Source organism: Methylobacterium sp. DB0501 (genome assembly GCF_011043735.1).
GTDB lineage: Bacteria > Pseudomonadota > Alphaproteobacteria > Rhizobiales > Beijerinckiaceae > Methylobacterium > Methylobacterium alsaeris.
Genome location: NZ_JAAKGV010000010.1, coordinates 168,069 through 252,068 on the forward strand (window position 1 = coordinate 168,069; position 84,000 = coordinate 252,068).

Consider the following 84,000-nt stretch of genomic DNA (forward strand, 5'->3'; position numbering starts at 1 on the left):
GCTTTCCCGGACGATGGCAGCGTCGGCGGACGAAGATGCGGGAGAGAGAGAATGGCTCACGACGGGCCATCCTGCGACGGACAGGGCTCCGGCCCTCAGAGCGCGGAGGCCGCCACCTGCGGATGCGCCGGCCGGCCCGCAGCCTTCTCGCCGCCGGCCTTCTCGGCGGACCGGATCGCCTTCCAGGCATTCGGCTGGGCGACGAAGGCGCGGAGCGCCGCGACGTTCTGCGCCGCCTCGGCCGGGCCGAGATCGCGGGTGAGGACCTGCTCGGCCTCGCCGAAGCGGCCCTGGAGCCCGAGGACCAGGGCGAGGTTCTGGCGCACCCGGTCGTCGGCGCGGGGATCGGTGCTGGCCTGGCGCAGGGTGGATTCGGCCTCGGGCAGGCGCTTGGCCAGCGCGTAGGACAGGCCGAGATTCGACAGGACCGCCGGCTCGCCGGGCACGATCTTCAGTGCCGCCTCGTAGTAGCGCTGGGCCTGGACGTGATCGCCCATCTGGTCGGCCACCGCGCCTTGCGCCGAAAGCACGCGCCAGTCCGGGTTGGCGGGGGAATGCGCGTTGCGCAGGACCTCGGCGGCTTCCGTGAAGCGGCCGACCTCGGCCAGGCTCTTGCCGTAGGCGGCGAGCACCGCCGGGTTCCTCGGGTTGCGCAGCGCCGCCTGCTGCAGCACCGCGGCGGCCTGGGCGCCCTGGTCGGTCGCCCGCAGGGCCTGGGCGTAGGCCATGGCGGTGCCGGTATCGGCGGGGTCCCGGGTGTAGCGCTCGGCGAGCCGTCCGACGTCGCGCCGAGCCGTGCTCCGCGGGGCGCTGGCGTCGATCGAGCCGGTGGTCAGGGGATTGCCGGTGAGAGGGTTGCGCGACAGGCAGCCCGAGGCCATCAGCGCCACCAATCCCGCCAGGGCGAGCCGCCGCAAGGGGCTCGCCGAGGCGCTCGGGCGGACGGGACGGGTCTCGACGGTCGCGGGCATCGGCCTCTCCGGGGACGGACCTGGGATGGCTGACCCCGCTCCCACGGCCCTCGATGAGTCCGGTGGTAGGTCGTTAACCCTAACCCGTCGTTAACGCTGGGGCGTGCCGGACGGCGTGGCCTCCGGAGCCGGCGGCGGCGTCTCGGCGGCGCCCCGGTCGGTGCCGGTGCCGTGGCGGCTCGGCGTCGCCGGGCCGTCGTGGCGGCTGCCATCCTCGACGCCGATCGTCTCGCAGCGCTCCAGCGGGTTGATGGGCTTGAGGTCCTCGGCCATGGCATGTCCTTCTCAGTCGGCGGTGTCGGGTCCTGGGTGACGCCGCAGGCCCGCCGGTGTTCCCGGCCGGCGCCCGGATTGACAACCGGTCCGGTTTGCCTCCCCCATCCGGCAATGGCTGTGCGCGTCGAAGGAAAGGGATGCCCCGCGTGACCACGCTCCTGCCCGCGACCGAGGATGCCGTCCCGATCCGCTGCGTCGACGCCGCCGGCTGGCCGGCCGTTGCGGCCGAGCTGCCGCCGCTCGCCGCCGCCTTCGCGGGCGCCAGCGGGTTCGAGGCCAAGCCCGGGCGCATCGCCCTGCTGCCAGGGCCGGACGGGGCGCTGGCGACCGTGCTGTTCGGGGTCGAGGCCGGCGAGCGGGCCGATCCGTTCGCCGTCGGGCGCCTGCCCGACGCCCTGCCCGAGGGCGCCTACCGCCTGGAAAACCTGCCGGGAGATCCGGCGCTCGCGGCTCTGGCCTGGCAGCTCTCGGGCTACCGCTTCGGCCACTACCGCGACCGGCCGGCGCCCAGGGCCCGCCTGGTGGCGCCCGCCGGCATCGATGCCGGCGAGATCGACCGCACCGCGCGGGCGGTCGCCGCCGGCCGCGACCTCGTCAATACCCCGGCGAACGATCTCGGCCCGGCGGAGATCGAAGCGGCGGCCCGCGCCCTCGCCGAGCGCTTCGGTGCCGCGTGCAATGTGGTCTCGGGCGAGGCCCTGGCGCGCGGTTTCCCGCTCATCGCCGCGGTCGGCCGGGCCTCGCCGCGGGCGCCGCGCCTGATCGACCTGAGCTGGGGCGAGGCGGATGCGCCGCGGGTGACCCTCGTCGGCAAGGGCGTGGTGTTCGACACCGGCGGCCTCGACATCAAGCCCTCGGCGGCGATGCTCCTGATGAAGAAGGACATGGCCGGCGCCGCGGTGGCGCTGGCCGTGGCCGAGATGGTGATGGGGGCCGGCCTTCGCGTCCGCCTGCGGGTGCTGATCCCGACGGTCGAGAACGCGATCAACGGCGAGGCCTTCCGGCCCGGCGACGTGCTGGCGAGCCGCAAGGGTCTCACGGTCGAGATCGGCAACACCGACGCCGAAGGCCGCCTGATCCTGGCCGACGCGCTCGCGCTCGCCGACGAGGAGGCGCCGGACCTCGTCTTCGACTTCGCCACCCTGACGGGGGCGGCCCGCGTGGCGCTCGGCCCCGACCTGCCGGCCCTGTTCACCGAGGACGACGCCCTGGCCGGCGAGCTTGCCGCCGCGGGCCTGTCCGTCAACGATCCGGTCTGGCGCATGCCGCTCTGGGGGCCCTACGCCGCCCTGCTCGATTCGAAGGTCGCCGACCTCAACAACGTCTCGGGCGGCCCCTTCGCCGGCGCCGTGACGGCGGCCCTGTTCCTGCGCCGCTTCGCCACGAAGGCCAGGGCGCATGTCCACCTCGACCTCTACGGCTGGAACCCGGGCACCAAGCCCGGCCGGCCGGAGGGCGGCGAGGTGCAGACGGCGCGCCTCGTCTACGCCCTCCTGAAGGCGCGCTACGCGGTGCCGAGCGAGGCCCGCTCCGCCTCGTAGGCCTCGCGCACGAGCGCCTTGCCGTAGCGGCGCTCCAGGCGCCGCACGGTGAAGTGGCCGCGGGCGATGGCCTGGAAATGGTCCATGAAGGCGGTGTTGACCGCGGCCCCGCCGATGGCGCCGAGCACCGGTACCGCCTGGGCGGCGAGCTTCTGCGACACCACGCCCCCGAAGCGGGCGCCGACCTGGCCGGCGAAGCGCATCAGCGCCGGCGCGCTCTCGTCGAGGAGGCCGCGGCCGGCGGCGTAACGGGCGGCCTCCGACATCGCCTTGGCGAGCGCGCCGCGCACCGCGAAATAGCCGCTCTCGGCGGCGTTGCCGCCCGATCTGTCTCCTTGCCCATCGCCTTGCGTCGGGCCGCGGCCGCCGAGGGCGAAGACCTGCATGCAGGCGAGCGCGGCCTCCGGATCCGCCAGATCCTCGCCCTCGCGCTGGGCGATCTCGGCGATCGAGCGCAGCATCAGGGTGGTGGAGAGCGGCAATTCGACGGCCAGAGTCGTGATCCCGAAGGCGCCGCCGATCGCGCCCGATACCGCCGCCAGCGCCTTGTGGCCGCGGTCGCCGGGCGGGAAGCGTTCGAGGAGGTCCATCGCGCGGCTGCGCCAGGAGGCCGGCGACGACGGCGCGATGTCGGGGCCGAGCGGCACCAGCGCGGTGTCCTCCGACGCGGCCTCCGCCGCCTTGGGCAGGGTGGCGAGCGCCACGTGCAGGGCGCCGCGCATCGCCGTCTCGGTGGCGTGGCCGACCGCGTCGACGACCGGCGCCGGCAGGGCTCGGGTGATCAGGTCGAGGGGGCCGCCGGCCATGGCCGACAGCCGGCCGGCGAGGCTCGGCCGCTCCAGGGCCTCGACCGCCCGGCGCAAGGCGCCGCGGTCCTCGGCGCTCAGGGGCTCCGGCGCCCCGAGCGGGACCGGGGACGGGACGGGCTCGACGGCGACGATCTCGGACACGGACGCTCCCTCGCGGACGATCAGCGGCTTTCCGGGACTAAAGCTGGGGCGCCGGGTGCCGGTTCCGCAAGGGGCGACGCGCGCCCTCACGCACGCGCCGTCAGTTCCTCCCGCGGCGCCGGCCCGGTCTCGCCGGGCAGCATCCTGAGGCCGAGGCACAGCACGGTCACCGGAATGCCGACGGCCGCGGTCATCACGAAGAAGGTCGGATAGCCGAGGGATTCGACCGCGAAGCCCGAGAGGCCGCCGACGAACTTGCCCGGCAGGGCGTAGAGCGAGGAGAGCAGCGCGTATTGCGTCGCCGCGAAGGCCGGCGAGGTCAGGCTCGACATGTAGGCGATGAGCGCGGTGCCCGCGAAGGCGCCGGCGAAATTGTCGATGCTGATGCTGGCCACCAGCAGCGGCAGGTCGTGGCCGGCGAGGGCCAGCCAGGCGAACATCAGGTTGGAGGCGGACGCCGCGATCCCGCCGATGAGGAGCGCCGGGTAGAGCCCGAGGCGGCTCACCGCGATGCCGCCGGCAAAGGCCCCGGCGATGCCGATCCAGACGCCGTAGACCTTCGAGACCGTGGCGATCTCCGAGAGGGAGAACTTCATGTCGATGTAGAGCGGGTTCGCCATGATGCCGGACACGATGTCGGGCAGGCGGTAGACGGTGATCAGCGCCAGGATCAGCGCCAGCCCCGGACCCTTGCGGCGCACGAGGTCGGCGAACGGATCGACCACCGCCTCGCGCAACGCAGGGCGCCAGCCGCGGCGGGCCCCGGGATGCTCGCCGGCATCCTCGCCGGGATCCTTGGCCGCCGCCTTCGGCGCCGCGAGGGTGCCGGCGATGGCGAGCAGCATCAGGGCCGCCATGCTGCCGTAGGCCGGGGCCCAGCCGAAGGCGTCGGCGGCGAAGAGCGCGCCGGCGCCGGCGCAGATCCGGGCGAGGCTGTAGCCGAGCTGGTAGGAGGCCAGCATCATGCCCTGGCGCTCGGTCGGGGCCGAATCGATGCGCCAGCCGTCGACGACGATGTCCTGGGTCGCCGAGGCGAAGGCGATCACCAGGGCGCAGACCACCATGTAGCTCAGAGAGTTCGCCGGATCGCCCCGGCTCATCGCGATCAGGCCGGCCGCCACCGCCAGCTGCGCCGTCAGCATCCAGGCCCGCCGCCGGCCGAGGAGCCGCGACAGGACCGGCACGTCGAACCGGTCGATGACCGGCGCCCAGAGGAACTTCAGCGTGTAGGCGAGCGAGACGTAGCTCAGAAGCCCGATGCTCGACCGCTCGATGCCGGCGCTGCGCAGCCAGGCCGACAGGGTGGCGAAGACCAGGAGGATCGGCAGGCCGGCGCCGAAGCCGAGCACCAGCATCAAGGCCATGCGCCGGTCCGCCGCCACGTCCCGCAGGGTGGCGCGGGTGCGGGACAGCCAGCCCGCGCCCTGTCTCCCGGCCGTCGTCGTCATCGCGCTCATCGTCCCCCGAACCGTGGGAAAGCTCCCGGTGCCGCGCCCGGCCTCTGCCGTGCCTTCGGGCCGTACCCTTGGGCCGCGTACTCGACCCCAGGATGTGGGCGGCATCATGATGGACGAAGGATTAAGATTGCATCCACCGGAGGTTACGCCACGGCCGGGAACCCCTCCCCCCGTCGCGGGTTCGCTGAACGGGACGGGGCCTAAAGGCCCCGCTCCGCCCCGGACCAACCGGAGCGGACGCAGCACGCGGGCGGATGCGGATGATCGGGTTGGACGCTCCGAGGCAGGCCGAGGCGAAGGAAGCCGGGGCGATGACCGCACTGGCGGCCGACGCGCCGTTCCTGGCCGCCTTCCGGGCGTGCGAGGCGCCGATGGTGATGACCGATCCCCACCGTCCCGACAACCCGATCGTCTTCGCCAACTCGGCCTTCTGCCGCCTCACCGGCTACGCGCCGAACGAGGTCGCCGGCCGCAATTGCCGCTTCCTGCAGGGACCCGACACCGACCCCGCCGCCATCGCCCGGGTGCGCGAGGCGGTGGCGCTCGGCGAGCCGCTGCAGATCGACATCCTGAACTACCGCAAGGACGGCCGCCCGTTCTGGAACGCCATGACCCTGACGCCGGTCCGGGACGAGGACGGGACGCTGCGCTCCTATTTCGCGGTTCTGAGCGACGTGACCCGGGACCGGCAGGCCGAGCGGACGCTCGCGCAGGAGAAGGACGGGCTCGCCCAGGACATCGAGGCGCGCAACCGGGCGCTGCAATCCGCCCTCGACCAGCAGACCGCCCTGCTGCACGAGGTCGACCATCGGGTGAAGAACAACCTCCAGGTCATCTCCTCCCTGGTGCTGCTGAAGGCGCGGCGCGCCCGCGACGCCGCCTGCCGCGACGTGCTGCGCAGCATGGCCGACCGCATCGGGGCGCTCGCCACCGTCCACCGCCTGCTCTACTCCCTCAGCGACGTCGCCCGCTTCGACCTGCGCGACTTCGCCGACGACTTCGCCGTCGAGCTCGAGGCCGGCCTCGATCCCGACCGGATCGCCCTCACGGTCGACGTCGAGGCGGTGGCGGTGCCGGCCTCGATGGCCGCGCCCCTGGCGCTGCTGGTGCACGAACTTGCCGTCAACGCGGTCCGGCACGCCTTTCCGGGCGAGCGCCGCGGCCGGGTCGCCATCACGGCGCGGGCGGACGGCGAGCGCCTGATCCTGGATGTCCGCGACGACGGCGTCGGCCTCTCGGCGCAATCCGACAACCCGGAGGGCTTCGGCCGCGACCTCGTCGGCATGCTGGTGCGCCAGCTGCGCGGGAGCCTCGCCTTCGAGGACCTGAATCCCGGCACGCGGGCGCATGTCGTCCTGCCGCTCGAGGGCGGCGTCACGGGAGCCGGGCCTTGAGCGGGGCGCCCTTGCGGATCCTGATCGTCGAGGACGAGGCGTTCATCGCCCTCGAACTCGAATGCCTGCTGGAAGAGGCCGGCCACGTGCCGGTCGGCGTCGCGAGCCGCTCGGCCGAGGCGATCGCACTCGCCCGCGACCTCGCCCCGGACGTCGCCCTCGTCGACATCCACCTCGCCGACGGCCCGACCGGCGTCGCGGTGGCGCAGGCGCTGAGCGCGCGGGCGGGGACGACGGTGCTGTTCACCACCGCCAACGCCAAGCGCGTCCCCGCGGATTTCGCGGGAGCGGCCGGTATCATCGCCAAGCCGTATTCGGAACGGGTGATCCGCGCGGCGCTCGCCTATGTGGGCGGGCGGTATCACGGCGGGGTGCCGGCGGAGCCGCCCGACGGGGTGGTGCTGGCGCCGGACCGGCGTGGCGACGATGGCCCGCGTCCCGAAGTGCCGGCTTGAGACGTCGTCCGCTCGATCGACCCAGCTGAAGTACAGTGCGCCCCTCTCCCGCTCGGGAAAGGAGATCCCGCGCAGTCTCGATCATGGGAAAAATCAGGCAGAAGCGGCGTGGCACCTGCCTCGTCCCAACGGTCGTTTTCAACGACCGTGGGTGTTCGCCGTCCCGGACGGGTGCGCGGCCTACGACAAGTCGTGCAGCGCCTTCCCCATCGGCGCGCCGATCGTAAGATCGGAGAATGCGACGCTCAACCCGGCGCGCTCCGGCGTGCAGCACATCGGCCCGACGCTGTAGGGTCCCGCGGGGAAGGGGCAGAGGCGCATCAGCGGCCAATGCCGACCGTCGGCCGACACCTGCAGCCGCAGCACCCCGGCAGCCACGGTCGCCCGCAGCCAGAAATCCCCGGGATCGTGACCGTAGGGTGCGGTCGCCCAGTCGGAGCGGTCGACCGTCAGCACGCTGCCGATCATCGGCAGACCGTCCGACCACTCGATCCCCGCCTTGACCCAGGCGTGGGAGGAGACACGCACCATCAATCCGGCCTGGTCGTACAACTCCCGGTACTGCGCCCGGACCCGCAGCTGCGCTGTGAAGTCGCCGGGGGTCGTCGCTCCGAGGAAGTGGCCGGTGTCGCGGGTGAAGCCGTAATGGGTCTCGCGCCAGAAATCCGTGGCGCGATCCGTCACGACGTGGAGGGCGTCGCCCTCCCGACGCCAGCTAGCGGGCTCGTTGAGCCAGATGCCACTCTCGAAGCTGCCGCTTTCGATGCCCATCACCCGTCGGCCCGCGCCGCCTTCAGCCGGTAGAGCGCATCCAAGGCCTCCCGCGGGCTCAGGGAATCCGGGTCGATCCCGTCGAGGAGGAGGCCGACCGGGTCGGGCTTCTCGACCGGCGGGGCCGGCGGCGGGGCGGCCGGCACGGCGGCGAAGAGCGGCAGTTCGGCCGGGGCCTTCCTCCGTCCGGACCCGCCCTCCCCCCGCTCCAGCTCGGCAAGCAGCGCCTTGGCACGGGCGATCACGGGCGCCGGCAGGCCGGCGAGGCGGGCGACCTGGAGGCCGTAGGAGCGGTCGGCGGCGCCGGGCACCACCTCGTGCAGGAACACCACGTCGCCCTTCCACTCCGTCACCTTGAGGGTGGCGTTGGAAAGACGCTCGAGGCGCTGGGCGAGGCCCGTCAGCTCGTGGAAGTGCGTCGCGAACAGGGCCCGGCAGCCGTTCGTGCCGTGCAGGTGCTCCAGGCAGGCCCAGGCGATCGACAGGCCGTCGAAGGTCGCGGTGCCGCGGCCGATCTCGTCGAGCACGACGAGCGAGCGGCGGGTCGCCTGGTTCAGGATCGCCGCGGTCTCGACCATCTCGACCATGAAGGTCGAATGGCCCCGCGCCAGGTCGTCGGCGGCGCCGACGCGGGAGAACAGCCGGTCGACGAGGCCGAGATGGGCCGACGCCGCCGGCACGAAGGCGCCCATCTGCGCCAGCACCGCGATCAGCGCGTTCTGGCGCAGGAAGGTCGACTTGCCGCCCATGTTCGGGCCGGTGACGAGGAGAATCTGGCCGGCCGTGTCGCCCGACAGGTCGCAGGCATTGGCGATGAAGGCCTCGCCCGCCTTGGTCAAAGCCGCCTCGACGACCGGGTGGCGCCCGCCCTCGATCCGGAAGGCGAGGCCGTCATCGACGATGGGCCGGGTCCAGTTCAGCTCGACGGCGAGTTCCGCGTGCGAGGCGGCGACGTCGAGGGCGGCGAGCGCGCCCGCCGCCGCGACGATCGAGTCGGATTCCGCCATCACGGCCTTGGACAGGCTCTCGAAGATCTCGAGTTCGAGGGCGAGGCCCCGGCCCGCCGCATTGGCGATCCTGGTCTCCAGTTCGCCGAGTTCGACGCTGGTGAAGCGCATCGCGTCCACCATGGTCTGGCGGTGGACGAAGGTGGCGCGCCAGGGATCCTTCAGCAGGGTCTCGCCGAAGGCCTGCGGCACCTCGATGAAGTAGCCGAGCAGGTTGTTGTGCTTGATCCGGAGCGTCCGGCAGCCGGTCTCGGACGCGTAGCGCGCCTGGAGCCCCGCAACGACCTGACGCGAATCGCGCTGGAGCGTGCGGGTCTCGTCGAGTTCAGTGCGGTAGCCCTCGCGCACGAAGCCGCCGTCGCGGCGCTGCAACGGCAGGTCGTCGGCGAGCGAAGCGGCGAGATCGTCGGCGAGTGCCTCGTCGAGGCCGGCGAGGATGCGGGCGGCCTTGCCGATCTCGCCCGGCAAGGCGCCCGCCCCTGCGAGCGCCGTGGCGATGCCGCGGGCGGCGAGCAATCCGTCGCGGAGCGCCGCGAGGTCGCGGGGCCCGGCGCGGCCGAGCGAGATCCGCGACAGGGCCCGGGCCATGTCGGGGGCCCGCGCCAGCTCGGCCCGGAGTTCGGTCCGCAGGCCCCCCTCGCCGACCAGAAATTCGACCGCGTCGTGTCGGCGCCGGATCAGCGCGAGGTCGGTCGAGGGTCCCGCCAGCCGCTCGGCGAGCAGCCGGGCGCCGGCGCCTCCCACCGTGCGGTCGATGGCGGCGAGCAGGCTCCCGGCCCGCTCGCCCGAGAGGGTGCGGGTGAGCTCCAGGTTCTGGCGCGTCGCCGCGTCGATCATCAGGCTCGCGCCCGCCGCCTGGCGGGTCGGCGGGCTGAGCGTCACCTTGGCGCCGAGCTGGGTGCGGGCGATGTAGTGCAGGACGGCGCCCGCCGCCGCGATCTCGACCCGGCTGAAGGCGCCGAACCCGTCGAGGGTCTGGACGCCGAACTGGTCCTTCACCGCCCGCTCGGCCGAGGCCGGATCCATGTCGCCGCGGCCGACCGGCGTGACAGCGGCCCGCGTGTCGCGCCACAGCCGGGCCAGCTCGGGATCCTGGTGGAGCGCGTCGCCCATCACGATCTCGCGTGGGTCGAGCCGGGCGATCTCCGCCGACAGGCCGGCGCCCTCGACCTCGCCGAGCGCGAAGCGCCCGGTCGAGATGTCGACGGCGGCAAGCCCATAGACCCAGGCCGAATCCGAGGCGCGCCGTCGCGCAAGCGCCAGGAGGATGTTGGCCCGCCCGGGATCGAGCAGGCGGTCCTCCGTGATGGTGCCGGGCGTGACGAGGCGCACCACCTCGCGGCGCACAACCGATTTCGAGCCGCGCTTCTTCGCCTCGGCCGGGTCCTCGGTCTGCTCGCAGACCGCGACCCGGTGGCCGAGGCCGATCAGGCGCTGGAGGTAGTCGTCCGAGCGTTCCACCGGCACGCCGCACATCGGGATGTCGGCGCCGGCATGCTTGCCGCGGCGGGTGAGCACGATGCCGAGAGCCCGCGAGGCGGTCTCGGCATCCTCGAAGAACAGCTCGTAGAAATCCCCCATGCGGTAGAACAGCAGGGAATCGGGATTCGCCGCCTTGATCTCGATGTACTGCGCCATCATCGGCGAGACCTTGGCCTCGTCGTCGGGGGCGGCGGCCCGGCGGGTGCGGGCGGGCGGTGGGGGCGCCTCGTCGGCCGGCTCGCAAGCCTCCGAGCGAAGTAGGCGGCCGGTGTCGCTGTCCATCGTCATGAGATCTTGAGCTGTCGTCAGGTCGGCGGCGAAATGGTCGGCCAGACTAACAGAGGCACGCGGCCACGCTCCAGACCGGCACAGCGGGGATGATGGGGATCGTCATCCCCGGCGGAAATGTCGTGCCGGCGGGCTTTAGCGCCGCAGCGCCGCTTGAGCCGGCCGGATCCTGGCCCTAAGGGACCTATCCCCAGACGTCTCAAACCTTGGTCGTAGAGAAGAGCCCGGCATGAGCGAGTCCCGTCCCGTCACCCGCGGCAAGCGCCCGACCTTCACCGACCAGGAGGCGCTGCAATTCCACCAGCAGGGCCGGCCCGGCAAGCTGGAGGTGGTGGCGACGAAGCCGATGGCGACGCAGCGCGACCTATCGCTCGCCTACTCGCCGGGCGTCGCCGTGCCGGTGCTGGCCATCGCGGAGGATCCCGCGCTCGCCTACGACTACACCGCCAAGGGCAACCTCGTGGCGGTGATCTCGAACGGCACCGCCATCCTGGGCCTGGGAAACCGCGGCGCGCTCGCCTCGAAGCCGGTGATGGAGGGCAAGGCGGTCCTGTTCAAGCGCTTCGCCGACATCGATTCCTTCGACCTCGAGGTCGGGACCGAGGATGCCGAGGCGTTCATCAACTGCGTGCGCTATCTCGGGCCCACCTTCGGCGGCATCAACCTGGAGGACATCAAGGCCCCCGAGTGCTTCATCATCGAGGAGCGCCTGCGGGAATTGATGGACATCCCGGTCTTCCACGACGACCAGCACGGCACCGCGATCATCTCGGCGGCGGGCATCATCAACGCCCTGCACCTCACGGGCCGCGACATTTCCGAGGCGCGCCTCGTCGTCAACGGTGCGGGGGCGGCGGGCATCGCCTGCATCGAACTCGTCAAGGCGCTCGGCTTCCGCTCCGAGAACGTGATCCTGTGCGACACCAAGGGCGTGGTGTTCCAGGGCCGCACCGAGGGCATGAACCAGTGGAAGTCCGCCCACGCGGTCGCGACCGCGAAGCGCACCCTCGAAGAGGCGATGGAGGGCGCCGACATCGTGTTCGGCCTCTCGGTCAAGGGCGCCTTCACCCCTGAGATGATCGCCTCGATGGCGCCGCAGCCGATCATCTTCGCGATGGCGAACCCGAACCCCGAGATCACCCCCGAGGAGGTGGCCCAGGTCCGCGACGACGCCATCGTGGCGACCGGGCGCTCGGACTATCCGAACCAGGTCAACAACGTTCTGGGCTTCCCCTACATCTTCCGCGGCGCGCTCGACGTGCACGCCACCACGATCAACATGGAGATGAAGATCGCGGCGGCCGAGGCGCTGGCGGCGCTCGCCCGCGAGGACGTGCCGGACGAGGTGGCGGCGGCCTACCAGGGCGCGCGGCCCCGCTTCGGGCGCGAATACATCATCCCGGTGCCGTTCGATCCGCGCCTCATCTTCACCATCCCGCCGGCGGTGGCCAAGGCGGCGATGGAGACCGGCGTCGCCCGCAAGCCCATCGACAACATGGACCGCTACCGGGCCCAGCTCTCGGCCCGGCGCGATCCCGTCGCCGGCACGCTCAACCGGGTGTTCGAGCGGGTGCGCAAGTACCCGAAGCGCGTCGTCTTCGCCGAGGGCGAGGAGGAGGTGGTGATCCGCGCCGCGATCTCCTTCGTCAACCAGGGCCTCGGCACCGCGATCCTGGTCGGGCGCGAGGACCGGGTGATGGCCAATGCCGAGGCCGCCGGCATCGATCTGGCCGGCCGCGACAACATCGAGATCCACAACGCCGCGAAGTCGCACCGCAACAGCGTCTACGCGCAGTTCCTCTACGCCCGGATGCAGCGCAAGGGCTTCCTGTTCCGCGATTGCCAGCGCCTGATCAACCAGGACCGCAACCACTTCGCGGCGTCGATGGTGGCGCTCGGCGACGCCGACGCGATGGTGACCGGCACCACCCGCAACTACTCGATCGCCCTCGAGGACGTGCGCCGGGTCATCGACCACAAGCCCGGCCACCGGGTGATCGGCGTCTCGCTCTGCCTCGCCCGCGGCCGGGTGGTGCTGGTGGCGGACACCGCGATCCACGAGATGCCGAGCGCCGAGGAACTCGCCGGCATCGCCATCGAGGCGGCCGGCGTCGCGCGGCGCCTCGGCTACGAGCCGCGGGTGGCGCTCCTCTCGTTCTCGACCTTCGGCTTCCCCAAGGCCGAGCGCGCCGAGAAGGTCCAGGAAGCGGTGCGGATCCTCGACGGGATGCGGGTCGATTTCGAGTATGACGGCGAGATGGCGGCCGACGTCGCGCTCAACAGGGACCTGCTCGCCCAGTACCCGTTCAGCCGCCTCAAGCAGCCGGCCAACGTCCTGGTGATGCCGGCCTTCCACTCGGCCTCGATCTCCACCAAGATGTTGCAGGAACTCGGCGGCGCCCAGGTTCTCGGGCCGCTGATCGTCGGCCTCGACAAGGCGGTGCAGATCGTACCGCTCGGGGCGACCGATTCCGACCTCGTCAACATGGCGGCGCTCGCCGCCTACAACATCGGCGGCTGATCGGCGGCCTTCGGGGTCGGCCTCGCCGGCCCCGCCCGTCCGCGACCTCAGGGCGAGGTCGCGGGTAGGGCCGGCTCCGCCGATCCGCCATGGTCCCGGGTCGCGGCCTCCTCCCGCGCCCGGTCCCTCGCCAGCTCCTCCGGCACCAGCGTCGCCGCATCCTGCCGCGCCGCCAGGGCCGCGAGCCCGACCGGACGATACGCCCAGGCATCGACCCCGACGTCGCAGGAGCGGGTGGTGTCGGGCAGGGTGCCGTGGGTGTGGCCGTAGAGGTGGCGGGTGCCGCGCCACAGGCCGGGCCAGGCCCGGTGGGCGTAATGGGCCAGGAACAGCCGCCACTCGCGGCCGTCCTCCCGCAGGGTGACCCGCGCGCTCTCGACCGGCGGATCGGCCCAGGGCAGGTCGAGGACGCGGTTGCTGTCGTGGTTGCCGCGCACCAGGCGCTTGACGCCGTTCAATCGTGAGAAGATCGCCGCGCAATGCTCGCGCCCGGCATGGGCCGCGAAGTCGCCGACATGCCAGACCTCGTCCTGCGGGCCGATCACGGCGTTCCAGTTCGCCACCAGGGTCTCGTCATGCGCCTCCAGCGAGGCGAACAGGCGGCCGCGCTGGCGCAGGATGTGGGCATCGCCGAAATGCGTGTCGGCGGTGAAGAAGACGGCCATGCGCACCCGGATCGAGCGTGACGGATGCGGAATCACATGGGGCGACGCGCGACGGCGGCACGGGACGGATCGCCGCGCCGCCCGTCCCGTGCCGCGGGACCCTTGAGCCGCGGGACGGGCGACACGCACCGATCCCACCATCCTCCGCATCATCCCGTGCTTCGCTCGCGCGGCCCGGGATGATGCCGAGTGTCAGGATAACCGGCGAATCGCGTTCCGCCGGCCGGTCCTCAGTAGCTCCGCCCCGCGCCGTAGCCGTAGCCGTCGCGCGGGCGCACGCGGGCGCCGTAATCGACGTCGCGCTGGGAGCGGCGCTTGGCGAGGGCCCGGCCGGCGAGGCAGCCCGCCACGGCGCCGACCACGCCGCGCTCGGCGAGGTAGTGACCGGCGATGCCGCCGATGATCGCGCCCTTGATGCAGCCCTTAGCCTCCGCCGCACCGACGCCCATCAGGGTCATCGCCACCACGACCGCCGCCTTCGCCACGTTCCGCATGATGCTCCTCCGCTCTGCGAACGATTCAACAGCCAGGCTCGGAGAGCGTTCCGCCGCGGCAGCCGCGAAGGGGCGAACGGGCTTGCCGATGCGGTGGCCGTCAATGATTCTTTACCCATAAGCTGCTAGGACGGCGACGCTGATCCCCCGAGGTGCCATGTCCGGACCAGGCAGCCAGGAAGCAGGCTCCGAGAGATCGCCCGCAGGCGGCGGCCCGGTCTTGCGCGCCTCGATCCGGCGCGACCAGCTCGAGGCCGTGCGCCTGAGCGTGCAGCAGGCCATCCCCGTCAACGCGATCCTCGGCGCCACCGGCGCCCTGGTCGCCGCCCAGGCCGGACAGTGGCGGGCGGGTCTCGCCTGGTTCGCGGTCTCCTCGGTCGTCAACCTGACCCGGATCGGCCTGTGCCGCGCGCCCTGCGCCGGCCTGTCCACCTCCGAGGCGTCGTCGCCCGACGCGGTCCGGGACGGCGCCCGGTCGGTCGATCGCCACCTGCGCCTCGCCACCCTGGCGGCGCTCCTGTCGGGCGTGGTCTGGTCCCTGGTGGCGCTTCTGTGCGGCGGCTACACCGCGCCGCAGACCCTGTTCTACCTCATCGTGACCTGCGGCATCACCGCGGGCTCGGTCACCCACGGCATCGCCTTCGCCGCCATCCCGGCCGCGTTCATCGCGCCGCCGCTCCTGACCGCGGCGGGCTGCCTCGCCTGGTCGGGCGGGTTCGACCGCACCTGCCTCGCCGTCACGGTGCTGCTCTACCTCGCCGCCCTGCTGCGGGCCACCGTCGAGACCGAGCGTGGCTTCCGCCGCACCTCGCGGCTGAAGAACGAGGCGACCGCGCTCGCGCGGGCCCGCCAGGAAGCCCACGAACAGGCTTCGGCACTCGCCGACGAGATGCGCCGCCGCGCCACCCACGACGCGCTGACCGGGCTGATGAACCGGGCCGGCTTCGCGCATGGCGCGGAGGAGCGGATCGCGCAGCCCGGACCCGCCGCCTGCCTGATGCTGCTCGATCTCGACGGCTTCAAGTCGGTCAACGACGTCTACGGTCATTCGACCGGCGACCGGGTGCTGGTCGAGGTGGCGCGGCGCCTGCGCCGGACCCTGCCGCCCGGGGCGCTGGCGGCCCGGTTCGGCGGCGACGAGTTCGCGGTCCTGTACGATCCGCCCTGCGACCTGCCGCCCGCGGACCTGGCCGCTTCCCTGATCGCCGCGGTCGTCGAGCCGTTCGAGAGCTTCGATGCCGGGCGCCTCGGGATCAGCATCGGCCTGTGCCACGCCCACGGGCCCAGCCTGACCCAGATGCTGAGCTGCGCCGACGAGGCGCTCTACGCCGCCAAGGCCGCCGGGCGGAACCGCTTCCGGATCTTCGACGAGACCTTGCGCGGACGCCTGGAGATGCGGCGCGACAGCGAGCGCGACCTCTCGCACGCGCTGGCCGAGAATGGGCTTGCCGAGAACGGGCTCTCGGTCTGGTTCCAGCCGATCTTCGGCGACGGCGGCCGCCGCATCGCCGGCCTCGAAGCCCTGGTGCGCTGGCATCACCCGGTCCACGGCTGGATCCCGCCCGGCGAGATCGTCGCCGCCGCCGCCCGGGCCGGGCTGACCGAGTCGCTCCTGCGCTTCATCCTGGAGCAGGTCTGCCGCGCGCTCCTCACCTTGCGCGCCGGCGGCGCGACCGACATCCGGGTGGCGATGAACGTCTCGCCGCGGGAGATGGCGCAGGTGCCGGTCGACGAGATCGTGCTCGGGCGCCTGCGGGCGCTGGGCCTGCCGCCCGCGCTCCTCGAGATCGAGATCACCGAGGAGACCGCCCTCGACATCGAGACGGTGCAGGACAAGCTGCTCGCCCTCTCCCGCGCCGGGATCGGGGTGGCGCTCGACGATTTCGGCATCGGCTACTCGTCGCTGGCCTCGCTGCGCCAGCTGAGGGCGGGGCGGGTCAAGATCGACCGCAGCCTGGTCACCGGCCTGTCCACCTCGGACGACAAGCGCGGTCTGGTCCAGGCGGTGCTCGGCCTCGGCCGGGCCCTCGGCCTCGAAGTGGTGGCCGAGGGCGTCGAGACCGCCGAGGACGTGGCGGCCCTGCACGCGCTCGGCTGCCCGTTCCTGCAGGGCTACCATCTCGGCCGGCCGGCCCCCGCCGAGCAGGCGCTCCGGCGGGTCCTGGCCTGCCGCCCGGACGCGGCCTGACCCCGGCCACCCCTTTTCGGATGAAGGGCCCGGGGGTGACCGGTGAGCCCGTCTCCGATAATCCGCCGCACAGCCCCCCCCGCCCACGAGACGCCGGATCATGTTCCCGAAGCCCCACGCCGCGCTCACCCCCAACACCTTCGCGTTCGAGAGCCTGCCGCTCGTCGCACCGACCGGCTTTCGCGAGTACGATGCCCGCTGGCTGTTCCCGAAGGACCTCAACCTGATGGGCGTCCAGGCGCTGGGCTTGGGGCTCGGCACCCTGGTCCACGAACTCGGCGTGCGGCCCGACATCGTCACCGGCCACGATTTCCGCGCCTACTCGGCCTCGATCAAGCTGGCGCTGATCGCCGGCATGCAGGCCGCCGGCCTGCGGGTGAAGGATATCGGCCTCTGCCTGTCGCCGATGGCCTATTTCGGCCAGTTCGCCCTCGATTGCCCCTGCGTGGCGATGGTCACCGCCTCGCATAACGACAACGGCTGGACCGGCGTGAAGATGGGCGCCGAGCGGCCGATGACCTTCGGCCCGGCCGAGATGGGGCGCCTCAAGGAGATCGTGCTCGCGGGCGCCTTCCAGTACCGCGACGGCGGCAGCTATCGGTTCGTGCCGGATTTCGCCGCGACCTACCTCGACGACCTCGTCTCGCGCGCCCGTCCGCTGACCCGCAAGCTCAAGGTCGTCGCCGCCTGCGGCAACGGCACGGCGGGCGCCTTCGCGCCTCAGCTGCTGGAGCGCCTCGGCTGCGAGGTGGTGCCGCTCGACGTCGAGGCCGACGCCACCTTCCCGCGCTACAACCCGAATCCCGAGGACATGGCGATGCTCCACGCCATCGCCGACACCGTGAAGGCGACGGGCGCCGATGTGGGCCTGGGCTTCGACGGCGACGGCGACCGCTGCGGCGTGGTCGACGAGCAGGGCCACGAGATCTTCGCCGACAAGGTCGGGGTGATGCTCGCCCGCGACCTCTCGCTCCAGCACCCGAAGGCCCGCTTCGTCGTCGACGTGAAGTCCACGGGCCTGTTCGCCTCCGACCCGGAGCTGCAGGCCCGCGGCGTCGAGACCGATTACTGGAAGACCGGCCATTCCTACATCAAGCGCCGGGTCAACGAGCTGAATGCGCTCGCCGGCTTCGAGAAGTCGGGCCACTTCTTCTTCAACGCGCCGGTCGGCCGCGGCTACGACGACGGGCTCCTGACGGCGATCGCGGTGATCGAGATGCTCGACCGCAATCCGGGCAAGAGCCTGTCGCAGCTCTACGCGGCGCTGCCCACCACCTTCGGCTCGCCGACGATGTCGCCGCACTGCGCCGACGAGGAGAAGTACGGCGTGGTCGAGCGGGTGACCACGCGCTTCCGCGAGATGCACGAGCGCGGCGAGACCTTGGGCGGGGCGGCGATCACCGGTCTCGTCACGGTGAACGGCGTGCGGGTCTCGACCGAGGACGGCACCTGGGGCCTGGTGCGGGCCTCCTCGAACAAGCCGGAACTGGTGGTGGTGGTCGAGAGCCCGGTGTCGCGGGCCCGCCTGGAGGAGATGTTCCGGGCGGTCGACGGAGTTCTGCGGGAGAACCCGCAGGTCGGGGCGTACAACCAGACGATCTGACAAGTCTTCCTCGGCTGAAAGCCTGTCCAGCTCTCATCCCGGAGCGCGGCGCAGCCGAGAGCCCGGGATCCATAGCCGCCGACGTTCGAGAATGAAGCGGGTCGCATCCCGCCTCACCCTGCATCGTCGGCTTTCATGGATCCCGGGTTCCGCTCGGCGGCCCCGGGATGACCCGGAGGGTCGACATTCCGTCGAGCCGATATCGAATGAACCCCGCTCTCAGGACGCTTCCCCGCCGCGGCCGATCGGCTTAGGTCTCTCTCCGTGCCGCGCATCCGCCGAACGGGCGCCGGCCGGGAGGAGATCTCACCCCATGCAGCCGATTCTCGACGCCTACGACGCCCGCGCCATCCTGCCGGAGGATGGCTGTGCCGGGGCGCTGGCCGGCCGGATCTGGCGGCCGGAGCTGAACGGGCCGAGCGTCGTGGCTTTGCGCGAGGGCCGCGGTGGAACGCCGGAACTCGTCGACATCACCGGCGCCTTCCCGACGATCCGCGACCTGTGCGAGGCGCCCGATCCCGCCGCCGCCCTGCGCCAGGCTGCGGGCGAGGCGGTCGGGCCCCTCGACGCGGTGCTCGCCAACACGCCCCCGGACACCCGCGACGCTTCCAGGCCCTGGCTCCTCGCACCCGTCGACCTCCAGGCGGTCAAGGCCGCCGGCGTCACCTTCGCGGTCTCGATGCTGGAGCGGGTGATCGAGGAGCGGGCGCGCGGCAACCCGGACGCCGCGGCGGCGATCCGCCTCGAGGTCGGGCGCCTCGTCGGCGACGACCTGCGCCGCCTCAAGCCCGGCTCGCCCGAGGCGATGTCCCTGAAGGCGGTGCTGGTCGCGCAAGGCGCGTGGAGCCAGTACCTCGAGGTCGGCATCGGCCCCGATGCCGAGATCTTCACCAAGGCGCAGCCGCTCTCCTCCGTCGGCTGCGGCCAGGAGGCCGGCCTGCATCCGGGCTCGCAATGGAACAACCCGGAGCCCGAGGTGGCCCTGGTGGTGGCCTCCGACCAGCGCATCGTCGGGGCGACGCTCGGCAACGACGTCAACCTGCGCGACTTCGAGGGCCGCTCGGCCCTGCTCCTCGGCAAGGCCAAGGACAACGCGGCCTCCTGCGCGCTCGGGCCGTTCCTGCGCCTGTTCGACGACGGCTTCTCCCTCGACCACGTGCGCCGCACCGTGGTGAGCCTGGAGGTGACCGGCGAGGACGGATTCCGGCTGGCGGGCACCTCGGCCCTCTCGGAGATCAGCCGCGACCCGGCCGACCTCGTCGAGGCGATGATGGGCGGCACGCACCAGTATCCGGACGGCGCGGTGCTGTTCCTCGGCACGATGTTCGCGCCGGTCGAGGACCGGGGCGCGCCGGGCCAGGGCTTCACCCACAAGGTCGGCGACCGGGTGGTGATCCGCAGCCCGGGGCTCGGGGCGCTGGTCAATCGCATGCGCCACTGCCAGGATTGCGAGCCCTGGACCTTCGGGGCGGCGGCGCTGATGCGCAACCTCGCGGCCCGCGGGCTGCTCAAGGGCTGAGAAGCCGGTCACGACGCCTCGATCCGTGACAATACCGTCACGGAAAACGTGGACCCCTCTCCCGGACGAGCAGGGCCGGTTGCCAGGAGTATAGCAATGGCTATACCTGGCGTCCGGAACGAGACGGGGGCGTGGCATGCGGCGGACGGGCGGAGCGGGATTCGGGGTGGCGTTCGGCCTCTGCGCCGGACTGGCGGCGGCGGCCGACCTGAAGCCCCCCGCCCCCGTTCCGGCCGGCCCCGGCTACGTCGACTGGTCCGGCCCCTATCTCGGGATCGAGGGCAGCGCCGGCGCGTCCTTCGGCAATTACCGCTTCGGGCCGAGCACCGTCGGCGGCGAGGCGATCCCGGCCTTCCAGAGCGGCGATTCGACGAGACGCTCGGATGCCGGCCGCACCGCCACCACGGCGGTCGGCGGGCTGTTCGGCGGCTATAACTGGCAGACGGGCCCGTATCTCTACGGCCTGGAGGCCGACCTCATCGGCGCCAACCTGAAGCGGCCGGTCCCCTCGAACGCGATCGGCTTCGGCTACGAGGGCGTCGATCCGCCCTTCAGCGTGATCCGCGGCAAGACCGACCTCTACGGCGCCGTCCGCGGCCGCCTCGGCTACGCGTTCGAGACCTATCTCGTCTACGGCACCTTCGGGCTCGCCGGGGCGAATGCCCGGGTGCTCGCGACCTATCCGGATCTCGCCTCCGGCGCGGTGGCGACAGCGAGGCGCGACCTGTCGTTCCTCGGCTTCACCCTCGGGGCCGGCGTGCAATACGCCATCACGCCGAACCTCGCGCTCGGCCTCGATTACCGCTACGTCGATCTCGGCCGCTCCGGCCGCTTCCCCCTCGGGGCCGTGCCGGGCCTCGGCCCGGTCACGACGGAGGCCGCGTTCACGTCGCACCAGATGATGGCGCGGCTGTCCTGGTACCCCTACGGCCTGAAGCTGCCGGCCGAGGCGGCCGAGGACGCGCCGGGGAGCCGCGACACCGGCCGGTACTCGTTCCACGGCCAGACCACCTTCGTCAGCCAGGGCGTGCCCGGCTTCCGCGCGCCCTATCGCGGCGAGAACAGCCTGGTGCCGCGCCAGGCCCAGTCCACCACCACCGCGACCCTGTTCCTCGGCGTGAAGCTGACCGACAGCACCGAACTCTACTACAACCCGGAATTCTCTCAAGGATTCGGCCTGTCGCGGACGCTCGGCGTCGCCGGCTTCGTCAACGGCGAGGCGCAGAAGGCCGGCGCGCCGTTCCCGAAGCTGCGCTCCAACCGCTACTTCATCCGCCAGACCTTCGGCCTCGGCGGCGCCACCGAGGACGTGCCGGACGGCGTCAACCAGGTGGCGATGACCCGCGACGTCGAGCGGATCTCGGTCGTGGCCGGCAAGTTCGCGCTGGGCGACTTCTTCGACGGCAACGTCTACGCCCACGACCCCCGGGTCGACTTCATGAACTGGTCGATTTGGGGCTCCTCGGCCTGGGATTTCCCAGCCAACCTCCCGGGATTCACGCAAGGCGTGATGGTCGAGTACAACCGGCCGGACTTCGCCATCCGGGCCGCCTACACCCAGGTGCCGAAGGAACCGTCGAGCGACGTGCTCGACCCGCGGGTCTTCCAGCGCGCCGGCACCAACATCGAGTTCGAGGAGCGCCACGTCCTGCCGGGCCTCGACCAGCCGGGTAAGCTGCGCATCGGCCTGTTCAGCAATGTCGGCAACACCGCCAGTTACCGCCAGGTCGTCGCCCTGACGCAGTCGGGGATCTACGACGACATCAACGACGCCGCGTCCGCGACGCGCCGGCCCCGGCGCAAGACCGGCGCCTACATCAACCTGGAACAGGCGCTGACGCCGGATCTCGGCCTGTTCGCCCGGGCCAGCATCTCGGACGGCCGCAACGAGAGCCTGTCCTTCACCGACGTCGATCGCAGCCTCTCGGGCGGTCTCTCGCTCAAGGGCACCGCCTGGGAGCGGCCGAGCGACACGGTCGGCATCGGCGCGGCGATCAATGGCCTGTCGCCGTCCCACCGCGCCTTCTTCGCCAACGGGGGCTTGGGCCTGCTGATCGGCGACGGGCGGCTGAACTATGCCCCCGAGCGCGCCGTCGAGACCTATTACGCGCTCAGCCTGACCAAGGCGGTGACGGTGTCGTTCAACTACCAGTTGGTGGTCAACCCGGCCTATAACCGCGACCGGGGCCCGGCGAACTTCTTCGGCACGCGCCTCCACGCCGATTTCTGAAGTCGGCCGCGCTCGGGCCGTCTACGCCTTACAGTCGATCATCCTCGGGTGGTGTGCCGTTTCTGCCTGTTGCCGCGCGGTTGCCGTCCCGTGTCCGAGGCGGACGGGTGCCGCGGATGACGACAAGTCGCGAGCCTCCTCTCGCAAGCGGCAGAGGCGTCGGGATGCGGATGGAGCGGCGGCGCAGGAAGACCGGACTGCGTCGCGTCCGGCTGGACGGACGCGGCTCGGCTCGCACCCACCACCCTCTCACCCCAACCCTTCTCCCGCCCGGACGAGATCAGGCGCGCGTTGTTTTCGGGGCCGGACAGAAGATCCGCGAAGATCCTCCACTCATCCACACGGAATTCGAAGATGCTTCGATCGGCCCCGTCGACGAAGCGGCGGCGCCCATGACGTCGGCCAGAGCACTTCTACTGAACAAGTTACGGATTATGGCTGTGCTGTCGCCAGGCGACGGCCTTCCTACACTGGGCCCGCAATCGGCTGAACGGACGCGAGCACGAGGCCGCCGGAGGACGGGATCGGATCCGCCTCCCGGCGCGCATGCCGACGGCCGCTTGCAGATCGAGACGGCATGTCCCGACGGGACGGAGGGCTCATCATGCAAGTCGGCACGGATCGGCAACCGGTCCATTCGTCCTATCGCCCGGACATCGACGGCCTGCGCGCCGTCGCCGTCCTGGCGGTCATCCTGTATCATGTCGGGCTCGACGGGATGCCGGGCGGTTTCATCGGGGTCGACGTGTTCTTCGTCATCTCGGGCTACGTCATCACCCGCGGCCTGCTGCGGGAGGCCGATCGCGGCGGCATCGACCTCGCGGCCTTCTACGCCCGCCGGATCAGGCGCATCCTGCCGGCCCTGCTGGCGACCCTCGCGGTCACCTCGCTCGCCGCGTACTGGCTGCTGCTGCCGCCGCAATTCGAGGATTACGCAGCCAGCGCCGCCGCCTCCGCCCTGTCGGTGGCGAACCTCTATTTCTGGCGCTCGTCGGGCTATTTCGACGCGGCGGCGCTCTACCGCCCGCTCCTGCACACCTGGTCGCTCTCGGTCGAGGAGCAGTTCTATCTCCTGCTGCCGGTGTCGCTGCTGCTGGCCCTGAGGCTGCGGCTGCGGCCGCTCTGGCTGCCCGTCGCGGCCGTCGCCCTCGCCTCCTTCGGCCTCAGCCTCTATGCCGGCCGCTTCGCACCGACGGCGAATTTCTACCTGCTGCCGACCCGGGCTTGGGAACTCCTCACCGGCACCCTGCTGGCGATGGCACCGCGCGGCGCGGCAGGAGCGCTGCCGCTCGTCCTGCGCCAGGCCGGCGGCCTTGCCGGGCTCGGCTGCATCGCGGTGCCGGCGCTCCTCTACAGCGAGGCGACGCCCTTCCCCGGTGCCGGCGCCGTGCCGCCCTGCCTCGGTGCCGCCCTGCTGATCGGCCTCGGCGAGGCCCGGGAGCGGGACGTCGCCACCCGCCTGCTGGCGGCCGGCCCCCTCGTGGTGATCGGGCTGATCTCCTACTCGGCCTATCTTGTGCACTGGCCGCTGATCGTGCTCGGACGGATCGCCCTGATGCGGGATTTCGACGGGGCCGAGACGGTCGCGGTGATCGCCGCCACCCTGGTCCTGGCCGCCCTCTCCACCCGGTTCGTCGAGCGCCCGTTCCGGCGCCCGTCGCCGGGGGCGCCGCTGCGCCCGGTCCTCGCCGCGGGCCTCCTCGCCACGCTCGCCACGGCGGGGCTCGGCTGGGCGGGGGCGGCGAGCGGCGGCCTGCCCGGCCGCTTCCCCGATTTCCACCTCCGGCCGATCCCCGGCACCGAGACCTGGAACCACCGCACCTGCTTCCTGTTCGCCGACCAGACCTGGCAGGCCTGGGACCAGGCCGCCTGCACCCGGACCGGGGGCAAGGACGGGCTGATCCTGCTCTGGGGCGACAGCTTCGCGGCCCATTACGTGCCCGGACTGATCCGGCACGGCGACCGGCTGCCGGGCAACCTCCTCCAGTACACGGCGGCGGGATGCCGGCCGGACCTCGGCGTGACCTCGCACGTCGTCCCGCATTGCCACGCCTTCAACGAGAACGCCCTCGCGCTGATCCGCCGGCTCGGGATCCGCGACGTGGTGCTGGCGGCGCGCTGGGGGGCGCAGCGCGACCGCGCGGTCGCCGACGGGCTGCACGAGACCGTCGCGCGGGTGACCGCGCTCGGGGCCCGCGTCCACGTCATCGGGCAATCGCCGGAATTCCCGCTCGATCCCGCCATCCTGGCCTATCGCCAGCGCCACGCCCCGCCGGGTGAAGCCGGCCGGTGGCACCCGGTCGCGGATCGGGGCCTCAACCGGACCCTGCGGGCGGCCCTGCCCGCGCCTGCGACCTTCATCGACCCGGGCGCGGCCCTGTGCGACGGCGGCTCCTGCCCCTACGCGCACGGCGAGACCCTCCTGTACGGCGACAGCGGCCACTTCTCGTCCGCCGGGGCGACCTACGCGGTCGGGCGGTTCCTGGAGACCGAGATGTTCGCCCCCGGCCGCGCGGCCGCGGCAGTGCCGTGAGACGCAATCCGATCGATCGCCCCAGGCGATCCCGTCGGATCGCTTTCGCGAAGCGGATGTCCGCGTCGCCCGCGCATGGGGAGCCCTGCGTCGGTTGCGCGCGGGGCGGCGGCGCGACGGCCTGACACCTGCGGTGGCGATCGGTATAGCCTCCCTGCCGAACGACACGCCGCCCCGATGCAGGCGGCGGCAGGACGGAGACGCCCGAATGACCGAGACCGACGCCCTCCGGCACCCCGAGATCCGCGAGGAGGTCGCCAAGCTCTGCGCCCGCTTCCCCGACGAGTATTGGCGCCGGCTCGACGCGGACCGCGCCTATCCGACGGAGTTCGTGAACGCGCTCACCGAATCCGGCTACCTGTCGGTGCTGATCCCCGAGGAATACGGCGGCTCCGGCCTGCCGCTCTCGGCGGCGGCCGCGATCCTCGAGGAGGTGCAGCGCTCCGGCTGCAACGGCGCCGCCTGCCACGCCCAGATGTACACGATGGGCACGGTGCTGCGGCACGGCACGCCGGCCCAGAAGGAGCGCTACCTGCCGGAGATCGCCGCCGGCCGCCTGCGGCTCCAGGCCTTCGGCGTCACCGAGCCGACGAGCGGCACCGACACCACGGCGCTCCGCACCACGGCGCGCCGCGAGGGCGACCGGTTCATCGTCAACGGCCAGAAGATCTGGACCAGCCGGGCCGAGCATTCCGACCTGATGCTGCTGCTTGCCCGCACCACGCCCCGCGACCAGGTGGCGAAGAAGACCGACGGGCTCTCCACCTTCATCGTCGACATGCGCACGGTGCTGGGCCGCGGCCTGACCATCCGGCCGATCCGCACGATGATGAACCACAATTCCTGCGAGGTGTTCTTCGACAACATGGAGGTGCCGGCCGAGAACCTGGTCGGCGAGGAGGGCAAGGGCTTCCGCTACATCCTGTCGGGCATGAATGCCGAGCGGCTGCTGATCGCCGCCGAGTGCATCGGCGACGCGAAGTGGTTCATTGCCAAGGCGTCGTCCTACGCCCGCGAGCGTCAGGTGTTCGGCCGGCCGATCGGCCAGAACCAGGGTATCCAGTTCCCGATCGCCAAGGCCTACGCCAACATGCGCGCCGCCGAGCTGATGGTGCAGGAGGGGTTGCGCCTCTACGAGGCCGGCGCCAATCCGGGCGCCGAGGCCAACATGGCCAAGATGCTCGCCGCCGACGCCTCGTTCGAGGCGGCCAATGCCTGCATCCAGACCTTCGGCGGCTTCGGCTTCGCGGAGGAGTACGACGTCGAGCGCAAGTTCCGCGAGACCCGGCTCTACCAGGTGGCGCCGATCTCGACGAACCTGATCCTGTCCTACATCGCCGAGCACGTGCTCGGCATGCCGCGCTCGTACTGATCGCCGAGTCCGCCCCTGGCGCCGGATCCGCGATCCGTCCATAGGGGCGGTCATGACCTGTGATCGAGTGACCCGCGATCTCGCCCCACTGCTGTTCCTGCCCGGGCTCCTCAACGACGCGGTCCTGTGGCGCGCCCCGATCGACGCGCTCGCCGACCGGGCGGCCGCGTCGGTGGCGGACCTCACCCTCGACGACAGCATCGCCGCGATGGCGCGCCGCGCGCTCGTCGCGGCGCCGCCGCGCTTCGGCCTCGTCGCCCTGTCGATGGGCGGCTACGTCGCCTTCGAGATCCTGCGCCAGGCGCCCGAGCGGGTGACCCGCCTCGCCCTGTTCGACACCGCCGCCTCGCCCGAGACCGACGCGCGCGCCGCGACCCGCCGCCAGGGCATGGACCAGCTCAAGGTCGGGCGCTTCGCCGGTGTCACGACCCGCCTGCTGCCGACGCTCGTCCACGCCTCGCACGTGCACGGGCCGGTGGGCGAGGCGGTGAAGGCCATGGCCGAGCGGGTCGGCGGCGGCGCCTTCCTGCGCCAGCAGCGCGCCATCCTCGACCGGCCCGACAGCCGGCCGACGCTGCGCGACATCCGGGTGCCGACCCTGGTGGCGGTAGGGGCCGACGACCGGCTGACGCCGCCGGCTTTCGCCCGCGAGATCCACCAGGGCATCGCCGGCTCGCGCCTGGAGGTGCTGCCGGAATGCGGCCACCTGCCGCCGCTCGAGCGGCCGGAGGAGACCGGCGCGCTGCTGCGGGACTGGCTGGCGGCGTGAGGCGTCAGGTCAGCATCGGCACGAGATCGGGATCGCCCTTCGCCATGGCACGGCGATAGGCCGGGCGCTCCCCGATGCGCTGCAGGTAGGCGCGGATGTTCGGATAGGGCGCGAGATCGATCGGCTGAAACAGCCGCATCGTGGTGAGCGAGAACACGCTCATGATGTCGGCCGCGGTGAAGTCCTCGCCCGCGAGGTAGGGCACCGCAGCGAGCCGCGCCTCGACCAGCGCCATCACCCGGTCGAGCCGCCCCTGCACCGCCGCCTGCACCGGATGGTTGGGCCCCAAGCCGACGCGCCCCACCATCATCAGCCGCCCGACGACCGGCTGCAGGTTCCCGTTGGCGAAGTGGAACCAGTACAGATAATCGGCATAGGCGGGATGCTCCGGCCCGAGCCGCAGGCGGCCGCCCCCGTGCTTGACGATGACGTATTCGACGATCGCGGCCGATTCCGCCAGCACCACCCCGTCATCCTCGAGGACCGGCGCCGCGCCCAGCGGGTGCAGCGCCCGCAATTCCGGCGGTGCCAGGATCGTCACCGGGTCGCGCCGGTAGCGGACGAGGTCGTAGGGCACCCCGAGTTCCTCGCACAGCCAGAGGATGCGCTCGGATTGCGAATGGCCGAGGTGGTGGATCGTCAGCACTGGCGCTCTCCCGTCACGATGGCTGGCTGCCGGCAAGCACCGGGACCATCCAGCCCGGCGCATGATCGCTCACCGGTTCCCCGCCGCCGGCCCGCCCGCCGTGCCGCCGGAGCCGGGCGGGCCCGCGGTCGGACTGCCGCCGATCCAGACGCCCGGATTGGTGCCGGGCACGGACGTGCTGCTCGGGTTGCCCGGCAGGTTCTGCGTCGGGCGCGAGGCCGGCGGCTTCGTCCCGGTGCCCGGACCGGGCGCGCCGACGGCATCGCTCGGCGGCGGCACCCGGGCGGTCTGGGCGGTGGCTGCGGCGGTCAGGCCGAGGGTAAGGGCGAGCGCGAGGGCGGGTCTGATCATCGGCTTGTCCGTGAGGAAGCGGTGACGCATCAACATCGGGGCGGCACTCGGGTTCGCCGATCCGGGCAGAAACCGTCCTGCCCGGCTTCCTCGACGTGACATCGGCTTCCCTGCGCGTGACAATCCAGGATAGGTGGGCGGTCGGCCCAGCTTCGCCTTGAAGCCGCACAATGTCTTTTCATAATATTTATAAAAGCAATAAAACGAAAATTCCCAGATCACCGAAATTCTATACTGGCCTGTTCTTATGCGTATTTTAAATATTGAACACCGTCTTATGCGCTGCGCAGGCACTCTCGACGCGATCTGACCCGAAGTGACCTCTCGCCCCGCTTCAATTACCGATTGAAGTCATGATGAATCTCCTTGAATCGATCGGCGTATCGCCATTCCTGACAAACATCGCTTGGCTGCCAGCCTACGCCCTCTTCGTTCCTGCGATGTTGATGATTCTCCATGCCATGGGATATGGCATTGGATCGATTGCAAGACTTGTCTTCCGGCAACACCGTCGCCCGATCGAGCGGCACGGTTCGCCCTGAACACCGGATTGCGTGTCACGCCCTGCCTTCCGCCACGTCCCGCATCAGCCCCGGCACCTCCCCGGCCAGCTCCCGTGCCAGGAAGCCGATCGGCCCGCAGGATTGCGCCAGCCGCCGCCCCGCCTCGCCGTGCAGGAACACGCCCCAGGCCGCAGCCTCGGCGGGCTTCGTGCCGCGGGCGAGCAGCCCGACGATGATCCCGGCCAGCACGTCGCCCGAGCCCGAGGTGGCGAGGCCGGCGCCGCCGCCGGCGTAATGCCAGGTCTCGCCGGCGGGATCGACGATCCAGGTCTCCGCCCCCTTCATCACCACCACGGCACCCAGCCGCTCGGCGGCCTGCCGGCCGGCGCCGAGGGGATCGGCCTCGACGGCCTCGCGCTCGCAGCCGAGGCAGCGCGCCATCTCGCCGGCATGGGGCGTGAGCACCACCCGGCCGGCGCGCGCCCGCACCGTCCCGGCGATCTCGCACAACCCGTCGATGCTCGCCGCGTCGAGCAGGAAGGGCGCTGTGGCCGGTCCGGCCAGGAGCGCGGCGGTGAGCGCCTTGGTCGGCTCGCCCGACGTCATGCCGGCGCCGACCAGCACCGCGGCGGCCCGCTCGGTGCGCGGCAGCAGCACCTCGGCGGCGACCGCGTGATCGACGTGGCCGCCCTCGCCTTCCGGCAGCCGCACCACCAGGGCCTCGGGGACCGCAAGGGCCGCGTGCGGCGCGGTGCTGGCGGCGATCGACATCTGCAGCTTGCCGGCGCCGGCCCGCAACGCCGCAGTGCCGGCGAGGATCGCGGCGCCCGGCACCTCGACCGACCCGGCGATGACGAGGGCGCTGCCCCGCGCCTCCTTGCTGCCGCCGGACGCATCCGGCAGGGGCAGGCCGCGCAGGGTCCCGGCGGTGATCGGCCTGATCGTCGCGTCCTGGGTCATCGGGCGGCTCCCGTGGCGTCGGGCTCGACCGTCACCGGGGCGCCGGCCCGGGTCAGCGGCGCGACGAAATTGTAGCGCTGCAGCACCAGCTTGCCGCTGCTGCCGCGGCGGGGATCGAAGGCGTACTCGGTCACCGCGCAATTGGCGACGTCGCCTTCCCGGTCGATGGCCAGGATCTCGTCCTCGGTCATGCCCTCGATCAGGTAGCGCAGGCACAGGACCACGACCTGGTGCCCGACCACCAGCACGCGCCGGCCGCCGTAATGCAGCGAGACGGTGTCGAGGGCGCTGCGCAGGCGCAGGATCACGTCGCACCAGCTCTCGCCGCCCGGCGGCCGGTGGTAGAACTTGCCGAGCAGGCGCCGCAACTCGGCCTGGTCGGGATGGAGCTGGGTGATGCCCTCGCGGGTGAGCCGGTCGAGGATGCCGAACTCCTTCTCGCGCAGGCGCTCGTCGGCGACGTAATCGAGCAGCGGGTCGGCGACGCCGCCGGTCTCGCGGATCAGCCGTGCGGTGGATTCGGCCCGGCGATAGGGCGAGGTCAGCACCACGTCGGGCCGCTCGGAGGCCGGCTTCTCCGCGAACCACCGTCCGACCGCCGCGGCCTGCCGCTCGCCCAGCGGGCTCAACGGCACGTCGACGTCGCGCTCGGCGATGTCGATATGGGTGTGCCCCGCCGCCTGGGCGGCGTCGCGGGCGACGTTGCCGGCGCTCTCGCCGTGCCGCACGATCCAGATCCGGTCCGGCCAGCGCTGTTGCATCGGTTCCCCCCGTCTGTCGACGGGGAGCTAGAGCGTCTTCCGACGAAGTGGATACCGGTTCGTCGCAGAAAATGCGGCGCCATCCAAGATCGAGAGCAGCGTTCGACTGGAACGCAATCGGGCGCTGCTTTGACGGAGGCGGGACGCGCAGCAGGCGCGCAGGTCGTGCGGCGTTCGGTGCCGGCGAAGCGGTGCGCGAGCCTGCGGCCGCGTCGCTCCGGCTGGCCAAGCTCTTGCAAGCCCCGAAAATCCACCGGCGGCCCGGTTCCGGTCGCGCCGGAAATCTGTGAGAACGATCGGCAGCCGGCGAGGACAGCCGGGAGCGGGGGCGGGATTGCGGCGCATGCAGGACGATCGGCGACCGGTCGCCAACGACCCCCGCCTGGCACCGGTCCGCCACGGATTGACCGTCAACGGCCGGAGCGTGGCGGTGGAGGCCGCCCCCGGCACCCGCCTCCTCTACGTGCTGCGCAACGACCTCGCGCTGAACGGCCCGAAATACGGCTGCGGCCTCGGCCAGTGCGGCAGCTGCACGGTGCTGGTCGACGGCCGGGCGCTCCGCTCCTGCGCGATCCCGGTGCGCGCCGCGGTCGGGCGGCGGATCACGACGCTGGAGGGTCTCGGCTCGGGCGGGCGGCTGCATCCGGTGCAGGAGGCCTTCATCGCCGAGAACGCCGCGCAATGCGGCTACTGCCTCAACGGCATGATCCTGACGACGGTCGCCCTGCTCGCCGCCAATCCCGACCCGAGCGAGGCCGAGATCCGCTCGAGCCTCCAGGCCAACCTGTGCCGGTGCGGCACGCATATCGAGATCCTGCGGGCGGTGCGGGCCGCCGCGGCGCGGCTGCGCGCGGCGCGGACCGGTTCCGACGGAGGCGAGGCATGACCGGGCATCCCGCCGAGCGCCGCCGGCACTGGCAGGAGGCGGGCGACCTGCTCCTCGTCTACCGCGAGACGATGGGCCGGCCGCCCCGCCTCGGCGATCCGCCGGGGGCCGCCCTGGCGGTGGGGCCGCAGCGCGAACTCTACCTCGCGGTGGACGGCGACGGCCGGGTGACGGCGTTCAACGGCCATGTCGATCTCGGCACCGGCATCCGCACGGCCTTGGCCCAGATCGTCGCCGAGGAACTCGACGTGCCGTTCGACCGCGTCGCGATGGAGCTCGGCAGCACCGCGACCGCCCCCGACCAGGGCGGCACCATCGCCAGCGAGACGATCCAGATCGCCGCGGTGCCCCTGCGCCTGGCCGCCGCCACCGCCCGCCGCCATCTGGTCGAGGCGGCCTCGCGCCGGCTCAACCGCGGCACGACGGAACTGGCCGTCGAGGCCGGCACCGTCCGGGTCGCGGCGGAGCCGGATCGCGGCGTTCCCTACGGCGACCTTGTGCGGGGCGCGCGCACCGAGCTGACCCTGGATCCCGACGCGCCCCTGAAGGCCGTCGAGGACTACACCCTCGTCGGCACGCCGGTGCCGCGGGTCGACATCCGGCCGAAGGCCACCGGCGCCTGGACCTACGTGCACGACGTGCGGGTGCCCGGCATGCTGCATGGCCGGGTGGTGCGTCCACCCGCGCCGGGCGTCGATTCCGTGGTCGGCGGCCTGTTGATCGGGGTGGACGACTCGTCGGTCGCCCACATTCCCGGCCTCGTCGCGGTGGTGGTGGAGGGCGACTTCGTCGGAATCGTCGCCGAGCGCGAGGAGAACGCGGCGGAAGCCGCCCGCTGCCTCCGGGCGACCTGGCGCCCCGTCGACGGCCTGCCCGACCTCAACCGGCCGGAGGCGGCGCTCCGCGACAATCCCGCGACGCCGCGCAGGCTCCTCGACCGGGGCGACGTCGAGCGGGCGCTGGCCCATGCCCGGGCGCGCCTCGACCGCACCTATGTCTGGCCCTACCAGATGCACGGCTCGATCGGCCCGTCCTGCGCCGTCGCCGCCTTCCGCGACGGCGACCTCGTCGTGTGGTCGGGCACCCAGAACCCGCACGCCCTGCGCGGCGACCTCGCGCTCCTCCTCGACCTGCCGGAGGAGAGAATCGCCATCGAGCGCCACGAGGCGGCGGGCTGCTACGGCCGCAACTGCGCCGACGACGTCGCGGCCGATGCCGCCCTGCTCGCCCGGGCGGTCGGCCGGCCGGTGCGGGTGCAGCTCACCCGCGAGCAGGAGCATGCCTGGGAGCCGAAGGGGGCGGCGCAGGTCATGGACGTCCGCGGCGGCCTCGACGCCGAGGGCGGACCGGCGGCCTACGATTTCGAGACCCGCTATCCCTCGAACGGCGCCCCGACGCTGGCGCTGATCCTCACCGGCAAGGTGGAGGCGACGCCCGCCGTGTACCCGATGGGCGACCGCACGGCGGTGCCGCCCTACGCCTTCGGTCACGCCCGGGTGACGGTGCACGACATGCCGCCGATCGCCCGCGCCTCCTGGCTGCGCGGCGTCTCGGCCCTGCCCAACACCTTCGCGCACGAATCCTACATCGACGAGCTCGCCACCGCGGCGGGCATCGACCCGATCGAGTACCGCCTGCGCTATCTGGACGATCCCCGCGCCGCCGCCCTCGTGCGGGCCGTGGCCGAGCGGGCGGCCTGGGTGCCGCACACGAGGCCCGGCACGCATGGCGGCTCCGGCGACATCCTGTACGGGCGCGGCTTCGCCTACGCGGTCTACGTGCACGGGCCGTTTCCCGGCAAGGCCGCCGCCTGGGCCGCCTGGGTGGCGGACGTGGCGGTCAACCGGGTCACCGGCGAGGTGGCGGTCACCCGGGTGGTGGTGGGCCAGGATTCCGGCCTGATGATCAACCCGGACGGGGTGCGCCACCAGATCCACGGCAACGTCATCCAGTCGACGAGCCGGGTCCTGAGGGAATCGGTCGGCTTCGACGCCACCGGGGTGACGAGCCGGGAATGGGGCAGCTACCCGATCCTCGCCTTCCCGCAGGTGCCCGAGATCGACGTGCTGATGGTCCCGCGCCAGGACCAGCCGCCGCTCGGTGCCGGCGAGTCGGCCTCGGTGCCGAGCGCCGCGGCGATCACCAACGCGCTGTTCGACGCCACCGGGATCCGCTTCCGCGAATTGCCCCTCACCGCCGATTCCGTCCGCGCCGCCCTCAACCCGCCGCGGATCGCCGGGCCGGACGAGCCGCCCCGCCGGCGCCGCGGCTTCCTCGCCGGGCTGTTCGGCGCCGGGGCCGGCATGCTCGCGCTCGCCACCACCCTGATGCCCTGGCGCCCGACCTATCCGTCGATCGAGCGGCCGGACCCGGCAGCCTATGCCGCCGCCACGATCGCGCAGGGGCGCCTCGTCGCGGCGGCGGGCGCCTGCCTCGTCTGCCATGCCGGGCCGGACCGCACCTCCTTCGCGGGCGGACGCGGGCTCGAGACGCCGTTCGGCCTCGTCTACGCCTCGAACATCACGCCGGACCCGGGTGCCGGGATCGGCGCCTGGTCCTACCCGGCCTTCGCCCGGGCGATGCGCGAGGGCGTGTCGCGGGACGGCCACCACCTCTACCCGGCGCATCCCTATCCGAGCTTTTCCGGCATCGCCGAGCGCGACCTGCAGGCGCTCTACGCCTACCTGATGGCGCAGGCCCCGGTGGCGGCGCGGGCACCCGAGACGGCGCTTCGCTTCCCCTTCAGCCTCCGGCCGCTGATGGCGGAGTGGAACGCCCTCTTCCACCGCCCCGCGACCGTCGCGGATCCGGCTCGCGGGCCGGACTGGAACCGCGGTGCCTACCTCGTCGAGGCGCTCGGCCATTGCGCCGCCTGCCATAGCCCGCGCAACGTGCTGGGCGCCGAGCGGCGGGGCGCGGCGCACCTCGGCGGCGGCTTCGCCGACGGCTGGGAGGCGCCGGCCCTGGCCGGCCTGTCCCGCGCGCCCTTGCCCTGGACCGAGGACGACCTCTTCGCCTATCTGCGCACCGGCCGCTCTCCCCGCCACGGCAGCGCCGCAGGCCCGATGGCCGACGTGGTCGCGTCGTTGGGCCCGCTGCCGGATGCCGACATCCGCGCCATGGCGGTCTACCTGGCGAGCCTCGCCGGCGAAGGCCCGGCACCCTGGCCCGGGCGCGCCGTCGCGTCCGCACCCCCGGCGGCATCGTCCCTGTTCCAGGGCGCCTGCGCCTCCTGCCACGAGGGTGGGGCCGGCGGCGACCTGGTGCCGCTCGGCCTCGTCACCTCGCTGCACAGCGCCCATCCGGACAACCTGATCCAGGCCATCCTCAACGGGGTCGCGGCCTCGGCCGAGCGCTTCCCCACCGCCGACCCCACGGCGCCGCCGGCCGCGATGCCGGCCTTTCGCGAGACCCTCACCGACGGACAGGTGGCGGAGGCGGCGGCCTATGCCCGCGCCCGCTACGCGCCGGGCGCGCCGGCCTGGGACGGGCTCGAGGCGGCGGTGGCGCGGGTGCGGGGGCTCAAGCCTCATGCGGGGCTGTGAGGGGCGCTTGTCGGCGCCCTGGCGACGGGTCGAGCACGCGCCGCGCCGTCCCGGGGCTCGCCGCCAGGGGAGAACCCGGGACCGATGGCCGCCGACGCTGCAGAATAGGTCGAAGCGCGTTCGGCCTCGTCCGGCAATCGACACCGGTCATGGATCCGGGGTTCCCCTGCGCGGCACCGGGATGACGCTGCGGCATATTGATTCCACGCGAGGATTTGCAAGTAGGCAGGTCCCGGATACAGTCCTTTGTACAATCCGCTCTCCAGATTAGAATCATACAAAACAAAGACGTGCCGTTTGAATGACGCTGCATCCTCGCCTAAGAGAACGACCATCAGAGGATTGGCAGGCGGCGCGGCGGCGCCCCGACATACGCCCAGCGAGGAGCACCCATGGCCGACGGATCCACTTTCGCGCAGGCCTTCACCATCCTGTTCCGCGAAGGGCTGGAGGCGCTCCTGGTGGTGGCGGCGCTGGCGGCCTTCCTGCGCCGGGCCGGCGCCGCCGAGCGCATTCGCCCGCTCTATGCCGGCGCGGGCCTCGCGGTGCTGGCGAGCTTTGCCATGGCCTGGGTGTTCGAGGCCTTCTTCGACGGCAACCACAACGACCTGATCGAGGCCGGCGTGATGCTGGTCGCCGCCGGCCTGATGTTTACGATGAGCGGCTGGCTGTTCCTGCGCCAGGATCCGGCGGCCTGGAAGGCCGAGATCGCCCGCATGGCCGAGCGGGCGATGAGCGCCGGCACGGTGCTGTCGCTCGCCGGCATCGCCTTCCTGGCGGTGTTCCGCGAAGGCGCCGAGACGGTGCTGTTCCTGCACGCTCTCGCCCGCACCGTCGGCGGGTTCGACGCCTCGCTGCTCGGCGGCCTCGCCGCGGCGGCCCTCGCCCTTGCGGTGGTGTTCGTGGCGATGCAGTGGCTGGCCCTGCGGCTGCCGCTGCGCCCGGTCTTCCTGCTCACCTCCGCCTTCCTGTTCGTGATGGGCCTGCGCCTCGTCGGGGCGGCGATCCAGGAGTTCCAGGAGCAGCTGCTCCTGCCGGTGCACAATGACGGGGTGCCGGAGATCGTCACGGAACTCGGCTTCAACGGCAGCTGGGAGGCCCTGGCGGTGCAGGGCGCGATCGTGCTCTGCGCGGTCGTCTGGATGGCGGTGCGGCGCTCGCGTGCGTCCGCTCCGGTGGCTCGGCCGCAAGTCCCCGCCTGAAAGGTCCCCGCCCGACAAGTCCCAGCCCGAAAGGTCTCGGGCTGACGGACACGCGCCCGGGGCGGTACCGCTCCGGGTGCGCTTCGCGCTAAGGACTTGGAGGCGGCTTTGCCGGGAGGTCCCCCTTGTCCGACACCACCACGCTCTACTACTCGCCGGGTGCCTGCTCGCTGGCGCCCCATATCGCCCTCGAGGAGACCGGCGCGCCGTTCGAGGCGGTGAGGATCGATTTCGCCACCGCCGAGCAGCGCGGCGGGCGCTACCTCGCCGTCAACCAGAAGGGACGGGTGCCGGCCCTCGCCGAGGGCGACTGGGTGCTGACCGAGAACCCGGCGATCCTGCGCTACATCGCGCGCTCGCATCCGCGCGCCGGCCTGTGGCCCGAGGATCCGCGCGAGGAGGCCCGGTGCGCCGAGTGGCTGGCCTGGCTCTCCTCCACCATCCACCCCGCCTACGCCCATATCCGCCGGGCCGAGCGCTACGCCACCGATCCGGCGGCGATCGAGGACGTGAAGGCCAGGGGCCACGAGACCTGCGCCGACCTGTGGACGATGATCGAGGTCGGCCTGTCCCGCGGCGGCTGGGCGGCCGGCGCGCAGTACAGCGTCGCCGATCCCTACCTCCTGGTGTTCTGGCACTGGGGCCGCGGCCAGGTGCTCGGCTACGACATGGCCCGCCAGTTCCCGTACTGGACCGACCATGCCCGCCGCATGGCCGAGCGCCCCGCCGTGCAGCGCGCCTTCGCCCGCGAGGGGCTGCCGCTGCCGGCCTAGAGCATTGTCCGACGAAGCGGAGACCGGTTCGTCGCAGAAAATCCGGCAAAATCAACGATCTCGAGCAGCGTTCGAGCGCAACGCGCTCGGGCGCTGCTCGAGATCCGCCGGGAGCCCTAACCGCGGAAGGCGCCCTCGCCCGACAGGTACTCGCGCTCGGCGGCCGTCTCGGGGCGGCCGAGCACCGCGTTGCGGTGGGGAAAGCGGCCGAACCGCTGGATCAGCGCGTGATGCTCGTGCGCCGCCTCGAGGTTCACCGGAATCCCGAGTTCGGCGAACAGCGCGACGCTGCGCTCCTGGTGGCCCGGATCCTCGGCGTGCATCAGCGGCATGTAGAGGAAGGCACGCAGGGCCGGCTCGATCGCCGCATCGTGGCCGCGGGCGATGGCGCGGTCGGCGGCGGCGAGCGCCGCCGCGTCCGTCGCCCAGGCGCGGGGCGTGCCGCGGAAGAGGTTGCGCGGGAACTGGTCGAGGAGCAGCACCAGCGCGAGCGCGCCCTCCGGAGTCTCCTCCCAGGCGGCGAGTTCGCCCCGCGCCGCCGCCTCGTGCAGCGGCAGATAGGCCCGGCAGGCGGCGTCGAAGGCCGGATCGGCCTTGAACCAGCGGTCGAATCCGGCCTCGCGCCAGAAATCGACCAGTTCGGCGGGCGTCGCCCGTTGCGTCATGCCGGTCTCCTCAAGGATGCCTGGATGCCCGCGTCCGCGCGCCGAGCTTGGCAGACATGTGCGGTTCCGCGCGCATAGCCTATTCCCTGACGCGAATCACGCCGCTACAAGCCGCCCGTCGCACGGCCGCTCCAGCGCCCGGAGCGTTCGAGATTCTCGCCATCCGCAAAAGGGGGAGCCGCCATGCGGGTCTATTACGATCGTGACGCCGACATCAATCTGATCAAGGGCAAGAAGGTCGTCATCGTCGGCTACGGCAGCCAGGGCCACGCCCACGCGCTGAACCTGCGCGATTCCGGCGTCAAGGACGTGGTGATCGCGCTCCGCAAGGGTTCGGCCAGCGCCAAGAAGGCCGAGGCCGAGGGCTTCAAGGTCATGGAGGTCGCCGACGCCGCCCGCGAGGCCGACGTCGTCATGATGCTGACCCCCGACGAGCTGCAGGGCGAGATCTACCGCGACTCGCTCCAGGGCAACATGAAGCAGGGCGCTGCCCTGCTGTTCGCCCACGGCCTCAACGTCCACTTCAACCTGATCGAGCCGCGCGCCGACCTCGACGTGCTGATGGTCGCCCCGAAGGGCCCCGGCCACACCGTGCGCTCCGAGTACCTGCGCGGCGGCGGCGTGCCGACCCTGATCGCCATCGCCCAGGACGCCTCGGGCAATGCCCACGACCTCGGCCTGTCCTACGCCTCGGCCAATGGCGGCGGCCGCGCCGGCATCATCGAGACCACCTTCAAGGAAGAGTGCGAGACCGACCTGTTCGGCGAGCAGGTCGTGCTCTGCGGCGGCCTCGTCGAGCTGATCAAGGCCGGCTTCGAGACCCTCGTCGAGGGCGGCTACGCCCCCGAGATGGCCTATTTCGAGTGCCTCCACGAGGTGAAGCTGATCGTCGACCTCATCTACGAGGGCGGCATCGCCAACATGAACTACTCGATCTCGAACACCGCCGAGTACGGCGAGTACGTGACCGGCCCGCGCATCATCACGCCCGAGACCAAGGCCGAGATGAAGCGGGTGCTCACCGACATCCAGAACGGCACCTTCACCCGCAACTGGATGCTCGAGAACAAGGTCAACCAGACCTCGTTCAAGGCGACCCGCGCCCGCAACGCCGCCCACCCGATCGAGGAGGTCGGCGAGCGCCTCCGCGGCATGATGCCGTGGATCAAGGAGAAGGCCCTGGTCGACAAGGCCAAGAACTAACGTTTCCGGCAGCCGCGGCCGCCCCCAGCGGGCTGCGGCGCCTGCTGCGAACGCCGCGCGGAACACCCTTCCGCGCGGCGTTTCCGCGTCCGGGACCTGGCGGCGCGCCGAATAGCGTCGCCGGTCGGCGTAGATCCGGGGCCGCATCCGGTCTTTCCGGCGAGATGTGGCGAGCCTTACGCGCCTGTCGCCCCCGGCCGTCCAGGTCGAGGCGCCAGGTCCGACTTCGTCATTGGAATCATTTAACATCGATCAAACCGGCCGACGGCGGGGCGAATGCTGTCGGCGCCGGCCGTTCGTCAGCACGAAGAGGCGAGGTATCGTCGCCGTCGTCGAACGTCGATTGCCTGTCCGGCCGAGGCTTCGCGGCGACCGCGGCGGCCGAAGACCGGTCGAGACGTCCTCCTCCGGCCCGTTCGATCCGTTGACGACACGAGACATCGTGCGGGGGTGCTGCAAGGCGCCGCGGGCGGGCCGCCGTTGACGCAAGGCAGCGTCGCGCGATCTCGCCGGCATGATTGATCGACCCGTCCTCTTCTGCCTGCACTTCCTCGGAGGCAGCGCCCGCACCTGGCGCCCCCTCGCCGAGCGTCTCGGGCCCGCGGCGCGCTGCGTCGCCATCGACCTGCCGGGCTTCGGCGACGAAGCCGGACATCCGGGCTGCGGCGTCGCCGCCATGGCCGACCACGTCGCCGCCCGCATCACCGCCGAGGCCCCGGCCGGGCCCTGGCTCCTGGCCGGCAACAGCATGGGGGCGAAGGTCGCCCTCGCTCTCGCGCGCCGCAGCGAGGACGGCGATCCGGCCCTCGCGGGCCTCGCCGGGCTGGTGCTGCTGGCCGGCTCGCCGCCCGCGCCCGAGCCGATGGACGAGGAGCGCCGGCAGGCGATGATCGCCTGGATCGACGCCGATCCGCAGACCCGGCGCCGGGAGGCCGAGGCCTTCGTGTCCGCGAATGTCGGGGCGCCCCTCGATCCGGAGGACCACGCCCGGGCCGTCGAGGACGTGCTGCGGGCCAATCCGCAAGCCTGGAAGGCCTGGCTCACCGGCGGCGCGAACGAGGATTGGCGCGGGACTATCGGCACCCTGTCCGTTCCGGCCCTGGTGGTGAGCGGGGCGGAGGACGGCGATCTCGGTCCGGAGGCACAGGCCGCGCTGACCTTGCCCCATCTCGCCCGTCACCGCCACGAGGTCGCCCCCGGCGCCGGCCACCTGCTGCCGCTGGAGCAGCCGGAGATGCTGGCGGCCCTGATCCGCGACCTCGTCACCTCCGGGCCCCGGGCTGCCGAGGCGCCGATTCTGCCGCCGGCCTTCGCGGCGCTGATGAGTTCGGACCGGGTCAATACCCGGCTGCGCACCACCTTGCGCGAGCGGATGAACGAGCCCGACGGCCCGTTCTGCTTGAGCGCGGACGAGCGCGCGACGCTCGGTGCCTGCCTCGACCGGGTGCTGCCGCAGGCGGGACCGGGGAAGATCGACCTCGCCCGCCGGATCGACGCGCGGCTGGCTTCCGGCACCGGCGACGGCTGGCGCTTCGCCGCCCTGCCGCCGGATGCGGAGGCCTATGGCCGGGCGCTCCGGACTCTCGACGGCGCGGCGCGAGAGGCGCACGGGCGCCCGTTCACGGCGCTGGGCGGGACCGAGCAGGACGCCCTCCTCACCCGCGCCACCTCCGGCGACCTGCCGGAACTCCCGGGCGGCCTCGCCCCCGACCTGATGACCTGCTGGTTCGAGGAGCTGCGCGGGGAAGCGGTGCGGACCTTCCTCGCCCATCCGGCCGGCCTCGCGACGATCGGCTTCACCGGGATCGGCGCGGGCGGCGACGACGCCGATTCCCTGCCCGGCTACCGCCTGACCGGCCTGAACGAACGCGAGCCCTGGGAAAAGCCCGTCCTCGAGACCGTGGGAAACGCCCGATGAACCTCTCAGGGCAGAACCGTTACAGCACCGACGAGGTCGTCGACGTGGTGGTGGTCGGCACCGGGGCGGGCGGCGCGCCCCTCCTCGCCGAGCTGGCCGCCGCGGGGCTCAAGGTCGTGGCGCTGGAGGCCGGGCCGAACTTCGATCCCGCCGGGTACGGCTTCGACGAGACATTGGCCGACGAGATCTACTGGACCGAGGAGCGCCTCAGCGGCGGCTCGACGCCGGAGGCCTTCGGTGCCAACAACAGCGGCACCGGCATCGGCGGCTCGACCCTGCACTGGGGCGCCTTCGTGCCCCGGGCCGACCCGCGCGACTTCCGGCTGAACTCCGAGAGCGGCGAGGGCTGCGACTGGCCGATCGAGCACGCCGAGCTGGTGCCGTTCTACGACCGCGTCGAGGCCTTCATCGGCACGTCGGGCCCGACGCCCTATCCATGGGACGAGGCGCGCCGCTTCCCGCTGCCGCCGGTCCTGCGCAACGGCCCGGCCCAGCTGATGGCCGCAGCCTGCGACCGGCTCGGCATCGCGGCGACCGACGCGCCGGCGGCGGTGGTTTCGCGCGACTTCACGGCCGACCCTGCGGTGCCGGAGCGCAAGGCCTGCATCAATTGCGGCTTCTGCCATCAGGGCTGCCGCACCCGCGCCAAGGCCAGCATGGACGTGACCTACCTGCCGCTGGCGGTGGCGCGCGGGGCCGAGATCCGGGCGGAAGCCCGGATGCACGGGGTCGAGCGCGACAAGGCCGGGCGGATCACCGCCGTGATCTACCGCAGCGGCGGGCGCGATCATCGCCAGCGTTGCGCCCATCTGGTCCTGTGCGCCGGCGCCGTCGAGACGCCGCGGCTCCTGCTCCACCTCGACCTCGCCACCGGCAGCGGCCAGGTCGGGCGGAACTATATCGGCCACGTCGCCACGCAGGTCTGGGGTACCTTCGCCGACGAGGTCGGGATGAACCGGGGCTACCCGTCCTCGCTCATCACGGAGGATTTCACCCGACCGAAGGAGGCCGATTTCGCCGGCGGCTACCTGATCCAGAGCCTCGGCGTCGAGCCGCTGACCTGGGCCAATGCCGTCGCTCGCGGCCGCGGCCTGTGGGGCACGGCGCTCACCGACTACCTCCGGCAGTACAACCGCGTCGCCGGCATCGGCATCAACGGCGAGACCCTGCCCTGCGACGCGAACGTCCTGACCCTGTCGGACGAGACCGACGCGCTGGGGATGCGGAAAGCGCAGATCGACTTCGGCTACGGGCCGAACGAGCACAGGCTGAACGCCCACGCCACCAAGGTGATGCGCGAGATCTGGGAGGCGGCCGGCGCCCGCGACGTCTGGGTGCTGGAGCGCGTCGCCCACACCCTCGGCACCTGCCGGATGGGACGGAACCCCGACGCCTCGGTGGTCGATTCCTTCGGGCGCAGCCACGAGGTCGAGAATCTCTGGATCTGCGACGGCTCGGTCTTCCCGAGCTCGCTCGCGGCCAATCCGGCCCTGACCATCATGGCGCTCTCCTTACGCACCGCCGGCGCGTTCCTGAAAGGCACCCGATGAGCGACGATCCCCGCGCGGCCTATCCCCGGCCGCCCTTCCCCGGCGCGCAGCAGCAGCCGCGCCCCGGCCTCACCGGCCCGATGGACCCGGCCCCGGACCACGGCGAGGAGACCTACGTCGGCAAGGGCCTGCTCACCGACCGGATCGCCCTGATCACCGGCGGCGATTCGGGCATCGGCCGCGCCGTCGCCATCGCGTATGCCCGCGAGGGCGCCGACGTGGCGATCTCCTACCTCGACTCCGAGGAGGAGGACGCGCAGGCGACCAGGACCTGGGTCGAGAAGGCCGGGCGACGCTGCCTGCTGCTGCCGGGCGATCTGCGCGACGAGGCGCATTGCCGGGCGATCGTCGCAAAGACCGTGACCGAGTTCGGCCGCATCGACGTCCTGGTCAACAACGCCGCCGCCCAGGTGGTCAACGAGGGCCTCGACGACGTCACCGCCCACGACGTCGAGGGCTCGTTCCGCGCCAACGTCTTCGCGATGATCTACCTGGCGCAGGAAGCGGTGCCGCATATGCGGCCGGGCTCGGCGATCGTGAATTCGACGAGCCAGCAGGCCAAGGTGGCGGATGCCGGCATGCTGGTCTACGCCGCCACCAAGGGGGCGATCAGCACCCTGACGGTCGGGCTCTCGAACCTGCTCGCCCCGAAGGGCATCCGGGTGAACTGCGTCGCTCCCGGCCCGGTCTGGACGCCGATCCAGCCGATCGTGAAGAGCCCTGAGCAGATCGAGCAGCTCGGTGCCGACACCCCGCTCGGCCGCGCCGGCCAGCCGGCGGAGCTGGCCCCGGCCTACGTGCTCCTCGCCTCGCGGGAGGGCAGCTACATGACCGGTGCCCTGGTGCCGGTGACCGGCGGGCAGCCGATGCTCTGACGGAAGGTCAGGACTTCGCCCGGCGGGGTGTCCGGCCGGATACCCCGCCCTAGCCTCTCGGAGCCGGTGCGGACCGGCGTGACCCTGCGGCCGAAAAGCCCGGGACGGCGCAGAAAACCCTGCCCCAGCATCGGAACGGCCGCCCCCCGGCCTCGTTGTTGCGGCAAATCACGGAGTTGACCGACATGACGGATTCCAAGGGCAAGACCGGCCAGCCGCGCCAGCACGGCACCCGCAACGACACCGACTCGAACGCCAAGCGCGTCTCGATCGAGACCCTGAACGCACGTCTCGCCGACGGCATCGATCTGGCGCTGGCCGTCAAGCAGGCGCACTGGAACCTGAAGGGCCCGCAATTCATCGGCATCCACGAGATGCTCGACGGGTTCCGCACCGAACTCGACGACCTCAACGACAAGGTCGCGGAGCGGGCGGTGCAGCTCGGCGCCACGGCCCTGGGGACCGCCTCGGTGGTGGCCGCGTCCTCGAAGCTCAGCCCATACCCGACCGACGTGTACGCCATCGCCGACCACCTCTCGGCCCTGATCGACCGCTACGCGGCCTATGCCAACGCCGTGCGCGAGAACATCGACCAGACCGACGAGGCCGGCGACGCCGGCACCGCCGACCTGTTCACCGAGGTCTCTCGCGCGGTCGACAAGCAGCTCTGGTTCCTCGAGGCCCACGTGCAGGAGCCGACGGGCGCGATGCGCGACGGGGACGGCAAGGGCTCGCGCTGAGGCGAAGGGCCTTCGGGGCTGGCGCTTGAGCCGGCCCCGGCTCCGAACTCTCTCGCCCTTCCGCTCACGCTAAAGAACGAAAGTGCGGTTCGCCTCCCCGTCCATCGGGGAGGCATTTTTGTACGGAGCGACGGATATCGACGGCGGAGGATCGATCGGTTACGTTTGGTCATAAACAGGTGAGGCAGCCCGCGTGACCAAGGCCGCCCCCGATGCGGCGGAGATCGCTGCCCGTCGCAAGCATGCAGCGAAGCGCTTGAACGAGCATGTCAAGCTGTTTGCGGCCTACGTGAACGCTATGGCAATAGCCGTCGCTGGTGTGGCGATCATCGTACCGCTGGTCAATAACCCGAATGCGACCTCGGGGCAGTCGCATCTCTCTTGGTTTATGGCCTCTCTGTGGCCTTACATTGTATCGGTCACGCTGTGATCCGACTTCTGCGCCGGGAGGAGTGACGATGCCCTGGGATGCCACCCTCGCGATGCTCAGCTTCGCCCTGTTCATCTCGGTGACGGGCCTCGCCATCCTGGGTTTCGCCGTCTACCGCTTCGAGCGGAAGTACGGGCAGGCGGGGCGCACCGGCACCCCGCCCGCCGAGTAGCCAAGTGCTACATCGGCTCCGCGCCGCGCCCCATCGCGGCGACGCCGGTGCGCGACACCTCGACCAGCCCCACCGAGGCCATCAGCTTGACGAAGCGGTCGATCTCGTCGGTCGTGCCGGTCAGCTCGAACACGAACGAGTGCAGCGTCGCGTCGAGGGTGCGGGCGCCGAAGGCGGCGGCGAGCCGCATCGCCTCGACCCGGTGCTCGCCCTTGCCGGCCACCTTCACGAGAGCAAGCTCCCGCTCGAGCGACTCGCCCTGAAGGGTCAGATCCACGACCCGGTGCACCGGCACGAGGCGGTCGAGCTGCGCCTTGATCTGCTCGATCACGGCGTTGGTGCCCGCGGTCACGATGGTGATGCGGGAGATGTGCCGGGCCTCTTCGGTCTCCGACACCGTCAGGCTCTCGATGTTGTAGCCGCGGCCGGAAAACAGGCCGGCGATGCGGGCGAGCACGCCGGGCTCGTTGTCGACGATGACCGCCAGGGTGTGGCGGTTCACCGGCTCGACGCGGACCGGATCGGGATAATGGGTGTTCATGGCGTTCATCGTCCTGCCCTGCCCGCTCAGACCAGCATCTTGCCTTCGTCGGAGATCACGTCGCCCAGGTCCGCCCCGGTCTCGCCGAGGTAGTCAGAGAGCAGCATCTCGTTGTGCGCCTTGCCCGACGGGATCATCGGGAAGCAGTTCTCGGTCTTGTCGACGATGCAGTCGAAGATAACCGGGCCGTCATAGTCCAGCATCTCGGCGATCGCCGCGTCGAGGCTGCCCGGATCCGAGCAGCGGATGCCCTTGGCGCCGTAGGCCTCGGCGAGCTTGACGAAGTCGGGCAGGCTCTCCGAATAGCTCTCGGAGTAGCGCGAGCCGTGCAGCAATTGTTGCCACTGGCGCACCATGCCCATATATTCGTTGTTCAGGATAAAGATCTTGACCGGCAGGCGGTACTGCACGGCGGTCGACATCTCCTGGATGTTCATCTGGATCGAGGCCTCGCCGGCGATGTCGATCACCAGGGCGCCGCGATGGGCGAGCTGGGCGCCGATCGCCGCCGGCAGGCCGTAGCCCATGGTGCCGAGGCCCCCCGAGGTCATCCAGCGGTTCGGCTCGTCGAACTTGTAGTACTGGGCCGCCCACATCTGATGCTGGCCGACCTCCGTGGTGACGTAGGTCTCGCGCCCCTTGGTCGCCTCGTAGAGGCGCTGGACCGCGTATTGCGGCTTGATGGTGGTGCCCGACGGCCAGTAGCCGAGGCATTCGCGCGCCTTCCAGCCGCGGATCTTCGACAGCCACTCGGTCAGGCGGCCCTGGTCGGGCTCCGGCGTCACCGCCCGCCACTCCCGCAGCATGTCGCGGAGGACCGAGCCGCAATCGCCGACGATGCCGATATCGGCCTTGACGGTCTTGTTGATCGACGAGGCGTCGATATCGACGTGGATCTTCTTGGAGAAGGGCGAGAACGCGTCGAGCCGGCCGGTGATGCGGTCGTCGAAGCGCGCGCCGATGCAGACCATGACGTCGCATTCGTGCATCGCCAGGTTGGCCTCGTAGGTCCCGTGCATGCCGAGCATGCCGAGGAACTGCGGGTCCGAACCCGGGAAGGCCCCTAAGCCCATCAGGGTCGAGGTGACCGGGAACCCGGTGACCCGGGCGAGCTCGCGCAGCAGCTCGGAGGCTTCCGGTCCCGAGTTGATGACGCCGCCGCCGGTATAGAAGACCGGGCGCCGCGCGCCGGCCATCAGGGCCACGGCGGCGCGGATCTTCTCCGGGTCTCCTTGCGTCTGCGGGTTGTAGGTCTTGTGGCTGTTGTCGACCGGGCGGCGGTAGAGGCCGCTGGCGAACTGGATGTCCTTCGGCAGGTCGACGACCACCGGGCCGGGCCGGCCGTGCGAGGCGACGTAGAACGCCTCGTGCAGGATGCGGGGCAGGTCCTCGATCGATTTGACAAGGTAATTGTGCTTGGTGCAGCTGCGGGTGATGCCGACCGTGTCGCATTCCTGGAACGCGTCGGAGCCGATCAGGTGCGTCGGCACCTGGCCGGTGATGCAGACGAGCGGGATCGAATCGAGCAGCGCGTCGGTGAGGCCGGTGACGATGTTGGTGGCGCCCGGTCCCGAGGTGACGAGCACGCAGCCGACCTTGCCCGACGAGCGGGCATAGCCTTCGGCGGCATGCACCGCGCCCTGCTCGTGGCGGACCAGGATGTGCTTCACCGTGTCCTGGTGGAAGAGCGCGTCGTAGATCGGCAGCACCGCGCCGCCCGGATAGCCGAACAGGGTGTCGACGCCCTGATCCTGAAACGCCCGGATCACCATCTCGGCGCCCGTCATGACCTCGCCCGCACTCATCGCCGCGCTCCGTTCCTTGATCTCGTCCGCGCTCTCGGGTCCGTTTTACGCAACAAAAAAGGGCCCCGAAGGACCCTGCACGCGCCACCCTTGGGATGCCGGGCTTCTCAAGCCCGCCCCTTCGGTGGCGCCTCCGCTACAATAAGGACCGTACGCATGCCGCTGAAAGCCTGCCCTTGAGAGAGTGGCGGGGACCCTACGCGCGTCGTCCGGCAGGGTCAACCGGTTATCGGCCCACGCGTCGACGATGCGACGTCAGCGTGCCTGGAGCGTCGGATAGGCCCGGCGCACCGTCCGGGCGATGAGCACGACGAGAACGACCTTCACGGCATCGCCCGGCAGGAACCAGGCCGAGCCGATCGCGGCCTTCACGAGATCGACCCGGGCGACGGCTGCGATCCACGGGATGCCGACCGCGTAGGTGAGCACGACGCCGCCGAGGACGAGGATCAGCGCCTCCTTCCAGGCCGTCAGGGTCCGCACGTTGCGCTCGTAGAGGAAGCCGATCACGAAGGCGGCGACCGGCCACGTCAGCACGAAGCCGCCGCCCGGCCCCATCACGATGCCGAGCCCGCCGCGCCCGCCGGCCATCAGAGGAAGCCCGGCGCAGACCAGGAGGACGAACAGGGCGAGCGCCGCGCCGCCACGCGTCGCGCCGGCGATCGCACCGGCGAGCATCACCCCCATCGATTGCGCGGTGATCGGCACGCCGACCACCGGCAAGGTCACGGGGGGAAACAGGCCGAGCGCGGCGGTGAGAGCGGCAAAGAGCGCGACGAAGACGATGTCACGGGTCGACATGGGAGTCCTTGGCGAGGGGAAGGACAGGTCGGGGCCTGCCCGGCCGTCCGATGGAAGCGACTCCCTCCCGCGACCCCGGCCCGAGGTGCCGGAGCGAAGCGGAGGCCTCCGTCGAGGCCGCGGGAAGGAGGATGTGACCGCGGCCCGGCCGCTGATGCCTTTCGGCCATCACCCCCGATCCGGATCGTACGATCGCGCATCGATCGCGGCCGCGATGTCGTCGCTCATCTTCAGCATCCGCACGACCACCGGGACGGTCAGCGCCACGAGGCTGCCTTCGAGGCCCCGCGCCCGCTGCGCCTCGCGCACCTCGGCGGCGATGGCGGCCAGCACCGGGATGAAGCGTAAGGTGAGCGCGATGGCCAGCCCGACCTTGGCGGGGTTGGCGCCGAGGGGCTTGGCCCAGACGAGGCCGCGTTGCAACGCCTCGATCAGGTCGGACGAGCGCGTGGTCAGCGTCACCAGGCCGGCGAGCAGCACCAGGGCGCTCAGACGGGCGGTCACCAGCAGGCCGGCCTGCCAGCCGTCGAGGGCGAGCTGGACCAGGACCAGCACCGCGAGGATCCAGGCGAGCGGCCGCAGCTGCGCTAGCATCAGGCGGCCCGGGATGCCGGCGACCCGGTAGAGCCATCCTGTGGCGGCGAGCGCCAGGAGCGCCGCCGCGAGCGCCAGGTCGAGCCGCGGCAGCGCGAACAGGACGGTGCCGGCCGCCACCAGCGCCAGGATCTTGCGTCCCGGCGGGCAACGATGGACGGGGCTCTCCCCCGGGACGTACGGGATCACGACATCATCGCTTCGTAGGCCGGGAGCGCCACCGACGGGCTGTCGTCGATGACGACGCGGCCCTCGTCGAAGACCAGCACCCGGTCGACACCCTCCAGGAAGGCGAGATCGTGCGAGACTAGAATCGCGCGCTGGGGCAGCGCGTCGATGGCTTGCGCGATCCGGCGCTTGTTGCGCAGGTCGAGCAGCGTCGTCGGCTCGTCGAGCACGATGATGTCGGGCGCCATCGCGAGCACGCCGGCGATGGCGAGCAACTGCTTCTGCCCGCCGCTGAGCAGGTGGGCCGGATGGTCGGCGAGAGCCTGGAGGTCGTAGCGGTGCAGGGCCTCGTCGACGCGCCGGGCGATCTCGTCCTTGGGCAGGCCGAGATTCCTGAGGCCGAAGGCGAGGTCCTCCGCCACCCCCGGCAGCACGATCTGGTTGTCGGGATTCTGGAACACGAAGCCCACCTTGCGCCGCACCGCCTTGCCGTCGCGGCGCGTGTCGAGCCCGTCGACCCGCACATGGCCCCGGCTCGGCACCAGAAGTCCGTTGAGCAGGCGCGCGAAGGTGCTCTTCCCGCTGCCGTTGCCGCCGACCACCGCGATGCGCCGCTCCGTCAGGTCGAGGGTGAGATCGCGCAAAACCACGCGCTCCCCGAAGGCATGGCCGACCTGCCGGATCTCGATCATCGACGGGGGCGCTCCAAGTGTTCCGGCGGCGTGTTCCGGCGGCGTGTTCCGGCGGCGCCTCATAGCACCTCCGGCGCGGAGCGACAGGGCGCCGGCGGTTTGGAAAACCGGGCCGCCTCCCCTATCTGAGGCGCGGTCCGCCGCCGCGGACGTCTCTCGAGGCAGGGTGCGACGCGATGACGACCGGGATGGCCTACCTCTTGGTCGACATCGCCGGGACCGACTGCGCCCTGCCGCGCCGGGCGGTACGGGAGGTGCTGCCCCTGCCCCGCCTGTGGCGCCCGCCGGGCGCGCCGGCGGCGCTCGCGGGCTTCCTCAACCTCGCCGGCAGCGCCGTGCCGGTCATCGATCTCGCGATCCTGTTCGGCCTCGGCGGGCCGGCGACGGCGAGGGCCGCCGTCTACCGCCACCTCGTCCTGCTGCAGGGCGGGACGCCCCTGGCGCTGATGGTCGACCGGGTCGCGGACGTGACGCGGGTGGCGCCGGACCAGGTGCGGTCGGTCGCCGACGCGGCGACGCTGAACGGCTGCGTCGCGGCCGAAATCCGGGTCGGCGAACGGCTGGTGCACGGGCTCGCGGTCGACCGCATCCTGCTCGCCGAGGAAGCGGCCCGCCTCGCCGCGCAGACCCGGGACGCCCAGGCCCGGCTCGCCGAGTGGGCGGCCTGAACCGGACCATGACCACCCCGCGGGGCTCCGCCCCTGTCGGCGATCCGGCCTTCGCGGCGCTCAAGAACCGCCTCGTCGCCCGCACCGGCCACCATTACTACGCCGACAAGGACGACCTCCTCTGGGAGCGGGTCGGACGGCGCATGCGCGCCCGGGGCGTCGCGGAGCCCGCGGGCTACCTCGCGCTGCTGGAGGGCTCGGACGCCGAGTGGGCGGCGCTCGAATCCGAGATCACCATCGGGGAGACGTTCTTCTTCCGCTACGCCGAGCAATTCGCCGCCCTGCGCGGCACGATCCTGCCGGAGCGGATCGCGGCGCGGGGCGACGAGCGCCGCCTGCGGATCTGGAGCGCGGGCTGCTCCACCGGCCCGGAGACCTACTCGGTCGGGATCGTGCTGCACGAATTGCTGGGCGAGCGCCTGCCGGAATGGCGCATCGGCCTCACCGGCACCGACATCAATCGCGACGTGCTGGCGGCGGCGCGGCGCGGAATCTACGGCGCCTGGGCCCTGCGCACCCTCGGGGGCGAGGAGCGCGGGCGCTACTTCCGGCCCGGACCGCGGGAGGGCACCTTCGCCTTGCGGCCGGAATACAGAGCGCTCGCCCGGTTCGAGCCGCAGAACCTGATGAGCCTGCTGGACGGCACCGCCTCCCTGGCGCTGACCGATTACGACCTCATCCTGTGCCGCAACGTCCTGATCTACTTCCATCCCGACGTGGTGCAGGCCCTGGTGCGGGCGCTGGCGCAGCGCCTGCGGCCCGGGGGGTGGCTGCTGCTCGGCCATGCCGAGCCGAACCCGGCCTTCTCGGAATTCTTGGAGGCCGTCTCCCTGCCGGGCACCGCCGCCTATCGCCGGCCGGAGGACGGGGCGATGCCGGAAGCGCGGCCGGGGCTGCCGCCGCCGGCCCTCGTCCTGCCGCCCGTCCTGCCGGCGCCGGCCGCGGACCTGGCCTGGGCGCCGCTGCTCCCGCCCCGGATCCCGCCTCCGTCCCAGGCGGATCCCGCCTCCGCGCCGTCGCGGCCGCCCGCTCCCGACCTACCGCCGGGCCCGCTCGCGCTCGTGCGGACGCTCGCCGATGCCGGCGACCTCGATGCGAGCTGGCAGGCCTGCCGGGCGGCCCTCGTGCAGGACCCGACCGATCCGCGCCTGCGCTACTACGAAGGGCTGCTCGCCCGCGCCCGGGCCCGGCCGGAGGAGGCGGAGCGCGCCTTTCGCGGCGCGCTCTATCTCGATAAAGGCTTCGTCATGGCGCATTACCATCTCGGGCTGACCCTGATCGCCGCCGGCCGCGGCGAGGCCGGCCGCCGCGCCGTGGCCAACGCCGTGCGGCTCGCGGCAAGCCTGCCCGCCGACGCGGCCCTGCCCGAGGGCGACGGGCTCACCGCCGCCGACCTCGCCGGCGCGGCCCGGCCGTTCCTCGGCGGCGAGGCCGCCCGATGACGACGATCCGCTGGTGCCCGAGGTCTGTTAATGCCCGAGGTCTCTTGATGCCCAAGACCGCCTCCGCCGCCGGGCCGCGTCTGCCGGGCGACGCCGCCTTGAGCGCCGAGCGGATCGACGCGATCCTCGATGCCCGTACCCGCAGCCTCGCCGCCCGCGGCGCGGTGCCGGAGACGCGACCGACCCGGTCCCTGCTTCTCTGCCGCGCCGGCACCGAGGCGGTCGGCCTGCCCCTGGAGGCGGTCGCCGAGGTGTTTCCGTTCCGACCCTGCACGCCGGTGCCGGGAGCGCCCGCCGCCCTCGTCGGCCTCGCCGGGCGGGGTGGGATCCTCGTCAGCGTGATCGACCTCGCGGTGGCGCTCGGCGCTGCGCCGTCTCCCGCGGCGGAGAGCGGCGGTCACGTCGTGGTGCTGCGCCGCGACGGGCCCCGGATCGGCCTTCGGGTCGCGCGCGTGCTCGCCGTCGCCGACGCCGCGGTGGAGGCGGGATCCGAGGGGCTGGGCAGGCGGGCGGTGGCGGGCTATGCCCGCGCGGCACCGGACATCCGTGAGGATCGAGGCTCCCGCCCGGATTACGACGTCGCCGAGGCCGGCTTCGCGGTGATCGACGTGCCGGCCCTGCTGGCCCCGCTCCTCGCCTCGGGCCGCCCGTAGACATCCGCGGCCCGACCCACCCGCCGCCTCCAGCCAAAGGGAATCCCGCGTGTCGCTCTCGATCGGGAACCGCATCCTCCTCGGCTTTTCCGCCGTCGTCCTGGTGATCGTGGCGCTTGGCGTCTACGCAGTCGGGCAGATCGGCGAGGTGCGTAGCGCCACCGATACCATCGTCACCCGCGACCTGACGGTGATGCACCAGCTCGAGAACATCCGGGAGGCACAGCGCCGGATGAGCGACCTGCGCGACGAGGCGGCCACCCGCTACTACCTCCGGGCGCTCGGCCGCGAGCTGACGTCCAAGGAGGAACCGACGGTGACCTGGCGGCGCATCGCCGCCTCCGCCGAGACGGCGCTGGCCGGCGCGCTCACCACTGCCAACGACTACCGGGCCCAGTCGCTCTCGGCCGACCGCGCCGCCGCCTGGCAGCGCATCTCCGAGCTGCTGGTCGCGGCCGGTGCCGAGCTGCGCACCACCCGCACCGCCACCGAGCGCCAGTTCGAGGCGATCGCGGCCGGCGACGTGCCGGGCATCCAGGCGTCCGAGATCGCCCTCGACCAGTCGAGCGAGAACTTCGTGCGCACCATGGGGGCGGCCCGCGAGGCCCTGGATGCCGGCATCACCGCCGGCCAGCGCCGGGTCGGGGCGATCTACGAGGAGAGCCGGCTCTCGACGCTGGCGGCCCTCGCCATCTGCGTCGTGATGGCGCTCGTCATCACGGTGCTGATCCGCCGCTCGGTGGTGGAGCCCCTCGACGCGGTGATGGCCTTCGTCGGCAAGGTCGGCAGCGGCGACCTCACCGGCCGCATCGCCGACAGCCGCCGCGACGAGCTGGGGCGCCTGGGCGGCGTCCTCAACCAGATGGTCGAGGGCCTGCGCCAGCTCGCGAGCCAGAACCGCGCCTCGACCTCGAACCTCAACGCGGCCGCCGCCGAGATCCGCGCCTCCGCCCAGGAGCAGGCCGCGAGCGTCGAGGAGCAGTTCGCCGCCGTGCAGGAGACCGCCGCCACCGTCGACGAGATCACCCATGCAGGCGCCCAGATCGGCAAGCGCGCGCAGGAGGTGATCGCCACCGCCCAGGCGACCGCCCAGACCTCGAGCGCCGGGCTTCGCGCCGTCGACGAGACGGCGCGGGCCATGGACGCGATCCGCGAACAGAGCGAGGCGGTGGCCGAGAACATCGTGGCGTTGAGCGAGAAGACGCAGGCCATCGGCGAGATCATCGCGACCGTCAACGACGTCTCGGAGCGCACGCATCTCCTGGCGCTCAACGCCGCCATCGAGGCGGCGGCGGCGGGCGAGAGCGGGCGCAGCTTCGCGGTGGTGGCCTCCGAGATGAAGGCGCTCGCCGACCAGGCCAAGGAGGCGACCGGCCAGGTGCGCGCCATCCTCGGCGACATCCAGCGCGGCATCAACGCCTCGGTGATGCTGACGGAGGAAGCGGTCAAGCGCGTGGCGGTGGGCAAGGAGCGCACCGACACCACCCACGCGACGATCGAGGAGATCACCGCCCGGGTGCAGGAGAGCGTCCAGACCTTCCAGCAGATCGTCGCCTCGACCAACCAGCAGCAGCTCGGCATCGAGCAGGTGATGGGTGCGCTCCAGAACATCCGCCAGGCGAGCCAGCAGACCGCCGCCGGCACCCGCCAGGTCGAGGCCGCCGCCGCCAACCTGAGCGAACTCGCCGGCGCCCTCCTGGCGCTCGCCGAGCGCTACCGGCTCTGACCGGTTCCGATGGACGACATCCGCCAGCTCCTCCTCGCGGCCTTCGACGCCGAGCATCGCGAGCATCTCGCGGCGATCCGTGCGGCCCTGGCCGAGGCCGAGGCGGGCCGGCCCGCGGACTGGAACGACGTCTTTCGCCGCGCCCACAGCCTGAAGGGCGCCGCGCGCGCCGTCGACCTGCCGGCGGTGGAAGAGGTGGCCCATCGGCTGGAGGCGCTGTTCGACCGGGTGGTGCAGGGCCGCACCGGCCTCGACCGGGCGACCGCCGGGGTGGTCGACCTCGCCCTCGACCGGATCGAGGGCCTGGTCGCGGCCCTGCCCGAGACGCCCGAGCCCGCGGCGCCGGCGGACGCCATCGCGGCCCTCGACGCCTGCCTGTCCGGCGCGCCGATCCCGCAGGCGGAGCCGAAGCCGGAGCCGAAACCGGCGCCCGAACCCGCGCCGCAGGACGGGGCGGTCTCCTACCTGCGCATCGCCAGCGACCAGGTCGAGGCGCTGTCGAAGGCGGTGCACGACCTCACCGCGGTGCTCCAGGGCCAGGAGACGATCGGCGCCGCGGTGGCGAGCCTCGAATCCGGCGCCCGGAGTTTGCGGCGCAGCGCCGACACCGTGCAGGGGCGCACCGGCGAGATGGTGGCGCTCGCCCGCCGCCTGCGCGAGGCCGGCGACCCGGCGGGCACCGCCCTCGACGGCTTCGTCGACCGGGTGCGCCGCCTCGACGACGAGCTGCGGGGCGTGATCCGCGGCATCTCGGGACTCGCGCGGGTGCAGAGCCGCAGCACCGGCGCCGTCGACGGGGCGTTGCGCCGCCTGCGCGACGATGCCGACCGCCTGCTGCTGGTCCCGGCCGAGACGGTGTTCGGCGGCTACGGCCGGATGGTGCGGGAGATCGCCCGCGAGGCCGGCCTCGCCGTGGAGGTACGGCTCCAGGGCCTCGACATCCAGGTCGATCGCGGCCTGCTCCAGGCGCTCAAGGACCCGGTGCTTCACGCCCTGCGCAACACGATCAGCCACGGCGCCGAGCCGCCCGAGACGCGCCGGGCCCTGGGCAAGCCCGACGCGCTCTGCGTCACCCTGTCGGTCGCCTCGAAGGGCAGCCAGCTCGTCGTGACGATCCGCGACGACGGCCGCGGCCCGGACCTCGCCCGCATCCGCGAGACCGGCCGGCGCCAGGGGCTGGTGGAGCCCGGATCCGAGCCGGACCGGGACGCGACCCTCGACCTCGTCTTCGCGCCGGGCTTCTCCACCGCCGCCGCCGTGGACCGGATCGCCGGGCGCGGCATGGGCCTGTCGGTGGTGGCGGAGGCCGCGCGGACCTTGCGCGGCCGGGCGACCTTGCGGCCCGCCGAGCCGTTCGGTGCCGAGGTGACGGTCACCGTGCCGCTCTCGGCCGCGCGCCAGCCGGTGCTGCTCGTCGAGGCGGCATTGCGGCCGGGCGAGGCGCGGCAGACCTTCGGCCTGCCGAGCGGCGCCGTCGCCGGGCTGCTGCGCCTCACTGACCGCGACCTCGCCTCCGTGGCGGGCGAACCGGCGGCACGGATCAAGCAGGGGGGACGGAACGTTGTCATTCCGCTCGTTCCCCTCGCGTCGCTCCTCGGATCCGGTGTCGCTCCCCTTCCCCTCCATGACGGCCTCGTCCGCGCCGTCCTGCTGCGCTGCGGCACCTCGTCCTGTGCGCTGGCCGTCGACCGGCTGCTCGACGTGCGCGTGCTCCTCGTCGGCCCGGCCCCGCCGCTCGGGGGCGATCCCGTGCTGATGTCCGGCACCGTCATGCTCGCCGACGAGACCCCCGCCCTGGTGCTCGACCCCGAAGGCCTGTGCGTCCGGGCCCGCGCCGGCGGCCTGGTGGCGGCCTCGCCCGCCTCCGGTCCGGAGCGCCGGGCGAAGCGCACCCGCACGGTGCTGGTGGTCGACGATTCGATCACCACCCGGACCCTGGAGAAGAGCATCCTGGAGGCGCATGGCTACCGGGTCTTCGTCTGCGTCGACGGCCAGGATGCCCTCGACCGGCTGCGCCGGGACGGAACGGAGGTGGACGTGGTGGTGGCCGACGTCGAGATGCCGCGCCTCGACGGGTTCGGCCTGCTCCGGGCCCTCAAGGCGGATCCGGGCTTGACGCGGCTGCCGGTGATCCTGATGACCTCCCGCGGCGATCCCGCCGACATCCGCCGCGGCCTCGATCTCGGGGCCGACGCCTACCTCACCAAGCAGAAGTTCGACCAGCGCGAGCTTCTCGACACGATCGGTCAGCTGCTGTGAGCCCGCCTATCCGCGTCATGCTGGTGGAGGATTCGCTGGTGGTGCGCCAGCTCCTCGCCCACATCGTCAGTCGCGACCCGCGCCTGGCCCTCGCGGCGGCCGTCGATTCCGGCGAGGAGGCCCTGCGGGAGATCCACCGGGTCCAGCCCGACGTGATCTCGATGGATATCCGCCTGCCGGGCATCGACGGGCTGGAGACCACCCGGCGGATCATGGCCGAGCGGCCGACCCCGATCGTGGTCGTGGCCGACGCGATCGAGGATTCCTCGCTCAAGATCTCGATGAACGCCCTGCGGGCCGGCGCCCTCAGCGTGGTCGAGAAGCCGGTCGGCACCGGGCATCGCGCCTACGAGGCGATCGCCGACCAGATCTGCACCCAGCTGCGGATCATGAGCCAGGTGCCGGTGATCCGGCGCCGGCCGATCGGCGCCGAGCGCCTCTCGCGCGGCGAAGCGCCCCGGGAGGAGGTCCGCGGGACGATTCCCGCGACCCAAGCCCCGAGCGTGCTGGCGGTGGCGGCCTCGACCGGCGGGCCGCCGGCCTTCGCCAAGCTGCTCGGCGCCCTGCCGGCGGGTTTCCCGCTGCCGATCCTGCTGGTCCAGCACATGGGCGCGGCCTTCATGGAGGGCTTCGCCGACTGGCTCAACGGCGTCGTGCCGCTCACCGTCGTCATCGCCGGCGAGGGCGTGCGGCCCCTGCCCGGCCACGTCTACGTCGCACCGGGCGACCGCCACCTGACCCTCGGCCCCGGCGGATTGCTGACCCTCCTCGACGAGCCGCCGCTGGGCGGCCAGCGCCCCTCCGCGACGATGCTGTTCCGCTCGGTCGCCCGCCAGGCCGGCCCCCGGGGCTTCGGCGTGCTCCTCACCGGCATGGGCGAGGACGGCGCCGCCGGCCTCCTCGACATGCACCTCGCGGGCGCCGCCACCATCGCCGAGCACGAGAGCTCGGCGGTGGTCTACGGCATGCCGGCGGCGGCGGTCCGGCTCAAGGCCGCCGGCAGCGTGCTCCCCCTCGACCTGATCGCCCCACGCATCCTGCGGGCGGTGCAGCCGGGCCTGTCCCCATGACGGCGCCAGCCGAACCCCTTTCCATGACGGCGCCAGCCGAACCTCTTTCCGTGACGGCGCCAGTCGAACCCGTGCCTGTGACGGCGCCGGCCGAGCCTCGTCCCGTGACGGTCCCACTGGCGCCTGCCAGCCCGCCCCGCATCCTACTGGTCGAGGATTCCGAGACCCAGGCGTTGCAACTGCGCCTGTTCCTGGAGCGCAGCGGCTTTTCGGTGACGCGCTACGCCACCGCGGAAGCCGCGCTGGAGGCGATGAACCATGGCCTGCCGGACCTCGTGGTGGCCGATTACCACCTGCCCGGGATGAACGGCGACGAGCTGACCCGGCAGATGCGCCTCGCCATGCGCACCCGGGCGACGCCGGTCCTGATGCTCACCGAGGCGAGCGGCCGCGACATCGAGCGCCAGGGCCTGGAGAGCGGCGCCGACGCCTACGTGCCGAAATCCGCCGACCGCGACCTCCTGCTCCTGCGCATCCGGGCGCTGCTGCGCGAGCGCGCCGCGGTGCCGGCGGACGAGCCGGGCCGCCAGTCGAGCTTCCGCCGCGCCCGCATCCTCGTCGTCGACGGCTCGGCCACCTTCCGGGCCTATCTCTCGGCCCTGCTGGCCCAGGAGGGGCACGAGGTCGTCACCGCCGACGGGCCCGACCAGGCAATGGCCGCCCTCGAGGCCCCCGGTGACGGCTTCGACTGCGTGACGGTCGACCTCCTGGGGAGCGGCTTCGACGCGATCGCGCTCTGCCGCCGGATCGACGCCCTCCGGGGCGCGGCCACCGGCGCGGGCGCGCCGGGCTTCTATCTCGTCGGCATCGGCAGCGCGGCCTCGTCGAGCAAGGACCTCCTGGTCGAGGCGTTCTCGGCCGGGGCCGACGACGTGGTGGCCAAGGACGTCTCGCCCAAGGGCGCCGACGCCGACCTGCTGGCGATCCGGGTGCGGACGCTGGTGCGCCGCAAGCTCCTGGAGGAGGACGACCGCCGGGTCGCCGACGAGGTCCGCCGCCACGCGCTCGCCGCCGAGCGCGCCAAGGCCGAGGCCACCGCCGCCGAGGCGAAGGCGGCGCTCGCCGGCGCCCTGGCGCAGGCCAACCACGATCTCGAACAAGCCAACCACCGCCTCAAGGACACCCAGGCCAAGCTGGTCCAGGCCGCCAAGATGGCCTCCCTCGGCGAGCTGGTCGCCGGCATCGCCCACGAGATCAACAACCCGCTCGCCTTCATCCTCGCCCACCAGGGCACGGTCGAGCGGCTGATCGGCGAGGTAGCCGGCTCGGTCGCGGAGGGCACCCCCTCGCGGCGCGCCCTCGACAAGGCGCGCGACCGGGTCGGGTCGATGCGCCTCGGGCTGTCCCGCATCCAGGATCTCGTCGTCAACCTGCGCAAGTTCTCGCGCCTCGACGAGGGCGAGATGCAGACCGTCGACGTGCCGGACGCGATCGAGAACGTGCTGGCGCTGATCCAGCACAAGCTCGGCAGCCGCATCGCGGTGCGCAAGGACTTCGCCGGCGCACCCGAGATCCGCTGCTCGCCGGCCCTGCTCAACCAGGTGGTGATGAACATCCTCGGCAACGCCGCCGACGCGATTCCCGGCGACGGCACCATCACGATCGAGACCGCGATCCGCGACGACCACGACGTGATCCGGATCTGCGATACCGGCCCGGGCGTGCCGGACGACTTGCGCGAGCGGATCTTCGAGCCGTTCTTCACGACGAAGCCGGTCGGATCCGGCACCGGGCTCGGCCTCGCCATTGCCTACAGCGTCGTGCAGGCGCATAGCGGACAGATCTCGGTTGAATCGGCACCGGGCGGAGGGGCCTGCTTCGTGATCAGCATTCCGAGGCGGGCCGTATGAGCGTGGGCGTGACGAGCGGGGCATCGAAGCCGGCGGTGCGCGGTACCATCCTGGCGGTCGACGACGAGCCGGACATCCTGGTCGCCCTCGAGGACCTGCTCGAGGACGAGTACCGGGTGCTCACCACCAGCCGGCCGGCCGAGGCCCTGGAACTGATCGCCGCCGAGCCGGACATCGACGTCATCCTCTCGGACCAGCGCATGCCGGGCCTGACCGGCGACGCGCTGCTGGCCCGGGCGCGGGAGATCTCGGACGCGCAGGCGATCCTGCTCACCGGCTATGCCGACATCTCGGCGGTGGTCTCGGCCCTCAACCGCGGCGGCATCACCGGCTACGTCACCAAGCCCTGGGACCCGTCGCTGCTCCGCAACGCGGTGCGCAGCGCCTACGAGCGCCACCGCCTCGCCCGAGAGCTCGCCACCGAGCGCGCCCTGCTGCGCGGCCTCCTCGACCATGCCGGCGACGCGATCGCCTTCAAGGACACGGGCGGGCGCTTCCTGCGCCTCAACACCCGCATGGCCCGGCGCCTGGGGGCGCCCTCGGTCGAGGCCTGCCTCGGCCGCCGCGAGACCGAGTTCGCCGTCCCGGGAAGCGAGGACGCAGAGGCCGCCGACCGGGCCGCCATCGCGTCCGGCGTGCCGACGGAGATCGTGGTGGGCGGCGCCGAGGCGGCGCAGGCCGCGCCCGGCGAGACCTGGAGCCAGGTCACCCGGGTGCCGATCCGCGACGAGGCCGGCGCCGTCGTCCACCTCGCGGTGATCGCCCGCGACATCACCGAGCAGCGCCAGCTCGAATTGCGCCTGCGCCAGGCCGACAAGATGCAGGCGCTCGGCACGCTCGCGGGCGGCGTCGCGCACGACTTCAACAATTTGCTCACGGCGATCCTGGGCAGCCTGGAACTCGCCCTGCCGAAGGTGGCGGGCGACGCCCGCCTGTCGCGCCTGATGACCAACGCCACCCAGGCGGCGCAGCGCGGCGCGGCGCTGACCAAGCGCCTCCTCACCTTCAGCCACCGCCGCGACCTCCAGGCCCGCGTCGTCGACCTCAACGCGGTGATCCGCGGCATGGACGACCTGCTCGGGCGCAGCTTGGGGGGCTTCGTGCAGGTCGAGCACGATTTGAGCGAGCACCTGTGGCCCGCCAAGGTCGATCCCGACCAGCTCGAACTCGCGATCCTCAACCTCTGCATCAACGGCCGCGACGCGATGCCGGAGGGCGGGATCGTCGCCCTCTCGACCCACAACGAGACGGTCTCCGGCAGCACCGACCCGAACCTGCAGGATCCGAACCTGAAACCCGGCGATTACGCGGTGATCGCGATTCGCGACACCGGTACCGGCATCCCACCGGAGATCCTGGGCAGGGTGTTCGAGCCGTTCTTCACCACCAAGGGCGTCGGCCAGGGCACGGGCCTCGGCCTCGCCATGGTGTTCGGCCTCGTCCAGCAATCGGGCGGCACGATCCGCATCGACAGCGAGGTCGGGCGCGGCACCACGGTGATGCTCTACCTGCCGCGCTCCCGCGAGGCGGTGGAGGGGACGGCGGCGGTCAGGAGCGTGCCGGCACCGGCGACGCGCCGGGCCCGCATCCTGGTCGTCGACGACGATACCCAGGTCCGCCACGTCACCGCGTCGTTCCTGAACGGCTTCGGCTACGACGAGGCCGAGGTCGCGAGCGGCGAGGCGGCCCTGGAGCGCCTGGAGGCGGAGCGGTTCGATCTGGTGGTCGCCGACCTGGCGATGCCGGGCATGAGCGGGATCGACCTCGCCGAGGAAGTGCGCCGGCGCTGGCCCTCCCTGCCCTTCCTGCTCGTCACCGGCCACGCCGAGGCGGCCCGGATCCCGGCGGATTTCTCGGTGCTGGAGAAGCCCTTCCCCTCCGCCGACCTGGCAGCGCGGGTGGCAGGCCTGCTCAAGCCGGAGGGGTGAGCCCCGACATCGGGTCCGTCCGGTCCAGGCGACATCCATCCTGATCCCGCCCGTGGCCTGGTCCTGAGGGGTCGGCGATCGGCTGCCCTCGAAGGCGGGCCCCCTTCGAGGCCGCCGCAGCCCGCGGCATCGAGGACGAGGTCGCGGAAGGGACAAGTGACGTGTGTCTCACCGACGGCACGGCCGGACAAATCGGTTTGCCCTCCGCACTTGTTCACGCTTGCGTCAGCAAGTTTTGCGAAGTGTTGCCTCACGATTGCCGAACGGTCGTCTGCACCGTAAGGCAGCGGCGCGCCTGCCGAAGAGTGTGACACGGACATGCCCCGGACGCTGAGACCGAGCCTTCAGATCGTCGTCCTGGCCGTCTTGGCCGCGGGCGCAATCCTTGCCTACACAACCTTCCGTCCCGCCCACCGCCAGGAGGCGATCGCCACCTTCGCGGACGTGCCGGTGAAGCCGGGGGGGCCCAAGGCCTTCACCCTGACGGCGTCCCAGCTCGCCACCGTGTCGAGCGAGCCCGTCGTGAAGCGCCGGTTCTTCGAGGAGATCGCCACCGAGGGCAAGATCGGGGTCGACGAGTACATGGCGACGCCCGTCTTCTCGCCCTATCCGGGCCGGGTCATCGCGATCTTCGCCCGCACCGGTGACCAGGTGAAGCGCGGCCAGCCGTTGTTCTCGGTCCAGGCCAACGAGATGGTGCAGGCCCAGAACGACTATCTCGCGGCGCTCAACGTCCTGAACAAGAGCCGCTCGCAGCTGACCTTCGCGCAGGCCGCCGAGAAGCGCCAGCGCGACCTCTACGAGACCCGCACCACCACCTTGCGCGAGTTGCAGGTCGCGCAGAACGACCTCACCTCCGCCACCAACGACAACCGCACCGCCGAGGTCGGGCTCGAGGCGGTGCGCAACCGCCTGCGCATCCTCGGGCTTCGCGACGAGGACATGGCGGCCCTCCAGAAGGGCTCGGCGATCAACCCCGACACCCCGATCAACGCGCCGCTCAGCGGCACCATCATCCAGCGCAAGATCGGCCCGGGCCAATATGTCGGCTCGGGCGGCGAGCCGTCCTACATCATCGGCGACCTGTCGAAGGTCTGGCTCATCGCGCAGCTGCGCGAGGCCGATGCGGCCAAGGTCGAGATGGACGAGAAGATCACCTTCCGCGTCCCGGCCCAGCCGGACCGCACCTTCGAGGGCCGGATCAACTTCATCGGCACCTCGGTCGATCCGGCGACCCGGCGCATCACCGTGCGGGCCGAGATCGACAACCGCCAAGGCCTGCTCAAGCCCGAGATGTATGCCAGCGTCCGCATCATCAACGAGCGCGAGAGCCTGTCCCACGCCGTGCCCCGCGCCGCGGTGATCCTGGAGGGCAACAAGGCCAGCGTCTGGGTGCTGCGGCCCGACAACTCGGTCCAGAGCCGCCCGGTCCGGGCCGGCATCGTCGACGGCTCCACCGTCGAGATCCTCGACGGCCTGGCGGAGGGCGAGCGGGTGATCTCCCGCGGCTCGCTCTTCATCGACCGCATGTCGACCCAGAGCTGACGCGCCCTCCCCTCCGATCCCGCCTCTTTCCCGGACAATTGCCATGACCGGCCTCGTCGGCCTCGCGCTGCGCCAGCGCGCCCTCGTCGTCCTGGCCTTCGTGGCCCTGATGGTCGGCGGGCTCGCGGCGTTCCAGAGCCTCAACATCGAGGCCTATCCCGACCCGACGCCGCCGATGGTGAACGTCATCACCCAGGCGCCGGGCCTCTCGGGCGAGGAGATCGAGCGCTACATCACGGTGCCGATCGAGGTCATCACCTCCGGCCTGCCCGACCTGAAGCAGGTCCGGACCGTCTCGCTCTACGGCCTGTCCGACGTGAAGCTGCAATTCGGCTTCGCCAACAGCTACCGCGAGGCCGAGCAGCAGGTGCTCAACCGGCTGGCCCAGCTCGATACGCTGCCGAACGGCGCCAAGCCGACGATCTCGCCGGTGAGCCCGATCGGCGAGATCTTTCGCTACAAGCTCGTCGCGCCGGAGGGCTACAGCGTCCTCGACCTGAAGACGCTGCAGGACTGGGTGCTGCGCAAGCGCTTCCGCGCCGTGCCGGGCGTGATCGACGTGATCGGCTGGGGCGGCAAGACCAAGACCTTCGAGATCGGCGTCGACCTCGACCGGCTGATGGCCCATGGCCTGACCCTCTCGGGCGTGGTCAAGACCCTCAACGACAGCAACCTCAATGTCGGCGGCAACCGCATCACCCTGGGGAGCCAGTCCGCGGTGGTGCGCGGCGTCGGCCTGATCCGCTCGGTCGACGACATCGGCGAGACGGTCCTGTCGCAATCGGGCGGCGCCCCGGTCCTGGTGAAGGATGTGGCCACCATCACCATCGGCCACCAGCCGCGCCTCGGCATCGCCGGCATGAACGACGACGACGACATCGTCCAGGGCATCGTGCTGATGCGGCGGGGCGAGCGCTCGACCCCGTCGATCGAGGCTGTAAAGGCCGAGGTCGCCCGGATCGAGGCGGCCGGCCTCCTGCCGCCGGGCGTGCGCATCGAGCGCATCTACGACCGCGCCGACCTGATCGCCGTCACCACCCACACCGTCCTGCACAACATGATGGTCGGGATCCTGCTGATCCTGGTGGTGCAGTGGCTCTTCCTCGGCAACCTGCGCAGCGCGATCATCGTCGTGGCGACGATCCCCTTCGCGCTGTTCTTCGCCGTCATCATCCTGGTGGTGCGGGGCGAATCGGCCAACCTCCTGTCGGTCGGGGCGCTCGATTTCGGCCTGATCGTCGACGGCACCGTCATCATGGTCGAGGCGATCTTCCGCCGGCTCTCGGGCCACGGCCCGGCGCTGCCGCAGGGGCTCGCCGGCGCCAAGGGGATGCCGAGGAAGCTCGGGCTGATCTCCCTCGCCTCGTCCGACGTCAGCCGCTCGATCGTCTTTGCCGCCATCATCATCGTCACCGGCTTCCTGCCGCTGTTCACGCTGTCGGGAGTCGAGGGCAACATCTTCGGGCCGATGGCCCAGACATATGCCTATGCGCTGGCCGGGGGCCTCATCGCCACCTTCACGGTGACGCCGGTCCTCTCCGCCTACCTGCTGCCGGATCACATCCACGAGGTCGAGACGCTCCTGGTCCGGATCCTCGACCGGGCCTACCGGCCGGTGATCCGGGCGGCCCTCGCCCACCGCACCCTGACGCTGGGCCTCGCCGCCCTGATCGGCCTCGGCGTGGCGGTGGAGGGGCGCAACCTCGGCCTCGAATTCCTGCCGAAGCTCGAGGAGGGCAACCTCTGGATCCGCGCCACCATGCCGGCGACGATCTCGCTCGAGGAGGGCAACCTCTACGTCAACCGGATCCGCCGGGTGATCGCCGAGGTTCCGGAGGTCGAGCGGGTGGTCTCGCAGCACGGCCGGCCCGACGACGGCACCGACGCCGCCGGCTTCTTCAACGGCGAGTTCTTCGCGCCTTTGAAAGCCGCCGAGCAATGGCGCGAGGGCATGACCAAGGACGCGATGACCGGCGCCCTGCTGGAGCGCCTGCGCACCGAGTTCCCGGGCGTCGAGTTCAACCTGTCGCAATACCTCCAGGACAACGTCGCCGAGGCGGTCTCCGGCATCAAGGGCGAGAACTCGTTCAAGGTGTTCGGGCCCGACCTGCAGACGCTCACCGACGTGGCGCGCCAGGTCGAGGCGGTTCTCAAGCGCGTGCCCGGCGTGACCGATCTCGGCGTCTTCACCTCGCTCGGCCAGCCGACGGTGCAGATCAACGTCGACCGCACCCGGGCGGCCCGCTACGGCCTGACCCCCGGCGACATCAACACCACGGTGCGCACCGCCATCGGCGGCGACGCCGCGGGCGAGCTCTACGACACCGGCAGCGAGCGCCACTACCCGATCGTCGTGCGCCTCGCCTCGCAGTACCGCCAGAGCGTCCGCGCCATCCGCGAGCTGCGCATCGCCGGCCAGAACCAGAACGGCGTGACCGTCCAGATCCCGCTCAGCGCCGTCGCCGATGTCGAGCTGGTCTCGGGGCCGGCCTACATCTACCGCGAGGGCCAGGAGCGCTACCTGCCGGTGAAGTTCAGCGTGCGCGACCGCGACCTCGGCAGCACCATCATCGAGGCCCGCGAGCGGGTGGCGCAGGAGGTCAAGCTGCCGCCGGACTACCGGCTCGAACTCGTCGGCGAGTTCAACAACATGCAAGGGGCGCTCGCCCGCCTCTCGGTCACCGTGCCGCTGGCGATCCTGCTGATCGCGGTGCTGCTCTTCGTGAATTTCGGCTCGCTGATCGACACGCTGCTGGCGCTCAGCGTGATCCCGATGGCGGTGGCCGGCGGCATCGTGGCGCTCGCCGTCACCGAGACGCCGTTCTCGGTCTCGGCGGCGATCGGCTTCATCGCGCTCCTCGGCATCGCCGTGATGGACGGCATCATCGTGCTCACCCACTACAACGCGCTGCTCGCCCGCGGCGAGGACCGGGCCGAGGCGATGCTGAAGACCTGCCATACCCAGATGCGCCCGGTGGTGATGACCTGCGTCGTCGCCGGCGTCGGCCTGCTGCCCGCCGCCTTCTCGGCCGGGGTCGGCTCGCAGGTGCAGAAGCCGCTGGCCCTGGTGGTGGTCGGCGGCATGAGCCTGGCGCCGATCCTGATCCTCATCATCCTGCCGGTGCTGGTCCTGCTCTTCTCCCGGCGGCGGCCGGCGCCGGTCCACGCCGCGGCGGAGCCGGGCGCGCCGGCACCGGCCGGAGCGGCGATGCATTGATCGGGTACGACGCGCCGCCCCGGACCGATCGGGCGACGGGGCAGCGGCGAATGTCGAGTGTCGCCCGAACGACACTGGCCGGGCGCGCAACAGGAGCTAACATCGACCGGTTTCTCGAACCGGCAGCCTAGCCGTGAGCGTCGTACCCCGGTCCCTCTTCACGACGGACAGCCTGCCCGAGCGCGACCGTTTCGAGGCATGGCGCAGCCTGTTCTCCGCCCATGCCCTCGACGCCGACCCGGTCGGGTTCTCGGGCAGCATCGAGACGACCCTGGTCGGGGCGATGAGCCTGCGCGTCATGAACGCCGCACCGCAGGGCCCCGCCCGGTCCCGGACCCAGATCCGGCGCGACGGCCAGGACGGCTTCATCCTGCATCTGAGCCGGCACGCCTACCGCGTGGAGACCGAGCGCGGCGTCACGGAGGTTCCGGCGGGTGCGATCAGCCTCAACGCCCTGTCGCAGCCCTATCGCCGCAGCCGGGTGCCGGAGACGGATTCACTGATCCTGGCGTTGCCGTATTCGTCCGTTGCCTCCGTGCTGCCCGACGAGGAGACGTTGCACGGCCTGATCCTGCATGGCGGCGCCGGCCGCCTGCTGGCCGACCACATCCGGAGCCTGGCCGCGAGCCGCCACGCGATCACGACGACGGAGGCGGACCCGATCGCCCGGGCCACGCTCCACATGGTCGCGGCCTTGGTGCGCCCAAGCCTGGAGGCTGGGGCCCGCGCGAGCCGACCGCTCGATGCCGCCCGGCTCAGGACCGCGAAGCGGTTCCTCCACGACCACCTCTGTGCGCCGCTCCGGATCGACGCGATGGCGAAGGCCCTCGGCATGTCGCGCTCGCAGCTCTACCGCGTGTTCGAACCGGAGGGCGGGATCGCACGATACCTCGCGCGTCAGCGCCTCGCAGCGATCCGGACGGCGCTCGACGATCCGCTGGAACGACGATCCATCGGCGAGATCGGGGAGGCCTACGGCTTCGGCAGCAGCCTGCGCCTCGATCGTGCGTTCCGGCAGGCTTACGGTGTGACCCCGCGCGACTATCGGGCGGCCGCCGGTCGTGTCTGACGCAACGCGGAAGACGGCCTGCGGCGAACTTCCGCTGCCGCATGCTCCCGCCATCCTGACACGTCGGTGACGGGAGGCCGGGCGCCGCTGCGCGGGCCCGGCATCGCCTGTCCGTTCGACCTGAGCGGCAGAGGACGCGATCTCCGCGTCGTCTGCCCCTCAAGCGCCCGGCTCACGCCGCGACGCGGCCGCTCCCCCCGTTCTCCCGGCTCTCCGCCGCCGCCAGCAGCACGCAGACCGCCACCACCTCGGCGGCCGCCTCGACCTCGGCGGGCTTCGGATAGGACGGGGCGAGGCGCAGCAGCTTGTCCTGCGGGTCGCGGCCATAGGGATGCGTGGCGCCGGCCGGGGTGAGCGCGAGGCCGCAGGCGGCGGCGAGCTTGACCACGCGGGTGGCGCAGCCCTCCGGCACTTCGAGCAGGATGAAGTAGCCGCCTGCCGGCTCGCTCCAGCGCGCCACGCCGGTGCCGCCGAGGTGGCGGGACAGGGTCTCGGTCACCGCCCGGAACTTCGGCGCCAGCAGCCGACGATGCTCGTCCATCAATGCCTCGATCCCGCCCCGGTCGCGCAGGAAGCGGACGTGGCGCAGCTGGTTGAGCTTGTCCGGCCCGATGCTGCGCTTGCCGGCATGGCCGAGATACCAGCGGATATTCGCCTCCGACGAGGCCAGCATCGCCAAGCCGGCACCGGCCAGCGTCACCTTGGAGGTCGAGGCGAAGACGATCGCCCGGTCCGGGTGTCCGGCCTCCGCGCAAGCCTCCAGCACGTTGCGGAGCCGGGGCCGGCGCTCGGTGAGGTGGTGCAGCGCGTAGGCGTTGTCCCAGAACAGCCGGAAGTCCGGCGCGCCGGTCTCCATCCGGGCCAGCCGCTCGACCGTGGCGTCGGAATAGGTCTCCCCGCCTGGATTCGAGTATTGCGGCACCGCCCACATGCCCTTCACCCGGGGATCGCGGGCCTCCCGCTCCACCACGTCCATGTCCGGCCCGTCGGCGGTCATCGGCACCGGGATCATGCCGATGCCGTAGGTCTCGCACAGGGCGAAGTGGCGGTCGTAGCCCGGCACCGGGCACAGGAAGCGGATCTCCTCCTCCTTCGCCCACGGCCGGGCGCCGCCGGGCGCCCCCTTGAGGAGCGCGTAGGCGATGCAATCGTGCATGAGCGCGAGGCTGGAATTGTTGCCGACGGCGATCCGGTCGGGGGAGGCGCCGAGCACGGGGGCGAACAGGGCGCGGACTTCGGCCAGGCCCTGCACGCCGCCGTAATTACGGGCATCCTCGCCGCTCTCGGTGCGGTGGTCGCGGTTGCCCGGCAGGGTCAGCAAGCCCTCCGACAGGTCGAGCTGCTCCGGCGCCGGCTTGCCGCGGGTCATGTCGAGCTTGAGGCCGCGCTCCTGCAGGGCGGCATAGCGGGCCTGGAGGTCGGCGAGGGCGGGAATCGCGGTCATGAGAGGATTTCGCTGGTGAACGAGACGCGCGCACCTTTGCGCCTCTCGCCCGCCGGAATCCAGTACCTTCCCGGGTAAAGCCGGCCGGATGTGCGCCGATCGCCTACTTGCCGGCCTTTTCCGACAGGATGGCGCCGGTGCGTGGATCGGCCCGGAACTTCATCGGCTTGCCGTCCTTCATCCCCTCACCTTCCCAGTGGCCGTCATCCGCCTCGATCTCGGAGATCTGGGTGTAACCGGCGGCCTCGACCTTCTGGATCACCTGGCCGATCGGCATCCAGTCGGCACCGACCTTGTCGGCCAGCGCGGCCGTGCCAGTGCCGGCGAGGATCAGGGAAGCGAGGGCCGGGACGGTCAGCTTGGCCATGAATCGGGTCTCCCGTTCGTGTCTGGCGGAGTGCTGTAGGGAGATCGTGCCCGTGCCCGCGCGGTTCCGAACAAAAAAGGCGGCCCTCGCGGGCCGCCTCCAAAGGCAATCGGATCGCCGGCAAATTACTCCGCCGGGGTCTCGTCGGCCACCTGGACCGGACCGGAATCCTTGCCGCGGGCATCGACGTCGCGATCGACGAACTCGATCACCGCCATCGGGGCGTTGTCGCCGTAGCGGAAGCCCGCCTTCATGATGCGGCAGTAACCGCCCGGACGGCCCTCGTAGCGCGGGCCGAGCACGTCGAACAGCTTCTTGACCATCACCTCGTCGCCGCGCAGGGCCGCGATCGCCTGACGGCGGGCGTGCAGGTCGCCGCGCTTGCCGAGGGTGATCAGCTTCTCGACGACCGGACGCAGGTCCTTGGCCTTCGGCAGGGTGGTGATGATCTGCTCGTGCTTGATCAGCGCGGCCGACATGTTCGAGAACATCGCCTTGCGATGCTCGACGGTGCGGTTGAAGCGACGACCCCGGAAACCGTGACGCATGGCTCTCTCCTTTGGTTCTCGGCCGCCGTGCCACGGGTCGGCCGTCCTTTGTGATGCGAGGGCGGATTCCCGCCACTCTGGATGCGCCGTCTGTCGAGGGCGCATCCAGAGTGGCGGCGCGGGGTGAACCCCGCGCCGCGAACGGCCTAGTAGTGCTCCTCGAAGCGCTTGGCCAGGTCCTCGATGTTCTCCGGCGGCCAGCCGGGAACGTCCATGCCAAGGTGCAGGCCCATCGCGGCCAGCACTTCCTTGATCTCGTTGAGCGACTTCCGGCCGAAGTTCGGGGTGCGCAGCATCTCCGCTTCGGTCTTCTGGATGAGGTCGCCGATATAGACGATGTTGTCGTTCTTGAGGCAGTTGGCCGAGCGGACCGACAGTTCCAGCTCGTCGACCTTCTTGAGCAGAGCCGGATTGAAGGGCAGCTGCGGTGCCAGCGGCGCGGCCTCTTCCTTGCGGGGCTCCTCGAAGTTGACGAAGATCTGGAGCTGGTCCTGGATGATGCGGGCCGCATAGGCCAGCGCATCCTCCGGCGAGACCGCACCGTTGGTCTCGACCGTCATGGTCAGCTTGTCCTTGTCGAGATCCTGACCCTCGCGGGTGTTCTCGATGCGGTAGGACACCTTGGTGACCGGCGAGAACAGGGCGTCGACCGGAATCAGGCCGATCGGCGCGTCCTCGGGCCGGTTGCGCTCGGCCGGGACGTAGCCCTTGCCGGCCGACACGGTGAATTCCATGCGGATCTCGGCGCCGTCGTCGAGAGTGCAGAGAACCAGGTCGGGGTTGAGGATCTGCACGTCGCCGACCGTGGCGATGTCGCCGGCGGTGACGAGGCCCGGGCCGGTCTTGCGCAGGGTCATGCGCTTCGGCGTATCGCTCGACGAGCGGATCGCGATGGTCTTGATGTTGAGGACGATGTCGGTGACGTCCTCGCGCACGCCCGGGATCGACGAGAACTCGTGCAGCACGCCGTCGATATGGACCGAGGTGACGGCCGCGCCCTGGAGCGACGAGAGGAGCACACGGCGCAGGGAATTGCCGAGGGTGGTGCCGAAGCCGCGCTCCAGCGGCTCGGCCACCACGGTGGCGATCCGCTTCGGGTCGTGCCCGGGGGTGACCTCGAGCTTGTTCGGCTTGATCAGCTCTTGCCAGTTCTTCTGAATGACCACGTTCGCACCTCTCGCCAACTTACACCGGAGCGACCCCGAAGGACCTTCCCCTCGCGGTCTCTCCCGCGCCCGGGAGACACCGCCGTCCTGACCTCTCACGCGTTCGAAGCAGGGGCGGTCAGGACGCCGCGCTCCACTGCTCCGGGACCCAGGCGAAGCCGGCGCCATCGCGCCGCACGTAGCCCAGGGCCGGAAAATCGAGATGCATCCCGGCGACCAGGCTGCGCTCGGCGGCGGCCCGATCGAGGATGCGCTTGCGCGTGGCGGCGGCGGTCGCACCGTCCACGTCGAAGGAGACGCCGGCCTCCGGCCGGGCGAACTGAATCGCCGGCAGATGCACCACGTCGCCCCAGATCAGCAGGCTCTGCGTGCCCGACTGGATCCGGTACGCGGTGTGACCGGGCGTGTGGCCGGGTGCCAGGATCGCCTCGACGCCCGGCAGCACCTCGCCCTCGCCCGCCCGGCGGATCCGGTCGCCGTAAGCCGCCACGAGGCTTTTCGCGCGGCGGAAGCCCGCCTTCGCCGCCTCCGGGGCGCGCGCCTCGGCACCGTCGGCGAGCCAGTAGGCGGCCTCCGCCTCCGGGATCACCACCTCGGCATTCGGATAGGCGATCGCGCCGTCCGCCCCGACCAGCCCGCCGATGTGATCGGAATGCAGGTGGGTGACCAGCACGGTGCCGATCTCGTCCGGCGCCACGCCGCAGGCGCGCAACGCCTCGGGCAAGCGGCCGAGCGTGCCGGGACCGCCGGCACCCATGCCGGCATCGACCAGCACCGGCGCCCCGCCGCCGAGAATCAGAAAGGCGTTGACGGTGATCCGCGGGGCCTCGACGCTCCGATATCCCGCCGCCTGCAGGCACTCCACCTCGCCGGCGGGCACGCCCTGCACCAGCCCGAGCGACGCCACGAGGTGCCCGTCATTCAGCGCGACCACAACGCGATCGCCCAGCGTCCAGGGCAGGACGCCGGGCCGGGCGATCGTGGCGGTGGGAGATGTCGACACGCAATCCTCTACGCGGGCCGTCGGCCGGGGGGCTCCGAGAAGCCCCCCGGGACATGGTGAACGATCAGACGCGGCGACGCTTGCGCGGGCGGCAGCCGTTATGCGGGATCGGGGTCACGTCGCGGATCGACGTCACCGTGAAACCCGCCGCCTGGAGCGCGCGCAGAGCCGACTCGCGGCCCGAACCGGGGCCCGAGACCTCGACCTCGAGGGTGCGCATGCCGTGCTCGGCGGCCTTGCGGCCGGCATCCTCGGCGGCGACCTGCGCGGCATAGGGCGTCGACTTGCGGGAGCCCTTGAAGCCCATGGCGCCGGCCGACGACCACGAGATCGTGTTGCCCTGGGCGTCCGTGATGGTGATCATCGTGTTGTTGAACGAGGCGTTCACGTGGGCGACGCCCGACACGATGTTCTTGCGTTCGCGACGACGGACGCGGGTTGCTTCCTTGGCCATACTGTCTTTCGATCCTTCAGGCGCGCCCGTGGTGCCAGGCGCTCGGGACGTGTCCTACGGTGTGCGGTGACGGCACTGACGCGCCGCCGGTGTCGGGCGGAACCGCTGAGCCGGCCCCGCCGATCGGTCGCAGATCGCGGCTTACTTCTTCTTACCGGCGATCGGCTTGGCCTTGCCCTTGCGGGTGCGGGCGTTGGTGTGGGTGCGCTGGCCGCGGACCGGCAGGTTGCGGCGGTGGCGCAAGCCACGGTAGCAGCCGAGATCCATCAGGCGCTTGATGTTCATCGAGACTTCGCGGCGCAGGTCGCCCTCGACGATGTAGTCGCGGTCGATCGTCTCGCGGATCTGCAGCACCTCGGCGTCGGTGAGCTGGTTCACGCGGCGCTCGGCCGGGATACCGACCTTCTCGGTGATCTCCTCGGCCTTCTTGGCGCCGATGCCGTGGATGTACTGGAGCGCGATGACGACGCGCTTGTTGGTCGGGATGTTGACGCCGGCGATACGGGCCATGGTGTTCCTGCTCTCCATCTCGTCCGCCGCTCGTCGAGCCCGGACGGTCGTTTCACGATTGTCGCGCGTCCGGTGGAGCCCGGCCCCTGCGCGCCGTCCCGACGGCAAATCGGCCCGGAGCGGCCTTCAGAGAGGCACGCCGGGCCGTCCGGGTCTGAACGAAGGAGCGCCCACTAGCGCGGGCGCATCCGCTTGTCAACCGAGATACCGCCTCAGACCGTCGCGGCCTGGTAGGGCGCCAGCACGCCCTCGAGCTGCTTGGTCACCTCGTCGATCGGCGCCATGCCGTCGACTTGGCGCAGGAGGCCGGTGCCGGCATAGTGCGCCGAGAGCGGCGCGGTCTGGTTGCGATAGGCCTCGAGCCGGGTCTTGAACACCTCCGGGGTGTCGTCCTTGCGCACCGGCTCGCCGCGGGCCTCGGTCTCGGCGGCGCGCTTGGCGATGCGGCCGACGAGCGCATCCTCGTCGACCTTGAACTCCACCACGGCGTCGAGGCGCAGCCCCTTCTCGGCCAGCATCGTCTCAAGGGCGACGGCCTGGGCCACGGTGCGCGGGAACCCGTCGAGGATGAAGCCGCGGCGGGCATCCGCCTCCTCGATCCGGTCGGCCACGATGCCGATCACGATGTCGTCGGAGACGAGCGCGCCGCTCTCCATCAGCGCCCTCGCCTTGAGGCCGACCGGTGTGCCGGCAGCGACGGCAGCGCGCAGCATGTCGCCGGTCGAGAGCTGCGGAATACCGAACCGCTCGACGATCCGCGCCGACTGCGTCCCCTTCCCGGCACCGGGCGGGCCGAGCAGAATGATCCGCATAACCTGTCACTCCCCTCCACCGCTCCCGCACGGGATCCTTACTCCCGGGGCGCGGCCTGTCTGCTTGTTCTAACCCGTGACCGCGGGCGGCCGGAATCCGACCATGCGCCAAGGCCGCGCCTGGGCGCAAGACTCCAGTGCCCGGGCGCAGGGTCGGAGACCGGACCGGTTGTATCCGGTCCGCCCCCTGTGGCTCAGCGCCGCCGGGCGCCGCGCAGCTTCGCCTTCTTGACCAGGCCCTCGTACTGGTGCGCCAGCAGATGGCCGTGGACCTGCGCCACCGTATCCATGGTCACCGAGACCACGATCAGCAGCGAGGTACCGCCGAAGTAGAACGGCAGCGAGGCGTAGGAGACCAGGATCTCCGGGATGAGGCAGATCACCGTCAGGTAGGCCGCCCCGATCACCGTGATGCGCGACAAAACCTTGTCGATGAACTCGGCGGTGCGCTCGCCCGGCCGGATGCCCGGGATGAAGCCGCCATGCTTCTTGAGGTTGTCAGCCGTCTCCTGCGGGTTGAACACGACCGCGGTGTAGAAGAAGGCGAAGAAGATGATCAGGCCTGCATAGAGCAGCATGTAGAGCGGCCGGCCGTGGCCGAGATAGGTCGCCATGGTGGCGATGATCCCGGTGCCGTTCGGATCGGTCTGGAAACTCGCGGCGGTGGCCGGCAGCAGCAGCAGCGACGAGGCGAAGATCGGCGGGATCACGCCCGAGGTGTTGAGCTTGAGCGGCAGGAACGAGGTCTGGCCCTCGTACATCCGATTGCCGACTTGGCGCTTGGGGTAGTTGATCAGGAGGCGGCGCTGGGCGCGCTCCATGAACACGATGAAGTAGACGACGGCCGCAGCCATCACCACGACACCGAGGATCACCACGGTCGAGAGCGCGCCTTGCCGGCCGAGCTCGAGGGTGCCGGCGATCGCCGAGGGCAGGTGCGCGACGATACCCGCGAAGATGATGAGCGAGGAGCCGTTGCCGATGCCGCGCGAGGTGATCTGCTCGCCAATCCACATCAGGAACAGCGTGCCGCCGGTCAGCGTGATGACCGTGGAGACCAGGAAGAACGGCCCCGGATCCTGCACGATGCCGCCGGAGCTCTGCAGGCCGACCGCGATGCCCCAGGCCTGGAAGATCGCCAGCACCACCGTGAGGTACCGGGTGTACTGGTTGAGGACCTTGCGGCCGGACTCGCCCTCCTTCTTCAGCGCCTCGAGCGACGGCACCACCGAGGTGAGCAGCTGCACGATGATCGATGCCGAGATGTACGGCATGATGTTCAGCGCGAAGATCGCCATGCGCTCGACGGCACCGCCGGAGAACATGTTGAACAGGCCGAGAACGCCGCCCTGCGCGTTGGCAAAGCTCTGGCGAAGCGCATCAGGATCGATGCCGGGCAGCGGGATGTAGGTCCCGAGCCGGTAGACGATCAGGGCGCCAAGGGTGAACCAGATGCGCTTCTTGAGCTCTTCGGCCTTGGCGATGGCGCCGAAATTGAGGTTGGCGGCGAGCTGCTCGGCTGCAGAGGCCATGGGTTGCGTGTCCTCGGGTCGGGGTCCGCGGCGGGCGCGGTCAGGGACGCGCCAGCGTCCCCCAAAACACGAGCGGCGGCCTCGCGCTGGAAGCACGGGCCGCCGCCGATGATCGGTGACTTAAAGTGTGGCTTACGCCGACGCAACCGCCTCGTCGGCGGTCGCGAGCGACTGGGTCACCGAGCCGCCGGCCTTCTCGATCGCCTCGACGGCCGACTTGGACGCGCGGGACACCTGGAAGGTCAGCTTGGCGGTGAGCTCGCCGACGCCGAGGATCTTCACACCGTCGCGGGCCTTGGAGACCACGCCGGCGGCGATCAGTGCCTCGAGGGTGACGGGCGCCGAGGCGTCCAGCTTGCCGGCATCGACCGCCTGCTGGATGCGGCCGATATTGACCTCGTTGAGGTCGGTGGCGCCCGGGTTGTTGAACCCGCGCTTCGGCAGGCGGCGGTGGAGCGGCATCTGGCCGCCCTCGAAGCCCTTGATGGCGACGCCGGAGCGCGCCTTCTGGCCCTTCACGCCGCGGCCGGCGGTCTTGCCCTTGCCGGAACCGATACCACGGCCGACGCGCATCCGCTTCTTGGTTGCGCCTTCGTTGTCACGGATTTCGTTGAGCTTCATGGTGCCCTCCTCACGCCGCGTCGTCGAGAACGCGCACGAGGTGATGCACCTTCGCGATCATGCCGCGGACCGAGGGAGTGTCCTCGAGCGTCGCGATGCGGTGCATCTTGTTCAGTTTCAGGCCGATCAGCGTCTGACGCTGGCTGGCCTCGCGGCGGATCGGAGAGCCGATCTGCTGCACGCGGACGGTCTTCTCAGCCATCTCGTGCCTCCCTTACGCTGCGTCGGCGGAATCGGCCGAGGCGGCCGAATCGGCGTCGCGGCGACGGGCCTGCAGGGCCGAGACCTTGAGACCGCGCCGAGCCGCGACCGAACGGGGCGAGTCCTCGTTCTTGAGCGCGTCGAAGGTAGCGCGCACGAGGTTGTAGGGGTTCGAGGAGCCGAGCGACTTCGCCACGACGTCCTGCATGCCCAGCGTCTCGAAGACGGCGCGCATCGGGCCGCCGGCGATGATGCCGGTACCGGCCGGAGCCGCGCGCAGGATGACCTTGCCGGCGCCGTGACGGCCCTGCACGTCGTGGTGCAGCGTGCGGCCCTCGCGGAGCGCGACGCGGACGAGACCGCGCTTGGCCGCCTCGGTGGCCTTGCGGATGGCCTCGGGAACCTCACGGGCCTTGCCGTGACCGAAACCGACGCGACCCTTCTGGTCGCCGACGACGACGAGGGCCGCGAAGCCGAAGCGACGGCCGCCCTTCACCACCTTGGCGACGCGGTTGATGTGGACGAGCTTGTCCACGAACTCGCTGTCGCGCTCCTCGCGGTCGTCGCGGCGACGACCCTCACGCTCACGTGCCATGTTGTGTGTCCATCGACTGACGCGGGCGGCGGTCCCGCTCGCTGCTTAATTCATCCGCCGGTATGAGAGAGGGAGCCTTTCGGGCCCCCTCGCCTCATGGGACATCGTGCCGATCCTGGTGGGGCGGCGCGAGAAGCGCCCTCCCCTGTCCGGGGATCAGAAGTCCAGGCCGCCCTCGCGGGCCGCGTCGGCCAGGGCCTTGACCCGGCCGTGGTAGAGGTAGCCCGAGCGGTCGAAGATGACCTGGCTCACGCCGGCCGCCTTGGCACGCTCCGCCACCAGCTTGCCGACCTCGGCCGCGGCGGCCTTGTCGGCGCCGGTCTTGAGGCGGGCACGCAGGTCCTTGTCGAGGGTCGACGCGGCGGCCAGGGTATGGCCGGTCGCATCGTCGATGACCTGGACGTAGATCTGCTTCGAGGAGCGGAACACCGAGAGCCGCGGACGACCGTTGGCCGCCTTGCGGATCGCCCGCCGGACGCGCGCCCGGCGCCGATCGAGCAGTTCGATTTTGCGAGACATCGGCCGTCCTTACTTCTTCTTGCCTTCCTTGCGGAAGATGAACTCGCCGGCGTACTTGACACCCTTGCCCTTGTAGGGCTCCGGGCCGCGATAGTCGCGGATCTCAGCCGCCACCTGGCCGACGCGCTGCTTGTCGATGCCGGTGACGATGATCTCGACCGGCCGCGGGGTGACGATCGAGATCCCCTCCGGGATCGCGTACTCGATGTCGTGGCTGTAGCCGAGCGACAGCTTGAGCACCTTGCCGGCAACCGCGGCACGGTAACCGACGCCGTTGATCTCGAGCTTCTTCTCGTAGCCCTTGGTCACGCCCTCGACCAGGTTCGACACCTGGGCGCGGGAGAGGCCCCACATCGCGCGGGCCTCCTTGGTTTGCGAACGCGGCTGGACCGAGATCGCGCCGTTCTCGTGAGCCACCGACACCTGGTCGGGGACGCGGAACTGCAGCTCGCCCTTCTGGCCCTTGATCTTCACGTTCTGGCCGTCGACGGTGGCGGTCACGCCGGCCGGGACGGTCACGGGCTTCTTGCCTACGCGGGACATGCTCGTCTTTCCTTTTCGGCTGTCAGGGTCTGCAGGTCAGAAGACCTTGCAGAGCACCTCGCCGCCGACGTTGCGCTCGCGCGCCTCGTGGTCGGCCATGACGCCCTGAGGGGTGGAGACGATGGTGATGCCCAGGCCGTCGGCGACGCGCGGCAGGGTATCGACCGACGAGTAGACCCGGCGGCCGGGCTTGGAGACGCGCTCGATCGAGCGGATCACCGGCTGGCCGTCGAAGTACTTGAGCTCGATGGCGAACTCGGTCCGCCCGTTGCCGTAATCGGTCGTGGCGTAGTCGCGGATGTAGCCCTCGGACTTGAGGACGTCGAGGACGCGGGCCCGCAGCTTGGAGCCGGGGGTCTGCACGACGTTGCGACGACGCATCTGGCCGTTGCGGATGCGGGTGAGCATATCGCCCACGGGATCGTTGATCATCTGTGGCGCCCTCCCCTTACCAGCTGGACTTGACCAGGCCCGGGATCAGACCCCGGGATCCCAGGTCGCGCAGGGCGACGCGGGAGATGCCGAGCTTGCGGTAGTAAGCCCGGGGACGGCCGGTCATCTCGCAGCGGTTGCGGATGCGGGTCGCGCTGGAGTTGCGGGGCAACTCCGCCAGCTTGAGGCGCGCCTCGAAGCGCTCCTCCATCGACAGCGATTCGTCGTTGGCGGTCGCCAGCAGCGCTTCGCGCTTCGGCGCGTAGCGCTTCACGAGCTCCCGCCGCTGCTTGTTCTTCTCGATCTTGCTCGTCTTAGCCATGTTCTAGCTCTCCAGTGTCCGCGTATGGGGGCGGCGAGCCCTCACTGCCGGAACGGGAAGTTGAAGTGCTTCAGGAGCGCCCGGGCCTCGGCATCGGTCTTGGCGGTGGTCGCCACGACGATGTCCATGCCCCAGGTGTTCTGGGCCTTGTCGTAGTTGATCTCGGGGAACACCAGGTGCTCCTTGATCCCGAGGGCGTAGTTGCCGCGGCCGTCGAACGACTTCGGGTTCAGGCCGCGGAAGTCACGCACGCGCGGCAGCGCGATGGTGATCAGGCGGTCCATGAACTCGTACATCCGCTGCTTGCGCAGCGTGACCTTGCAGCCGATCGGCATGTTCTCGCGGACCTTGAAGGTCGCGATCGCCTTGCGGGCCCGGGTGATGACCGGCTTCTGGCCGACGATCAGGCCGAGATCCTCGGCCGCCACGGTGGCCTTCTTGGAGTCCTGGGTCGACTCGCCGACACCCATGTTGACGACGATCTTCTCGATCGACGGCACCTGCATCGGGTTGGTGTAGCCGAACTCCTCGATCAGCTTCGGACGCACCACTTCCTCGTAGTGCTTCTTCAGCCGCGGCGTGTAGCCGTCCTTCAGCGCCTCAGCCATCGATCAGATCTCCCGAGCGCTTCGCGAAGCGAACCTTGCGCCCGTCTTCCAGAATGCGAAAACCAACCCGGGTGGGCTTGCCGTCCTTGGGGTCGGCGACCGCCAGGTTCGACAGGTGGATCGCCGCCTCCTTGGAGATGATCCCGCCCTCGGAGGTCTGGGTCTGGCGCGTATGGCGCTTCACCAGGTTGATCCCCCGGACCAGGGCGCGGTCTTCCTTCGGCATCACCTGGATGACCTCGCCGGTGCGACCCTTGTCGCGGCCGGTCAGGACGACGACCTTGTCGCCCTTCTTCACCTTCGCAGCCATTACAGCACCTCCGGCGCCAGCGAGATGATCTTCATGTGATTGCGAGCGCGCAGCTCACGCGGCACGGGCCCGAAGATACGGGTTCCGACCGGCTCCTTCTGGTTGTTGATCAGCACCGCCGCGTTGCGGTCGAAGCGGATCACCGAACCGTCGGCCCGACGGACATCCTTGGCGGTACGAACGACGACCGCCTTCATGACGTCGCCCTTCTTCACGCGGCCCCGCGGAATCGCCTCCTTCACCGACACCACGATGATGTCGCCGACACCGGCATACTTGCGCTTGGAACCGCCGAGCACCTTGATGCACATCACGCGACGTGCGCCGGAATTGTCGGCGACGTCCAGATTCGTCTGCATCTGGATCACGGCCTAACGCCCTTTCCTTGTTTCAGGCAGGTCTCCGGAGGGCAGGATTGCCCGGCGGACGGCAGCCTGATGGGGATCTCGCGTCCCCGTCCATTAAAAGACCGCGCAGCAGGGCGATCACTCGCTCTGGCGCGGTCAACGAACGCGATGAGGAGCGCGTCACACGCCCCTCATGTTTCGGTGGAGGTCGGCCGATTACACCGGATCGACCTCGTTGGCAAGGAGTCGGAGCGGCAAAAGGCGCTCCGTCCCGACAAGGGGCCGGAGCAACGACAGCCGCTTCGGCCCCCCGCCGGGCGTGGGGGACGCCGCGAGGGCGCCCCGCCTTACGCCTCGGCGGTCGCGACGGCCTCGCCCTCGACCAGCTTCCAGGTCTTGAGCTTGGAATAGGGCCGCGACTCCTCGATGAACACCTGCTGGCCGACCTTGGCCACGTTGTTCTCGTCGTGGGCGTGGTAGTTCTTCGACCGACGGATGGTCTTCTTCATCACCGGGTGGGTGAAGCGACGCTCCACCTTCACGACGATGGTCTTGTCCTGCTTGTCGCTGACGACGACGCCCTGCAGCACGCGCTTCGGCATGGTATTGACTCCCTTAGCCCTGCGCCGCCTGCAGCGTCTTCTGGCGCTGCAGGGTGCGGACGCGGGCGATGTCGCGGCGCACTTCGCGCACCCGGGCGACGTTCTCGAGCTGACCCGTGGCCCGCTGGAAGCGCAGGTTGAACTGCTCCTTCTTCAGGTTCAGGAGCTCTTCGCCGAGCTGATCCGGCGACAGCGCGCTCAGGTCAGACAGCCTCTGGCTCGACTTCATCTCGAATATTCTCCTCAGTCGGCGATGCGCTGGATGAAGCGCGTGCGGACCGGCAGCTTGGCGGCACCCAGGCGCAGCGCCTCGCGGGCGATGTCCTCGGCCACGCCGTCGATCTCGAACATGATGCGACCCGGATGCACGCGGGCCGCCCAGTATTCGGGCGCACCCTTGCCGGAGCCCATGCGGACTTCGGTCGGCTTCGCGGTCACGGGGACGTCGGGGAAGATCCGGATCCAGACCCGGCCCTGACGCTTCATCTCGCGGGTGATCGCACGGCGGGCCGCCTCGATCTGACGCGCGGTGATCCGCTCCGGCTCCATGGCCTTGAGGCCGTAGGCGCCGAAATTCAGGTCGGTCCCGCCCTTCGCGGCGCCGTGGATGCGGCCCTTGAACTGCTTGCGGAACTTCGTCTTCTTGGGTTGCAGCATGGCAGCCTCTCAAAACTGAAGGGCGGGGGAAGCGCGGCCCTTAGGCCGCGTCCCGTCCGCCGCGCTCGCCGCGCTCGCGGTCACGACGTCCGCCGGAACGGCCGCCCTCCTCGTGCGCGCGCTTGTCCTGGGCCATCGGGTCGTGCTCGAGGATCTCGCCCTTGAACACCCACACCTTGATGCCGCAGGTGCCGTAGGTGGTGAACGCCGTGGCCGTGCCGTAATCGACGTCGGCGCGCAGGGTGTGCAGGGGCACGCGGCCCTCGCGGTACCATTCGAGCCGGGCGATCTCGGCGCCGCCGAGGCGACCGGAGCAGTTGATGCGGATGCCCTCGGCGCCGAGACGCATCGCCGACTGCACGGCACGCTTCATGGCGCGACGGAAGGCGACGCGGCGCTCGAGCTGCTGGGCGATCGAGTCGGCCACCAGGGTGGCGTCGATCTCGGGCTTGCGCACCTCGACGATGTTGATCGTCACGTCGGCCTTGGTCATCGAGTTGACCAGCTTGCGCAGCTTCTCGATGTCCGCGCCCTTCTTGCCGATCACCACGCCCGGACGGCCCGAGTGGATGGTGACGCGGCACTTCTTGTGCGGACGCTCGATGACGATCTTGGAGACCGCGGCCTGCTTGAGCTGCTTGAGCAGCGCTTTGCGGATCGCGACGTCCTCATGCATCAGGCGAGCGTACTCGCCCTTGTTGGCGTACCAGCGCGAGTCCCAGGTCCGGTTGATGCCGAGACGGAGACCGATCGGATTGACTTTCTGACCCATCGATCCCTCCTCAGGCCGCCTCGGCCGGGACTTCGCGCACCACGATGGTGAGGTTCGCGAACGGCTTCAGGATGCGGGCGCCACGGCCGCGGGCGCGGGCGTGGAAGCGCTTCAGGACGAGCGCCTTGCCGACATAGGCCTCCTTCACGACGAGATCGTCCACGTCCAGGTCGTGGTTGTTCTCGGCGTTGGCGATCGCGCTCTCGAGGCACTTGCGGACGTCGACCGCGATCCGCTTGCGCGAGAACTGCAGGTCGGCGAGCGCGGTAGAGACCTTCTTGCCCCGGATCAGCTGAGCCACGAGGTTCAGCTTCTGCGGGCTGACGCGCAGCATGCGCGCCACGGCCTTGGCCTCGTTCTCGGGGAGCGCGCGGGGTGCTGCTGCCTTGCCCATCTTAGCGCCTCTTCGCCTTCTTGTCGGCCGCGTGACCGTGGAAGGTGCGGGTCGGCGAGAACTCGCCGAACTTGTGCCCGACCATCTCCTCGGAGACGTAGACCGGAATGTGCTTCTGCCCGTTGTAGACCCCGAAGGTCAGACCAACGAAATGCGGAAGGATCGTAGAGCGACGGCTCCAGATCTTGATCACCTCGTTGCGGCTCGCGCCGCGCGCGGCGTCCGCCTTCTTGAGGAGGTAGCCGTCGATGAACGGCCCCTTCCAGATTGAACGTGCCATGGGACGAAGCCCTTACTTCTTGCGGTTGTGGCGGCTCGACACGATGAACGTGTCGGTGCGCTTGTTCGAGCGGGTCTTCTTGCCCTTCGTGGGGATACCCCACGGTGTGACCGGATGACGACCGCCCGAGGTGCGACCCTCGCCGCCGCCGTGCGGGTGGTCGATCGGATTCATCGCGACACCGCGGTTGTGCGGGCGCTTGCCGAGCCAGCGGTTGCGGCCCGCCTTGCCGAGCGAGATGTTCATGTGGTCGGGGTTCGAGACCGCGCCCACCGTGGCGTAGCACTGGCCGTGCACCAGGCGCTGCTCGCCAGAGTTCAGGCGCAGCGTGACGTAACCCTGGTCGCGGCCGACGATCTGGGCGTAGTTGCCCGCGGACCGGGCGATCGCCCCGCCCTTTCCGATCTTCAGCTCGACGTTGTGCACGATCGTGCCGACCGGCATGTTGCCGAGCGGCATGGCATTGCCCGGCTTGATGTCGACCTGCTCGCCCGAGACCACCCGGTCGCCGGCCTTCACGCGCTGCGGCGCCAGGATGTAGCTCTGCGCTCCACCCTCGTACGACACCAGCGCGATGAACGCCGTGCGGTTGGGATCGTACTCGATCCGCTCGACGGTGCCGACCTTGCCGGCGTGCTCACGCCGCTTGAAGTCGATGTTGCGCAACGTCCGCTTGTGACCGCCGCCTCGGAACCGCACTGTGATGCGGCCGAGGTTGTTGCGGCCGCCGGTGGACGACTTGCCCACCGTCAGCGACTTGACCGGCTTGCCCTTGTAGAGCTCCGAACGGTCGACGATCACGAGCTGGCGAAGGCTCGGCGTGACCGGCTTGAATGTCTTCAAAGCCATTGGCTTGTTCCCTTACGCCGTTCCCCTCAGAGCCCGGTCGTGACGTCGATGGTCTGGCCCTCTTCGAGGGTGACGATCGCCTTCTTCACGTCCGAACGCTGGCCGCGCTGACCGCGGAACATCTTGGTCTTGCCCTTGGTGACGAGCGTGTTGACGCTCTTCACCTTGACCTCGAACAGCTTCTCGACCGCTTCCTTGATCTGCGGCTTGGTCGCCTTCGGGGCCACCCGGAACACAACCTTGTTGAGCTCCGAGAGGTTCGTCGCCTTCTCGGTGATGACCGGGGAGACGATCACGTCGTAGTGGCGCGGATCAGCGCTCATTTGAATCGCGCCTCCAGCGCATCGACGGCGGCGCGGGTCAGCACGAGCTTCTCGCGGCGCAGGATGTCGTAGACGTTGATGCCCTGCACCGGCAGGACGTCGATCTGCGGCAGGTTGCGGGCCGCACGGGCGAAGTTCTGGTCGAGCTCGGCGCCGCCGATGATCAGGGCGTTCGAGAGCGACAGCTTGCCGAAACGCTCCTTGAGCGCCTTGGTCTTGCCCTCCTCGAGGCGGGCGTCGTCCATGACAATCAGCTCGGCGCTCTTGACCTTGGCCGAGAGAGCGTGGCGGAGCGCGAGCGCCCGGACCTTCTTGGGAAGGTCGTGGGCGTGCGAGCGGGTGACCGGGCCGTGGGCGCGGGCGCCGCCGCGGAACTGCGGCGCCGAAGCCGCGCCGTGACGCGCGTTACCGGTGCCCTTCTGCTTATACAGCTTCTTGGTCGTGCGGGCGATCTCGCCGCGCTGCTTGGTCTGGTGGGTACCAGCCTGACGCTTGGCGAGCTGCCAGCGGACGCAGCGCTGCAGCAGGTCGGCCCGGGGCTCGAGGCCGAAGATGGCCTCGTCGAGCTCGACCGAGCCGGCCTCGGCACCATCGAGCGTGGTGATCTCGAACTTCATCACGCGTTCTCCTCGGTGGCCGGAGCCGCGGGAGCCTCGACCTGGGCCTCAGCCGGAGCCGCATTCTGCTCGCGGAACTTGCCCGGCATCGGCACGTCGGCCGGAAGCTTGCGCTTCACGGCGTCACGGACGAAGATCCAGCCGCCGTCGACGCCCGGGACCGAACCCTCGACCAGGATCAGGCCGCGCTCGACATCGGTGCGCACGACGCGCAGGTTCTGGGTCGTGACCCGCTCGACACCGAGATGGCCCGGCATCTTCTTGTTCTTGAAGGTCTTGCCCGGGTCCTGACGGCCGCCGGTCGAACCGATCGAACGGTGCGAGATCGACACGCCGTGCGTGGCGCGCAGGCCGCCGAAGTTCCAACGCTTCATGCCGCCGGCGAAACCCTTACCGGTGGTCGTGCCCGTCACGTCGACGAACTGACCCGCCAGGAAGTGGTCCGCGGTGATCTCCGCGCCGACCGGGATGATCGCGTCCTCGGTGACGCGGAACTCGGCCAGCTTGCGCTTCGGCTCGACTTTCGCGACCGCGAAATGGCCACGCTGGGCCTTCGTCACGTTCTTGACCTTGGCCTTGCCGACGCCAACCTGGAGCGCGACGTAGCCGTTCTTCTCGATCGTGCGGTGGGCAACCACCTGGCACTGATCGACCTTGAGCACCGTGACCGGAACATGCTCGCCGGCGTCCGTGAAGACGCGGGTCATGCCGACCTTCTGTGCGATGACTCCTGAGCGCATGGTTCTCCCCCGCGCAGCCTAGTGAAGCTCCAAGCGATCCCTGAGGATCGCCTAGAGCTTGATCTCCACGTCGACGCCGGCGGCGAGGTCGAGCTTCATCAGCGCGTCCACGGTCTGAGGCGTCGGATCGACGATGTCGAGCACGCGCTTATGGGTGCGCATCTCGAACTGCTCGCGCGACTTCTTGTCGATGTGGGGCGAGCGGTTGACGGTGAAGCGCTCGATCCGGGTCGGCAGCGGGATGGGCCCGCGCACGGTCGCCCCGGTCCGCTTCGCCGTCGAGACGATCTCGCGGGTCGACGAATCCAAGATGCGATGATCGAACGCCTTCAGGCGAATACGGATGTTCTGGCCGTTCATGTGATGTCTACCTCGCGACGGGATGGGGCGGGCACGAGGCCCGCCCCGTCACCTGTCCGCTCGTGGAAGCGCCTGGACGCTTACTCGGTGATGGAGGCGACGACGCCGGCGCCGACGGTGCGGCCGCCCTCGCGGATGGCGAAGCGCAGCTTCTCCTCCATCGCCACCGGCACGATCAGCGTCACGTCCATCGTCACGTTGTCGCCCGGCATCACCATCTCGGTGCCCTCGGGCAGCTGGCACACCCCCGTCACGTCCGTCGTCCGGAAGTAGAACTGCGGACGGTAGTTGGTGAAGAACGGCGTGTGGCGCCCGCCCTCCTCCTTCGTCAGGATGTACGCCTCGGCCTTGAACTTCGTGTGCGGCTTCACCGAACCC

82 protein-coding genes and 1 pseudogene are annotated in these 84,000 nt (G+C 71.0%); 34 read left to right on the forward strand and 49 right to left on the reverse strand.

All coding sequences use genetic code 11. The annotated features are described in order from the left end of the window. Window positions 1-95 precede the first annotated feature (95 nt). Both G4G93_RS16630 and G4G93_RS16635 read right to left on the reverse strand, forming a co-directional pair. On the reverse strand, window positions 96-971 hold the full coding sequence (locus G4G93_RS16630) for a tetratricopeptide repeat protein (RefSeq protein ID WP_165085633.1): 876 nt from the start codon (window positions 969-971) through the stop codon (window positions 96-98). A gap of 90 nt (window positions 972-1,061) precedes the next feature. Next, window positions 1,062-1,244, reverse strand: coding sequence for a hypothetical protein (locus G4G93_RS16635; protein WP_165085635.1), 183 nt, complete (start codon window positions 1,242-1,244; stop codon window positions 1,062-1,064). A gap of 140 nt (window positions 1,245-1,384) precedes the next feature. Here G4G93_RS16635 and G4G93_RS16640 point away from each other — a divergent pair, with 140 nt between their 5' ends. Next, the gene (locus G4G93_RS16640) at window positions 1,385-2,788 is read left to right on the forward strand and encodes a leucyl aminopeptidase family protein (RefSeq protein ID WP_165085636.1); all 1,404 of its coding nucleotides are present in this window, start codon (window positions 1,385-1,387) and stop codon (window positions 2,786-2,788) included. Here G4G93_RS16640 and G4G93_RS16645 read toward each other — a convergent pair. Next, a complete protein-coding gene (locus G4G93_RS16645; protein ID WP_165085638.1) occupies window positions 2,752-3,738 on the reverse strand; it encodes an EcsC family protein in 987 nt (328 codons plus the stop codon). The two genes, G4G93_RS16640 and G4G93_RS16645, sit on opposite strands and share 37 nt — an antisense overlap. An 86-nt stretch (window positions 3,739-3,824) precedes the next feature. Continuing rightward, window positions 3,825-5,186 (reverse strand): AmpG family muropeptide MFS transporter, encoded by a 1,362-nt coding sequence (locus tag G4G93_RS16650; RefSeq protein WP_165085640.1) that lies wholly within the window; start codon window positions 5,184-5,186, stop codon window positions 3,825-3,827. 320 nt (window positions 5,187-5,506) lie between these two features. Between G4G93_RS16650 and G4G93_RS16655 the strand changes: the two genes are divergently transcribed. Further along, window positions 5,507-6,589, forward strand: coding sequence for a PAS domain-containing protein (locus tag G4G93_RS16655; protein ID WP_246736817.1), 1,083 nt, complete (start codon window positions 5,507-5,509; stop codon window positions 6,587-6,589). Beyond that, window positions 6,586-7,044 carry a response regulator gene (locus G4G93_RS16660; RefSeq protein ID WP_165085642.1) on the forward strand — a complete coding sequence of 153 codons (459 nt, stop codon included), beginning with the start codon at window positions 6,586-6,588 and terminating at the stop codon, window positions 7,042-7,044. Before G4G93_RS16655 ends, G4G93_RS16660 begins: the two co-directional genes overlap by 4 nt. A gap of 180 nt (window positions 7,045-7,224) precedes the next feature. Here G4G93_RS16660 and G4G93_RS16665 read toward each other — a convergent pair whose 3' ends face one another. Next, window positions 7,225-7,815 (reverse strand): DUF1349 domain-containing protein, encoded by a 591-nt coding sequence (locus G4G93_RS16665; protein WP_165085643.1) that lies wholly within the window; start codon window positions 7,813-7,815, stop codon window positions 7,225-7,227. Next, window positions 7,815-10,592, reverse strand: coding sequence for a DNA mismatch repair protein MutS (gene mutS, locus G4G93_RS16670; RefSeq protein ID WP_165085645.1), 2,778 nt, complete (start codon window positions 10,590-10,592; stop codon window positions 7,815-7,817). The genes G4G93_RS16665 and mutS overlap by 1 nt, the downstream gene beginning before the upstream one ends. Before the next feature lie 229 nt (window positions 10,593-10,821). On the opposite strand from mutS, the gene G4G93_RS16675 reads away from it, so the two are divergent. After that, window positions 10,822-13,113: an NADP-dependent malic enzyme gene (locus G4G93_RS16675; protein WP_165085647.1), complete on the forward strand. Its 2,292-nt coding sequence runs from the start codon at window positions 10,822-10,824 to the stop codon at window positions 13,111-13,113. Between the two features lie 47 nt (window positions 13,114-13,160). Here the strand turns inward: G4G93_RS16675 and G4G93_RS16680 are convergent, their stop codons facing one another. Both G4G93_RS16680 and G4G93_RS16685 read right to left on the reverse strand, forming a co-directional pair. Further along, window positions 13,161-13,778: a metallophosphoesterase gene (locus G4G93_RS16680; protein WP_246736818.1), complete on the reverse strand. Its 618-nt coding sequence runs from the start codon at window positions 13,776-13,778 to the stop codon at window positions 13,161-13,163. 230 nt (window positions 13,779-14,008) lie between these two features. Further along, window positions 14,009-14,272: a hypothetical protein gene (locus G4G93_RS16685; protein WP_165085649.1), complete on the reverse strand. Its 264-nt coding sequence runs from the start codon at window positions 14,270-14,272 to the stop codon at window positions 14,009-14,011. Between the two features lie 157 nt (window positions 14,273-14,429). Here G4G93_RS16685 and G4G93_RS16690 point away from each other — a divergent pair, with 157 nt between their 5' ends. From G4G93_RS16690 to G4G93_RS16720, 7 genes are all read left to right on the forward strand, one after another. Further along, window positions 14,430-16,460 (forward strand): bifunctional diguanylate cyclase/phosphodiesterase, encoded by a 2,031-nt coding sequence (locus G4G93_RS16690; protein ID WP_165085651.1) that lies wholly within the window; start codon window positions 14,430-14,432, stop codon window positions 16,458-16,460. A 100-nt stretch (window positions 16,461-16,560) separates the two neighbouring features. Then, on the forward strand, window positions 16,561-18,063 hold the full coding sequence (locus G4G93_RS16695) for a phosphomannomutase/phosphoglucomutase (RefSeq protein ID WP_165085652.1): 1,503 nt from the start codon (window positions 16,561-16,563) through the stop codon (window positions 18,061-18,063). 313 nt (window positions 18,064-18,376) lie between these two features. Beyond that, window positions 18,377-19,582, forward strand: a complete 1,206-nt coding sequence (locus G4G93_RS16700; protein WP_165085654.1) for a fumarylacetoacetate hydrolase family protein — start codon at window positions 18,377-18,379, stop codon at window positions 19,580-19,582. Window positions 19,583-19,718: 136 nt separating this feature from the next. Further along, a complete protein-coding gene (locus G4G93_RS16705) occupies window positions 19,719-21,812 on the forward strand; it encodes a carbohydrate porin (protein ID WP_165085655.1) in 2,094 nt (697 codons plus the stop codon). Window positions 21,813-22,416: 604 nt separating this feature from the next. Beyond that, window positions 22,417-24,345: an acyltransferase family protein gene (locus G4G93_RS16710; protein ID WP_165085657.1), complete on the forward strand. Its 1,929-nt coding sequence runs from the start codon at window positions 22,417-22,419 to the stop codon at window positions 24,343-24,345. Between the two features lie 208 nt (window positions 24,346-24,553). Further along, window positions 24,554-25,717, forward strand: coding sequence for an acyl-CoA dehydrogenase family protein (locus G4G93_RS16715; RefSeq protein ID WP_165085659.1), 1,164 nt, complete (start codon window positions 24,554-24,556; stop codon window positions 25,715-25,717). Window positions 25,718-25,769: 52 nt separating this feature from the next. Further along, the gene (locus tag G4G93_RS16720) at window positions 25,770-26,486 is read left to right on the forward strand and encodes an alpha/beta fold hydrolase (RefSeq protein WP_165085660.1); all 717 of its coding nucleotides are present in this window, start codon (window positions 25,770-25,772) and stop codon (window positions 26,484-26,486) included. 4 nt (window positions 26,487-26,490) lie between these two features. Here G4G93_RS16720 and G4G93_RS16725 read toward each other — a convergent pair whose 3' ends face one another. Together G4G93_RS16725 and G4G93_RS16730 are read right to left on the reverse strand one after the other, a co-directional pair. Then, window positions 26,491-27,132 (reverse strand): glutathione S-transferase family protein, encoded by a 642-nt coding sequence (locus tag G4G93_RS16725; RefSeq protein WP_165085662.1) that lies wholly within the window; start codon window positions 27,130-27,132, stop codon window positions 26,491-26,493. 69 nt (window positions 27,133-27,201) lie between these two features. Then, window positions 27,202-27,483 carry a hypothetical protein gene (locus G4G93_RS16730; protein WP_165085664.1) on the reverse strand — a complete coding sequence of 94 codons (282 nt, stop codon included), beginning with the start codon at window positions 27,481-27,483 and terminating at the stop codon, window positions 27,202-27,204. Between the two features lie 353 nt (window positions 27,484-27,836). Here G4G93_RS16730 and G4G93_RS16735 point away from each other — a divergent pair, with 353 nt between their 5' ends. Continuing rightward, window positions 27,837-28,025: a hypothetical protein gene (locus G4G93_RS16735; protein ID WP_165085666.1), complete on the forward strand. Its 189-nt coding sequence runs from the start codon at window positions 27,837-27,839 to the stop codon at window positions 28,023-28,025. 15 nt (window positions 28,026-28,040) lie between these two features. Here the strand turns inward: G4G93_RS16735 and G4G93_RS16740 are convergent, their stop codons facing one another. Both G4G93_RS16740 and G4G93_RS16745 read right to left on the reverse strand, forming a co-directional pair. Beyond that, on the reverse strand, window positions 28,041-28,946 hold the full coding sequence (locus G4G93_RS16740) for an NAD(P)H-hydrate dehydratase (protein ID WP_165085667.1): 906 nt from the start codon (window positions 28,944-28,946) through the stop codon (window positions 28,041-28,043). Beyond that, entirely contained in the window at window positions 28,943-29,707 is a 765-nt protein-coding gene (locus G4G93_RS16745) for a histidine phosphatase family protein (protein ID WP_165085669.1), read from the reverse strand. The genes G4G93_RS16740 and G4G93_RS16745 overlap by 4 nt, the downstream gene beginning before the upstream one ends. A gap of 343 nt (window positions 29,708-30,050) precedes the next feature. Between G4G93_RS16745 and G4G93_RS16750 the strand changes: the two genes are divergently transcribed. The 4 genes from G4G93_RS16750 to G4G93_RS16765 all read left to right on the forward strand — a co-directional run bounded on the left by G4G93_RS16750 (window position 30,051) and on the right by G4G93_RS16765 (window position 36,113). Then, window positions 30,051-30,593 (forward strand): (2Fe-2S)-binding protein, encoded by a 543-nt coding sequence (locus tag G4G93_RS16750; RefSeq protein WP_165085671.1) that lies wholly within the window; start codon window positions 30,051-30,053, stop codon window positions 30,591-30,593. Then, window positions 30,590-34,138: a molybdopterin cofactor-binding domain-containing protein gene (locus G4G93_RS16755; RefSeq protein ID WP_246736819.1), complete on the forward strand. Its 3,549-nt coding sequence runs from the start codon at window positions 30,590-30,592 to the stop codon at window positions 34,136-34,138. The genes G4G93_RS16750 and G4G93_RS16755 overlap by 4 nt, the downstream gene beginning before the upstream one ends. 392 nt (window positions 34,139-34,530) lie before the next feature. After that, window positions 34,531-35,340, forward strand: a complete 810-nt coding sequence (locus tag G4G93_RS16760) for an FTR1 family protein (RefSeq protein WP_165085672.1) — start codon at window positions 34,531-34,533, stop codon at window positions 35,338-35,340. Window positions 35,341-35,465: 125 nt separating this feature from the next. Next, on the forward strand, window positions 35,466-36,113 hold the full coding sequence (locus tag G4G93_RS16765) for a glutathione S-transferase family protein (protein ID WP_165085673.1): 648 nt from the start codon (window positions 35,466-35,468) through the stop codon (window positions 36,111-36,113). Window positions 36,114-36,229: 116 nt separating this feature from the next. Here the strand turns inward: G4G93_RS16765 and G4G93_RS16770 are convergent, their stop codons facing one another. Further along, window positions 36,230-36,778, reverse strand: a complete 549-nt coding sequence (locus G4G93_RS16770) for a DUF924 family protein (protein WP_165085674.1) — start codon at window positions 36,776-36,778, stop codon at window positions 36,230-36,232. Window positions 36,779-36,961: 183 nt separating this feature from the next. Here G4G93_RS16770 and ilvC point away from each other — a divergent pair, with 183 nt between their 5' ends. The 7 genes from ilvC to G4G93_RS16805 all read left to right on the forward strand — a co-directional run bounded on the left by ilvC (window position 36,962) and on the right by G4G93_RS16805 (window position 43,666). Further along, window positions 36,962-37,981 (forward strand): ketol-acid reductoisomerase, encoded by a 1,020-nt coding sequence (gene ilvC, locus G4G93_RS16775; protein ID WP_165085675.1) that lies wholly within the window; start codon window positions 36,962-36,964, stop codon window positions 37,979-37,981. A 514-nt stretch (window positions 37,982-38,495) separates the two neighbouring features. After that, window positions 38,496-39,899 (forward strand): alpha/beta hydrolase, encoded by a 1,404-nt coding sequence (locus G4G93_RS16780; RefSeq protein ID WP_165085677.1) that lies wholly within the window; start codon window positions 38,496-38,498, stop codon window positions 39,897-39,899. Beyond that, window positions 39,896-41,449 (forward strand): GMC family oxidoreductase, encoded by a 1,554-nt coding sequence (locus G4G93_RS16785; protein ID WP_165085678.1) that lies wholly within the window; start codon window positions 39,896-39,898, stop codon window positions 41,447-41,449. The genes G4G93_RS16780 and G4G93_RS16785 overlap by 4 nt, the downstream gene beginning before the upstream one ends. Beyond that, window positions 41,446-42,324 carry an SDR family oxidoreductase gene (locus G4G93_RS16790; RefSeq protein ID WP_165085679.1) on the forward strand — a complete coding sequence of 293 codons (879 nt, stop codon included), beginning with the start codon at window positions 41,446-41,448 and terminating at the stop codon, window positions 42,322-42,324. Before G4G93_RS16785 ends, G4G93_RS16790 begins: the two co-directional genes overlap by 4 nt. A 185-nt stretch (window positions 42,325-42,509) precedes the next feature. Further along, on the forward strand, window positions 42,510-43,064 hold the full coding sequence (gene dps, locus G4G93_RS16795) for a DNA starvation/stationary phase protection protein Dps (protein ID WP_165085680.1): 555 nt from the start codon (window positions 42,510-42,512) through the stop codon (window positions 43,062-43,064). A 193-nt stretch (window positions 43,065-43,257) separates the two neighbouring features. Next, entirely contained in the window at window positions 43,258-43,494 is a 237-nt protein-coding gene (locus G4G93_RS16800) for a hypothetical protein (protein ID WP_165085681.1), read from the forward strand. A gap of 28 nt (window positions 43,495-43,522) precedes the next feature. Continuing rightward, window positions 43,523-43,666, forward strand: a complete 144-nt coding sequence (locus tag G4G93_RS16805) for a hypothetical protein (RefSeq protein WP_165085682.1) — start codon at window positions 43,523-43,525, stop codon at window positions 43,664-43,666. Window positions 43,667-43,673: 7 nt separating this feature from the next. On the opposite strand, the gene ilvN is transcribed toward G4G93_RS16805, so the two are convergent. The 5 genes from ilvN to G4G93_RS16830 form a co-directional block, all read right to left on the reverse strand. After that, window positions 43,674-44,216 carry an acetolactate synthase small subunit gene (gene ilvN / locus G4G93_RS16810; protein ID WP_165085683.1) on the reverse strand — a complete coding sequence of 181 codons (543 nt, stop codon included), beginning with the start codon at window positions 44,214-44,216 and terminating at the stop codon, window positions 43,674-43,676. 17 nt (window positions 44,217-44,233) lie between these two features. Next, a complete protein-coding gene (locus tag G4G93_RS16815) occupies window positions 44,234-46,012 on the reverse strand; it encodes an acetolactate synthase 3 large subunit (protein WP_165085684.1) in 1,779 nt (592 codons plus the stop codon). A gap of 255 nt (window positions 46,013-46,267) precedes the next feature. Continuing rightward, on the reverse strand, window positions 46,268-46,813 hold the full coding sequence (locus G4G93_RS16820; RefSeq protein WP_165085685.1) for a biotin transporter BioY: 546 nt from the start codon (window positions 46,811-46,813) through the stop codon (window positions 46,268-46,270). A 168-nt stretch (window positions 46,814-46,981) separates the two neighbouring features. Next, window positions 46,982-47,596: an energy-coupling factor transporter transmembrane protein EcfT gene (locus G4G93_RS16825; protein WP_165085686.1), complete on the reverse strand. Its 615-nt coding sequence runs from the start codon at window positions 47,594-47,596 to the stop codon at window positions 46,982-46,984. Then, complete coding sequence (locus G4G93_RS16830) at window positions 47,593-48,267, reverse strand: energy-coupling factor ABC transporter ATP-binding protein (RefSeq protein ID WP_165085687.1); 675 nt, start codon at window positions 48,265-48,267, stop codon at window positions 47,593-47,595. The genes G4G93_RS16825 and G4G93_RS16830 overlap by 4 nt, the downstream gene beginning before the upstream one ends. A gap of 188 nt (window positions 48,268-48,455) precedes the next feature. On the opposite strand from G4G93_RS16830, the gene G4G93_RS16835 reads away from it, so the two are divergent. From G4G93_RS16835 to G4G93_RS16885, 11 genes are all read left to right on the forward strand, one after another. After that, a complete protein-coding gene (locus tag G4G93_RS16835; protein WP_246736820.1) occupies window positions 48,456-48,935 on the forward strand; it encodes a chemotaxis protein CheW in 480 nt (159 codons plus the stop codon). 8 nt (window positions 48,936-48,943) lie between these two features. Then, window positions 48,944-50,377, forward strand: coding sequence for a protein-glutamate O-methyltransferase CheR (locus tag G4G93_RS16840; protein WP_165085689.1), 1,434 nt, complete (start codon window positions 48,944-48,946; stop codon window positions 50,375-50,377). Between the two features lie 47 nt (window positions 50,378-50,424). After that, window positions 50,425-51,030 carry a chemotaxis protein CheW gene (locus G4G93_RS16845; RefSeq protein ID WP_165085690.1) on the forward strand — a complete coding sequence of 202 codons (606 nt, stop codon included), beginning with the start codon at window positions 50,425-50,427 and terminating at the stop codon, window positions 51,028-51,030. Window positions 51,031-51,079: 49 nt separating this feature from the next. Then, window positions 51,080-52,756 carry a methyl-accepting chemotaxis protein gene (locus G4G93_RS16850; protein ID WP_165085691.1) on the forward strand — a complete coding sequence of 559 codons (1,677 nt, stop codon included), beginning with the start codon at window positions 51,080-51,082 and terminating at the stop codon, window positions 52,754-52,756. A gap of 9 nt (window positions 52,757-52,765) precedes the next feature. Continuing rightward, window positions 52,766-55,015, forward strand: coding sequence for a response regulator (locus G4G93_RS16855; protein WP_165085692.1), 2,250 nt, complete (start codon window positions 52,766-52,768; stop codon window positions 55,013-55,015). 17 nt (window positions 55,016-55,032) lie between these two features. Beyond that, on the forward strand, window positions 55,033-56,085 hold the full coding sequence (gene cheB / locus G4G93_RS16860; protein WP_165085745.1) for a chemotaxis-specific protein-glutamate methyltransferase CheB: 1,053 nt from the start codon (window positions 55,033-55,035) through the stop codon (window positions 56,083-56,085). Between the two features lie 104 nt (window positions 56,086-56,189). After that, window positions 56,190-57,935, forward strand: coding sequence for a response regulator (locus G4G93_RS16865; RefSeq protein ID WP_312892051.1), 1,746 nt, complete (start codon window positions 56,190-56,192; stop codon window positions 57,933-57,935). Beyond that, entirely contained in the window at window positions 57,932-59,863 is a 1,932-nt protein-coding gene (locus G4G93_RS16870; protein ID WP_165085694.1) for a response regulator, read from the forward strand. Before G4G93_RS16865 ends, G4G93_RS16870 begins: the two co-directional genes overlap by 4 nt. 318 nt (window positions 59,864-60,181) lie before the next feature. Next, entirely contained in the window at window positions 60,182-61,408 is a 1,227-nt protein-coding gene (locus G4G93_RS16875; protein ID WP_165085695.1) for an efflux RND transporter periplasmic adaptor subunit, read from the forward strand. A 43-nt stretch (window positions 61,409-61,451) separates the two neighbouring features. Further along, entirely contained in the window at window positions 61,452-64,625 is a 3,174-nt protein-coding gene (locus tag G4G93_RS16880) for an efflux RND transporter permease subunit (RefSeq protein ID WP_165085696.1), read from the forward strand. Between the two features lie 133 nt (window positions 64,626-64,758). Further along, window positions 64,759-65,694 (forward strand): AraC family transcriptional regulator, encoded by a 936-nt coding sequence (locus G4G93_RS16885; protein WP_165085697.1) that lies wholly within the window; start codon window positions 64,759-64,761, stop codon window positions 65,692-65,694. A gap of 172 nt (window positions 65,695-65,866) precedes the next feature. Here G4G93_RS16885 and G4G93_RS16890 read toward each other — a convergent pair whose 3' ends face one another. The 31 genes and pseudogenes from G4G93_RS16890 to tuf form a co-directional block, all read right to left on the reverse strand. Next, window positions 65,867-67,138 carry an aminotransferase class I/II-fold pyridoxal phosphate-dependent enzyme gene (locus G4G93_RS16890; RefSeq protein WP_165085698.1) on the reverse strand — a complete coding sequence of 424 codons (1,272 nt, stop codon included), beginning with the start codon at window positions 67,136-67,138 and terminating at the stop codon, window positions 65,867-65,869. Window positions 67,139-67,241: 103 nt separating this feature from the next. After that, window positions 67,242-67,505, reverse strand: a complete 264-nt coding sequence (locus tag G4G93_RS16895) for a PepSY domain-containing protein (RefSeq protein WP_165085699.1) — start codon at window positions 67,503-67,505, stop codon at window positions 67,242-67,244. A 125-nt stretch (window positions 67,506-67,630) separates the two neighbouring features. Beyond that, window positions 67,631-68,053, reverse strand: a complete 423-nt coding sequence (gene rplQ, locus G4G93_RS16900) for a 50S ribosomal protein L17 (RefSeq protein WP_048425837.1) — start codon at window positions 68,051-68,053, stop codon at window positions 67,631-67,633. Between the two features lie 146 nt (window positions 68,054-68,199). Then, on the reverse strand, window positions 68,200-69,237 hold the full coding sequence (locus tag G4G93_RS16905; protein WP_206289816.1) for a DNA-directed RNA polymerase subunit alpha: 1,038 nt from the start codon (window positions 69,235-69,237) through the stop codon (window positions 68,200-68,202). A 100-nt stretch (window positions 69,238-69,337) separates the two neighbouring features. Continuing rightward, on the reverse strand, window positions 69,338-70,222 hold the full coding sequence (locus G4G93_RS16910) for an MBL fold metallo-hydrolase (RefSeq protein ID WP_312892055.1): 885 nt from the start codon (window positions 70,220-70,222) through the stop codon (window positions 69,338-69,340). 64 nt (window positions 70,223-70,286) lie between these two features. Then, window positions 70,287-70,676: a 30S ribosomal protein S11 gene (rpsK, locus tag G4G93_RS16915; RefSeq protein WP_015928609.1), complete on the reverse strand. Its 390-nt coding sequence runs from the start codon at window positions 70,674-70,676 to the stop codon at window positions 70,287-70,289. Window positions 70,677-70,817: 141 nt separating this feature from the next. Continuing rightward, window positions 70,818-71,186 (reverse strand): 30S ribosomal protein S13, encoded by a 369-nt coding sequence (gene rpsM / locus G4G93_RS16920; RefSeq protein WP_109960465.1) that lies wholly within the window; start codon window positions 71,184-71,186, stop codon window positions 70,818-70,820. A gap of 212 nt (window positions 71,187-71,398) precedes the next feature. Then, window positions 71,399-71,998, reverse strand: a complete 600-nt coding sequence (locus tag G4G93_RS16925; protein WP_165085700.1) for an adenylate kinase — start codon at window positions 71,996-71,998, stop codon at window positions 71,399-71,401. A 194-nt stretch (window positions 71,999-72,192) separates the two neighbouring features. Beyond that, on the reverse strand, window positions 72,193-73,530 hold the full coding sequence (gene secY / locus G4G93_RS16930; RefSeq protein WP_165085701.1) for a preprotein translocase subunit SecY: 1,338 nt from the start codon (window positions 73,528-73,530) through the stop codon (window positions 72,193-72,195). A gap of 132 nt (window positions 73,531-73,662) precedes the next feature. After that, entirely contained in the window at window positions 73,663-74,151 is a 489-nt protein-coding gene (gene rplO, locus G4G93_RS16935) for a 50S ribosomal protein L15 (protein ID WP_109960467.1), read from the reverse strand. A 10-nt stretch (window positions 74,152-74,161) separates the two neighbouring features. Further along, window positions 74,162-74,353, reverse strand: a complete 192-nt coding sequence (gene rpmD, locus G4G93_RS16940; protein ID WP_048431924.1) for a 50S ribosomal protein L30 — start codon at window positions 74,351-74,353, stop codon at window positions 74,162-74,164. A 12-nt stretch (window positions 74,354-74,365) separates the two neighbouring features. Then, window positions 74,366-74,947 (reverse strand): 30S ribosomal protein S5, encoded by a 582-nt coding sequence (gene rpsE, locus G4G93_RS16945; RefSeq protein ID WP_048425830.1) that lies wholly within the window; start codon window positions 74,945-74,947, stop codon window positions 74,366-74,368. Between the two features lie 156 nt (window positions 74,948-75,103). Then, window positions 75,104-75,466 carry a 50S ribosomal protein L18 gene (gene rplR / locus G4G93_RS16950; protein WP_165085702.1) on the reverse strand — a complete coding sequence of 121 codons (363 nt, stop codon included), beginning with the start codon at window positions 75,464-75,466 and terminating at the stop codon, window positions 75,104-75,106. Window positions 75,467-75,475: 9 nt separating this feature from the next. Further along, complete coding sequence (rplF, locus tag G4G93_RS16955; protein WP_165085703.1) at window positions 75,476-76,009, reverse strand: 50S ribosomal protein L6; 534 nt, start codon at window positions 76,007-76,009, stop codon at window positions 75,476-75,478. A 36-nt stretch (window positions 76,010-76,045) separates the two neighbouring features. Then, on the reverse strand, window positions 76,046-76,441 hold the full coding sequence (gene rpsH, locus G4G93_RS16960) for a 30S ribosomal protein S8 (RefSeq protein WP_048425827.1): 396 nt from the start codon (window positions 76,439-76,441) through the stop codon (window positions 76,046-76,048). Window positions 76,442-76,457: 16 nt separating this feature from the next. Next, on the reverse strand, window positions 76,458-76,763 hold the full coding sequence (gene rpsN / locus G4G93_RS16965; RefSeq protein WP_165085704.1) for a 30S ribosomal protein S14: 306 nt from the start codon (window positions 76,761-76,763) through the stop codon (window positions 76,458-76,460). A 41-nt stretch (window positions 76,764-76,804) separates the two neighbouring features. Then, a complete protein-coding gene (rplE, locus tag G4G93_RS16970) occupies window positions 76,805-77,371 on the reverse strand; it encodes a 50S ribosomal protein L5 (RefSeq protein WP_165085705.1) in 567 nt (188 codons plus the stop codon). Next, window positions 77,364-77,681: a 50S ribosomal protein L24 gene (gene rplX / locus G4G93_RS16975; RefSeq protein ID WP_048425824.1), complete on the reverse strand. Its 318-nt coding sequence runs from the start codon at window positions 77,679-77,681 to the stop codon at window positions 77,364-77,366. Before rplX ends, rplE begins: the two co-directional genes overlap by 8 nt. Continuing rightward, the gene (gene rplN / locus G4G93_RS16980; protein ID WP_048431919.1) at window positions 77,681-78,049 is read right to left on the reverse strand and encodes a 50S ribosomal protein L14; all 369 of its coding nucleotides are present in this window, start codon (window positions 78,047-78,049) and stop codon (window positions 77,681-77,683) included. The genes rplX and rplN overlap by 1 nt, the downstream gene beginning before the upstream one ends. 326 nt (window positions 78,050-78,375) lie before the next feature. Continuing rightward, window positions 78,376-78,630, reverse strand: a complete 255-nt coding sequence (rpsQ, locus tag G4G93_RS16985) for a 30S ribosomal protein S17 (protein WP_099905698.1) — start codon at window positions 78,628-78,630, stop codon at window positions 78,376-78,378. 13 nt (window positions 78,631-78,643) lie between these two features. After that, the gene (rpmC, locus tag G4G93_RS16990; protein WP_048425821.1) at window positions 78,644-78,859 is read right to left on the reverse strand and encodes a 50S ribosomal protein L29; all 216 of its coding nucleotides are present in this window, start codon (window positions 78,857-78,859) and stop codon (window positions 78,644-78,646) included. A 14-nt stretch (window positions 78,860-78,873) separates the two neighbouring features. Further along, complete coding sequence (rplP, locus tag G4G93_RS16995) at window positions 78,874-79,287, reverse strand: 50S ribosomal protein L16 (protein WP_109960472.1); 414 nt, start codon at window positions 79,285-79,287, stop codon at window positions 78,874-78,876. A gap of 40 nt (window positions 79,288-79,327) precedes the next feature. Further along, window positions 79,328-80,059: a 30S ribosomal protein S3 gene (gene rpsC, locus G4G93_RS17000; RefSeq protein WP_048431917.1), complete on the reverse strand. Its 732-nt coding sequence runs from the start codon at window positions 80,057-80,059 to the stop codon at window positions 79,328-79,330. Window positions 80,060-80,069: 10 nt separating this feature from the next. Next, entirely contained in the window at window positions 80,070-80,453 is a 384-nt protein-coding gene (gene rplV / locus G4G93_RS17005) for a 50S ribosomal protein L22 (RefSeq protein WP_048431916.1), read from the reverse strand. Between the two features lies 1 nt (window position 80,454). Continuing rightward, window positions 80,455-80,733, reverse strand: a complete 279-nt coding sequence (gene rpsS, locus G4G93_RS17010; RefSeq protein WP_048425817.1) for a 30S ribosomal protein S19 — start codon at window positions 80,731-80,733, stop codon at window positions 80,455-80,457. 12 nt (window positions 80,734-80,745) lie between these two features. Continuing rightward, window positions 80,746-81,582, reverse strand: a complete 837-nt coding sequence (gene rplB, locus G4G93_RS17015) for a 50S ribosomal protein L2 (RefSeq protein WP_165085707.1) — start codon at window positions 81,580-81,582, stop codon at window positions 80,746-80,748. A 26-nt stretch (window positions 81,583-81,608) separates the two neighbouring features. Then, window positions 81,609-81,905, reverse strand: a complete 297-nt coding sequence (locus tag G4G93_RS17020) for a 50S ribosomal protein L23 (protein ID WP_099905692.1) — start codon at window positions 81,903-81,905, stop codon at window positions 81,609-81,611. Next, the gene (gene rplD / locus G4G93_RS17025) at window positions 81,902-82,522 is read right to left on the reverse strand and encodes a 50S ribosomal protein L4 (RefSeq protein ID WP_048465593.1); all 621 of its coding nucleotides are present in this window, start codon (window positions 82,520-82,522) and stop codon (window positions 81,902-81,904) included. The genes G4G93_RS17020 and rplD overlap by 4 nt, the downstream gene beginning before the upstream one ends. Further along, entirely contained in the window at window positions 82,522-83,262 is a 741-nt protein-coding gene (gene rplC, locus G4G93_RS17030) for a 50S ribosomal protein L3 (protein ID WP_165085708.1), read from the reverse strand. The genes rplD and rplC overlap by 1 nt, the downstream gene beginning before the upstream one ends. 51 nt (window positions 83,263-83,313) lie before the next feature. Then, window positions 83,314-83,622, reverse strand: a complete 309-nt coding sequence (gene rpsJ / locus G4G93_RS17035) for a 30S ribosomal protein S10 (RefSeq protein ID WP_048465591.1) — start codon at window positions 83,620-83,622, stop codon at window positions 83,314-83,316. An 80-nt stretch (window positions 83,623-83,702) separates the two neighbouring features. Next, window positions 83,703-84,000: pseudogene (gene tuf, locus G4G93_RS17040) on the reverse strand (elongation factor Tu); the annotation flags it as partial.

What these genes read in the sequence shown, in the direction of transcription:
- G4G93_RS16630 (WP_165085633.1), bottom strand. Translation starts at nt 971, where the DNA reads ATGCCCGCGACCGTCGAGACCCGTCCCGTCCGCCCGAGCGCCTCGGCG.
- G4G93_RS16635 (WP_165085635.1), bottom strand. Translation starts at nt 1,244, where the DNA reads ATGGCCGAGGACCTCAAGCCCATCAACCCGCTGGAGCGCTGCGAGACG.
- G4G93_RS16640 (WP_165085636.1), top strand. Translation starts at nt 1,385, where the DNA reads ATGCCCCGCGTGACCACGCTCCTGCCCGCGACCGAGGATGCCGTCCCG.
- G4G93_RS16650 (WP_165085640.1), bottom strand. Translation starts at nt 5,186, where the DNA reads ATGACGACGACGGCCGGGAGACAGGGCGCGGGCTGGCTGTCCCGCACC.
- G4G93_RS16655 (WP_246736817.1), top strand. Translation starts at nt 5,507, where the DNA reads ATGACCGCACTGGCGGCCGACGCGCCGTTCCTGGCCGCCTTCCGGGCG.
- G4G93_RS16665 (WP_165085643.1), bottom strand. Translation starts at nt 7,815, where the DNA reads ATGGGCATCGAAAGCGGCAGCTTCGAGAGTGGCATCTGGCTCAACGAG.
- mutS (WP_165085645.1), bottom strand. Translation starts at nt 10,592, where the DNA reads ATGACGATGGACAGCGACACCGGCCGCCTACTTCGCTCGGAGGCTTGC.
- G4G93_RS16675 (WP_165085647.1), top strand. Translation starts at nt 10,822, where the DNA reads ATGAGCGAGTCCCGTCCCGTCACCCGCGGCAAGCGCCCGACCTTCACC.
- G4G93_RS16680 (WP_246736818.1), bottom strand. Translation starts at nt 13,778, where the DNA reads ATGGCCGTCTTCTTCACCGCCGACACGCATTTCGGCGATGCCCACATC.
- G4G93_RS16685 (WP_165085649.1), bottom strand. Translation starts at nt 14,272, where the DNA reads ATGCGGAACGTGGCGAAGGCGGCGGTCGTGGTGGCGATGACCCTGATG.
- G4G93_RS16690 (WP_165085651.1), top strand. Translation starts at nt 14,430, where the DNA reads ATGTCCGGACCAGGCAGCCAGGAAGCAGGCTCCGAGAGATCGCCCGCA.
- G4G93_RS16695 (WP_165085652.1), top strand. Translation starts at nt 16,561, where the DNA reads ATGTTCCCGAAGCCCCACGCCGCGCTCACCCCCAACACCTTCGCGTTC.
- G4G93_RS16700 (WP_165085654.1), top strand. Translation starts at nt 18,377, where the DNA reads ATGCAGCCGATTCTCGACGCCTACGACGCCCGCGCCATCCTGCCGGAG.
- G4G93_RS16705 (WP_165085655.1), top strand. Translation starts at nt 19,719, where the DNA reads ATGCGGCGGACGGGCGGAGCGGGATTCGGGGTGGCGTTCGGCCTCTGC.
- G4G93_RS16710 (WP_165085657.1), top strand. Translation starts at nt 22,417, where the DNA reads ATGCAAGTCGGCACGGATCGGCAACCGGTCCATTCGTCCTATCGCCCG.
- G4G93_RS16715 (WP_165085659.1), top strand. Translation starts at nt 24,554, where the DNA reads ATGACCGAGACCGACGCCCTCCGGCACCCCGAGATCCGCGAGGAGGTC.
- G4G93_RS16720 (WP_165085660.1), top strand. Translation starts at nt 25,770, where the DNA reads ATGACCTGTGATCGAGTGACCCGCGATCTCGCCCCACTGCTGTTCCTG.
- G4G93_RS16730 (WP_165085664.1), bottom strand. Translation starts at nt 27,483, where the DNA reads ATGATCAGACCCGCCCTCGCGCTCGCCCTTACCCTCGGCCTGACCGCC.
- G4G93_RS16735 (WP_165085666.1), top strand. Translation starts at nt 27,837, where the DNA reads ATGATGAATCTCCTTGAATCGATCGGCGTATCGCCATTCCTGACAAAC.
- G4G93_RS16740 (WP_165085667.1), bottom strand. Translation starts at nt 28,946, where the DNA reads ATGACCCAGGACGCGACGATCAGGCCGATCACCGCCGGGACCCTGCGC.
- G4G93_RS16745 (WP_165085669.1), bottom strand. Translation starts at nt 29,707, where the DNA reads ATGCAACAGCGCTGGCCGGACCGGATCTGGATCGTGCGGCACGGCGAG.
- G4G93_RS16750 (WP_165085671.1), top strand. Translation starts at nt 30,051, where the DNA reads ATGCAGGACGATCGGCGACCGGTCGCCAACGACCCCCGCCTGGCACCG.
- G4G93_RS16755 (WP_246736819.1), top strand. Translation starts at nt 30,590, where the DNA reads ATGACCGGGCATCCCGCCGAGCGCCGCCGGCACTGGCAGGAGGCGGGC.
- G4G93_RS16760 (WP_165085672.1), top strand. Translation starts at nt 34,531, where the DNA reads ATGGCCGACGGATCCACTTTCGCGCAGGCCTTCACCATCCTGTTCCGC.
- G4G93_RS16770 (WP_165085674.1), bottom strand. Translation starts at nt 36,778, where the DNA reads ATGACGCAACGGGCGACGCCCGCCGAACTGGTCGATTTCTGGCGCGAG.
- ilvC (WP_165085675.1), top strand. Translation starts at nt 36,962, where the DNA reads ATGCGGGTCTATTACGATCGTGACGCCGACATCAATCTGATCAAGGGC.
- G4G93_RS16780 (WP_165085677.1), top strand. Translation starts at nt 38,496, where the DNA reads ATGATTGATCGACCCGTCCTCTTCTGCCTGCACTTCCTCGGAGGCAGC.
- G4G93_RS16785 (WP_165085678.1), top strand. Translation starts at nt 39,896, where the DNA reads ATGAACCTCTCAGGGCAGAACCGTTACAGCACCGACGAGGTCGTCGAC.
- G4G93_RS16790 (WP_165085679.1), top strand. Translation starts at nt 41,446, where the DNA reads ATGAGCGACGATCCCCGCGCGGCCTATCCCCGGCCGCCCTTCCCCGGC.
- dps (WP_165085680.1), top strand. Translation starts at nt 42,510, where the DNA reads ATGACGGATTCCAAGGGCAAGACCGGCCAGCCGCGCCAGCACGGCACC.
- G4G93_RS16805 (WP_165085682.1), top strand. Translation starts at nt 43,523, where the DNA reads ATGCCCTGGGATGCCACCCTCGCGATGCTCAGCTTCGCCCTGTTCATC.
- ilvN (WP_165085683.1), bottom strand. Translation starts at nt 44,216, where the DNA reads ATGAACGCCATGAACACCCATTATCCCGATCCGGTCCGCGTCGAGCCG.
- G4G93_RS16815 (WP_165085684.1), bottom strand. Translation starts at nt 46,012, where the DNA reads ATGAGTGCGGGCGAGGTCATGACGGGCGCCGAGATGGTGATCCGGGCG.
- G4G93_RS16820 (WP_165085685.1), bottom strand. Translation starts at nt 46,813, where the DNA reads ATGTCGACCCGTGACATCGTCTTCGTCGCGCTCTTTGCCGCTCTCACC.
- G4G93_RS16830 (WP_165085687.1), bottom strand. Translation starts at nt 48,267, where the DNA reads ATGATCGAGATCCGGCAGGTCGGCCATGCCTTCGGGGAGCGCGTGGTT.
- G4G93_RS16835 (WP_246736820.1), top strand. Translation starts at nt 48,456, where the DNA reads ATGGCCTACCTCTTGGTCGACATCGCCGGGACCGACTGCGCCCTGCCG.
- G4G93_RS16840 (WP_165085689.1), top strand. Translation starts at nt 48,944, where the DNA reads ATGACCACCCCGCGGGGCTCCGCCCCTGTCGGCGATCCGGCCTTCGCG.
- G4G93_RS16845 (WP_165085690.1), top strand. Translation starts at nt 50,425, where the DNA reads ATGCCCAAGACCGCCTCCGCCGCCGGGCCGCGTCTGCCGGGCGACGCC.
- G4G93_RS16855 (WP_165085692.1), top strand. Translation starts at nt 52,766, where the DNA reads ATGGACGACATCCGCCAGCTCCTCCTCGCGGCCTTCGACGCCGAGCAT.
- cheB (WP_165085745.1), top strand. Translation starts at nt 55,033, where the DNA reads ATGCTGGTGGAGGATTCGCTGGTGGTGCGCCAGCTCCTCGCCCACATC.
- G4G93_RS16870 (WP_165085694.1), top strand. Translation starts at nt 57,932, where the DNA reads ATGAGCGTGGGCGTGACGAGCGGGGCATCGAAGCCGGCGGTGCGCGGT.
- G4G93_RS16875 (WP_165085695.1), top strand. Translation starts at nt 60,182, where the DNA reads ATGCCCCGGACGCTGAGACCGAGCCTTCAGATCGTCGTCCTGGCCGTC.
- G4G93_RS16880 (WP_165085696.1), top strand. Translation starts at nt 61,452, where the DNA reads ATGACCGGCCTCGTCGGCCTCGCGCTGCGCCAGCGCGCCCTCGTCGTC.
- G4G93_RS16890 (WP_165085698.1), bottom strand. Translation starts at nt 67,138, where the DNA reads ATGACCGCGATTCCCGCCCTCGCCGACCTCCAGGCCCGCTATGCCGCC.
- G4G93_RS16895 (WP_165085699.1), bottom strand. Translation starts at nt 67,505, where the DNA reads ATGGCCAAGCTGACCGTCCCGGCCCTCGCTTCCCTGATCCTCGCCGGC.
- rplQ (WP_048425837.1), bottom strand. Translation starts at nt 68,053, where the DNA reads ATGCGTCACGGTTTCCGGGGTCGTCGCTTCAACCGCACCGTCGAGCAT.
- rpsK (WP_015928609.1), bottom strand. Translation starts at nt 70,676, where the DNA reads ATGGCCAAGGAAGCAACCCGCGTCCGTCGTCGCGAACGCAAGAACATC.
- rpsM (WP_109960465.1), bottom strand. Translation starts at nt 71,186, where the DNA reads ATGGCCCGTATCGCCGGCGTCAACATCCCGACCAACAAGCGCGTCGTC.
- G4G93_RS16925 (WP_165085700.1), bottom strand. Translation starts at nt 71,998, where the DNA reads ATGCGGATCATTCTGCTCGGCCCGCCCGGTGCCGGGAAGGGGACGCAG.
- secY (WP_165085701.1), bottom strand. Translation starts at nt 73,530, where the DNA reads ATGGCCTCTGCAGCCGAGCAGCTCGCCGCCAACCTCAATTTCGGCGCC.
- rplO (WP_109960467.1), bottom strand. Translation starts at nt 74,151, where the DNA reads ATGAAGCTCAACGAAATCCGTGACAACGAAGGCGCAACCAAGAAGCGG.
- rpmD (WP_048431924.1), bottom strand. Translation starts at nt 74,353, where the DNA reads ATGGCTGAGAAGACCGTCCGCGTGCAGCAGATCGGCTCTCCGATCCGC.
- rpsE (WP_048425830.1), bottom strand. Translation starts at nt 74,947, where the DNA reads ATGGCACGTGAGCGTGAGGGTCGTCGCCGCGACGACCGCGAGGAGCGC.
- rplR (WP_165085702.1), bottom strand. Translation starts at nt 75,466, where the DNA reads ATGTCTCGCAAAATCGAACTGCTCGATCGGCGCCGGGCGCGCGTCCGG.
- rplF (WP_165085703.1), bottom strand. Translation starts at nt 76,009, where the DNA reads ATGTCCCGCGTAGGCAAGAAGCCCGTGACCGTCCCGGCCGGCGTGACC.
- rpsH (WP_048425827.1), bottom strand. Translation starts at nt 76,441, where the DNA reads ATGATCAACGATCCCGTGGGCGATATGCTCACCCGCATCCGCAACGGC.
- rpsN (WP_165085704.1), bottom strand. Translation starts at nt 76,763, where the DNA reads ATGGCTAAGACGAGCAAGATCGAGAAGAACAAGCAGCGGCGGGAGCTC.
- rplE (WP_165085705.1), bottom strand. Translation starts at nt 77,371, where the DNA reads ATGGCTGAGGCGCTGAAGGACGGCTACACGCCGCGGCTGAAGAAGCAC.
- rplX (WP_048425824.1), bottom strand. Translation starts at nt 77,681, where the DNA reads ATGGCTGCGAAGGTGAAGAAGGGCGACAAGGTCGTCGTCCTGACCGGC.
- rpsQ (WP_099905698.1), bottom strand. Translation starts at nt 78,630, where the DNA reads ATGCCGAAGCGCGTGCTGCAGGGCGTCGTCGTCAGCGACAAGCAGGAC.
- rpmC (WP_048425821.1), bottom strand. Translation starts at nt 78,859, where the DNA reads ATGAAGTCGAGCCAGAGGCTGTCTGACCTGAGCGCGCTGTCGCCGGAT.
- rplP (WP_109960472.1), bottom strand. Translation starts at nt 79,287, where the DNA reads ATGCTGCAACCCAAGAAGACGAAGTTCCGCAAGCAGTTCAAGGGCCGC.
- rpsC (WP_048431917.1), bottom strand. Translation starts at nt 80,059, where the DNA reads ATGGGTCAGAAAGTCAATCCGATCGGTCTCCGTCTCGGCATCAACCGG.
- rplV (WP_048431916.1), bottom strand. Translation starts at nt 80,453, where the DNA reads ATGGGCAAGGCAGCAGCACCCCGCGCGCTCCCCGAGAACGAGGCCAAG.
- rpsS (WP_048425817.1), bottom strand. Translation starts at nt 80,733, where the DNA reads ATGGCACGTTCAATCTGGAAGGGGCCGTTCATCGACGGCTACCTCCTC.
- rplB (WP_165085707.1), bottom strand. Translation starts at nt 81,582, where the DNA reads ATGGCTTTGAAGACATTCAAGCCGGTCACGCCGAGCCTTCGCCAGCTC.
- G4G93_RS17020 (WP_099905692.1), bottom strand. Translation starts at nt 81,905, where the DNA reads ATGAGCGCTGATCCGCGCCACTACGACGTGATCGTCTCCCCGGTCATC.
- rplD (WP_048465593.1), bottom strand. Translation starts at nt 82,522, where the DNA reads ATGAAGTTCGAGATCACCACGCTCGATGGTGCCGAGGCCGGCTCGGTC.
- rplC (WP_165085708.1), bottom strand. Translation starts at nt 83,262, where the DNA reads ATGCGCTCAGGAGTCATCGCACAGAAGGTCGGCATGACCCGCGTCTTC.
- rpsJ (WP_048465591.1), bottom strand. Translation starts at nt 83,622, where the DNA reads ATGAACGGCCAGAACATCCGTATTCGCCTGAAGGCGTTCGATCATCGC.